113 protein-coding genes (1 of these 113 running past the window's edge) are annotated in these 115,343 nt (G+C 32.7%); 65 read left to right on the top strand and 48 right to left on the bottom strand.

What is annotated here, in order from left to right:
- From pfkA to sucD, 11 genes are all read left to right on the top strand, one after another.
- Window positions 1-892: the 3' portion of a 6-phosphofructokinase gene (gene pfkA / locus ACZ098_RS11595; protein ID WP_487311914.1), read on the top strand. The gene continues 95 nt to the left of window position 1, outside the view; the window shows 892 of its 987 coding nt (coding positions 96-987); its start codon lies beyond the left edge, outside the window; the stop codon is at window positions 890-892.
- A gap of 68 nt (window positions 893-960) precedes the next feature.
- Window positions 961-1,965 (top strand): type I glyceraldehyde-3-phosphate dehydrogenase, encoded by a 1,005-nt coding sequence (gap, locus tag ACZ098_RS11590; RefSeq protein WP_487311913.1) that lies wholly within the window; start codon window positions 961-963, stop codon window positions 1,963-1,965.
- A 175-nt stretch (window positions 1,966-2,140) separates the two neighbouring features.
- On the top strand, window positions 2,141-2,992 hold the full coding sequence (locus tag ACZ098_RS11585; RefSeq protein ID WP_487311912.1) for an N-acetylglucosamine kinase: 852 nt from the start codon (window positions 2,141-2,143) through the stop codon (window positions 2,990-2,992).
- Between the two features lie 103 nt (window positions 2,993-3,095).
- Window positions 3,096-4,331, top strand: coding sequence for an HD domain-containing protein (locus ACZ098_RS11580; protein WP_487311911.1), 1,236 nt, complete (start codon window positions 3,096-3,098; stop codon window positions 4,329-4,331).
- A gap of 31 nt (window positions 4,332-4,362) precedes the next feature.
- Entirely contained in the window at window positions 4,363-5,388 is a 1,026-nt protein-coding gene (lpxD, locus tag ACZ098_RS11575; protein WP_487311910.1) for a UDP-3-O-(3-hydroxymyristoyl)glucosamine N-acyltransferase, read from the top strand.
- Window positions 5,389-5,427: 39 nt separating this feature from the next.
- Window positions 5,428-6,816 carry a bifunctional UDP-3-O-[3-hydroxymyristoyl] N-acetylglucosamine deacetylase/3-hydroxyacyl-ACP dehydratase gene (locus tag ACZ098_RS11570; RefSeq protein WP_487311909.1) on the top strand — a complete coding sequence of 463 codons (1,389 nt, stop codon included), beginning with the start codon at window positions 5,428-5,430 and terminating at the stop codon, window positions 6,814-6,816.
- A 10-nt stretch (window positions 6,817-6,826) separates the two neighbouring features.
- Window positions 6,827-7,612, top strand: a complete 786-nt coding sequence (gene lpxA, locus ACZ098_RS11565) for an acyl-ACP--UDP-N-acetylglucosamine O-acyltransferase (protein WP_487311908.1) — start codon at window positions 6,827-6,829, stop codon at window positions 7,610-7,612.
- Window positions 7,613-7,713: 101 nt separating this feature from the next.
- Window positions 7,714-8,280, top strand: a complete 567-nt coding sequence (gene efp / locus ACZ098_RS11560) for an elongation factor P (protein WP_487311907.1) — start codon at window positions 7,714-7,716, stop codon at window positions 8,278-8,280.
- Between the two features lie 24 nt (window positions 8,281-8,304).
- Entirely contained in the window at window positions 8,305-9,234 is a 930-nt protein-coding gene (locus ACZ098_RS11555; protein ID WP_487311906.1) for a UDP-3-O-(3-hydroxymyristoyl)glucosamine N-acyltransferase, read from the top strand.
- Window positions 9,234-9,596, top strand: coding sequence for a nuclear transport factor 2 family protein (locus ACZ098_RS11550; protein ID WP_487311905.1), 363 nt, complete (start codon window positions 9,234-9,236; stop codon window positions 9,594-9,596). Before ACZ098_RS11555 ends, ACZ098_RS11550 begins: the two co-directional genes overlap by 1 nt.
- Before the next feature lie 116 nt (window positions 9,597-9,712).
- Window positions 9,713-10,585: a succinate--CoA ligase subunit alpha gene (sucD, locus tag ACZ098_RS11545; RefSeq protein WP_487311904.1), complete on the top strand. Its 873-nt coding sequence runs from the start codon at window positions 9,713-9,715 to the stop codon at window positions 10,583-10,585.
- 77 nt (window positions 10,586-10,662) lie between these two features.
- Here sucD and ACZ098_RS11540 read toward each other — a convergent pair whose 3' ends face one another.
- The 7 genes from ACZ098_RS11540 to ACZ098_RS11510 all read right to left on the bottom strand — a co-directional run bounded on the left by ACZ098_RS11540 (window position 10,663) and on the right by ACZ098_RS11510 (window position 16,267).
- Complete coding sequence (locus ACZ098_RS11540) at window positions 10,663-11,859, bottom strand: cytochrome-c peroxidase (protein ID WP_487311903.1); 1,197 nt, start codon at window positions 11,857-11,859, stop codon at window positions 10,663-10,665.
- Between the two features lie 6 nt (window positions 11,860-11,865).
- A complete protein-coding gene (locus ACZ098_RS11535) occupies window positions 11,866-13,200 on the bottom strand; it encodes a YHYH protein (RefSeq protein ID WP_487311902.1) in 1,335 nt (444 codons plus the stop codon).
- Between the two features lie 66 nt (window positions 13,201-13,266).
- Window positions 13,267-14,277, bottom strand: coding sequence for a cytochrome-c peroxidase (locus ACZ098_RS11530; protein ID WP_487311901.1), 1,011 nt, complete (start codon window positions 14,275-14,277; stop codon window positions 13,267-13,269).
- 5 nt (window positions 14,278-14,282) lie between these two features.
- On the bottom strand, window positions 14,283-14,978 hold the full coding sequence (locus ACZ098_RS11525) for an MbnP family protein (RefSeq protein ID WP_487311900.1): 696 nt from the start codon (window positions 14,976-14,978) through the stop codon (window positions 14,283-14,285).
- Window positions 14,971-15,432: a hypothetical protein gene (locus ACZ098_RS11520; RefSeq protein WP_487311899.1), complete on the bottom strand. Its 462-nt coding sequence runs from the start codon at window positions 15,430-15,432 to the stop codon at window positions 14,971-14,973. The genes ACZ098_RS11525 and ACZ098_RS11520 overlap by 8 nt, the downstream gene beginning before the upstream one ends.
- Window positions 15,432-15,698, bottom strand: a complete 267-nt coding sequence (locus ACZ098_RS11515; protein WP_487311898.1) for a hypothetical protein — start codon at window positions 15,696-15,698, stop codon at window positions 15,432-15,434. Before ACZ098_RS11515 ends, ACZ098_RS11520 begins: the two co-directional genes overlap by 1 nt.
- Window positions 15,699-15,721: 23 nt before the next feature.
- Entirely contained in the window at window positions 15,722-16,267 is a 546-nt protein-coding gene (locus ACZ098_RS11510; protein ID WP_487311897.1) for an RNA polymerase sigma factor, read from the bottom strand.
- A 129-nt stretch (window positions 16,268-16,396) separates the two neighbouring features.
- Between ACZ098_RS11510 and fabG the strand changes: the two genes are divergently transcribed.
- Both fabG and ACZ098_RS11500 read left to right on the top strand, forming a co-directional pair.
- A complete protein-coding gene (gene fabG / locus ACZ098_RS11505; RefSeq protein WP_487312099.1) occupies window positions 16,397-17,143 on the top strand; it encodes a 3-oxoacyl-[acyl-carrier-protein] reductase in 747 nt (248 codons plus the stop codon).
- 70 nt (window positions 17,144-17,213) lie between these two features.
- The gene (locus ACZ098_RS11500; RefSeq protein ID WP_487311896.1) at window positions 17,214-19,250 is read left to right on the top strand and encodes a T9SS type A sorting domain-containing protein; all 2,037 of its coding nucleotides are present in this window, start codon (window positions 17,214-17,216) and stop codon (window positions 19,248-19,250) included.
- Here the strand turns inward: ACZ098_RS11500 and ACZ098_RS11495 are convergent.
- Together ACZ098_RS11495 and ACZ098_RS11490 are read right to left on the bottom strand one after the other, a co-directional pair.
- Complete coding sequence (locus tag ACZ098_RS11495; RefSeq protein WP_487311895.1) at window positions 19,245-19,982, bottom strand: YoaK family protein; 738 nt, start codon at window positions 19,980-19,982, stop codon at window positions 19,245-19,247. The two genes, ACZ098_RS11500 and ACZ098_RS11495, sit on opposite strands and share 6 nt — an antisense overlap.
- Before the next feature lie 63 nt (window positions 19,983-20,045).
- Window positions 20,046-22,139, bottom strand: a complete 2,094-nt coding sequence (locus ACZ098_RS11490; protein ID WP_487311894.1) for an LTA synthase family protein — start codon at window positions 22,137-22,139, stop codon at window positions 20,046-20,048.
- 216 nt (window positions 22,140-22,355) lie between these two features.
- Here ACZ098_RS11490 and ACZ098_RS11485 point away from each other — a divergent pair, with 216 nt between their 5' ends.
- The 21 genes from ACZ098_RS11485 (at window position 22,356) to ACZ098_RS11385 (ending at window position 45,566) form a co-directional block, all read left to right on the top strand.
- Entirely contained in the window at window positions 22,356-22,790 is a 435-nt protein-coding gene (locus tag ACZ098_RS11485) for a thioredoxin family protein (protein WP_487311893.1), read from the top strand.
- A 5-nt stretch (window positions 22,791-22,795) separates the two neighbouring features.
- Window positions 22,796-23,785: an FAD:protein FMN transferase gene (locus tag ACZ098_RS11480; protein ID WP_487311892.1), complete on the top strand. Its 990-nt coding sequence runs from the start codon at window positions 22,796-22,798 to the stop codon at window positions 23,783-23,785.
- A complete protein-coding gene (locus tag ACZ098_RS11475; protein ID WP_487311891.1) occupies window positions 23,778-23,987 on the top strand; it encodes a DUF4266 domain-containing protein in 210 nt (69 codons plus the stop codon). The genes ACZ098_RS11480 and ACZ098_RS11475 overlap by 8 nt, the downstream gene beginning before the upstream one ends.
- Before the next feature lie 11 nt (window positions 23,988-23,998).
- Complete coding sequence (locus tag ACZ098_RS11470; protein WP_487311890.1) at window positions 23,999-25,339, top strand: DUF3570 domain-containing protein; 1,341 nt, start codon at window positions 23,999-24,001, stop codon at window positions 25,337-25,339.
- Window positions 25,340-25,344: 5 nt separating this feature from the next.
- Window positions 25,345-26,001 (top strand): response regulator transcription factor, encoded by a 657-nt coding sequence (locus ACZ098_RS11465; RefSeq protein WP_487311889.1) that lies wholly within the window; start codon window positions 25,345-25,347, stop codon window positions 25,999-26,001.
- Between the two features lie 18 nt (window positions 26,002-26,019).
- Window positions 26,020-27,402, top strand: a complete 1,383-nt coding sequence (locus ACZ098_RS11460; RefSeq protein WP_487311888.1) for a sensor histidine kinase — start codon at window positions 26,020-26,022, stop codon at window positions 27,400-27,402.
- 73 nt (window positions 27,403-27,475) lie between these two features.
- Complete coding sequence (locus tag ACZ098_RS11455) at window positions 27,476-31,813, top strand: CusA/CzcA family heavy metal efflux RND transporter (RefSeq protein WP_487311887.1); 4,338 nt, start codon at window positions 27,476-27,478, stop codon at window positions 31,811-31,813.
- A gap of 11 nt (window positions 31,814-31,824) precedes the next feature.
- Window positions 31,825-32,943, top strand: coding sequence for an efflux RND transporter periplasmic adaptor subunit (locus tag ACZ098_RS11450; protein ID WP_487311886.1), 1,119 nt, complete (start codon window positions 31,825-31,827; stop codon window positions 32,941-32,943).
- A gap of 44 nt (window positions 32,944-32,987) precedes the next feature.
- A complete protein-coding gene (locus ACZ098_RS11445) occupies window positions 32,988-33,485 on the top strand; it encodes a DUF2231 domain-containing protein (protein WP_487311885.1) in 498 nt (165 codons plus the stop codon).
- A gap of 264 nt (window positions 33,486-33,749) precedes the next feature.
- Window positions 33,750-34,607 (top strand): ATP phosphoribosyltransferase, encoded by an 858-nt coding sequence (gene hisG / locus ACZ098_RS11440; RefSeq protein WP_487311884.1) that lies wholly within the window; start codon window positions 33,750-33,752, stop codon window positions 34,605-34,607.
- A 173-nt stretch (window positions 34,608-34,780) separates the two neighbouring features.
- Window positions 34,781-36,064 (top strand): histidinol dehydrogenase, encoded by a 1,284-nt coding sequence (hisD, locus tag ACZ098_RS11435; RefSeq protein WP_487311883.1) that lies wholly within the window; start codon window positions 34,781-34,783, stop codon window positions 36,062-36,064.
- Window positions 36,065-36,113: 49 nt separating this feature from the next.
- A complete protein-coding gene (hisC, locus tag ACZ098_RS11430; protein WP_487311882.1) occupies window positions 36,114-37,154 on the top strand; it encodes a histidinol-phosphate transaminase in 1,041 nt (346 codons plus the stop codon).
- A 1-nt stretch (window position 37,155) separates the two neighbouring features.
- Window positions 37,156-38,292 (top strand): bifunctional histidinol-phosphatase/imidazoleglycerol-phosphate dehydratase HisB, encoded by a 1,137-nt coding sequence (gene hisB / locus ACZ098_RS11425; RefSeq protein WP_487311881.1) that lies wholly within the window; start codon window positions 37,156-37,158, stop codon window positions 38,290-38,292.
- Entirely contained in the window at window positions 38,292-38,873 is a 582-nt protein-coding gene (gene hisH, locus ACZ098_RS11420) for an imidazole glycerol phosphate synthase subunit HisH (RefSeq protein WP_487311880.1), read from the top strand. Before hisB ends, hisH begins: the two co-directional genes overlap by 1 nt.
- 48 nt (window positions 38,874-38,921) lie before the next feature.
- Window positions 38,922-39,647, top strand: coding sequence for a 1-(5-phosphoribosyl)-5-[(5-phosphoribosylamino)methylideneamino]imidazole-4-carboxamide isomerase (gene hisA / locus ACZ098_RS11415; protein WP_487311879.1), 726 nt, complete (start codon window positions 38,922-38,924; stop codon window positions 39,645-39,647).
- A 42-nt stretch (window positions 39,648-39,689) separates the two neighbouring features.
- Window positions 39,690-40,445: an imidazole glycerol phosphate synthase subunit HisF gene (gene hisF / locus ACZ098_RS11410; RefSeq protein WP_487311878.1), complete on the top strand. Its 756-nt coding sequence runs from the start codon at window positions 39,690-39,692 to the stop codon at window positions 40,443-40,445.
- A gap of 5 nt (window positions 40,446-40,450) precedes the next feature.
- Window positions 40,451-41,047, top strand: coding sequence for a bifunctional phosphoribosyl-AMP cyclohydrolase/phosphoribosyl-ATP diphosphatase HisIE (gene hisIE / locus ACZ098_RS11405; protein WP_487311877.1), 597 nt, complete (start codon window positions 40,451-40,453; stop codon window positions 41,045-41,047).
- 132 nt (window positions 41,048-41,179) lie between these two features.
- Window positions 41,180-42,319, top strand: coding sequence for an alpha/beta hydrolase (locus ACZ098_RS11400; RefSeq protein ID WP_487311876.1), 1,140 nt, complete (start codon window positions 41,180-41,182; stop codon window positions 42,317-42,319).
- A gap of 3 nt (window positions 42,320-42,322) precedes the next feature.
- Window positions 42,323-43,747, top strand: coding sequence for a leucyl aminopeptidase family protein (locus ACZ098_RS11395; RefSeq protein WP_487311875.1), 1,425 nt, complete (start codon window positions 42,323-42,325; stop codon window positions 43,745-43,747).
- A 3-nt stretch (window positions 43,748-43,750) separates the two neighbouring features.
- A complete protein-coding gene (locus ACZ098_RS11390) occupies window positions 43,751-44,962 on the top strand; it encodes an ATP-grasp domain-containing protein (RefSeq protein ID WP_487311874.1) in 1,212 nt (403 codons plus the stop codon).
- A gap of 145 nt (window positions 44,963-45,107) precedes the next feature.
- Window positions 45,108-45,566 carry a hypothetical protein gene (locus tag ACZ098_RS11385; RefSeq protein WP_487311873.1) on the top strand — a complete coding sequence of 153 codons (459 nt, stop codon included), beginning with the start codon at window positions 45,108-45,110 and terminating at the stop codon, window positions 45,564-45,566.
- 3 nt (window positions 45,567-45,569) lie between these two features.
- Here the strand turns inward: ACZ098_RS11385 and ACZ098_RS11380 are convergent, their stop codons facing one another.
- The 7 genes from ACZ098_RS11380 to ACZ098_RS11350 all read right to left on the bottom strand — a co-directional run bounded on the left by ACZ098_RS11380 (window position 45,570) and on the right by ACZ098_RS11350 (window position 52,712).
- Entirely contained in the window at window positions 45,570-46,760 is a 1,191-nt protein-coding gene (locus ACZ098_RS11380; protein ID WP_487311872.1) for a hypothetical protein, read from the bottom strand.
- A 57-nt stretch (window positions 46,761-46,817) separates the two neighbouring features.
- Complete coding sequence (locus ACZ098_RS11375) at window positions 46,818-47,648, bottom strand: type 1 glutamine amidotransferase (RefSeq protein ID WP_487311871.1); 831 nt, start codon at window positions 47,646-47,648, stop codon at window positions 46,818-46,820.
- A 111-nt stretch (window positions 47,649-47,759) separates the two neighbouring features.
- The gene (locus ACZ098_RS11370; RefSeq protein ID WP_487311870.1) at window positions 47,760-48,869 is read right to left on the bottom strand and encodes a carboxylate-amine ligase; all 1,110 of its coding nucleotides are present in this window, start codon (window positions 48,867-48,869) and stop codon (window positions 47,760-47,762) included.
- Window positions 48,870-49,081: 212 nt separating this feature from the next.
- A complete protein-coding gene (locus ACZ098_RS11365) occupies window positions 49,082-50,023 on the bottom strand; it encodes an ATP-grasp domain-containing protein (protein ID WP_487311869.1) in 942 nt (313 codons plus the stop codon).
- Between the two features lie 30 nt (window positions 50,024-50,053).
- A complete protein-coding gene (locus tag ACZ098_RS11360) occupies window positions 50,054-50,767 on the bottom strand; it encodes an esterase family protein (RefSeq protein ID WP_487311868.1) in 714 nt (237 codons plus the stop codon).
- A 166-nt stretch (window positions 50,768-50,933) separates the two neighbouring features.
- Window positions 50,934-51,329, bottom strand: a complete 396-nt coding sequence (locus tag ACZ098_RS11355) for a glyoxalase (RefSeq protein WP_487311867.1) — start codon at window positions 51,327-51,329, stop codon at window positions 50,934-50,936.
- A 75-nt stretch (window positions 51,330-51,404) separates the two neighbouring features.
- Window positions 51,405-52,712, bottom strand: coding sequence for an OmpA family protein (locus tag ACZ098_RS11350; protein WP_487311866.1), 1,308 nt, complete (start codon window positions 52,710-52,712; stop codon window positions 51,405-51,407).
- 438 nt (window positions 52,713-53,150) lie between these two features.
- Between ACZ098_RS11350 and ACZ098_RS11345 the strand changes: the two genes are divergently transcribed.
- Window positions 53,151-53,540: an acyl-CoA thioesterase gene (locus ACZ098_RS11345; RefSeq protein ID WP_487311865.1), complete on the top strand. Its 390-nt coding sequence runs from the start codon at window positions 53,151-53,153 to the stop codon at window positions 53,538-53,540.
- Here the strand turns inward: ACZ098_RS11345 and ACZ098_RS11340 are convergent.
- Both ACZ098_RS11340 and ACZ098_RS11335 read right to left on the bottom strand, forming a co-directional pair.
- Window positions 53,537-54,799: a mechanosensitive ion channel family protein gene (locus tag ACZ098_RS11340; RefSeq protein ID WP_487311864.1), complete on the bottom strand. Its 1,263-nt coding sequence runs from the start codon at window positions 54,797-54,799 to the stop codon at window positions 53,537-53,539. The two genes, ACZ098_RS11345 and ACZ098_RS11340, sit on opposite strands and share 4 nt — an antisense overlap.
- Complete coding sequence (locus ACZ098_RS11335) at window positions 54,792-55,076, bottom strand: DUF3817 domain-containing protein (RefSeq protein WP_487311863.1); 285 nt, start codon at window positions 55,074-55,076, stop codon at window positions 54,792-54,794. Before ACZ098_RS11335 ends, ACZ098_RS11340 begins: the two co-directional genes overlap by 8 nt.
- A 96-nt stretch (window positions 55,077-55,172) precedes the next feature.
- Between ACZ098_RS11335 and ACZ098_RS11330 the strand changes: the two genes are divergently transcribed.
- A complete protein-coding gene (locus tag ACZ098_RS11330; RefSeq protein ID WP_487311862.1) occupies window positions 55,173-55,688 on the top strand; it encodes a DUF6155 family protein in 516 nt (171 codons plus the stop codon).
- Here ACZ098_RS11330 and ACZ098_RS11325 read toward each other — a convergent pair.
- On the bottom strand, window positions 55,685-55,945 hold the full coding sequence (locus tag ACZ098_RS11325; RefSeq protein ID WP_487311861.1) for a hypothetical protein: 261 nt from the start codon (window positions 55,943-55,945) through the stop codon (window positions 55,685-55,687). The genes ACZ098_RS11330 and ACZ098_RS11325 overlap by 4 nt on opposite strands.
- Window positions 55,946-56,100: 155 nt before the next feature.
- Here ACZ098_RS11325 and ACZ098_RS11320 point away from each other — a divergent pair, with 155 nt between their 5' ends.
- Entirely contained in the window at window positions 56,101-57,636 is a 1,536-nt protein-coding gene (locus tag ACZ098_RS11320) for a DEAD/DEAH box helicase (RefSeq protein ID WP_487311860.1), read from the top strand.
- Between the two features lie 86 nt (window positions 57,637-57,722).
- On the opposite strand, the gene ACZ098_RS11315 is transcribed toward ACZ098_RS11320, so the two are convergent.
- On the bottom strand, window positions 57,723-58,346 hold the full coding sequence (locus ACZ098_RS11315) for a Pr6Pr family membrane protein (RefSeq protein WP_487311859.1): 624 nt from the start codon (window positions 58,344-58,346) through the stop codon (window positions 57,723-57,725).
- A gap of 133 nt (window positions 58,347-58,479) precedes the next feature.
- Between ACZ098_RS11315 and ACZ098_RS11310 the strand changes: the two genes are divergently transcribed.
- Genes ACZ098_RS11310 through ACZ098_RS11300 form a run of 3 tightly spaced genes read left to right on the top strand, consistent with a single transcriptional unit; the run spans window position 58,480 to window position 61,692 of the window.
- Entirely contained in the window at window positions 58,480-60,396 is a 1,917-nt protein-coding gene (locus tag ACZ098_RS11310) for a DUF294 nucleotidyltransferase-like domain-containing protein (RefSeq protein ID WP_487311858.1), read from the top strand.
- 2 nt (window positions 60,397-60,398) lie between these two features.
- Window positions 60,399-60,992, top strand: a complete 594-nt coding sequence (locus ACZ098_RS11305; protein ID WP_487311857.1) for a 3'-5' exonuclease — start codon at window positions 60,399-60,401, stop codon at window positions 60,990-60,992.
- 1 nt (window position 60,993) lies between these two features.
- Entirely contained in the window at window positions 60,994-61,692 is a 699-nt protein-coding gene (locus ACZ098_RS11300; protein ID WP_487311856.1) for a GDSL-type esterase/lipase family protein, read from the top strand.
- Between the two features lies 1 nt (window position 61,693).
- On the opposite strand, the gene ACZ098_RS11295 is transcribed toward ACZ098_RS11300, so the two are convergent.
- The 16 genes from ACZ098_RS11295 to ACZ098_RS11220 all read right to left on the bottom strand — a co-directional run bounded on the left by ACZ098_RS11295 (window position 61,694) and on the right by ACZ098_RS11220 (window position 78,827).
- Window positions 61,694-62,179: a 4'-phosphopantetheinyl transferase family protein gene (locus ACZ098_RS11295; protein WP_487311855.1), complete on the bottom strand. Its 486-nt coding sequence runs from the start codon at window positions 62,177-62,179 to the stop codon at window positions 61,694-61,696.
- Window positions 62,179-62,616 (bottom strand): acyl carrier protein, encoded by a 438-nt coding sequence (locus ACZ098_RS11290; RefSeq protein ID WP_487311854.1) that lies wholly within the window; start codon window positions 62,614-62,616, stop codon window positions 62,179-62,181. The genes ACZ098_RS11295 and ACZ098_RS11290 overlap by 1 nt, the downstream gene beginning before the upstream one ends.
- A 4-nt stretch (window positions 62,617-62,620) precedes the next feature.
- Window positions 62,621-63,892, bottom strand: coding sequence for a beta-ketoacyl-[acyl-carrier-protein] synthase family protein (locus ACZ098_RS11285; protein WP_487311853.1), 1,272 nt, complete (start codon window positions 63,890-63,892; stop codon window positions 62,621-62,623).
- A gap of 33 nt (window positions 63,893-63,925) precedes the next feature.
- Window positions 63,926-64,354 (bottom strand): 3-hydroxyacyl-ACP dehydratase FabZ family protein, encoded by a 429-nt coding sequence (locus ACZ098_RS11280; RefSeq protein ID WP_487311852.1) that lies wholly within the window; start codon window positions 64,352-64,354, stop codon window positions 63,926-63,928.
- Between the two features lie 10 nt (window positions 64,355-64,364).
- Window positions 64,365-65,417, bottom strand: coding sequence for a type III polyketide synthase (locus ACZ098_RS11275; RefSeq protein ID WP_487311851.1), 1,053 nt, complete (start codon window positions 65,415-65,417; stop codon window positions 64,365-64,367).
- A 54-nt stretch (window positions 65,418-65,471) separates the two neighbouring features.
- A complete protein-coding gene (locus ACZ098_RS11270; RefSeq protein ID WP_487311850.1) occupies window positions 65,472-66,182 on the bottom strand; it encodes a methyltransferase domain-containing protein in 711 nt (236 codons plus the stop codon).
- Window positions 66,183-67,298, bottom strand: coding sequence for an NAD(P)/FAD-dependent oxidoreductase (locus ACZ098_RS11265; RefSeq protein ID WP_487311849.1), 1,116 nt, complete (start codon window positions 67,296-67,298; stop codon window positions 66,183-66,185).
- A 127-nt stretch (window positions 67,299-67,425) separates the two neighbouring features.
- Window positions 67,426-69,333: an acetate--CoA ligase gene (gene acs / locus ACZ098_RS11260; protein ID WP_487311848.1), complete on the bottom strand. Its 1,908-nt coding sequence runs from the start codon at window positions 69,331-69,333 to the stop codon at window positions 67,426-67,428.
- A gap of 94 nt (window positions 69,334-69,427) precedes the next feature.
- Window positions 69,428-71,323 carry an acetate--CoA ligase gene (locus tag ACZ098_RS11255; protein ID WP_487311847.1) on the bottom strand — a complete coding sequence of 632 codons (1,896 nt, stop codon included), beginning with the start codon at window positions 71,321-71,323 and terminating at the stop codon, window positions 69,428-69,430.
- A 34-nt stretch (window positions 71,324-71,357) separates the two neighbouring features.
- Complete coding sequence (locus ACZ098_RS11250; RefSeq protein WP_487311846.1) at window positions 71,358-71,723, bottom strand: response regulator transcription factor; 366 nt, start codon at window positions 71,721-71,723, stop codon at window positions 71,358-71,360.
- Window positions 71,724-71,734: 11 nt separating this feature from the next.
- Window positions 71,735-74,419 (bottom strand): ATP-binding protein, encoded by a 2,685-nt coding sequence (locus ACZ098_RS11245; RefSeq protein ID WP_487311845.1) that lies wholly within the window; start codon window positions 74,417-74,419, stop codon window positions 71,735-71,737.
- A 265-nt stretch (window positions 74,420-74,684) separates the two neighbouring features.
- Window positions 74,685-74,900, bottom strand: coding sequence for a DUF6814 family protein (locus ACZ098_RS11240; protein ID WP_487311844.1), 216 nt, complete (start codon window positions 74,898-74,900; stop codon window positions 74,685-74,687).
- 11 nt (window positions 74,901-74,911) lie between these two features.
- Window positions 74,912-76,462 carry an MFS transporter gene (locus tag ACZ098_RS11235; RefSeq protein ID WP_487311843.1) on the bottom strand — a complete coding sequence of 517 codons (1,551 nt, stop codon included), beginning with the start codon at window positions 76,460-76,462 and terminating at the stop codon, window positions 74,912-74,914.
- 29 nt (window positions 76,463-76,491) lie between these two features.
- Window positions 76,492-77,868 (bottom strand): porin, encoded by a 1,377-nt coding sequence (locus ACZ098_RS11230; RefSeq protein WP_487311842.1) that lies wholly within the window; start codon window positions 77,866-77,868, stop codon window positions 76,492-76,494.
- A gap of 98 nt (window positions 77,869-77,966) precedes the next feature.
- Window positions 77,967-78,386 carry an IS1/IS1595 family N-terminal zinc-binding domain-containing protein gene (locus ACZ098_RS11225; protein ID WP_487311841.1) on the bottom strand — a complete coding sequence of 140 codons (420 nt, stop codon included), beginning with the start codon at window positions 78,384-78,386 and terminating at the stop codon, window positions 77,967-77,969.
- Window positions 78,387-78,572: 186 nt separating this feature from the next.
- Entirely contained in the window at window positions 78,573-78,827 is a 255-nt protein-coding gene (locus ACZ098_RS11220) for a hypothetical protein (RefSeq protein WP_487311840.1), read from the bottom strand.
- A 183-nt stretch (window positions 78,828-79,010) separates the two neighbouring features.
- On the opposite strand from ACZ098_RS11220, the gene ACZ098_RS11215 reads away from it, so the two are divergent.
- From ACZ098_RS11215 to ACZ098_RS11150, 14 genes are all read left to right on the top strand, one after another.
- Window positions 79,011-79,613 carry a flavin reductase family protein gene (locus ACZ098_RS11215; protein WP_487311839.1) on the top strand — a complete coding sequence of 201 codons (603 nt, stop codon included), beginning with the start codon at window positions 79,011-79,013 and terminating at the stop codon, window positions 79,611-79,613.
- 99 nt (window positions 79,614-79,712) lie between these two features.
- Window positions 79,713-82,004 (top strand): oxidoreductase, encoded by a 2,292-nt coding sequence (locus ACZ098_RS11210; RefSeq protein WP_487311838.1) that lies wholly within the window; start codon window positions 79,713-79,715, stop codon window positions 82,002-82,004.
- 52 nt (window positions 82,005-82,056) lie between these two features.
- Window positions 82,057-83,646, top strand: a complete 1,590-nt coding sequence (locus ACZ098_RS11205) for an AMP-binding protein (protein ID WP_487311837.1) — start codon at window positions 82,057-82,059, stop codon at window positions 83,644-83,646.
- A gap of 121 nt (window positions 83,647-83,767) precedes the next feature.
- Window positions 83,768-85,348, top strand: a complete 1,581-nt coding sequence (locus ACZ098_RS11200; RefSeq protein WP_487311836.1) for an FMN-binding glutamate synthase family protein — start codon at window positions 83,768-83,770, stop codon at window positions 85,346-85,348.
- A gap of 56 nt (window positions 85,349-85,404) precedes the next feature.
- The gene (locus ACZ098_RS11195; RefSeq protein ID WP_487311835.1) at window positions 85,405-85,827 is read left to right on the top strand and encodes an acyl-CoA thioesterase; all 423 of its coding nucleotides are present in this window, start codon (window positions 85,405-85,407) and stop codon (window positions 85,825-85,827) included.
- 62 nt (window positions 85,828-85,889) lie between these two features.
- Complete coding sequence (locus ACZ098_RS11190; protein WP_487311834.1) at window positions 85,890-86,870, top strand: carbon-nitrogen hydrolase family protein; 981 nt, start codon at window positions 85,890-85,892, stop codon at window positions 86,868-86,870.
- Between the two features lie 59 nt (window positions 86,871-86,929).
- On the top strand, window positions 86,930-87,328 hold the full coding sequence (locus ACZ098_RS11185) for a transposase (protein WP_487311833.1): 399 nt from the start codon (window positions 86,930-86,932) through the stop codon (window positions 87,326-87,328).
- Between the two features lie 279 nt (window positions 87,329-87,607).
- Window positions 87,608-88,714, top strand: a complete 1,107-nt coding sequence (locus ACZ098_RS11180; RefSeq protein WP_487311832.1) for a cupin domain-containing protein — start codon at window positions 87,608-87,610, stop codon at window positions 88,712-88,714.
- Window positions 88,715-88,759: 45 nt separating this feature from the next.
- Complete coding sequence (locus ACZ098_RS11175; protein WP_487311831.1) at window positions 88,760-88,939, top strand: hypothetical protein; 180 nt, start codon at window positions 88,760-88,762, stop codon at window positions 88,937-88,939.
- Window positions 88,939-89,847, top strand: a complete 909-nt coding sequence (locus ACZ098_RS11170; RefSeq protein ID WP_487311830.1) for a fumarylacetoacetate hydrolase family protein — start codon at window positions 88,939-88,941, stop codon at window positions 89,845-89,847. Before ACZ098_RS11175 ends, ACZ098_RS11170 begins: the two co-directional genes overlap by 1 nt.
- Before the next feature lie 103 nt (window positions 89,848-89,950).
- Complete coding sequence (locus tag ACZ098_RS11165) at window positions 89,951-90,697, top strand: maleate cis-trans isomerase family protein (RefSeq protein ID WP_487311829.1); 747 nt, start codon at window positions 89,951-89,953, stop codon at window positions 90,695-90,697.
- A gap of 5 nt (window positions 90,698-90,702) precedes the next feature.
- The gene (locus tag ACZ098_RS11160) at window positions 90,703-90,939 is read left to right on the top strand and encodes a 4a-hydroxytetrahydrobiopterin dehydratase (RefSeq protein ID WP_487311828.1); all 237 of its coding nucleotides are present in this window, start codon (window positions 90,703-90,705) and stop codon (window positions 90,937-90,939) included.
- Between the two features lie 150 nt (window positions 90,940-91,089).
- Window positions 91,090-93,369, top strand: coding sequence for a GH92 family glycosyl hydrolase (locus ACZ098_RS11155; RefSeq protein WP_487311827.1), 2,280 nt, complete (start codon window positions 91,090-91,092; stop codon window positions 93,367-93,369).
- Window positions 93,370-93,534: 165 nt separating this feature from the next.
- Window positions 93,535-93,693 (top strand): hypothetical protein, encoded by a 159-nt coding sequence (locus ACZ098_RS11150; protein ID WP_487311826.1) that lies wholly within the window; start codon window positions 93,535-93,537, stop codon window positions 93,691-93,693.
- Between the two features lie 154 nt (window positions 93,694-93,847).
- Here the strand turns inward: ACZ098_RS11150 and ACZ098_RS11145 are convergent, their stop codons facing one another.
- Both ACZ098_RS11145 and ACZ098_RS11140 read right to left on the bottom strand, forming a co-directional pair.
- Entirely contained in the window at window positions 93,848-94,138 is a 291-nt protein-coding gene (locus ACZ098_RS11145) for a putative quinol monooxygenase (RefSeq protein ID WP_487311825.1), read from the bottom strand.
- 1 nt (window position 94,139) lies between these two features.
- A complete protein-coding gene (locus ACZ098_RS11140) occupies window positions 94,140-94,733 on the bottom strand; it encodes an NAD(P)H-dependent oxidoreductase (protein ID WP_487311824.1) in 594 nt (197 codons plus the stop codon).
- A gap of 100 nt (window positions 94,734-94,833) precedes the next feature.
- Between ACZ098_RS11140 and ACZ098_RS11135 the strand changes: the two genes are divergently transcribed.
- On the top strand, window positions 94,834-95,727 hold the full coding sequence (locus ACZ098_RS11135) for a LysR family transcriptional regulator (protein WP_487311823.1): 894 nt from the start codon (window positions 94,834-94,836) through the stop codon (window positions 95,725-95,727).
- Here the strand turns inward: ACZ098_RS11135 and ACZ098_RS11130 are convergent, their stop codons facing one another.
- Window positions 95,728-96,348, bottom strand: coding sequence for a matrixin family metalloprotease (locus ACZ098_RS11130; protein WP_487311822.1), 621 nt, complete (start codon window positions 96,346-96,348; stop codon window positions 95,728-95,730).
- Between the two features lie 128 nt (window positions 96,349-96,476).
- On the opposite strand from ACZ098_RS11130, the gene ACZ098_RS11125 reads away from it, so the two are divergent.
- Both ACZ098_RS11125 and ACZ098_RS11120 read left to right on the top strand, forming a co-directional pair.
- On the top strand, window positions 96,477-96,896 hold the full coding sequence (locus ACZ098_RS11125; protein ID WP_487311821.1) for an SRPBCC family protein: 420 nt from the start codon (window positions 96,477-96,479) through the stop codon (window positions 96,894-96,896).
- A gap of 2 nt (window positions 96,897-96,898) precedes the next feature.
- Window positions 96,899-97,228, top strand: a complete 330-nt coding sequence (locus tag ACZ098_RS11120) for an MmcQ/YjbR family DNA-binding protein (protein WP_487311820.1) — start codon at window positions 96,899-96,901, stop codon at window positions 97,226-97,228.
- A gap of 49 nt (window positions 97,229-97,277) precedes the next feature.
- Here the strand turns inward: ACZ098_RS11120 and ACZ098_RS11115 are convergent, their stop codons facing one another.
- From ACZ098_RS11115 to ACZ098_RS11080, 8 genes are all read right to left on the bottom strand, one after another.
- Window positions 97,278-99,311: a M13 family metallopeptidase gene (locus ACZ098_RS11115; protein ID WP_487311819.1), complete on the bottom strand. Its 2,034-nt coding sequence runs from the start codon at window positions 99,309-99,311 to the stop codon at window positions 97,278-97,280.
- An 81-nt stretch (window positions 99,312-99,392) separates the two neighbouring features.
- Window positions 99,393-99,824 carry a hypothetical protein gene (locus ACZ098_RS11110; protein WP_487311818.1) on the bottom strand — a complete coding sequence of 144 codons (432 nt, stop codon included), beginning with the start codon at window positions 99,822-99,824 and terminating at the stop codon, window positions 99,393-99,395.
- Window positions 99,825-99,831: 7 nt separating this feature from the next.
- The gene (locus tag ACZ098_RS11105; RefSeq protein WP_487311817.1) at window positions 99,832-101,556 is read right to left on the bottom strand and encodes a DUF885 domain-containing protein; all 1,725 of its coding nucleotides are present in this window, start codon (window positions 101,554-101,556) and stop codon (window positions 99,832-99,834) included.
- 16 nt (window positions 101,557-101,572) lie between these two features.
- The gene (locus ACZ098_RS11100; protein ID WP_487311816.1) at window positions 101,573-101,806 is read right to left on the bottom strand and encodes a hypothetical protein; all 234 of its coding nucleotides are present in this window, start codon (window positions 101,804-101,806) and stop codon (window positions 101,573-101,575) included.
- 63 nt (window positions 101,807-101,869) lie between these two features.
- Complete coding sequence (locus ACZ098_RS11095) at window positions 101,870-102,229, bottom strand: hypothetical protein (protein WP_487311815.1); 360 nt, start codon at window positions 102,227-102,229, stop codon at window positions 101,870-101,872.
- Window positions 102,230-102,352: 123 nt separating this feature from the next.
- On the bottom strand, window positions 102,353-102,577 hold the full coding sequence (locus ACZ098_RS11090) for a hypothetical protein (RefSeq protein ID WP_487311814.1): 225 nt from the start codon (window positions 102,575-102,577) through the stop codon (window positions 102,353-102,355).
- Between the two features lie 55 nt (window positions 102,578-102,632).
- Window positions 102,633-103,055 (bottom strand): hypothetical protein, encoded by a 423-nt coding sequence (locus ACZ098_RS11085; RefSeq protein WP_487311813.1) that lies wholly within the window; start codon window positions 103,053-103,055, stop codon window positions 102,633-102,635.
- Window positions 103,056-103,065: 10 nt separating this feature from the next.
- Entirely contained in the window at window positions 103,066-105,042 is a 1,977-nt protein-coding gene (locus tag ACZ098_RS11080) for an alpha-ketoacid dehydrogenase subunit alpha/beta (protein WP_487311812.1), read from the bottom strand.
- A gap of 891 nt (window positions 105,043-105,933) precedes the next feature.
- Here ACZ098_RS11080 and ACZ098_RS11075 point away from each other — a divergent pair.
- The 3 genes from ACZ098_RS11075 (at window position 105,934) to ACZ098_RS11065 (ending at window position 109,338) form a co-directional block, all read left to right on the top strand.
- A complete protein-coding gene (locus ACZ098_RS11075; protein WP_487311811.1) occupies window positions 105,934-106,515 on the top strand; it encodes a helix-turn-helix domain-containing protein in 582 nt (193 codons plus the stop codon).
- An 83-nt stretch (window positions 106,516-106,598) separates the two neighbouring features.
- Window positions 106,599-107,045: a response regulator gene (locus tag ACZ098_RS11070; protein WP_487311810.1), complete on the top strand. Its 447-nt coding sequence runs from the start codon at window positions 106,599-106,601 to the stop codon at window positions 107,043-107,045.
- 31 nt (window positions 107,046-107,076) lie between these two features.
- Window positions 107,077-109,338, top strand: coding sequence for an ATP-binding protein (locus tag ACZ098_RS11065; RefSeq protein ID WP_487311809.1), 2,262 nt, complete (start codon window positions 107,077-107,079; stop codon window positions 109,336-109,338).
- 10 nt (window positions 109,339-109,348) lie between these two features.
- Here the strand turns inward: ACZ098_RS11065 and ACZ098_RS11060 are convergent, their stop codons facing one another.
- Complete coding sequence (locus tag ACZ098_RS11060; protein WP_487311808.1) at window positions 109,349-109,897, bottom strand: biliverdin-producing heme oxygenase; 549 nt, start codon at window positions 109,895-109,897, stop codon at window positions 109,349-109,351.
- Window positions 109,898-110,000: 103 nt separating this feature from the next.
- Between ACZ098_RS11060 and ACZ098_RS11055 the strand changes: the two genes are divergently transcribed.
- The 5 genes from ACZ098_RS11055 (at window position 110,001) to ACZ098_RS11035 (ending at window position 115,059) form a co-directional block, all read left to right on the top strand.
- Window positions 110,001-110,363 carry a VOC family protein gene (locus ACZ098_RS11055; RefSeq protein WP_487311807.1) on the top strand — a complete coding sequence of 121 codons (363 nt, stop codon included), beginning with the start codon at window positions 110,001-110,003 and terminating at the stop codon, window positions 110,361-110,363.
- 98 nt (window positions 110,364-110,461) lie between these two features.
- Complete coding sequence (locus tag ACZ098_RS11050; protein ID WP_487311806.1) at window positions 110,462-111,553, top strand: PAS domain-containing sensor histidine kinase; 1,092 nt, start codon at window positions 110,462-110,464, stop codon at window positions 111,551-111,553.
- Between the two features lie 3 nt (window positions 111,554-111,556).
- Window positions 111,557-111,985 carry a response regulator gene (locus ACZ098_RS11045; RefSeq protein WP_487311805.1) on the top strand — a complete coding sequence of 143 codons (429 nt, stop codon included), beginning with the start codon at window positions 111,557-111,559 and terminating at the stop codon, window positions 111,983-111,985.
- 90 nt (window positions 111,986-112,075) lie between these two features.
- Window positions 112,076-114,304 carry a tyrosine-type recombinase/integrase gene (locus tag ACZ098_RS11040; RefSeq protein ID WP_487311804.1) on the top strand — a complete coding sequence of 743 codons (2,229 nt, stop codon included), beginning with the start codon at window positions 112,076-112,078 and terminating at the stop codon, window positions 114,302-114,304.
- Window positions 114,305-114,498: 194 nt separating this feature from the next.
- Window positions 114,499-115,059 (top strand): hypothetical protein, encoded by a 561-nt coding sequence (locus ACZ098_RS11035; RefSeq protein WP_487311803.1) that lies wholly within the window; start codon window positions 114,499-114,501, stop codon window positions 115,057-115,059.
- The last annotated feature ends 284 nt before the right edge of the window (window positions 115,060-115,343 follow it).

Raw genomic sequence — 115,343 nt, 5'->3', positions numbered from 1 at the left:
GTATCATAATATTGAATGTGTTGGAATTTACAGAGGTTATCAGGGAATGATTGAAGGTGATTTCAAAGAAATGGGTCCAAGATCTGTAAATAATATTGTAAACAAAGGTGGTACAATTTTAAAATCTGCTCGCTCATTAGAATTTAAAACTAAAGAAGGACGTAAAAAAGCTTTTGATAATTTATCCAAAGCAGGAATAGATTCTTTAGTAGTAATTGGTGGAGATGGAAGCTTTACAGGAGCTGAAATTTTCAATGAAGAATATGGTTTTCCAGTAATGGGAATTCCAGGAACAATTGATAACGATATTTTCGGAACTAGTCATACACTTGGTTACGATACTGCTTTAAATACCGTAGTAGAAGTAATTGATAAAATCAGAGATACTGCAAGTTCACACAACAGACTTTTTCTAGTGGAAGTAATGGGTCGTGATGCGGGTCATATTGCACTAAATGCCGGAATTGGCGCTGGTGCAGAAGAAATATTAATTCCAGAAGAGGATTTGGGTTTAGACCGATTATTAGATTCATTAAAGAAAAGTAAAGCATCTGGTAAGTCTTCAAGCATCGTAGTTATTGCAGAAGGTGACAAAATTGGTAAAAATGTTTTTGAGTTGAAAGACTACATTGAAGAAAATTTACCAGAATACGATGTGCGTGTTTCTGTATTAGGTCACATGCAACGTGGTGGCTCGCCATCTTGCTACGATCGAGTTTTAGCTTCTAGACTTGGTGTTAAAGCAGTAGAATCTATACTAGAAGGAAAATCCAATTATATGGTAGGAATTTTAAACGACAAAGTTGCTTTAACACCATTGGAATTGGCTATAAAAGGAAAATCAGAAATTGACAGAGAATTACTTCGAGTGTCAGATATAATGTCAACATAATTTACAAACAATCAATTAGTATTAATATCGGCTAAAGCATATCGCATTAAGCCTAAAGCATTAAAAAAATGTCAAAAGTAAAATTAGGAATAAACGGATTCGGAAGAATTGGAAGAATTGTTTTCAGAGAAACATTTAACAGAGATAATGTAGAAGTTGTAGCAATCAACGATTTATTAGATGTAGACCATTTAGCGTATTTGTTAAAATATGATTCAGTACACGGTCGTTTTAATGGTACCGTTGAAGTTACAGATGGTAAGCTATTTGTAAACGGAAAAAATATTAGAGTAACTGCAGAAAGAGATCCAAAACTAATCAATTGGAATGAACTAGATGTTGATGTAGTTGCCGAATGTACTGGAATCTTCACTACGCTTGAAACGGCTCAATATCATATTGATGGTGGAGCTAAAAAAGTAATCATTTCTGCACCATCGGCTGATGCTCCAATGTTTGTAATGGGAGTAAACCATACCGAAGCTAAAGCTACAGATACAATTGTTTCTAACGCTTCTTGTACCACAAACTGTTTAGCGCCTTTGGCAAAAGTAATCAACGATAACTTCGGAATTGTAGAAGGTTTAATGACAACTGTTCATGCTACTACATCAACACAAATGACGGCGGATGGTCCATCTAGAAAAGATTGGCGTGGTGGTCGTGCAGCAAGCATCAACATCATTCCTTCTTCAACTGGTGCTGCAAAAGCAGTAGGAAAAGTAATTCCAGCTTTGAATGGAAAACTTACAGGAATGTCATTTAGAGTTCCAACTGTTGACGTTTCGGTAGTAGATTTAACTGTTAAAGTTGCAAAAGAAACTACTTACGAAGAAATAATGAAAGTATTGAAAAATGCTTCTGAAACAGATTATAAAAATATTATCGGATTTACAGAAGATGATGTTGTTTCTCAAGACTTCGTTTCAGATGTACGAACTTCAATTATCGATTCAAAAGCTGGAATCGGATTGAATTCTACTTTCTTTAAAATTGTATCTTGGTACGATAACGAATACGGATATTCGTCAAAACTTATCGATTTATCAGTACATATTGCTGGTTTAAAATAATACTTGTTCTATTTAAATCCTGTTTTCAATTGTGAAAGCAGGATTTTTTTTATCTTAGATTTTTATTTGAAGTAGATTTTTAATAATCAATTTAAATAACCTTAAATTTATCAAACTAACTAAACCAAATATTGATTAAAAGCAATTTTAATCTAAACCTAAATTATTACAGATTATGAAACTACTTGTTGATAGCGGTTCTACTAAAGCCGATTGGATAGCAATTGATGATTCGGGAAAAGTATTATTTACTACCCAAACACTTGGACTAAATCCTGAGGTTCTAAACGAAGAAGAGGTAATTGAACGACTTGAAGACAAGTTTGATATTTCTCATAATAAACTAAAAGCAACCCACTTATATTTTTATGGCGCAGGTTGTGGAACCGACAGAATGAAGAATTTTTTAACCGATGTTTTTAAACGTTATTTCAAAAATGCGGCAGTTTCTGTTCACGAAGACACCTATGCAGCTGTGTATGCAACTACACCAAAAAATGAAAAAGCTATAGTTTCAATTTTAGGTACAGGTTCTAATTGCAGTTATTTTGATGGAACCGTTTTGCATCAAAAAGTGCAATCATTGGGTTACATTGCAATGGATGATTGTTCGGGAAATCGTTTTGGAAGACATTTGCTAAGAGGATATTATTTTAATCAAATGCCCTCAGATATGGCTAAAGAATTTGAAGAAGAATACAATGTTGATCCAGACTATATTAAAAATAATTTGTATAAAGAACCTAATCCTAATGCTTACTTAGCAACTTTTGCAAAATTTTTGATTAAGCATAAAGATACCGATTTCTGCAAAAAATACATTCAATATGAAATGGAAGAATTTGTAGAAAATTATATCAAACAATATGATAACTATAAAGATGTGCCGGTTCATTTCATTGGTTCGATAGCTTTTTATTTAAAAGATGAATTAGAAGTGGTGCTAGGAAATCACGGAATTCAAGTTGGTAACGTATTAAGAAGGCCAATTGACGGATTAATAGCGTATCATATTTTGAATAAATAATTGATTCAAAACTAGTACAATAACCTACAAAACTACAATCTAATAAATTGTAGTTTTTTTATGCCTATTAATTTATTACATTTGTTAAAAATAACATTCTTTTGTGATTGAAATTAATAAGCTCAAAATATTTAATGATCCTATTTATGGATTCATTTCTATACCCAATACTTTAATCTACGACTTAATTCAGCATCCTTATTTTCAAAGATTGCGAAGAATTTCTCAAATGGGATTGTCGTACCTTGTTTATCCTGGCGCACATCATACACGATTTCATCATGCAATTGGTTGTATGCATATAATGCAAAAAGCAGTGCAAACACTTCGTTTTAAAGGAGTTTCAATTTCTGAAGATGAAGAAAATGCACTTTATATCGCCATATTATTGCATGATATTGGTCACGGTCCGTTTTCCCATGCATTAGAAAATAGCATCGTAGAAGAAGTGCATCACGAAGAGATTTCGTTGTTGTTTATGAATAAATTGAATACCGAGTTTGAAGGAAAACTATCACTTGCAATCGAAATTTTTAAAGGGCAATACCATCGTAAATTCATGCTCCAACTTATTTCAAGTCAGTTGGATATGGATCGTATGGATTATTTAAAAAGAGATAGTTTTTATAGCGGTGTTGCAGAAGGAAATATCAACAGTGAGCGATTGATTCAAATGCTAAATGTAGTAGAAGATGTTTTAGTAATGGAGGAAAAAGGAATTTATTCTATCGAAAAATTCTTGATGGCAAGACGCTTAATGTATTGGCAAGCGTATCTGCATAAAACAAGTGTTGTTGCCGAAATGACACTGACTAAAATTTTAAAAAGAGCCAAAGAATTGTCGCAAAAAGGTGATGAAGTTTCTTGTAGCAAACCCTTACTGTTTTTTATAGAAAATAAAATTTCATTAGATAATTTTGATTCAAACACGCTCGAAATATTTGCCCAATTAGATGATTTTGATGTAATGAGCGCCATAAAAAATTGGCAATTTCATGACGATTTTGTTTTAAGTTCTTTATCTAAAATGATAATTAATAGAGATTTGCTTAAAATAATCATGTTGGATGAAAAACCCAATCTTGAAAAATTGACCGAATTAAAAAATAAATTTGCTAATCTTCACAGTATTTCAGCTAAAGAAGCTTCGTATTTTGTTTTTAAAGGAAAATTAAAAAATCAAGCCTATAACAAACAAAGTGAACCAATTAGTATTTATAAAAAAGATAAAACCGTTGAAGATATTGTAGATTCTTCCGATCAATTACAACTAAAAGCATTATCCAAATCGGTAATTAAATACTACATGTGTTTTCCGAAAGTGTTATTAGTTTCATAGCTTTTAAATTAAATTTTATATTTTTGTCCAGATGAAATTTACAGCAGAACAAATTGCAGGTATACTTGAAGGCGAAGTAGTAGGAAATCCTAGTGCCGAAGTCTATAAATTGGCTAAAATTGAAGAAGGAACTTCAGGTTCACTAACTTTTTTATCCAATCCTAAATACCAAAACTACATATATTCGACTGAAGCAAGTATTACAATTGTTAATAAATCATTCGAACCCGAACAATCGATTACCACAACTTTAATAAAAGTTGAGGATGCCTATAAATCATTTTCAAAACTATTAGAATACTATAATCAGGTGAAACTGATGAAATCGGGTGTCGAGCAACCTTCTATAATTTCTGAAAATGTAGTTTATGGCGATAATTTATATCTAGGGAGTTTTTGCTATGTTGGAAAAAATGTAACAATTGGTACTAACGTCAAAATTTATCCTAATTCGTTCATTGGCGATAATGTGGTAATTGGTGATAATTGTGTGTTTTTTGCAGGCGTTCGAATTTATTCAGAAACTATTATTGGAAATAATTGCACCATTCATTCCGGTACCATAATTGGATCGGATGGTTTTGGATTTGCACCACAAGAAGATGGAACGTATTCCAAAATTCCGCAAATTGGAAATGTTATAATTGAAGATAATGTCGAAGTCGGTTCTTGTACAACAATCGATAGAGCTACATTAGGATCAACAATTATAAGAAAAGGAGTAAAGCTTGATAATCAAATTCAAGTGGCACACAATGTAGAAATTGGTGAAAATACTGTAATAGCCTCACAAACAGGCATTGCTGGTTCAACCAAAATCGGGAAAAATTGTATGATTGGTGGTCAAGTAGGAATTGCAGGTCACCTAACAATTGGTAATGGCGTAAGAATACAAGCTCAATCTGGTGTAGGAAGGAACATCAAAGATAATGAAACGCTTCAAGGAAGTCCAACATTTGGTTACTCAGATTTTAGCAAATCCTATGTTCATTTCAAAAATTTGCCTAAAATTGTAGCCGATTTAGAAGCATTAAAAAAGCAAGTAAATAAAGATTAATACAATCTTAAACAAACATTAAACTAAACAATAAATAAAATGTATAAACAGAAAACCATAAAAGAGGAAATTTCTCTTACAGGCGTAGGTTTACACACAGGAAAAGAAGTCAAAATGACTTTCAAACCAGCACCAATTAACAACGGGTTTACTTTTGTAAGAGTGGATCTTGAAGGAAGTCCAATAATTGAAGCAGATGCGAACTATGTAGTTAATACACAAAGAGGTACCAATTTAGAAAAATTAGGTGTTAAGATTCAAACTTCTGAACATGTTTTAGCAGCTTTTGTGGGATGTGATGTTGATAATGTTATCATCGAACTTAACGAATCTGAACCGCCAATTATGGATGGCTCGTCTAAGTTTTTTGTTGAAGCAATTGAAAAAGCAGGTGTTGTTGAACAAGAAGCTGAAAGAAAATATTATGTGGTAAAAGAAGTAATATCTTTTACCGATGAATCTACTGGAAGCGAAATACTTGTTATGCCAGCAGATGATTATCAAGTAACTGCAATGGTCGATTTTGGAACCAAAGTTTTAGGTACCCAAAACGCAACCATGAAAAATATTTCTGAATTCAAAACAGAAATTGCAAATTCAAGAACTTTTAGCTTTTTACACGAGTTAGAAACGTTACTGGATAATGGGCTAATTAAAGGTGGTGATTTAAATAACGCCATCGTATATGTTGATAAAGAAATTTCGGAATCAACTATGGAAAACCTAAAAGTTGCTTTCGGTAAAGACAAGATTTCGGTTAAACCAAATGGGATACTAGACAATCTAACTTTACATTATCCTAACGAAGCAGCACGACATAAACTACTTGATGTAGTTGGAGATTTAGCTCTTATTGGTATTAGAATAAAAGGTAAAGTCATTGCTAATAAACCAGGTCATTTTGTAAACACGCAGTTTGCTAAGAAAATGGCGAAAATTATTAAATTAGAACAGAAAAATCAAATTCCTGTTTATGATTTAAATTTAGAACCCTTAATGGATATTCATAAAATAATGAGTATTCTACCGCATAGACCTCCATTTTTATTTATCGACAGAATTATAGAAATGTCTGAAAGTCATGTTGTTGGTTTGAAAAATGTCACCATGAACGAAAGTTTTTTTGTCGGACATTTTCCAGGTGCGCCAGTAATGCCAGGTGTTATTATTGTAGAAGCAATGGCACAAACCGGAGGCATTTTAATTTTAAGTTCGGTTCCAGATCCTGAAAATTACCTGACTTATTTCATGAAAATTGATAATGTTAAATTCAAACATAAAGTTTTACCTGGCGATACATTGGTTTTTAAATGTGATTTAATTTCACCTATTCGTCGCGGAATTTGCCATATGCAAGCGCACGCATTCGCAAATGGAAAACTAGTAGCAGAAGCCGAATTAATGGCGCAAATAGCAAAAAAGCAATAAATAAGTAAGTATGAATCAACCTTTAGCATACGTTCATCCAGGCGCAAAAATTGCGAAAAACGTTGTAATCGAACCGTTTACAACCATAAATAATAATGTAGTAATTGGTGAAGGAACTTGGATAGGTTCTAACGTAACCATTATGGAAGGTGCAAGAATTGGTAAAAATTGTAATATTTTTCCAGGCTCGGTAATTTCTGCAGTTCCACAAGATTTAAAATTTGGAGGTGAAGATTCACTTGCAATAATTGGAGATAATACGACTGTTAGAGAGTGCGTTACTATCAATAGAGGTACAATTGCATCAGGTCAAACAAAGATTGGTAATAATTGTTTAATTATGGCAACTGCGCATATTGCTCACGATTGTCATATTGGTGACAATGCAATAATTGTAAACGGTGTAGCTCTTGCAGGCCATGTTATTGTTGGTGATTATGCCATAATTGGTGGATTAGCAGCTATTCATCAATTTATTCATATCGGAGAACATGCAATGGTTTCGGGTGGTTCGTTGGTTAGAAAAGACGTTCCTCCATTTACTAAAGCAGCAAAAGAGCCTTTATCGTATGTAGGAATCAATTCAGTTGGACTGAGAAGAAGAGGTTTTACCACTGAAAAAATTAAAGAGATACAAGATATCTATAGAATTTTGTACCAAAAAAATTATAACACCACACAAGCATTAGGAATAATTGAAGCTGAGATGGAAGCAACGCCAGAACGAGACGAAATAATTCAATTCATACGAAATTCTTCTCGAGGTGTTATGAAAGGATATTCAGGAGGATATTAATAGTTAAAAAATATAATTTTTTAGTTAAGAGTAAATTTAAAAAACTGAAAAATTCAAAAGCATTTAAAATTTAAAATTCAACATTTAAAATAAAAAAAATAATGGCATCTACATCAGATATTAGAAACGGATTATGCATTAAATTCAATCACGATATATATAAAATTATCGAATTTCTTCACGTAAAACCAGGAAAAGGTCCAGCTTTCGTAAGAACTAAATTAAAAAGTTTAACTAACGGAAAAGTTTTAGATAACACCTTTTCAGCTGGTCACAAAATTGATGAAGTTCGCGTTGAAACACATACATACCAGTTTCTATATGCAGAAGGTGATCAATATCATTTTATGAATGTTGAAAATTACGAACAAATAACATTAGATAAAAAAATACTTGACGCACCAGATTTATTAAAAGAAGGTACGAATGTTATCGTTCAAGTGAATACCGAAAACGATATGCCACTCTCTGTAGATATGCCAGCATCGGTAGTATTAGAGGTAACTTATTCTGAACCAGGAGTTAAAGGAAATACTTCTACAAATGCTACAAAACCAGCAACTGTAGAAACTGGAGCTACTGTAAATGTTCCGTTATTCATTAATGAAGGGGATAAAATTAAAATTGATACGGCTACAAGTTCTTACATGGAACGTGTAAAAGAATAACTTTGATTTTAATTTAGTAACAAAATGAAATTCTCAAAAACACATTCGCTTAAAGAAATTGCTACAATTATTGATTGTCAATATATTGGTGCTGATGATTTTCCTGTTGAAGGAATGAACGAAATTCACGTAGTAACTTCGGGTGATATTGTTTTTGTTGATCATCCAAAATATTACGACAAAGCATTACAATCGGCAGCAACAATTGTATTGATAAACAAGCAGGTTGATTGTCCCGAAGGTAAAGCACTTTTAATTTCGGATGATCCTTTCCGAGATTTTAATAAATTAACACATCATTTTAGACCATTTCAAGCAACCGATAAAGCAATTGCTGTCTCTGCAATAATTGGTGAAGGCACTTTTATTCAACCCAATTGTTTTATAGGTAATCATGTCAAAATTGGTAGAAATTGTATAATTCATTCCAACGTAACTATTTATGATGGTTGTATTATTGGTGATAATGTAATTATTCAAGCCGGAACAATTTTAGGTGCCGATGCTTTTTACTATAAAAAACGTCCTGATGGATTTGATCAATTACTATCTGGAGGAAGAGTTGTAATTGAAAACAATGTTGGAATTGGTGCACTTTGCACGATTGATAAAGGTGTAACTGGTGATACAACTATTGGTGAGGGAACCAAAATTGACAATCAAGTTCATGTTGGTCACGATACAATTATTGGAAAAAAATGTCTTATTGCAGCCCAAACCGGAATTGCAGGATGCGTTATCATTGAAGATGAAGTTACGATTTGGGGACAAGTTGGAACTACAAGCGGTATTACAATAGGAGCAAAGGCCGTAATTCTTGGTCAAACTGGGGTAACAAAATCTGTTGAAGGTGGAAAATCCTACTTTGGAACTCCTATTGAAGAATCAAGGGAAAAACTAAAGCAATTGGCTAATATTAAAAAGATTCCAGAAATTTTAAATACAATAAAATAATGCAAGCTAAAGAAATTGTACTTGATTTTTATAAATCAGATGTATTATTAGACAAAGAAGCTGTAAATACATTTCTACATCCTGAGGTTACTGTTGATTGGAACAGCAGCAAGGGTTTCATTCAGATGAACCGCCAAGATATTATAAGCTTAACCGAAGAACTTAGCCGAGCATATATTCGCTCTAAAGTAAGAATAAGCCATGTTGTTGAAGAAGGTGATGTTGTTTCAGTTCGGTATTCCCATTTTGTAAAAACAATAGAAAACCCAAGAGAAGAAATGCTGTTGGCGCACTTTTTTGTTATTTGGGAGCTTAAAGAAGGAAAACTTTTTAAAGGATTTCAAATGAGCCAATTTTCATAACCTGTATATATAAATTTAGCAACAATTAAATAAAAAACTAGATGCTATTCTTAGTTACTAATTAGTATTTTACTACTTTTGCATCACAAATTAAAAATCAATATAAAAAATATACCATGAGTGTTTTAGTCAATAAAGATTCAAAAATTATCGTTCAAGGATTTACTGGAAGTGAAGGTACATTTCACGCAGAACAAATGATTGAATATGGAACAAACGTTGTTGGTGGTGTAACTCCTGGAAAAGGTGGTTCTACTCATTTAGATCGTCCTGTTTTTAATACCGTAAAAGATGCCGTTGAACAAGCTGGAGCAGATACTTCAATTATTTTTGTACCGCCTGCTTTTGCTGCTGATGCAATTATGGAAGCTGCTGATGCCGGAATTAAGGTAATTATTGCTATTACTGAAGGAATTCCAGTAGCCGATATGATCAAAGCTAACGAATATATCAAAAATAGATCGTGTACTTTAATTGGTCCAAACTGTCCTGGAATAATTACTCCAGGTGAAGCTAAAGTTGGAATTATGCCTGGTTTCGTTTTCAAAAAAGGAACTGTTGGTATTGTTTCAAAATCTGGAACTTTAACTTACGAAGCGGCTGATCAAGTTGTAAAACAAGGTTTAGGAATTACTACGGCTATCGGAATTGGTGGTGATCCAATTATTGGAACTACAACTAAAGCTGCTGTTGAATTATTAATGAATGACCCAGAAACTAACTGTATCGTAATGATTGGTGAAATTGGTGGTCAATTAGAAGCTGATGCTGCAAAATGGATTAAAGCTGACGGAAATAGAAAACCAGTTGTTGGATTTATCGCTGGAGAAACTGCTCCAAAAGGTAGAACAATGGGTCATGCTGGTGCAATTGTTGGTGGTGCAGATGATACTGCTGAAGCTAAAAAACGCATCATGAGAGAATGTGGAATTCACGTTGTAGATTCTCCTGCAGAAATTGGTAAAAAAGTAAAAGAAGTTTTAGGATAATATTCTTAAAAAATCAATATAAAAAAAGCTCTAAATTTATTTAGAGCTTTTTTGTTTTTAAAAATAGTACAGTTTCTTTAATTCGGAAAAGGACTAGACCATTTAGTATCAACATAAACATTTGAACCAGCTAATGTTCTTAAAAATGCAATAACTGAATTCACTTCATTAGCATTCAAATTAAGCTGTTGTCCAAAGCCATTTGGACGTAATTTCGGATCTAAATTCGTGTTTCCTGGTGCAATATTGATGTTTCCATAATGTCCAATTACTGTTTGTAACGTTGTAAAAACGCCAGTATGCATCATCATTCCATTAACAGTGCCATCTGTTTTGACTAAATCTCGTAAAGAAGGTGCACGTGTGTTTGAAACATCAATCCCAGTTCCGTTTATCGTACCAATAATTCCGTTATTTCCAGAATTGGGATTAATGTCAAATTCTGGCGCTGCATGACAACCAGCGCAACCAACACCACCACCAATTCGTACGCCAGTACCATTAAATTGAGGAGGTGTTAAAAACAAGTTTTTGCCATTATTTTCTTGTGCTGTAAAATTTAAAAAAGGTTGCCCATCGTTATTAACCGTTGCACGTCCAACATCATATTTAGAATCAAATGATTGAATACTTCTTACAAATTGTGCTAAAGCCAACTGAATCTTATTTTCAGTTACTTCTTCCGATCCATAAACAAATTTAAAAAGTTCTTTATAATAGCCTATGTTTCCTAATTTAGTAACTAAATCTGCAATATTCATGTCACCATTGGTACCACTAAAACCCATTTCGCCATGATCTTTAATTGGCATTGTAGTTTGAACTTCTAAACTTGCAGCTCGCTCATCCCAGAAAAATTTGCGTTCTACAGAAAATCTAGAATTTATTAAACGCATTGAATGTCGACCAGTAGTTCCATTTACGCCTGTACTTGCAACAGAAACGTCACCAAATGCATTGGCTTGTTTGTGACAACTAGCGCAAGCTATAGTATTGTTGGAAGATAAATTTTTGTCATAAAACAAGACTCTTCCTAATGTAGCTCCTTTATCAGATATTGGATTTCCTAAAGTATTATCTTTAGTTATATAAGCAGGAATAGTTTGATTGGCATAATTATTTAAATTTTCCAAATCTAAAGAACTTCCAAAAGTAGCTTTAACATTTGGGAACAATTCTGTTGGCTCTTGATATTCAGAATCATCCGATTTATTGCACGAAATTGATAAAATCAATATAAGAAATAGGTAAAGTAAGTTTTTGGTTGAAGTCATAATTGATTAGTTGTTAATAATTATTTTAAAGCTTTTAGAATCCTTTCCATTCGTCAATCTGACAAAATAAATTCCGTTGTAAATTGTATCAGTTTCAATAATACTTAACGTACTTCCTTGTAGAATTTTTGAAGTTTTCACCACTTTACCTAATTCGTCAATCAAATCTACAGTCAAATCTTTCTCCACCATTTCGGTTTGAATTGCTATAAAATCTGCCGCAGGATTTGGATAAACAGTTATTTTAGATTTATTTAAATTAAAAGTGTCATTTGCTAATACATAGGTAGTAGTTCCTGCAGGAATTGTAGTTACGGTCGATGCAACAACATTTCCATAAAAGGTTGGTCCAACAACATAAGGATAAGCCGATTTATGTTCGGCATCAACAGTCGTAAAATAGCAATATATTCCATTTGGATATTCTGGTGTTATACAAAAACGCCCATTATGAACATCTAGATAAGTTGCATCAGTAGGATGTGCAACATACTCATAATCTTCTCTAAAATAGCCATTAAAATAAGTTGTAGTAACAGCTGGTCCATTGGTTCTTGTAGTTTGATTTTTCAATTGATAGCTTGATTTCATTCTGCTAATTGCTCCAGTTCCATTGGTATTGGCATAAGCATAAGCACCATAAATTGGAAAACCATCGTAGGCAAATCCTAATAATGGTGAATGTTGTGAAGAATTAATTACATACAAACCATCCGAAGGATATAAATCACACACATTTGAAGTAACTACTAAGTCTAAATTGAAAGCACTTGGATTTTGATGATGATGATAATTCCCCATAGCTGGATGTGCTTTTGCACAATCAAATCCAGCTCTTTCGGCTGGAATTGCATCTCTATTCCAGGCTTGTGTCGCAGTTGGTCCGCCAGGACAAGTTGGATTTCCTGGTCCGCCACAAAGTGCATTTGTTGTAGCATTCCAAGCAACTCCGTCACGATAATCAAATAACGCAACACCATTTTTAAAAACACCGATGTTGCCTCCTGTTGTAGCGGTTGGTGTTCCAATATTTTGAGTTGGAGATAATGGAAATCTAAAAATTTTATTTTGTGCAGTGGCCAACGATGGATTTCCATCTTGAAAAGGACCAGTTATGTAGGCAGGAATTCCTGTTGCCGAAACATAAGCATACGTTGTATTGTATTGTACTGATTGTACATTGGCTTGAACTGCATCTACAATTGGGGTAGAATTTCCAGCAACGTAATGTCGACCCGTAATTCCAGTAGTATTTTGCAACCAACTCGTAATAGCTGGATTGGTTTGAGCATTCGCTAAAAATGCTATAAAAAAGGTCAAGATGGTTATTGATATTTTCATAAATAGGTTGGTTTATTTCTTTTAGACGTTATTCTAATTTATTTCTTGCGAAACTTTATATTATTTTTACTTTGGATAACCATATCTCGGATTAAACAAAAATTTCGTATCCGTTAATGTTTTTAAAAATGCGATGATTTCCGTTCTTTGATTATCAGTCAAGTTCATTGGTTGATTTAATTGCATTGCCAATGTTTCACTTTTTGAGATTCCAGAATCATAATGCTTCACAACTTCATTTAATGTTTTAAATCGACCATCGTGCATGTAAGGAAATGTAAATTGAATATTTCGCAACGTCGGCACTTTGAATTTTAAGTTGTCTTTCGGATTTTGAGTTATTCTAATCCGTCCAAAATCATTAAGAGTTGGATCAATTGGTAACCCATTATTTTCAAATGTGTCACTAGTAAATAGTGGTTCTTTATGACAGGAAGCACAATTGTTTTTGAATAATTCGTAGCCTTTCTGTTCCATTTCGCTAAATTTCTCTTCGCCTCGAGTTACTTTGTCGTATTTAGAATTCGCACTTACCAATTGTACAACAAACTGTGATAGTGCTTTCAAAGTCAATTGTCCTGTAATTTTTTTAGTTCCAAATGCCTGTTGAAATAAATTGGGGTATTTTTCAGTTTTTTGAAGTTTTGCAACAACATTATCTAAAGTTTCATGCATTTCAATTTCACTTGAAATAGGAGTAAGAGCTTGAACTTCGAGATTATTAACTCCGCCATCGTACATAAAGTTTTTTGACCAAGCCAAATTTTGTAAGGACAACGAATTGCGGGTTCCAATTTTTCCTTCAAATCCGTGACTCAATTCGTGGTCAACATGAGCAAAACCTGTTTGCTGCAAATGACAACTCGCGCAGGAAATTGTGTTATCTTTTGATAAAATAGGATCATAAAATATATTTCTACCCAATTGAAAACCTTGTTCTGTCAATTGATTTTTCGAAAAATCATATACAGGCTTTGGAAATCCTTTTGGAATTTCAAAGTAAATAGGAGTGAAGTAATTTTTAGAAAAGGCAAAAATTCCAAAAATCACTACTCCTAATCCCAATGATAATAGCATTTTTTTCATTCAATAGAAAATAATTTGGTTGATAAATCGGCTATCTTCATGGCATCTTTTCCCGGAATCATTATGGTATTCGTCTGTTTTAGTGAAATTTCTGAAAACAATTTCCCAAAATCCACTTTTAAAAATATTTGATCTTTAATATTGTTACTGACATCGAGATTACTCTTTGTAATGGCATAATTAGGCTGTAAATAACCACCAATATGAAACTGAAAAGCATTTTTTCTTGTCGGACAACTTTTGCTTATTCCTTCAATTTTCATATTAATATAGCCACTTTGCCAAGCCCAATACATTCCGTTTTGTAAATCTAAATCGCCACCATTAGCTCCAGAAACACTTGCTAAACTATCGACACCAATACTAAAATGAATTGATTTAATTAGTTTAAAATCCTGACTTTTTAACTTAAAATGTAAGGATTCTGGGTTTTCAATGTCAATTAAATGATAACTATTAGTTTCTTTGAAAACTGAATTATCTTGATAGTGAATCTCAATATTTGACAAATAGAACTTTACTGAAGTAATTTGTAATGTGTCGTTTTTCGAACTGTAATTTTTGTTTAATTCAAGTGGTTCATCACCAAATTTTAAATTGATTTTTACTGATAAGGAATCACTTTTAGTTTGCGCCGAAACACAAATAATGAAAAGAAAATTAATTAGTAAAATATACTTTCTTTTAGTCATGTTTTGGCTTTCTGTTTGGTGCAAATATGCTTCCCAATTCTTCTGTTAAAGTTTTATAATCAACAAGTTGTTCTTTTTTACAAATCTTTTTGATATCCAAAAAATGATTAAAATGTGTAGTTTCAATTTGCTTTTGATAAATTGCTAATTTCAAAAATAAACTGTCTTTTTGCGTACTATCAATTTTATCAGAATTCAATAATTGATACAATTCGTTTTTGGTTGCTCTAATTGACTTATCCAAATCACGTATTGTTTTTTTATGAATTTCGATAATTTCTTCATAAGCAACAATCTGATTTTTATCGAAATGAAGTCTTTCAATTACAATTTCCCTAGGCATTCTTCTGTCATTTGGTCGATGTCCTTTGGTTATAAATAAAAAACTTAAAATTCCAAAATTTAAAAGTAGTAAAGCGATGACAGCTGTGCTTAATAGTTTCGTCTTGTTCATTATTTATACAATTGATTACTTTTATTTATTGAACTTTCAAAATTTGTCAATTCAGATTCATTCGAATTTGATTTTCCACTTAATAAAGCTAGATTTAATGATAATAAAACTACAACCGACGCTGCAACAAGCCAAAGTGTTTTGGTTGGAACGCTATTAGAATTAATCTCTTTTTCAATTTTTAGAAAAATGCTATCACTTGGAGTTACTTTTGTAATTCCATCTACACTCTTAAGGATTGTATTAATAAACTCTTCTCTTTCCATAATTTTTTAGACGAAAGTTATTTTTATTTCTTGCGGTAATTTTCAAATTTGTCACTTAATTTTTCTTTAAGTGTTGCTTTTGCTCTAAAAACCAAGGATTCTACTGAAGAAATACTCACATTCATAACTTCAGAAATTTCAGGATTGCTTAATCCATCGAGTTTTGAAAGTATAAAAGCTGTTTTTTGATTTTCAGTTAATTCGTTTATAATTTTAAACAAAATTGCAGCATCTTCTTGTTTTTCTAGAGCAATTCCGGGATGTTCAAAAGTGGAAATAGTATTTAATTCAGCTTCGTTTTCCGATTTTTTACCAAAAATAAAAAAACGTTTGGCACTCTTTTTATGTCGAATAAAATCCAAACTTTTATTGATAGTTATGCGGTAAATCCAAGTTTTCAAGGATGATTTTTGATTGAAAGATGCTAACGAGTTATGAACTTGTACAAATACATCTTGTGTTAGTTCTTCTGCATCTTCTGCATTTTGCAAATAATGAAGCGCCAAATTGTAAACCAAAATTTTATATTGATTGTAAATACTTACAAACTGTTGTTTATCAGACGTCATAAAGTTTGGTTGGCACTACTTTGACCAAATATCTTAAAAAAGGTTTAAATGTAATCTTATTTTTTAATGAATATTAAAATAGTACTATATTTGGCTTTTAAAATTTCAAACAAACTAACCTATTACAACATGAAATTACTTGAAGGAAAAGTAGCAATAATTACTGGCGCAAGCCGCGGAATTGGTAGCGGAATTGCAAAAGTATTTGCACAACACGGAGCAAATGTTGCCTTTACATACAGTTCGTCTGCCGAATCTGCTTTAGCATTAGAAAATGAGTTGAATGCTTTAGGAATTAAATCCAAAGGATACCAATCGAATGCAGCAAACTTTAACGAAGCTCAAAAACTTGCCGAAGATGTTATTGCAGAGTTTGGAACTATTGATATCTTGATAAACAATGCAGGAATTACAAAAGATAATTTGTTAATGAGAATGTCTGAAGAAGATTTTGATAAAGTAATCGAAATCAACTTGAAATCAGTGTTCAACATGACCAAAGCAGTTCAAAAAACCATGCTTAAGAATAGAAAAGGTTCTATTGTAAATATGAGTAGTGTAGTAGGTGTGAAAGGTAATGCCGGACAAGCCAACTATGCTGCATCTAAAGCCGGAATGATTGGTTTTACAAAGTCAGTTGCGTTAGAATTAGGTTCAAGAAACATTCGTTGTAACGCAATTGCACCAGGATTTATTGAAACAGAAATGACTGCCAAACTTAACGAAGATGTTGTGCAAGGTTGGAGAGATTCTATTCCGTTGAAACGTGGTGGAACTCCAGAAGATGTTGCTAATGCTTGTTTGTTTTTCGCATCAGATATGAGTGCGTATGTAACTGGACAAGTTATGAACGTAGATGGAGGAATGCTTACTTAAAATAATTATGAATTTTGAATTATAAATTTTAAATTATTAAAGTATTTAAAATTTAAAATAGAAGACAATAATGAATACCACGACAATCTTGTTATTACTTGTATCAATACTAATTGCTGCTGGTTTTTCCTATTTTCAATATTATTATAAAGTCAAGAGTAAGTCGAAACTGATAAAACTCTTGGCTTTTTTACGTTTTCTTTCTATTTTCGGACTTTTACTTTTACTGATTAATCCGATTATGAGTAGAAGTACCTTTGAAACAATCAAAACACCTTTACCAATTGTTATTGACAATTCGAGTTCAATCGAAGATTTAAAAGCTAATTTAGCAAGTAAAGAAGTATTCACAAAATTGATTTCAAATGCTGATTTGAAAGAAAAATTTGATATTCAAACCTACAGTTTCGATGCTGACTTTAAAACAATTGCATCCATTGACGAAGTTAATTTTAAAGGAAATCAAACGAACATTGATGGAGTTGCAAAAAACATCAAAAGCATCAATAAAAACTTAAGTTTCCCAACAGTTTTAATTTCTGATGGAAACCAAACTTCAGGTTCTGATTATGTTTTTAGTTTTGATCCAACTAATAAAGTATATCCTTTAATCGTTGGTGATACAACCACTTTTTTAGATTTAAAAATTAGTCAGATAAATGTAAATAAATACGCATTTCACAAAAATAAATTCCCAGTAGAAGTTTTTTTGCAGTATTCCGGAACTAAAACGGTCAATGCCAATTTTACAATTGCTCAAGGAAACAATGTCCTTTCTAAACAAAGTCTTTCATTTTCGCCTTCTAAAAAATCAGAAGTTATAAATCTTTTACTTCCTGCTGATAAAACAGGTTTGCAAATTTTTAATGCCAAAATCACATCGGCAGAATCTGAGAAAAACACCTACAATAATTCAAAGAAATTTGCAGTTGAAGTTATTGACCAAAAAACTGAAGTAGCTATAATTTCTTCTATAAATCATCCTGATATTGGCGCATTAAAACGCAGCATCGAATCTAATGCACAGCGTAAAGTAACACTGCTTAAGCTAAATCAAATCAGTAATTTAAATAATTACAATGTCTTACTATTATACCAGCCAACATCTGATTTTAAACAAATTTATGATGCCAATAAAAATTTAAAAATTAACACTTGGACCATTACTGGAAACAGTACTAATTTTAATTTTTTGAATCAACAACAAAGCCAGATCGAATTCAAAACGGCTACACAGAAAGAAGATTATTTAGCAAGTTTTAATTCTGATTTTAACTTATTTGCAGCTGAAAATATTGGGTTTGAAACTTTTCCACCATTAGAAAATTTATTTGGGACTTTCACGACTAACGAAGATATATCCGTTTTACTTTCATCACGCATTAGAAATGTTGAAACCAATCAACCACTGATGGCTTTTTCGGATACACAAGGAAAAAGAGCTGCATTCTTATTGGGAGAAAATATATGGAAATGGCGCGCACACAGTTATGTAGACAAAAAATCATTTGAAGAATTTGATGTTTTTATAGATAAAACAATTCAGTTTTTAGCGTCAAATGATTCCAAAAAATCTCTAATTGTAAACCATGAACGTTTTTATAATTCGGGTGATGCATTAGAAATTACTGCGCAATATTTCAATAAAAATTATGAGTTTGACGAAAAGGCGCGATTGACTATTTCCGTAACAAATACTAAAACGAAGCAAGTAAAAAAATACGATTTACTGAAAACTACAAATAGTTTCAAGGTAAACCTTGACGGACTTTCGGCTGGACAATATTCGTTTACCGTAAAAGAATTGAATTCGAACGCTAGCTATTCTAGTACTTTTGAAATTTTGGATTTTGATATTGAAAAACAATTTGTAAACCCAGATGTTTCTCGATTAAAACAACTTGCAACTCAAACTTCGGGAATTGCATATGTACCAAATCAAGTTGATGAATTGATAAAAGTATTAGTATCAAATGAAGACTACAAAGCAATTCAGAAAAACATTGTTACTAAAACACCTTTGATTGATTGGGTTTGGTTGTTAGTTTTTATTGCACTGCTGCTTGCAACCGAGTGGTTTATAAGAAAATATAATGGATTGCTATAGTTTTCTAAGAAACAAAGTTCTTTTAAATTCTATTAATTTCAATCTGGTGTAATCATAAATTAGAGCTACAACTAGCAGTATTACTGCAATTAACAGTGTTTTAATATTAAAATAATTGTAGCTAAAGGCTCCTAAAATACATCCACAAAAGAAGGATAGTATGATTGACAATCGTAAGTAGATTATGGCTTTCAATCGCTTTTTTTCTTCTATTTTTTTATAAAAAAACAGTTGCGAAACCTCTATTCCAAGATCGGTAAAAAGTCCGGTTAGGTGCGTTGTTCTAACGGTTGATTGCGATATTTTTGTTACAAGTGCATTCTGAATACCCATTGCGAAAAGTAACGCAAATGCAGTATATTTCCCATCAAACGTATCGCTATTTATTGGATTTGTAAAAAAAGCTACTGCTGATAAAATACAAATCTCTAAGGCAATTGGAAGAAAATGAGATTTGTGAGGCGATTTTCTAACTACAATTTCGGTAAGGACATTGGACGTAAATGCACCGAAGAAAAAGAAAATTGTAAACACAAAAAATACAATTGAAATTTGATAATTTTCTTTAAAAAATTCCTCGGCAAAAAAAGCAAAATGACCTGTAACATTGGTTGTTAAAGTATGAATAGATAAGACGCCTGTACTATTTACAATTCCTGCAACCATAGACAGCAAGGTTGCTAATCGCAGATTGTGTGCAAATGTTCTGTTTTTTCCTTGGTGCCGAAACATAATCTATAATTTGTACTAAATTACATAAATACAGATGGAAATCGTGTTTTAAAAGAAATACATTTAGAATCTATTGTCTTTTTTCTTTTTTAAAATTTCAGAAGCAGTTTGATAATACGAAATGGTTTCATCAATTAATCTTTGATTTGGTTTTTTTATAGGAATTTCGTCAAAGTTAATTTGAAAATTAGCACCTAATTTAGGATTAATTTTCACTTTTAAATCAAATTGTTTGACTTTACGATTTGGTGATAATATAGTCAACACATCATTCTTTATCAAACCTAAATTTTGATAAGTTGCAATCAACGCACGAGGTTTGTATGCTGTTTGAAATACATCTTCTCCGAAAAATTTACTTTGATAATCAAAATTCAACAAGCCAAAAAGTGTCGGCATAACATCTATTTGCGACATTAATTTAGCATACTGTTGCGGAGGAATAAAACCTTCAGAAAAAATCAGTGCTGGAATACGATATTTATCTAAAGGAAGTTCTGTTTTTCCAGAACTCGAAGAACAATGATCAGCTAAAATGACGAATACCGTATTCTTGTACCACGATTGCTTTTTGGCCATCGCAAAAAACTGTTGCAAAGCATAATCAGTGTATTTAACGCCTCCATTTCTAGATTTCGGTTTTGCAATATTTATCTTTTTATCAGGATAAGTAAACGGTCTGTGATTGCTAACAGTCATAATATGATTAAAAAATGGTTTTCCATTCTCAGCTTCTTGATTCATAACACCTATCGCTTTGTTATACATGTCTTCATCGCAAACACCCCAAACATTTGAAAAAGTAATTTCATTGGCTTTGAATGATATTTTATCTACAATTTCATAACCATTTCCACCAAAAAAACTTTCCATATTATCGAAAAAAGCATCGCCACCATATAAATATTTTACTGAATAGCCTCTTTGTTTAAAAAGATTTCCTGTGGTAAATTTATTTTTATTGTCTTCTCGTTTCACTACACTTTCACCAGCAGTTGGAGGCAAACATAAGGTTACGGCTTCTAAACCTCGAACTGTTCGATTTCCTACTGCATACAAATTGGTAAAAAACAAACTTTTAGTAGCAAGCGAATCTAAAAAAGGAGTAACGTTGTCTTTATTGCCATAAGTTTTCATGAAATTAGCACTTAAACTCTCGATAGTAATTAAAACTACATTCTTTCGTATTTCATTTTTTGGAGCAACAACGATGTGTTGTGCAGACAGACCTTTAATATTTGGAATTTGTTCTTCTAAAATAGTGAAAGCCTTTTTTTCTGGTAAGGTTTTGTAAAATTTATTATAATCTAATTCACTATTCTTAAAAGCCAAAAAGAACTTATAGATTCCGTTAGCCTGCAGCTCATTTTTAAAAACATTTGATGAGTTTTCTTGAGTTGATAAAAATGGAATTATTAGAATTGAAGAAGTTATAAGTAAGCAATAAACGACTAAACTCTTTAACTTATCTGCAATTGAAGGAAGGTCATTTAAGTAACCTTTTGATTTTTTTACAATAAAAAAGGTAAGTATTGAAGTGATTACACCAATTGCTAAAAATAGCGGAACTACCGGGTAAGACTCCATAATATTACCAATTACAGTATTGGTGTACACTAAATAATCTACAGCAATAAAATTGTATCGTACTCCAAATTCATTCCAAAAGAAAAACTCGCTTACAGTATTTTGAATAATAACAAGCACAAAAATAAATACGGTAAACGAAAACAGCACCAGTCGAATTTTAGGTCTGTATTTAGGTAAAAAAAGTAGTAATCCAAAAAGAATAGTTTTTAAACCCAAGAAAATAATGGTAATTTCTAATAATGAACCTCCATACTCGTTCAAAATTGTATTAAAAAAGGTTATGTAAAGCAAGAGAATTAGTAACAAACTAAAAATTAAATATCCCCAAGGTTTACTAAATTTACTATTAGATAAAAACAGCAAATAGAGATATAAAAATGAACTTCCAATTATAAAGATAAAAACATCAGATAAAAAGCCAAAGAAAAAGATTTTTAAAATATCACTAGTTAAAAAAGTGGATTGCGTTAGTGGATGAACTAGTAATACAACACGTAACACTATTGAAATAACTACGTATAATAGCAATAAATAAAAAAAAGGAGATTTGTTTTGAAAGATTTTCATTTATTTAACATTAAATTAATTATCAAACAAAACTATAATTTTACTTTTTTTCGTAAATAAAATTAAATTAAGATTACCTTAATTTACTAATAGTGAACTAAAAAAGCCATAAATCTGCTTGAAAAATTAAGATTAGCTTAAGTCTAAAAATCTTAATAAGTTTGGGTAATTTATTACGTTAATTAGTTATAATTTTGAACTAATAATTTAAATCTCATGAAAAAGATCATCACATTACTTGTTGTACTAATTTCAGTAACAACATTTTCTCAAAATTGGAAATCTAATTTTGAAGAAGCAAAGGCAGAAGCAAAGGCTTCCAACAAAAAACTTATCTTAGTATTTTCGGGTTCAGATTGGTGCGCACCATGCATTAAATTAGATAAAAACATTTGGCAATCAGAAGAATTTAAAACCTATTCTGCAACAAATTATGTTTTGTACAAAGCAGATTTCCCTAAGAAGAAAGCCAACCAATTGCCAGAAGCACTAAAAAAGCAAAATGATGCCTTGGCTGAAAAATACAATCAAAACGGTAATTATCCTTTGGTAGTAGTTTTAGATGGAAATGGAAAGGCGCTAGGTATGACTGGTTATCAAAACATTTCACCAAGCGAATACATTAAAGTTTTAAAAGGATTTGAAAAATAAAACTGATGAAAATAAGATTTTTTTTACTTCTTTATTTCTTTGCATTTTTTGCTCATGCACAAGTAACGCACAAACGAAATTTGTACTTACTAGGAAGTCCTTTTGAAATTATTTTGGTAGGAAAAGATACTATTGAAGTTAATAAAAATATCGATTTAGGTATAGCTGAAGTAAAAAGAATTGAAAATTTAATATCCGATTGGATTCCAACAACACCAATATCTGAGATTAATAGAAATGCTGGTATCAAACCAATAAAAGTTTCATCAGAGTTATTCGAATTAATTGAGCGTTCAATTAAGATTTCAATACTAACTGATGGCGCTTTTGATATTAGCTACGCATCAATGGATAAAATTTGGAAATTTGACGGAACAATGAAAGAAATGCCAACCGCCGAAGCCATAAAGAAATCTGTTGAGAAAGTAGGTTATAAAAATATAGTTTTAGATAAGGTCAATCAAACGGTTTTTTTAAGATTAGAAGGAATGAAACTGGGTTTGGGTGGAATAGGTCAAGGCTACATTGCCGATAAAGTAAAAGAACTATTGAAATCTAAAGGCGTTAGTTCTGGGCTTATAAATGTCTCTGGTGATATTAGCACTTGGGGAAAACAACCTAACGGCCAACAATGGAAAGTTGGAATCAAAAATCCTGTCAATAAAAACAAAATTTTTGCAACCTTTCCAATTGAAGATACAGCAGTAGAAACTTCTGGAAGTTATGAAAAATATGTAACTTTTAATGGAAAGAGATATTCGCACATCATTGATACCCGAACTGGTTATCCAGCAACAGGATTGGTAAGCGTAACAATTTTCGCTAAAACTACCGAACTTGCCGATGCACTTGCCACAGGAGTATTTGTACTAGGAAACGACGTCGGTATGGATTTAGTTAACCAATTGCCAGGAATTGGATGCATTATGGTCGACGAAAACGGAAAAATATACACCTCAAAAAATATAGACTTAAAACAATTTTCAAATGAATAAGATAGCGCTTTTAGTTATAATCGTTTTAACATTAAACTCTTGTGTAGCGGTTAAAGAGTATGAAAAAGAATTAATTAACGATCCTGAAATGAAACTCGCTGCCAAAACTTCAGAACGCTACGAAGTTACTTTTCAAGTATATCGTGAAGCTGCAGCTGGAGCAAACGGAGGAAAAACAGGTGGTGGTTGCGGCTGTAATTAATAATAAAAAAAATGAAAAAATATTTAATAGCCTTAGCATCTGTATGTTCTCTAATAGGATTTGCGCAAGAAAAACCCAAAGATACCACAGTAACTTTCAAAAAAAGAGTTTTAGAATCAACTGAGGTTGATTTTTTACTAAGTTACTATAAGCAAGATGGAATCCACTCTGCAGTTTCTGGTGGAAGTGGAACTGAAAATCTAACTGATGTCGCATCCAATATTGTCGTAGCAATTCCGATGAATGCAGATGATGTATTGACCATTGATACTGGCGTTTCTTCCTATACATCTGCCTCATCTAGTAATATAAATCCATTTGACACGACCAATCCAACACCTTGGTCATCATCGTCTGGAGCTTCAGAATCTGATCAATTAGTTAGTTTAGTTGGAAATTACAGTCACAGTTCTGATAGTAGAAATTTTATTTGGAATGCCGATGTATCATTTTCTAACGAATATGATTATACTTCAATAGGATTTGGCGGTGGAATTGCAAAACTATTCAACAAAAAAAATACCGAATTAAGTCTAAAAGGTAATGTATATTTAGATCAATGGAGACCAATTTATCCCTATGAATTAGGTAATAACCTTGGAAGAACGGTTTATGACGAAAATGGCGTTTCAACTTTAGGATATTCTAATTCCGGATTTAATGAATTTTCTGCTACCAATAGAAATTCCTATTCGTTATCATTTGGATTTTCTCAAATTTTGAGCAAAAAATTGCAGTTTTCTGTATTTCTAGATGTATTAAGTCAAGAAGGATTGTTATCTACACCTTATCACAGAATTTACTTTGCCGACAAGCCAAATTATTATGTAGGTCAACCTCAATTTATCGCTAATTATACCTCAGAGCAAAATTCTGGAGTATTTCAATTGGCAGATGCTATCGAAAAATTACCAAGTACACGGTTCAAAATTCCCTTTGGTGCAAGAGTGAATTATTACATAAATGAAACATTCAAATTAAGAACCTATTATCGTTATTATTCAGATGATTGGGGAATTACTTCTCATACTGCTAGTGTGGAATTACCTATAAAAATCAACGAAAAATTCACGGTTTTCCCAATGTATCGTTATTATACACAAACCGAATCTAAATATTTTGCACCTTATGAACAACATCTGTCAACCGAGCAATATTATACATCCGATTACGATTTGTCTTCATTCAATAGCAACCAATATGGATTTGGAGTTTCCTATACCGATATTTTTACCAAAGCAAGAATTTGGAAGTTTGGACTAAAAAATATCGATTTTAGATACAACAATTACCAGCGTAGTGATACTTTAAATGCAAATATTGTTACGGTAGGATTTAAATTTGTAATGTAAATTGTATGACTATTTTAATTGTTGAAGACGAATTAGGAATTTCTAATTTTTTGCAACAAGGTCTTGAAGAAGAGAATTTTTCAGTACTTGTTGCAAAAGATGGAAAGCAAGGTCTTGAAATGGCATTGACCGAAAAAATAGACTTGATTTTACTAGATTGGATGCTTCCTAAAATGCAAGGAATTGATGTATGTAGAAACATTCGACTAAAAGATAAAACTACACCAATACTATTTTTAACTGCAAAAGATACTATTCAAGAAACAATTGAAGGTCTAAAATCAGGTGCTAATGATTACATCAAAAAGCCTTTCAGCTTTGAAGAACTTTTAGAACGGATAAAAATTCATTTCAGAAGTACTGAATTCTTGACTTTAGGAAAAATCAAAATTGATTTGTTAAAGCACGAAGTTTTTAGTGACAATATACTAGTTGTACTTACACAAAAAGAGTTTCAACTCTTAGAATACTTAATTAAAAACAAGGGTAAAGTATGTACTCGAACTCAAATTATTGAAGACGTTTGGGATATTCATTTCGATTACGATACAGGTGTCATTGATGTTTTTATGAATGCCATTCGAAAAAAGTTAAACATTAGCAAAGAAGACGAAAGCATTAAGACTATTCGCGGAGTTGGCTATATTGCAAATGATATTTAGACCCTAAAAAACAAGGCAATGTTTTCATTTTCATTCAAAAACAGAATCGCTTTTAATTATATCGTTACAACTGCACTATTAGTTTTTGTGGTTTTTTTTGCTATTTATATAATGGTGAAATTTAGCGTTTATGATCATATTAATAAAGATATTAGTGTTGAAGTTGAGCGCCATTTATCTGAAATTAATGTAGAAAATGGTAAAATAGTTTTAATTGACAAAGAAGAATGGAAAGAAAGAGAACATAATTCTTTAGATGTTAATCCAGTTTTTATTCAATTTGTTGATTTAAATAATAAGGTTGTTGAAAAATCTCCAAACTTAAAAAGCAACTATTTAACTTTTAGCAGTAATGCTCATGACAACCAACTCTTTGACACTAAATTGCAAAATAATGCTATACGTCAAATACAAGTTCCTTTGTATCATAACACTAAAGCAGTTGGATATTTAATAATTGCAATGTCGTTGGAAGATTCTACAATGGTCTTGAATAATCTTCAAAAAATAATTGTAGTTTCTTATCCTTTAGTATTGCTAACACTATTTTTAATAGCACGAATCATCGCAGGTAGAAGCATAAAACCAATCAATTCAATTATTGAAACATCTAATAAAATCACTAAAGACAATCTGAGCGACAGGATAACGCTTCCGCAAAATAAAGATGAACTTTATGTAGTTTCACAAACCATCAACAACCTTTTAGACCGATTAGAAAATACAATCGAACGCGAAAAACAGTTTACCTCAGATGCTTCACACGAGTTAAGAACTCCATTGGCAGTTATTAAAGGAACATTAGAAGTACTTATTCGTAAGCCAAGAGATACTCAAGAATACCATGACAAAATTAACTTTTGCATTGCTGAAGTCAATCGGATAAATGATTTAGTCGATCAATTATTATTGCTAACTCGGTTTGAAAATCAAAAAAAATCTCTTAAAATTGAATCATTTAATTTGAATCCAATTTTGGATGATGTTGTAAACAGATTTCAGCAAAAAGCCAATGCAAATTCTGTTACAGTTGAAAAACACTATACAAATGACTTTTTTATAAATTCAGATATTCATTTGTTAACCATTATCATCAATAATTTAATTTCAAATGCCATTAAATATTCTACTAAAAATGGCGAAGTAACTATTTCTATTTTTAAAGAAAATCAAAATACTGTTCTAGAAATTAAAGATAATGGAATAGGAATTGAACAATCGGATATCGAAAAAGTATTTGATTCTTTTTATAGAACTTCGAATTCTATTGAATGTACCGATATTAAAGGTATAGGTTTAGGTTTATCAATAGTGAAGCGTTTAAGCGATATTTTGTCCATAAAAATTGAACTTTCTAGTGAAATAAACGTTGGAACATCCATAAAATTAAGCATACCTTAATGCTATATTAAGAACTTCCTAAGTTTTAGTATTATTTAATATTCTACCTTTGATTTATTAAAAATGTAAATAAATGTTAGAAAAAATAATAGCTTTTAGTCTTAAAAACAAACTCATAGTTTTACTTTTTACCTTAGGGGTATTTTGTTTCGGATTATTTTCTTTAACTCAAATCGCTATTGGAGCGGTTCCTGACGTAACCAATAATCAAGTACAAGTAATTACTACTTCGAGAAATTTATCTACACAAGATATCGAACAATATATTACTTATCCTGTAGAAATTGAAATGGCCAATTTACCTGGTGTAAAAGAAATCCGATCCATCTCAAAATTCGGATTATCTGTGGTAACGATTGTTTTTGAAGATGATTTAGGGACTTATTTACCACGACAATTAATAGCTGAAAAAATTAAAACCGCCTCTGAAAAAATTCCTCAAGGATTTGGTACTCCAGAAATGGGACCAATTACAACCGGACTTGGCGAAATTTACCAGTACATAATAGATGTAAAACCTGCTTATAAAAATCAATATTCTGTAACCGATTTACGAACTTTACAAGATTGGGTGGTTAAACGTCAATTGTCTGGAATTAAAGGCGTTGTAGAGATTAATACTTGGGGTGGTTATCTCAAACAATATGAAATTGCAATAAACAGTGCAAATTTAAAAAGCATGAATATTACGACCACCGATGTTTTTACATCTTTAGAAAAAAACAATAGTATTGCCGGTGGCGCTTATATTGAAAAAGTAAATCAAAGCTATTTTATTCGTGGCGAAGGAAAGGTAAAATCTATTGATGATATTGAGAATATTGTCATAAAAAACAATAACGGACTGCCTATTTTCATAAAAGATGTTGCTCAAGTTCGATTTGGTGCAGCTAATCGATTTGGTGCAATTACGGGAAATGGTGAAGGTGAAAAAGTGCTTGGACAAGTGATGATGTTGAAAGGCGGAAACTCAAAACAAGTTATACACGATGTTAAAGCACGAGTTGCCGAAATTCAAAAGACGCTACCTCAAGGTGTTTATATTAATCCGTTTCTAGAACGAAGTGAATTGGTTGCAAAAACCACTTTTACTGTGGCTGAAAATCTTGTTTTAGGTTGCTTAATTGTAATTTTTGTAGTGGTTTTACTTTTAGGAAATTGGCGTTCAGGATTGGTAGTAGCATCGGTAATTCCGTTATGCTTACTTTTTGCAATTTCATTTATGAATATTTTCAATATTGATGCCAATTTGATGAGTTTAGGTGCCATCGATTTTGGAATAATTATAGATGGTGCGGTAATTATTGTTGAATTTATAGCTTTTCAAATTGCACACAAATCCAAACATTTAGCACATTTATCGAAAGAAGAGCAACAAATTCAAATAGACGAAATCACTTATAAGAGCGCATCTAAAATGATGAACTCGGCAGTTTTTGGACAATTGATTATTTTAATAGTTTTCATTCCAATATTGTCTTTACAAGGAGTTGAAGGAAAAATGTTTAGGCCTATGGCGATGACTTTCAGTTTTGCTTTAGTAGGAGCAATGCTACTATGTTTTACCTATGTTCCTGTAATTTCTTCTTTGTTTTTAAAACCCAAACAAGAAAATCCTAATTCATTTTCCAACCGATTAATAAACAAACTCAATTCATGGTATCGTCCCATAATATCTTGGGCATTAAATAATTCCAAAAAAGTATTGTATGGAGCTTTATCATTACTACTATTTTCTGTAATCTTGTTTACAACCATGGGCGGTGAATTTATCCCAACGTTAGACGAAGGCGATTTTGTTATTCAACCTGTTTTAAAAACTGGAACGTCACTCACTAAAACTATTGAAACTACTACCAAAATCGAAAAAATTATTTTGAAAAAGTTTCCAGAAGTACAACAAGTAGTTAGTAGAATTGGAGCTGCAGAAGTTCCTACCGATCCAATGAGCATGGAAGAATCGGATATCATTGTAAAATTAAAACCAAAATCAGAATGGGTTTCTGCAACATCAAAAGATGAGCTTGCTGATAAAATTAAAGAGGCTGTAGAAAATCAAATTCCAAATATGGAAATCGAGTTTACACAACCTATAGAAATGCGTTTTAATGAATTAATTTCAGGAACTAGATCCGATGTTGCTGTAAAAGTTTTTGGTGAAGATTTGGATGTTCTAGCCCAAAAAGCAACACAAATAAAACACGCAATTAGCAATGTTGAAGGTGCTTCAGATATTATTATAGAAAAAACTGAAGGATTACCACAGATGAGCGTTGTTTATAATCGCGACAAGATTGCTAGATATGGCTTGAATATTTCCGATTTAAACGAATTAATTACACTCGGATTTGCTGGCAAAACTGTTGGAACTGTTTTTGAAGGCGAAAAACGATTTGATATGGTTATTCGATTAGACATAACCAATCGACAAGATATTGAAGACATTAGAAATCTTTATGTTGCTACTCCTAGCGGCGAGCAAATTCCGTTACAAGAGTTAGCAACTATCGAATATACGCAAGGTCCGGCAAAAATTTCTCGTGACAATACTCGTAGAAGAATTGTTGTTGGAATTAATGTTAGGAACAGAGATTTGCAAAGTGTTGTGGATGATGTGCAAAAAATTGTAGCCGCTAAAGTTAATATACCTGCTGGATATTATGTTACTTACGGCGGTCAATTTGAAAATCTACTAAGTGCAAAAGTGCGATTGTTAATTGCAGTACCAATTGCATTATTCCTAATTTTTATACTTTTATACTTTGCTTTTGGATCGGTAAAAGAAGCATTAATGGTTTATTCCGCCATTCCTTTATCGGCCGTTGGAGGAATTTTGTTTCTATGGATTCGCGATTTACCTTTTAGTATTTCGGCAGGAGTAGGATTTATTGCACTTTTCGGAATTGCAGTTTTAAACGGAATTGTATTAATTGAACATTTTAAAGAACTCAAACACGAAGGAATGAAGGATATGAATGCACTTATTTTAAAAGGAACAATCGATAGATTACGACCAGTGCTATTAACTGCCGCAGCCGCAGCCTTAGGATTCTTACCTATGGCAATTTCATCATCTGCCGGAGCCGAAGTACAACGACCATTAGCAACCGTTGTTATAGGTGGATTGTTTACCGCAACTATTTTAACCATGATTGTACTTCCAATTTTGTTTAAAGTTTTTGATCAAAAAGAATTTAAAAAACCAAAATTTAAAAAGCATTCAAACCAATCAACTTATATCATTTTACTTTTTTTCTTCACAACTTTAGGAGTTGCACAAAATAAAAATATCGAATTAGAAACACTAATTTCCAAAAGTTTAGAAAAAAACAAATCACTAAAATCAAGTCAGTTACAAATAGACAAAGCCAAAGCAGCTATTTCTAGCGCTTATAATTTTGAAAAAACAACTATTTATTACAGTTACGATCAGAATAATTTGGCACTAAATAATCAACCTTTGAAAGTTTTTGGTATCCAACAAAAATTTTTATTTCCAACTGTTTATGGTGCGCAGAAAAACCTAAACCAATCGGAATATGAAAAAGAAAAAGCACTTCATGAGATCAACAAAAATAAGATTTCTGGCGAGGTAGCATTAGCTTACAATGAGATAGTGTACTACAACAATCAAGAAAAACTTTTTAAATATTTGGATAGTTTGTATCAAAATTTTTCGAAAGCAAGCGACAGACGATTTGAATTAGGAGAAACCAATTATTTAGAAAAAATTACAGCGCAAAGTAAGTTTAGGCAAATAAGAACGCGACTGACACAAATTGACAAAAATAAAAAAGCCACGCTTCAATTGTTACAATCTTTAGTTCAGTCTGATGAAGATTTAGTGATTAATTTAGATAATTTAGAACCAAACAATGATTTAGAAGTCAATTCAAATAATTCAATATATACTCCTTATTTTGAATCAATTACAAAATATAATTATTTAAATAATAAATTACAAAAACAGCACTATTTACCCGATATTAATCTCGAATATTTTCAAGGAAAAAATAATGGATTATCGCAATCCTTATACGGATTTCAAGTTGGAGTTTCAGTTCCACTATTATTTTCGGGAATCAAATCAAAAATTAGAGTGGCGCAACTAGAAAGTCAATCTTGGGAAGAACAAAAAGCGAATGAATCTATAAAAATTGAAAAATTTTGCAATCAAAAAAAAGAAGAATTAGCTAAGCACAATGAATCCATTCAATATTATAAACAGTATGGAGAAAAATTGGCTAAAGAAATTTTAAAAGTAGCCGATAGGAGTTACAAACAAGGCGAAATTGATTTCTTTCAATACATTACAAGTTTAGAAAATGCAACTTCAATTGAAGTCGACTACCTTGAGAATGTCTTTTTATACAACCAAACTCTTTATCAATTACACTATCTGATATACTAAACAAGATTTTTATGAAACAATTATTATATATTCTGAGTTTGTCATTTTTAGTTTTTTCCTGTAAGGAGGCGAAAACAGAAACTCCTGTAGAAATAGAAGACGGATATATTAATGCAACTGCGGCTCAATTTCAATCACTAGAAATGGAACTAACCGTTCCAACAGAGCAAACATTTGATGTAAGCATCAAAACTTCTGGAAAAATTGATGTGCCACCACAAAACAGGGCCAAAATTACAACATTTATTGGCGGTTATGTAAAGGCTACTAAACTATTGGTTGGCGACAAAGTAACTAAAGGTCAAGCATTATTAACTTTAGAAAGTACTGAATTTATAGACATTCAAAAGGATTATTTGGAAGTTGCCGAACAAATAAATTATTTAAAATCAGAATACGACCGACAAAAAACGTTGTATGACGAGAAAATAACATCCCAAAAAAATTACTTAAAAGCCGAGAGTGAGTATCGAAAAACAAAGGCAATGTATCAAAGTTTAAAATCTAAATTGATGCTACTCAACATCAATCCAGCACAAGTTGAAAAAGGAAAAATAACATCAATAATCACGCTATTTTCTCCAATTTCGGGCGATATTGTTGTGATGAACGCTAATGTTGGAATGTTTGCTTCGCCATCAGATGTAATTTTAGAAATTGTTCAAACCGATCATTTACACTTAGAGCTAAACGTTTTTGAAAAAGACATTTTGCAAGTAAAAGAAGGTCAAAAGATAAATTTTAAAGTCCCTCAAGCGTCTAAAGAAATTTTTAATGCTGAAGTACATTTGGTTGGAAAATCGATTGAAGGAAATGACAGAACCATTAATGTTCATGGTCATTTGGATGAATCTGTAAAACAAAAACTACTTACAGGAATGTTCGTCGAGGCCGAAATAGTTACTAATTCTAAAAAGGCACTTTCAGTTCCAACAGAATCAATAATTGATCAAGAAGGAAAAAGTTTTGTACTTTTATTAATTAATCAAACTCAAAACAGTTACAAATTTCAAAAAATACTTGTCAAAAAAGGAAATAGTAACGAAAAATTTGTCGAAATTACAGCGAATAACCTTATAAATGATAAGACTAAAATTTTAGCAAAAGGTGCTTTTGACCTGATCAATTAAATTAAAACACTAAATAAATTATAAAACAACTTAAAATAAACAAGATGAACGACGCACATTTACACATGGTAGTAAACCATTTTCCAATTATTGGGACAATTTTTGGATTAGGTATTTTATTAGCTGGATTATTTTTTAAAAATAATATTCTCAAAAATACAGCTTACAGTCTTTTTATAGTTGCTGCAATTTTTGGCTTTTTATCAATGAATACCGGTGAAGGTGCTGAAGAAATTGTAGAAGATTTTCCAAATATCGGAAAACATATCATTCATGAACACGAAGAAATTGCAGAAAAATTAGCACTTGTTTTATATGTTTTAGCTGCGGCATCAATTGTTGGTTTGTATTTAAATTTTAAAAAGCATGCTAAAGCAAATTTAGTTTCATACATCGTACTTGTAATTGCTGCTATTGGAGTTTTTCTTGCACAACAAACAGGAACTTCTGGAGGTGAAATTCGTCATACCGAAATTAGAGCAAATGCAGAACTAAACCAAGGTGAGATAGGAAAATCGGCAGAAGCAGAACACGAAGATTAGCGTTAAACAAAACATAATTTCTCATAAATTTTGCAAATAATTTGGTTTGTAATTTTATTTACCTTTAAATTTGCAGAAGAAAATACAACAAAAAATGTTTTTAAATAAAGTACATCATCATCATTTTCATAATTGCTCTCAGGCGATGTGTTAATGGTATGTGTATAAATCACGATATTCTAAAACCCGTTTGAGTACATCAAACGGGTTTTTTATTTCTACTCAAGTTGTACTCAATCAAAATAATTTAATTCAAACAAAAAAATGAGTACACTAAAAATTGCAATTCAAAAATCGGGTCGTTTAAACGAAGATAGCATTCAAATTCTGAAGGATTGCGGAATTTCTATCAACAATGGAAACGATCAATTAAAGGCCGAAGCGACAAATTTTCCGCTAGAAGTTTTATTTCTAAGAAATTCGGATATTCCACAATACCTACTTGATGGAGTCGTAGATGTTGCCATTCTGGGAGATAATCTATTAGTTGAAAAAGGCAAAAATATACAAGTTATAGAGAAACTAGGATTTTCTAAATGTAAAGTATCGGTTGCCGTTCCCAAAACATTTGAGTACAATTCTATTCAAGATTTAGAAGGTTTGCGCATTGCAACTTCCTATCCAAATACAGTTCTTGATTATTTCAAATCTAAAAATGTAACTGTCGATTTACACCAAATTTCGGGATCGGTAGAAATAGCTCCAAACATTGGTTTATCAGATGCCATTGTAGATATTGTTTCTAGCGGAAGTACTTTATTCAAAAATAATTTGAAAGAGGTTGAAGTAATTACCAAAAGTGAAGCTGTTTTAGCCGTTTCGCCGTCAATTTCAGCTGAAACTCAAGTTATATTAAACAAACTTCTATTCCGAATTCAGTCGGTTCTAAAAGCTAGAAAATCCAAGTATATTTTGATGAATATTCCAAATGATAAGATTGATGAAATTAGTAAAATATTGCCAGTTTTAAAAAGTTTAACCGTAATGCCATTGGCTGAAGAAGGTTGGAGTAGCGTTCATTCTGTTATTGAAGAAGATACTTTTTGGGAAGTTATCGATCAGTTAAAAAACGCTGGCGCAGAAGGAATTTTGGTTTGTCCAATTGAAAAAATGGTTCTTTAAAAAGAAAAAGTACCAAATAATTATACAATAACTTAGTTATTTAGAATTGAAAAAACTTTACGACTTTGCGTCTTTGCGAGAATAAAACCTAAATGAACTTAATTTTTACTAATGGTTAATCAAAATAAAAACATGAAGTCGTAGCTTTTTTGAAGCAAAAAATAAAAATAAAAATGAAAAAAATAATAAGCCCAAAACCAGCAACGTGGTCAGAAATTTTAAAAAGACCAACGCAAACATTCGAAGCCATCGAAGCTACGGTCAAACAGATTTTTAAAGAAGTTCAAACTAAAGGCGATGTTGCTGTAGCAAAATATTCCTCACTTTTCGACGGAATTTCAGTTGATAATTTATTAGTTTCTAGTGAAGAAATTGCTGAAGCAAATGAGTTAGTTTCTACCGAATTGAAAGCCGCAATCCAATTGGCAAAATCCAATATTGAAAAATTTCACGTTGCTCAAAAATCATCAAAAATAGAAGTAGAAACTACCGCAGGAGTTTTTTGTTGGCAAGTAAAACGTGCAATCAACAAAGTAGGATTGTACATTCCTGGCGGAACAGCTCCATTATTTTCTACGGTTTTAATGTTGGCAATTCCAGCCAAAATTGCTGGTTGTAACGAAATTATTTTGTGTTCACCAACCAACAAAAGCGGAAAAATAAATCCCGCAATTATTTACGCAGCCAACCTTTGTGGAGTAACTAAAATATACAAAGTTGGCGGAATTCAAGCCGTTGCGGCAATGACTTTTGGTACAGCAACGATTCCTAAAGTATACAAAATTTTCGGTCCAGGAAATCAATTTGTTACGGTTGCCAAACAATATGCAACGCAATTTGGAACTGCAATCGACATGCCTGCTGGACCAAGTGAATTATTGGTTTTTGCTGATGACTCTTCCAAAGCCAACTTTGTAGCTTCCGATTTATTAAGTCAAGCCGAACACGGTGTTGATAGCCAAGTAATCCTAGTTTCGACTTCAAAAACAATTATTGAAGAAGTAGAAAAAGAAATTACAGCTCAAATTGAAGTTTTACCACGAAAAGATATTGCTAAAAAAGCGATTGAAAATTCTAAACTTATTTATGTAGAGAACGACGAAATAGCACTAAATTTGATTAACGAATACGCACCAGAACATTTTATAATCTGTGCCAAAAATGAAGATTACTTTGTTCAAAATATCGAAAACGCAGGTTCTGTTTTTATTGGAAATTATACTCCAGAAAGTGCTGGCGATTATGCTTCTGGAACCAATCATACTCTGCCAACAAACGGTTACGCTAAAAATTATTCGGGTGTAAACTTGGACAGTTTTTTAAAATCAATGACGTTTCAAAAAATTACTAAAGAAGGAATTCAAAATATTGGAAATGCAATCGAAATCATGGCAGATGCCGAAGGTTTAGCAGCACATAAAAATGCAGTCACATTGCGATTAAATGATTTAAAATAATATAAAATGCTTTGCGCCTTTGCGTCTTTGCGAAAAACAAATTATAATTATGAAAGATTTTAATATTCAAAACATAACAAGAGAAAATGTTAAACAAATGAGTCCCTATTCTTCTGCAAGGGACGAATTTAAAGACTTTACACACAACATGATTTATCTTGATGCGAATGAAAATCCGTTTCAAAATGGATTAAATCGCTATCCAGATCCACAGCAAAAAAAATTGAAAGCAATTCTTTTCAAACAAAGAAAAATTTCTGAAAATCAAATTTTAATTGGAAACGGAAGCGACGAAGTTCTAGACTTACTTTTCAGAGCTTTTTGCGAACCCAACAAAGACAATATCATTACACTTCCACCAACTTATGGAATGTATGGAGTTTTGGCAAATATAAACGCGATAGAAAATAAGGAAGTAATTTTAACTTCTGATTTTCAACCCAATGTAGATGAAATTCTAAAAGCAGTAAACGAAAATACTCGCATAATTTTCCTGTGCTCACCAAATAATCCATCAGGAAATTCCTTTGATGATGAAGCAATATTGAAAATTTTAAAAAACTTCAACGGACTTGTAGTTTTAGACGAAGCCTACATCGACTTCTCCGAGAACGACAGTTATCTTTCTGATTTAAAATTGTATCCAAATTTGGTTATTATTCAAACACTATCCAAAGCCTATGCCATGGCAGGATTGCGATTGGGAATTTTATATGCTTCACCCGAAATTATATCAGTTTTAAACAAAATCAAACCACCATATAATGTAAATATTGCTTCACAAGAATATGCAGAGAAAAAATTGGAGCAAAGTACGTTGGAAGCACAAGTAAAAAAGATAAAATCAGAACGATCTAAATTGATTGATTCCCTTTCTAAAATTAGTTATGTCGAGAAAATTTATCCAACCGATGCTAATTTTATTTTGATAAAAGTTGACGATGCAGCCAAAAGATACGACCAATTAATCGAAAAAGGAATCGTAATTCGAAATAGAAGTAATCAAGTTTTATGCGAGAATTGCCTTCGTATTACAATTGGTACAAAAGAAGAAAACGAAAAATTAATCATTAGTTTAAGAACAATTTAAAATGGCTCAAAAAATATTATTCATTGATCGCGATGGTACAATTATTCAAGAAACATCAGACGAAACGATTAACAGTTTTGAAAAAGTTACGTTTTATCCAAAATGTCTCAATTATCTATCTAAAATTGCAACTGAATTAAATTTTAAATTAGTGATGATTACCAACCAAGACGGATTGGGAACCGAAATTTTTCCAGAAAATACGTTTTGGCCAGTACACAATTTTATCATGAAAACGTTTGAAAATGAAGGTGTTATTTTTGATAAAGTATTCATCGACAAGACTTTTCCTGCAGAAAATGCCAATACAAGAAAACCAAAAACAGGTCTGTTGACAGAATATTTTTCAGAAGAATTCGATTTGGAAAATTCCTTTGTAATTGGAGATCGATTAACCGATGTTGAACTAGCCAAAAACTTGGGTTCTAAAGCAATATTCATCAACGATAATACCAACTTAGGTGTTTCCGAAATTAGCTCCAAAAGAGAAGAATTGAACGAGTATATTGCAAAAGAAACCAACGATTGGGAAGAAATTTACACCTTTCTAAAGCTAGAAAATCGTAAAGAAACCATTTACAGAAAAACCAATGAAACGGAAATAGGAATCACGTTAGACCTTGATGGAACTGGAAAAAGCAATATAAAAACGGGCTTGCCCTTTTTTGATCACATGCTCGACCAAATTGCGCGTCACGGACAAATGGATTTGGAAATTTCGGTAATTGGCGATTTAGAAGTCGACGAACACCACACCATCGAAGACACTGCAATCGCGCTTGGAGAAGTATTTGCAAAAGCATTGGGAAACAAATTAGGAATCGAACGATACGGATTCACGCTTCCAATGGACGATTGTTTGGCGCAAGTTGCCATCGATTTTGGAGGTCGAAATTGGTTGGTTTGGGAAGCCGATTTTAAACGAGAAAAAATTGGAGAAATGCCAACAGAAATGTTCTACCATTTTTTCAAATCGTTCACCGATGGAGCCAAAGCCAATTTAAATATAAAAGCCGAAGGAACGAACGAACACCACAAAATTGAAGCCATTTTTAAAGCATTTGCAAAAGCAATAAAAGTGGCTGTAAAACGGGATGCAAGCAAAATGATTTTACCCTCAACCAAAGGAATGTTATAATGAAAATTGCAATAATAAATTACGGTGCTGGAAACATTCAGAGCATTCAATTTGCTTTACAAAGGCTGGGTTACGAAGGGATTTTAACCAACAATCCAACCGAAATTTCCGAAGCTGATAAAGTCATTTTTCCTGGAGTTGGAGAAGCAAGTTCGGCCATGAAAAAACTCATCGAAAGTGGTTTAGACCAACTCATTCCAACATTAAAACAACCAGTTTTGGGTATTTGCCTTGGCATGCAACTCATGTGCAACAACTCCGAAGAAGGAGATACCAAAGGTTTAGGAATATTTGATGTAAATGTTATTAAATTTTCAAATCAAGTCAAAGTACCACAAATGGGTTGGAATACCATAGCAAATTTAAAATCAACTATATTTAACGAAATTCCCGACCAAGAATACATGTATTTAGTTCATAGTTTTTACGCTCCAAAATGTGAAGAAACGATTGCTACGACGCATTATGAAACAGAATATTCTTCAGCATTGCAAAAAGATAACTTTTACGGAGTACAATTTCATCCTGAAAAAAGTGGTAAAATGGGAGAACAAATTTTAAGTAATTTTTTAAAACTATAATTTTTTAGATCAAAAGTCAAAAATAGTTTATCAAAAATCAATAATTTAATGAGAATAATTCCAGCAATAGATATAATAGACGGAAAATGCGTCCGACTTTCCAAAGGCGATTACGCAACCAAAAAAATATACAACGAAAATCCGCTTGAAGTTGCTAAAGAATTCGAGGCACACGGAATTCAATTTTTACATTTAGTAGATTTAGATGGAGCAAAATCAAGTAAAATTGTCAATCACAAGATTCTGGAACAAATTGCTACAAAAACTAATCTCAAAATCGATTTTGGTGGCGGATTAAAATCAGATTCCGATTTGAAAATTGCTTTTGAAAGTGGTGCCAATCAAGTTACTGGAGGAAGTATTGCCGTAAAAAATCCAACTGTATTCCAAGAATGGATTTCAAAATATGGATCAGATAAAATCATTCTTGGAGCCGATGCCAATAACGAAAAAGTTGCTATTTCTGGTTGGTTGGAAGAAAGTAGTGAAGAGTTGATTCCGTTTATTGAAAACTACCAAAAAAGCGGAATTCAATACGTAATTTGTACCGATATTGCCAAAGATGGAATGCTTGAAGGACCAAGTTTTGAATTGTATAAAAAAATACTATTGCAAATTCCAAACCTAAAACTAATCGCTTCCGGCGGAATTTCTACCTTTGACGAACTTCCAAAATTAGCCGAAATAGGTTGCGAAGGAACAATTATTGGAAAAGCAATTTATGAAAATCGTATTTCATTGAAACAATTAGAAAATTACATATTAAATAATTAGTAAAAGTGCTTTGCGCCTTTGCGTCTTTGCGAGAAATAAAAAATGTTAACAAAAAGAATCATTCCGTGTTTAGATATAAAAGAGGGTCGAACCGTAAAAGGCATCAACTTTCTTGAGTTAAAAGACGCAGGAAACCCAATAGAATTAGCCAAAAAATATTCAGATGAAGGCGCCGATGAGCTAGTATTTCTAGACATTTCGGCAACAGAAGAAGGTCGAAAAACGTTAGTAGAATTGGTTAGAAATGTGGCACAAACTATTAATATACCTTTTACAGTTGGTGGTGGAATTTCGTCAATTTCAGATGTTGAAATACTTTTAAAAAATGGTGCTGATAAAGTTTCGATAAATTCAGCAGCCGTAAAAAATCCGCAATTAATAAACGATTTGTCCAAAGAATTTGGAAGCCAATGTGTCGTTGTTGCCATTGATGCCAAGCAAGTTGATGGTTTTTGGAAAGTACATTTGGTAGGAGGAAAGGTAGCAACCGAATTGGATTTATTTGATTGGGCAAAAGAAGTAGCAACTCGTGGCGCAGGCGAAATTCTGTTCACTTCAATGAACAATGACGGAACTAAAAACGGATTTGCTAATGAAGCCTTAGCACGACTTTCAGCTAGTGTAAACATTCCAATTATCGCTTCTGGTGGTGCAGGAACAATGCAGCATTTTGAAGATAGTTTCAATATTGGAAATGCCGATGCAGCTTTGGCAGCAAGTGTTTTCCATTACAATGAAATTCAAATTCCTGAACTAAAACAGTATTTAAAAAGCAAATATATAGCAATTAGAATCTAAAATATATGAAACCAAACTTCAATAAAACTCCTGACAATTTACTTCCCGCAATAATTCAAGATAGCGAAACCAAAAATGTATTAATGTTGGGTTATATGAATGAAGAAGCCTATTTAAAAACTTTGGAAACCAACAAAGTAACTTTTTTTAGTCGCACTAAGAATCGTCTTTGGACTAAAGGTGAAGAAAGTGGTAACTTTTTAGAACTTCAAACAATAAAATTAGATTGCGATTCGGATACTTTTTTAATTCAAGTAAAGCCTTTTGGTCCAACTTGTCACAACGGAACTGGAACTTGTTGGGCAGAAGAGAACTGGGATAATTATGGTTTTCTATCTAAATTAGAAACTACAATTACCGATAGAAAAAACAATCTATCAGACGAAAGTTATGTAGCCTCGCTATTTAAAAAAGGGATTAATAAAATAATTCAAAAGGTAGGCGAAGAAGCTGTGGAAGTAGTTATTGAAGCCAAAGATAATGACGATAATTTATTCTTAAATGAAAGTGCTGATTTGCTTTTTCACTACTTAATTTTACTTCAAGCCAAAGGTTTTCAGCTTCATGATGTTGTGAATGTTTTAAAATCAAGACAAAAATAATAGTTTTATTTATCAAATATCTATTGAACTAGAAATGTAAATAAATTATCAATTAAAATCGTCGGTTCGTTTGAATATAAAAAATCAAAAAACTATATTTACTTTTTACAATAGTGTATAGATTTAATGAAAATGACCGAAGATAATCTCATAAATAATAGTTTAATTTCTAAAAAAATAGTTGAGCCACAACTTAACATTATTCTCACCACCGACGAAGATGATGAGCGTCCGGTATATATTGCTGGAAATTTTAACGATTGGAAAACTCAAGACAAAAATTTTGAAATGGAACGCATAGAAAATGGACTGTATCATTTTAAGTTTCCATCAAATTTTGCTTTTTCAGATCAAATATTATACAAATTTACGCGCGGCGATTGGAGCGAAGTTGAAATTGATAAATACGGAAACCGAACCGAAAACAGAATTTCAAAGCGTAAAAACGGTGTAAAAAAAGAACACGTTGAAAAGTGGCGAAAAAACTGGCTACCTTTTAAAAATAATTTTCTTCCGAAAGTAAAATTGATTTCAGAAGAATTTGAAATTCCTCAGCTCAACAAAACCAGACGAGTTTGGGCATTACTTCCTCATGATTACGACAATTCTAGCGAACATTATCCAGTTCTTTACTTGCAAGATGCGCAAAATTTATTCAATGAAAATGCACAATATGGCAATTGGGAAATTGATAAAAAACTTGCGGTTATGGCAGAATATAATATTGGTAAAATCATAATTATCGCTGTCGAACACGCCGAAAAAGAACGCATTAAGGAATACAATGTAGGAAATACAGTTCTTGGAAACGGACAAGGAAAAAAGTACATTCGTTTTTTAACAGAAACATTAAAACCATTTGTAGATGAAAATTTCCGAACTAAATCCGACAGAGAAAATACCGGAATAGGAGGAAGCTCGATGGGCGGATTGGTTAGTATTTTTTCAGGAATAATGTATCCCGAAGTTTTTGGAAAACTCATGATATTTTCGCCATCACTTTGGGTTGTTCCAAAAATTAAACTTTCTTTTTTAGATATGGATGAGCCACAAGATACTCGAATTTACTTGTATGCTGGCGGAGATGAAAGCGAAACCATGATTGACCACGTAAAAAAATTCAAAAAACGATTACTAAATAAAGAAGGTTTTGGAGAAAAAATGAAAATTCGTTTGAGTATCAATATGGAAGGAAAGCACAATGAACGATTTTGGAGTGATGAATTTCCAAAAGCAATTGAATGGCTATTTTTTAGCTCTAAAGAAAATTAAAAGATGATTAAGACAAGTAAAATAGAAGACCTTCACGGATTTAAAGGAACATTATTAATTCCTGTATACGAAACCACTGCTAAAAATATTGTACCCATCGAATTTCATGGTGTTTCGGTATATTCTCAAGTTTTTTACGGAAAAAAAGATACCCAGTATTTAGTCGAAAAATACGATTGTACGCATATTTTTATTGGCCTCGGAAAAGAAACTGATTACAAATCTTTGAAAACTATTTTTAGAAGAGTTGCTTCCAAAAATAAAGAATCATTTGGTGTACATACTGTTTTAGTTATTCCAAATGAATTCAATAAAAATCAGGTTGAAGCATCTGTATCCGGACTTGTTTTAGGAACATATAATCTGGGACATTTCAAGAAAAAAGAAATTCATCCATTCAATAAACCCGATTTTGAGTTACAAATTTTCTCTAAAATTGACTTTGAGGATTCAATTTCTAAAGGAATAAAAATTGCAAATGCACAATTAGAAGTCTATAATTTGGTCGATTTGCCTTCCAACACTGCAACGCCAAAATTCTTAGCCGATTGGGCAATCGACGCTGGAAAAAAATTCGGATTTTCAACTGAAGTATTTGATAGAAAAAAATGTCAAGAAATTGGTTTGCACTCTTTTCTGGCAGTTGGTCAAGGAAGTGAACGCGAACCACAATTTATAATTATGGATTACAATCCGTCCAACGCTAAAAAACACATCGGATTGGTTGGAAAAGGAATCACATTTGACACTGGTGGTTTGAATATTAAAGTTGCTGGTATGGTTCACATGAAATGCGACATGGCTGGTGGTGGCGCTGTACTTGGTGCAATGCAACTTATTGCCGATTTAAAATTACCGTATCGTGTTACTGCTATTGTTCCTGCCTGTGAAAATTCGGTTGATGCAAAATCATTCGTACCAAGTGACGTTATTCATAGTTACAGCGGAAGCACTATTGAAATTATTGATACGGATGCCGAAGGACGATTAATTTTAGCCGACGGATTATCGTATTTAATAAAAAATTACAAACCACAAACGATCATCGATATTGCAACTTTAACAGGAAGTTCGGTTGCGACATTAGGTTTTGAATGCGGAGCGTTATTTACAAATAATGATGATTTATCTAAAAAATTGCAGCAATCTGGCGATGAAGTTGGAGAGCGATTATGGCAATTACCACTTTGGGATGCTTACAAAGGCGATATTGAAAGTGAGATTGCCGATGTTAAAAATTATTCAGGAAAACCAGTTGCTGGAGCGATTTCGGCAGCTAAATTTTTAGAATATTTTACCGATAAACATTCTTCGTGGGCACATCTTGACGTTGCTGGAGTAGCATTTGGTGATGATGAATTTGCAAAAACTAAACATGCAACTGCATTTGGAGTACATTTAATTACTAACTTTATTGAAAACTTGTAACTTATGGACACTAAAAATTTTATTTGTATTTCAAATTATTTCAAAGGAAATGATTTTTTAATCAATTTAAAAAAACATGGAAATCGTGTTTATTTAATTACGTCCGAAAAGTTACGCGATAAACCTTGGGCATTTGAATATATTGATGAAATATTTTTCATGCCGGGACAAGATGTCGATTGGAATTTGGACGATTTATTGGCTGGAGTTTCTGATTTAATGCGTCATAAAAAAATTGATGCAATTGTTGCACTCGACGATTTTGATGTAGAAAAAGCAACTTTTTTACGTGAAAATTTAAGAATTGATGGAATGGGACAAACTACTGGAAGGTATTTCAGAGATAAATTGGCCATGAGAATGCGTGCGAAAAGCTGTGGCATTTCTAATCCGCAATTTTGTTCACTTTTCAACGATCATGATATCAATACATTTGCAGATACCGTTGCCGCACCATGGGTTTTAAAACCTCGATCGGAAGCTTCAGCATCTGGAATCATTAAGGTTTATGACAAAGAAAGTTTGTGGATTCATATCAATGAAATGGGAAATAACCGGTTCAAATATTTGTTAGAACAATTTCGTCCTGGAGCAGTTTTTCATTGTGACAGTTTGATATTTGAAGGTAAAATATTATTCAGTTTAACCTCTCAATATTTGGCAACACCAATGGAAATTTCTCAAGGTGGTGGTATTTTTCGTAGTGCCAATGTTGCTTATAATTCTGATGATGATAAAGAAATAAAACGTGTCAACGAGCAAGTTATTAAAGGTTTTGGCTTAAAGCACGGAGCATCACATGCCGAATTTATTAAATGTGAAGAAGACGGTAAAATATATTTTCTAGAAACAGCTTCAAGGGTTGGTGGCGCGCATTTGGCTGAAATGGTTCACGCAGCATCTGATATCAACTTATGGAAAGAATGGGCTGCAATAGAAGATGCGTTGGTAAAAAATGCAAAATATAAATTACCTAAAATCAAAAAAGAATTTGCGGGCATTGTACTTACTTTATCCAAATTCCAACATCCCGATTTGTCAAGTTTTAATGATGCCGAAGTTTGTTTTAGAGTTCCATTAGATTATCACGCTGGATTAATTGTACAAAGTGACAAGCATGCTAGAGTTCGAGAATTACTTGATGTTTATGCAGAACGATTGATTGCAGATTTTGCCACCACAGCACAACAAGAAAAACTTAAAAAATTGCATTAAAAAATATAAAAGATTCACTTTTTAAAAATCAAAGAGTGAATCTTTTTATTTTAACTCAAATATGACTGGAAAATATAATAGGCGGAATTTTCATAATCAAACATTCTGCATATGGAATGAAGTTCATCTTAGTGCGATACAAGATTTGAAAATTAATTACAAAAGTAAATCTGGAAGCGCATACATTTTCAATGATGAAGGCGTTTTTAGAATTTCAAACCATTGGGGAAGAGCATCCAATTGCAGATGGAGATTGATTTCAACTGCGAATTATAAAAATCAAAATACAACAGTCGGATTTGCTAAATGGAGTGATTTTTTACCTAATGATGAAATCTCGAAATTATTTTTTGTGAAAGTAGATTTTCAATCCAATGAAGTAGATTTTTATCATAAAGATGCTGATGAATACGATGGAAAAGCGTTTTTGCGCAATGCCAATAACACTGCAAAGACCATTCAGAATCTTAAAATGATTTTAAATGAAACATCTTGGGCAAAGCATCTCAATTATGTAGATTTGGATATTTTACGAAAAGAGATTTGTGCTGAACTACTATATTCTGACAAATCCTTGGTTGAAATTAAGCGAAGATTTATTTGAAATTTATTGCTCAAATAGCCCAACAGTTCCGCCAACCCAATCTCTATCTTTATTGAATTTAACTCCAATCATTTCGCCACGACTCAATCGTACTAAATTGGTGAGTAGAGTAGGAGTTTCTTCATTTTTTTTCCAAACTGCTAAAATTCTTACTTCAGCTTTTACTTTGCCATCTGGCGACTGAATTACAGGAAGATAATTGACTTTTTTCTGTAAAATATATAAATCTTTTTCTTTAACAGCCTCAATATCTTCACGTTTTACATGAAAAATTACGCCAGTTCCTGAAAATGAAAATAAAGGTTTTAAAACGTAATTTTCTAAATCTTCAGGAATTTCTTTAAGTTCTGATAACAATGTAGTTTCAATAAAATACGTTCCTTTTAAGTAAGGCAGAATGAATTTACTAATTCTGAAAAACCAATTTGGATGTCCAGCCCATTCTACATCATAACTTTTGGAGAAATCAAAATTTAAATCTAAATCAGTTCTCAAATCCAATTCGTCGAAAATTACACGATTGTAAATTCTTTTAATAAGAACGTCAACACCATCACTATTTTTATAAAAAAGTTGATTTCCTTTTTCAAAAATTTCGGTAACGCAAACTATTGGAACACCAAAATCACGATTACAATAATAAAAATCGATTTTTGTATTCTGCTTTTCAGGTTCAATTTCTAATAAAACGACATTTTCTTTAGGATGATTATTGCAAATAGCTTCTTCAACAATTTTCAAATACTCCTCATTAGAAAGTCCGTTAAAAAAAGGAGTTAAATGAGATAGAAAAGGGTAGTGGCTTTTGAATTTTTCTGCCAAATTATATTGAAAATTATACAAAGATGGAAATCCTTGTACTTCAATAAGCTTTGGAATTATTTGGCCATCTTCTTCACATATTCCAAAATCGATACACAAAAAAGTAGTCTGATCGTCTTCGTTTGGAACTTTTCTATTTAATTCTAACGCTTTGTTTGTTAAATCCTTAAAGTTGTTTTCTTTTATAAAAGATATAACCTCATTACAACCTTCAACCAATTGTTGTTTTAATTCTTTTGGAATAAAAAATGGCGTTTCACCAATTCTAAAAGTCACTTTATAATCAAAATCTGAAGTAATATCATCTAAAAAAGCATTGTACTTTTCAACTGTGAAATTTTCATTAAATAGGTTTCTGTATTTAGAATTCATTTGGTTGTAGACATTAGTAAGAAGTCATCTATAAAAAATCAGCGTACTATTTATTCGCTAGTTTGATAGGGCTTTCTTGTGTTTAATTACATCATTAATTGCAATTCTAAGAAAATTTGGAATTAAGGTTTCATTGGTTTTGAAAATTTTATCTTCATCCAACAAATCTTCCAACATGTTTCTAAATTTGGTTCTGCCTTTCATGGCAATAATTTTATCGCGTTTTTCTTTATTTTTTAAATTGGCAATAAAACTAACAGCATCGGCTTCGGGATGAAACTGTGTTCCAACAAAATATTCTGAAAAACGAACCGCCATAATAGCGCGTTCATAATCACCACGATGATTTCGAATTTTTTCTAACGAAATAATTTCAGCACCTTTCTTTTTAAAAACACTCAATTTTGGTTGAACTACTTGATAATCGCGACTGTCAATAGCATAAAACGGATTTTGTAATCCTTCAAATATTGGATCAGTAAGACCTTCTTCTGTTTTATGCATGGTCATCACGCCAAACGAAGTACTTTTTCTTTTGGTAATTTGAGCCAAGCCAAAATGAATACAAGCCATTTGAAAAGAATGACAAATAAAAAGGACATGTTTTTTAAGGTCTTTTTCGTTATTCCATTTGGACAAATTGTCAATGAATTCATAGTATTTTTTGTCCCAAATTCCGTTTCCTTCTAATGGATTTCCTGGTCCACCAGTGGAAATATAAATATCAAATTTTTCTATATTTGGAAGTTCATTTTTACCACGAACGTCAAATATTTGAAACGTAACCATTTGGTTAAACCTATTTATTATGTCAATGATACAGCGCATTCCTTGGTTGGGTTCGCCATCATACATATCTAAAACTGCTATTCTTATTTGATTATTCATAGTCTAAAAATTATATCAATTTCGTTTACAAAGATAACTTTTTTATAACAATCAATTAATATTTCAATTTTGGTTGTAAACAAAGTTATCTACCAAATGTTTATCTAAATTTTAGAAACCTCTTGTAAATTCGCTAGTTATAAAATCGACTACTTTGCTCAAATCATTAGTTTCGTTAAAAACGGCAAGTTGCTTATCTGCTCCAGTACCTTCTCGCATGATCGTATGAATGTAGTTTATTTGTTCTCTACTATCCAATTCATCTACAACATCGTCAATAAACTCTAGTAATTCATGTAGTAATAATTTGGTTTCAACCTCTTTTTGAAGACCAAAATCAATCATATTTCCGTCAATACCATATCGTGCAGCTCTGAATTTGTTTTCTTTAATTAAGGCTAATCGATAAATATTAAAACTGGTATTGTGTAAAGTAAGTTTGTATAATTTTGCTACAATTGCCTGAATAACAGCTACAATACACATGGCTTCATCAACTGTTAGACACATGTCGGTAATGCGAAACTCGATGGTATCATAAAACGGATGTAGTCTTAAATCCCACCAAATTTTCTTCGGATTATCAATACAATTTGTCTTAACTAAAGTTTCTAAATAATTGTCATAGGCTTGTACGCTATCAAAATATTCGGGTAAACCAGTTCTTGGAAATTTATCAAAAACTTTAGTTCTAAACGATTTATAACCGGTGTTTCGTCCTTCCCAGAAAGGCGAATTTGTGGAAAGCGCAAAAATGTGAGGTAAAAAATAGGTAGCCTGATTCATCAATTGCAAACCAACTTCACGATTTTCAATACCTACGTGACAATGCATTCCGAAAATTAAATTAGATCGTGCCGCATCTTGCAACTCATTTACAATCATATGATAACGAGGATCATCAGTAATAGGTTGGTCTTGCCAACGTGAAAAAGGATGCGTTCCTGCGCCACCAACAACCAAACCTTGTTTATCGGCAAGTTCCACAATTTTACTTCTTAAAAAAGTAATTTCGCATTTTGCTTCTTTAACGTTTTTACAAATATTGGTACCAACTTCCACCACAGATTGATGCATTTCAGCCTTAACCTGTTCGTTTAAAATTATTTTAGCACCATCAACTATTTTGGACAAATGCGAACGTAAATCGCGCGTTACCGGATCAATAATTTGATATTCTTCTTCGACACCTAGTGTGAATATTGGTAATTTTTTTGACATAATTTTATTTTTCTTTTGAAGCTAAATCCAGCTATCCATTGCAATCTTTTCTTTTTTGAAAATAAAAAAGAAAAGGATTTTCATTACTATCTGGGCTAGGGCAATAGTGTTTAATTTAAAGTTTAGTATTTAAAATTCAACTTTTTAAAAATTAAAAAGATTATCAAATCTTAAAGTTTTAAAACTGAACACTACTTACTGAATACTGACCACTATTTACAAGCATCTTTTATAAAAGTTCCCCAAGTAAGATTCATTTTTCCAGGTTTCTGTTTTTTGGCTGCTGCAATTGCCATTTTGGCTGCATGCTCTACAACCCATTCGAAATTTTCTGCTCCAACAGAAGTTAGTTCAGCATCTGGTGCAGGATTTCCAAAATCTATCGCGTATGGAATTCCATCTCGTACTGCAAATTCTACGGTATTAAAATCATAACCTAGTCCTTTACAAAGTCGTAAAGTATAGTCTTTTATGGTCGCCATTAACTTTTTATCCGTATTTGGATTTTCTACCACATAGCGCAGATGGTGCGGATTTCTCGGTTCATAAGGCATTATTCTTACCTCTTTTCCGCCAAGGCAATATACTCTGTAATAATCTTGAAAAATAATTTCTTCTTGTAACAACATCACCAATTGGCCAGTTTCTTGATGTTTTTCCCAAAATTCTTCTTTATTTTCTAATCGGTATACATTCTTCCAACCGCCACCAGCGTAAGGTTTCATATAGGCTGGAAAACCGATGTAATCGAAAATCCCTTCCCAATCCATAGGAAATTTTAAATTTCGGAATGATTTTGAAGTAGTATCGGTAGGATGTTCGGCTGAAGGCAGAATTACGGTATTTGGCAATGGAACGCCTAAAGTATCTGCTAATGAATTATTAAAAAATTTATCGTCGGCACTCCACCAAAACGGATTGTTTATGACATTAGTTCCTGTTAATGCTGCATTTTTAAGATAAGCACGATAAAATGGAACGTCTTGCGAAATTCTATCAATAATTACAGCATATTCGCCGTCTTTATTTTGCACAACTTTATCTATAGACACGGCTTCGGCAATAATGTCCTTTTCATTTTTAGAATTTACTCTATCAATAAATGCTTGCGGAAAGGTGTCTTCCATTCCAAATAAAATTCCTATTTTTTTCATATTCGATACTATTATTAGTTTGTAATTGTTTTAAAAAAATTTAATTCTAGACAAGTAATGCGGAAACATTTCTTTCCAAACTGGCCAATCGTGTTTTTGATCACTTCTAATATCCAACCAGTGCGGTACATCACGCATAGCAAGAACTTTACTAAGTTTTAAATTAGCATCGAGGCAAATATCCCAGTTGGAAGTGCCAAGGCAAATATCCATTTGCCAAAGATTTGGATCGTTGAGTCCGTGTAGGAAATCTTCTGGTGAATTGAAAAATACGTTATCGTCATGATGACCATCCATGAAACTTTTAATATTGAAAGCGCCACTCATAGAAAACATGTGACTTACATAGCCCGGATGACGAAACGCAAAATTGGCAGCATGATAACCACCAAAACTGCAACCAGCTATGGCAACTTTGCCTGAACTTGTATTGTTTTTTACGCGCTCAACAATTTCATGACAAATAAATTTATCATACCAAACATGGTTTTGAATGCGGTGTACTGGATGTATTTTTTTGTTGTAAAAGCTATCTTTATCGATACTATCTGGACAATAAATTTGAATTAATCCTTGTTCGATGTACCAACGTGCGGATTCAATTAATCCTTGATCTTTATTTTCATGGAAACTTCCCATTGAGGTTGGGAATAGAATTACAGGATAACCTGAATGCCCAAAAACGAGCATTTCAATTTCACGATTTAAATTAGGTGAATACCATTTAAAATATTCTTCTTTCATAAATATAATTACTTTTAACAATTATAATAAAAAAAAGAATGTGAAATATGCAAAAATTTAGTGTAATATAAGTTTTACGATTAAGTATTTAATGATTATGAGATTTTGCCAAATCGTTAATAATACGATACATTTTATTCAGTGTTTTTAAATATCTTCAATGAATTTAAGGTTTAGAAATAATCTGTACCTGACTTTTAAGCCTTTCAATTAGCATGTTCATCATTCGTTTATTCAAATTTGATGAATTTTCAATATAAACAAGGTACTCTTCAATTGTAAAAAGTCCGATTATCATACCTTTTAAAGAATTTCTAAATTTTATATCTCTATGAATTGTATTTTCGATGTAAACCATTTTTTTATCTGGAGTAAAATCAAAGAAAACATTTTTTTGTTTTACGGCATAATTTATAAAAACTTGAATTAGCAAATCGTTTTGCAGCTTTAAAATAGGCCGAAGCGTTTGGTTTTGAAAAGCTTCTTCTTTAGATGATTGCGATGTTACAGTTCCGATAGCATCACCACGAAGTGATTGAATAAAGTTTTCTCTAGCTTCCATTTTTTATTTAAAGTTATAAAAAAAACCTCTGTAAAATACAGAGGTTTAATATATTTATTAAGACTAAATTGTTAATTAATTTACTCTAAAAGTTACTCTTCTTACAAGTTTTCTTGCTCCAGTTGATGTTGGATCTACGCTTGTATCTTCTCCGCTAGAAAGCGTTGAAAGTCTAGATGCATCAATACCAGCTTTAACTAAAATATCTTTAACTGATTCAGCTCTTGCTTTACCTAGTTTATTGTTTACTTCATTGGTTCCAATTTCGTCAGCATGACCAATTATTTGTGCGCTTTCAGTTGGATTATTTCTCAAATAAGTAAGCATAAAATCGATACCTTCTGTTGAAACATTTGTTGGTTTAGATTTACCAAAATCAAAATAGGTAGTTACATACCCTTCGTTGATTAATTTCTTAACTACAGCAGTATTATTAGAATCAGTTGCATTTTTAGCAGCAAATGATTTTTCTAAATATTTTTCCAATTCATCTGGAACACCATTTCTATTGATGTCAACCATTTTACCTTTAGTATCAACAGCAACTCCAGCGATAGAATTATTTTCACTATCTAAATAATCTGGAACACCATCTTTATCAGTATCATTCATCAAAGTTTCGATGTCACCAATTCTTTTTTCTAAAGCTTTGATTTCTTCTAAATTCTTTTCATCTAATTCAGCCCAATCTCCGTGCATTTTTTCTTTACCGAAAGAATATGATAATCCTAATGAAGCTGTAATTAATTCACCATTTAAGTTATTACTAAGATCAGAAACTGATCCATCATAAGCTAAATTTTGTCTTAGATTTTTTTGGAATGAAAGGTCAAACATTAATGATACCTTATCAGCAATTCTAAGCTGAGGAGTTATACCAATTACTAAACCACCCAAATATTCGTGAACACCATAATTTACATTTTCAGTTCTAGAGGTCAACTGATCTATTTTAACACCAGCGTGAACTAATAAACCAAAACGACCCATGTATTCGTTTAAATCTAGTACGCGACCCATGTTAGCAACTCCTTGAACAGAAATTCCTATTTGACGCATTTCAAATGGTAAACTTTCGCTATCACTAGAGTTTTTTATTTTAGAATAAGATAATGCTCCTTTTAATCCAAATTTTGGACTGATCATATATCTTGCTCCAAGATCATAACTGTTAGCGTCAATTGTTCCTAAAAAAGAGTTAGGATTACTAGAATAATAACCTGGTGCGAATGGTTTAATTCCTTTTGCATGTCCTACGAAACCTTCAATAGTCCATCTATTGAAACTCTTCTTTGTAATAGTGTCTGTGTTAATTTTGTTTTCTTGTGCAACTAGGGAAGTTAAAGACGACAAGGTTAAACAGATAAGTACGATTTTTTTCATGTTTGTTTATTTTTTTGCAAAAGTACACTTTTAACAATTACTTTCAAGTAAAACTTTTAAAAAAACTCAAGTATATCTTGCTTTTCAAGACAGTAAGCAAACTTTTCATTTGAAATTTTAACATTTATTTCAACCTATATTTTTTATGTACTTTATAAAATTCACAAGTTCAATAATGCATTAAATATACTTTTCTAAATTTGCAATTTATTACTATAATTCATCCATTAAAATATTAGCAATAAACTAATAATCAATACTATATGTGATTTTTTAAGCGATTTAGTTACAATTAAAATAACCTTAAATTGAAATAGTTATAATTTCAAATCCACATCAGATTAGTATTGATTTAATTTGTCTAAAAGAGTTTGTTAAACTGCATTATATTAACGAGCAAATTCTTAATTTAGCCTTTGTTAAAAAATACTTAAATAGATGAGATTTCATACAAGAAAATGGGTAAAACCTCAAGACTTAAACCCAAACAGCACTTTATTTGGCGGACGTTTACTAGAATGGATTGATGAAGAATTGGCTTTATATTCGATTATTCAGCTAGAAAATCCAAGAATTGTGACTAAGCATATGTCTGAAATAAATTTTAGAAGTTCAGCCAAGCAAGGTGATATTGTAGAGATTGGTATTGATGTTGTAAAATTTGGAAATTCATCAATCACATTAACTTGTCAAGTCAGAAATATGATGACTAAAGAAATTATTATCTCCATTGATACGATTACCATGGTAAGCCTAGGAGAAGACGGCAAACCTAGTGCTCATGGAAAAACAACTATTGAGTATGTTGAAGACCGACTTAAACGTTAATTGGGTATAAAATCACCTTTTTCAGAAGGTAATTCAAATATTTCAAGATCAAAGTACTCAATTGCTGCAATAATATGATCAAAAATATCCGACATGATGTATTCGTATTCTACAAAGCGTTGTTCGTGTGTAAAAGTGTAAATTTCTAACGGAATTCCTTGTGCAGTTGGTTGTAGCTGTCTGCAGAGCAAAATCATATCTTTATTTAAATCGGGATAATTCTCCAGGTAAAACGTTATATATTTTCTAAACAATCCAAAATTGGTCATATTTCTACCATTTATAGAAATAGATTTATCAATATTGTGCTTTTTATTGTATAAATCAATTTCAACTTGTCGCAGTTCAATATAGGCAGAAATCAGTTGAATTTGTTTTAGTTTTTCTAAATCTTGTTGGGTTAAAAAACGAATACTTTTAACTTTGATTAGCAAATGCCTTTTAATTCGTCTTCCTTTAGAATCCAACATACCACGCCAATTTCTAAAAGAATCCGAAATCAAACTGTAAGTAGGAATTGTAGTGGTTGTATTATCAAAATTTCGAACTTTTACAGTTGCTAAGTTTATTTCGATTACATCACCATCGGCACCAAATTTGTCAAAAGTTATCCAATCGCCAATACGTACCATATCGTTTAACGAAACCTGAACACTAGCAACAAATCCTAATATTGTATCTCTAAAAATCAATATTATTACCGCAGAAACTGCTCCAAGCGTTCCATATAAAGTAGTTGCTTTGATATCAAAAATTTCAGAAATAATAATGATTACTCCAAAAATCCAAAGCACAATCATAATTACCTGAATATAACTATCTATAGGTTTATCGCTATACTGCGTCTTTTCTTTTAAATAATCACGAATGGCTTTTAAAATACTTCTTACAATCCAAAGTACAAGGAGTATAATATAAATTCCGACTAATTTTCCGAAAATTGTTTCCCAGTACACAAACTTGTCTAAAATTATAGGAACCGATTTATATATAAATAAAAACGGTATGAGGTGCGCAATATATTTGGCCGTTTGGTTGGATACTAACAAATCATCAAATCGGGTTTTGGTTTTTTTTGCAATAATTGCCATTATGGTAACCAGAACTAATCTGAATACCACATAAATACAATAGGCTAAAAAACACAGAATAACACTATTCAATAACAGACTTATATATGATGCCGTAGCGTCGCCAAACGACATTTTGCGCATCAAAGGATAAATCCATCCAAATATTTTCTCAATCAATTTAAGCATTTTTTAAGTATTTTCTCTCGATGTAAAAAGTACCGAAAGGCACTAGCGAACCTAAAATAATAAGCGCTAAATCTTTAAAATTCCAATTTTGTTTAGAATAATTTACAAATGCTAAATATAAATAGGCAATAAATAAAACGCCATGAGCCATTCCGATTGGAAACAACAAGGTTTTATACAAGTCCAAATTATTAGGCTTTATGAACAACATATTGGCAAGCAAAACTAAAAAAGAGATTCCTTCTAAAACAGCAACAATTTTAAATATCTTAAGCATCGTAGTAAAATTTATTTGCACAAAAATAAGGATTATGAATCATTTATTAATTAATTTCACACAAACTAATTTACATTTGTAAAACAGACTTGATTTATGAGTAAACGAGATTTAAAAAAATATTTGAGCGATTTAACAAAGCCACAATTGGAAGAACAGTTGGTGGAATTGTATGATAAATTTAAAGAAGTAAAAGTGTACTATGATTTTGTTTTCAATCCGAATGAAAAAAATTTGGTGAAAGATGCAAAACTAAAAATTACAAATGAGTATTTTCCAATTCGCGGAAAAAGACCTAAAATGCGTCGTTCTACGGCTCAAAAATTTATTAAACATTTCATTACTTTGGGTGTTGATGCCTTTATAATTGCAGATGTAATGCTATATAACATTGAAATTGCACAAAGTTATTCGTCTGAAAAAAGAATTTATAATGATACTTTTTACAAAAGCATGCTAAATTCTTTCGAACAAAGTATTTCCTACCTTATTGAAGCAGGCATTTTACTAGATTTTAAAAGTAGAGTAGTGGCTATTAAAGAAGAAAGTATCAGTCAAGACTGGCCAAATAAATATGAGTTCAACGCCATTGTTGAACGATTTGATTATTAGTATTTATTTAAGGTATCATTATATACTGTATCAGCAATAATTGTATCATTTACGATTGTATCATTTACGATTGTATCAGTTATGATTGTATCGTTTAACGTAGTATCAATTATTGTTGTGTCAGAAAATGTAGTATCTATCAAAACTGAATCTAATAGAAAACTATTGCTTTGGTCTTCATTCGCTTTAAAATCATCAGTAGAACAACTGATTATGATTAGCGCAACGATTAAAAGCGAAGTGTAAATTTTGTACATCTATTTTTTTAAATCAAATTTATTTATTTCTCGATTACTACATTTAAACTTTTAGTTAAAGTTAATAATGATTTCAATAAATTTTTATCAATTTTAAAAAACATAGTTCGATAACTGTTTTTTAGACGTACTTTTGCAAAATTGTAAATTTTACTATGTCAGACAAAGAGATATCGACCGTTAAAGAAGAAAAAAAAGAACTTTATAGTTACCAAATTGGTGATATTGATAAGATCTTTGAACGCATCGACAATGCAGCAAGCAACTATCATTTGCTGTATCAGTTGCCAACTGGCGGTGGAAAAACTGTGGTTTTTTCTGAAATTACAAGAAGGTATTTAGAACAATACAACAAAAAAGTGGTTGTTTTAACCCATCGTATTGAGCTTTGTAAGCAAACTTCAAAAATGCTAAAAGGATTTGATGTTAAGAATAAAGTAATCAACAGTACGATTAAAGAATTGCCCGATCAAGACGAATATTCTTGTTTCGTAGCAATGGTAGAAACGCTGAAAAACCGCCTAAACGATGAAAAATTAGAAATTGACAATGTAGGTTTAGTCATCATCGATGAAGCGCATTTCAACTCGTTTAGAAAGTTGTTCAGTTCTTTTGGAAATGCCTTTATTCTAGGAGTAACTGCAACACCTTTAAGCTCTAACATTAAGTTACCAATGTATGAAAATTACAACGAACTTATTGTAGGCGATACGATTCAATCTCTAATTAGCAAAGGCTTTTTAGCAGAAGCTACAACTTATAGTTATGATGTCGGACTTACTTCATTGAAAGTAGGAATCAACGGTGATTATACGGTAAAATCGTCTGACGATTTATATAGCAATATGGTTATGCAAGAAAAATTATTGCATGCCTATACTGAAAAATCATTGGGTAAAAAAACGTTAATTTTCAATAACGGAATCAATACTTCGTTGCATGTTTATGAAACTTTTAGACATGCAAAATTCAATATCCGCCATTTAGACAATACGACGAGTAACGAAGATCGGAAAGAAATTTTGCAATGGTTTAAAAAAACTCCAGATGCAATTTTGACATCGGTGGGAATCTTAACTACAGGTTTTGATGAGCCAACGGTTGAAACCATAATTTTAAATCGTGCCACAAAATCGTTAACACTTTATTTTCAAATGATTGGACGAGGTTCTAGACGCTTGCCAAATAAAGATGCTTTTACAGTTATTGATTTAGGAAACAACGCATTACGGTTTGGATTGTGGAATAATCCGGTAGATTGGCAACACATTTTCAAATCGCCAGAATATTACTTAGAAAGTCTGCGTGAAGATGCCGATATTGAAAGTAATTTTAAATATGTAATGCCAGACGAATTACGTAAAAAATTTGCTAAAACTAAAGATATTACATTTGATGTAAATGAAGAATTTAAATTTACAGTCAAAAACAATTTAAAAGCTAAATCGATAATCGAAAAATCATTAGACCAGCATGCAGCCATGTGTGTTGATAATTCTGAAGATTTATCAGAAGCCAAAAAATTAGCTAAAGAATTAAATGATGATATTGAATATAGAATTCGTCAATATTGTGTTTGCTTAGGAAATGTGACCAAAAATTATCGTTCGTGGCTTATTGAAGATTATACTTTGAAATTGATATTACTTATTGGAAAACTCAATCGTATTAAGGTCATGCAAGAACTATAAATAGCCAAATTATACCTTAAAAATAATGTAATAATTTGAACTATAATTTATATTATGTAAAATAGAATAATTTAATAGCAAGGTTATCAATCTTTTCTTTTCCGCAAATTAATGCGTACGAATACTAAAGAAACTATTCCAAAAAAAAGTGTTAAGTAAATTGAATTTAAAATTACCTGAAACAGTCCGAGATTATTGACATTCAAGAACGGATAAGGATAATAATTAGAAAAACTACCTAAAAATAAAACTACAACACAATAAAATGCTGGAAATATAAGCCAAATGAAAATTTGTTTATATCTCAATTCAGGTTTTGTTACATTAGCATACCAAAATATAACATACAGCAACGGAATAACTAAATGCAATAATTCATCAACAAAGCGTTGTAATCCTTGAGGTTGCCAAATAAATCTTAGAATACCATTATATACTATTCCAACAATTGTAATATAAACTGCAACAGCTGATTGTGTTACCGAATTGAGAAAGAAGTTAGTTTTGCTTTTGTCATTAAATAATTCGGAAGTGTAAATAACAGCAACTAGAATATTACTTAAAATAGTAAAAAAACAAAAAAAACGTAAAATTGTTTCCGATATACCAACTACTCTATTACTTATCATCAAAATAAATTGCGTAACAAGTGCAAACCAACTTATGGCAGCCAATAGTAAAAAATATTTTTTTGTAAATTTAAATGTCATATTATAAACAATCCTTGTAAAGTTACTAAAACTGTATTTAAAATAATATAATTAAAAAAATAATTTCAAAATGCTTATCCTTGCTAAGGTTTGCTATCTTTGTAAAACAGTAATTTTTTTATAAAACAAACTTATGAGTAATGCAATTACACAACGCGTAGCCGATTTTTTAAAAGATTTTCAGCCGTTTAATTTTTTGTCTTACGATGACTTAATTAAGATTGCAACTACAATTCGAGTATTAAATTTAGAAAAAAACAAAAATCTTTTTCAAATAAACGATACGTTACACGACACTTTTTATGTTGTTGCTTCTGGAGTTATAAATCTTACCGTAATTGTAGATTCTGAAGAAACGTTGCTTAACAAATGTTATCCTGGTGATATATTTGGTTTACGTCCATTTTTTGCAAAAAACAATTACCAAATGACCGCCAAGGCTCGTGAAGAAAGTATTGTTTACGCTATTCCGATTAGTACATTCAAACCATTTGTTGCACAAAACCAAGAGGTTTTGACCTTCTTATTAGAAAGTTTTGCAACAAATACTAAATCGTCATTAGACAATCAAAATTCTGGAAAATTGCTTTCGGATTCTGTTGGATATTCTGATAATCAATCGGATATGCAATATTTTCAGTCGTTAAATTACAATAAAACGCCTTTAAAAATTGCTCTAGACACTTCAATCAAAGAAGTTGCTCAATTAATGACCGATAATTTGGTTGATAATGCCTTAATTATTGATCAAAATTACCCAGTTGGTATAGTAACAGACAATGATTTTAGATCTAAAGTCGCTACTGGTCGCTACCCTATGTCGCATAGCATCGATAAAATAATGTCGTCGCCAGTAATTGCGGTAACACCCAATATTTCGGTTGCCGAAGCGCAATTGGTGATGCTTAAGCATGATGTTACACACCTTTGTGTTACCCACGATGGCACCGATAAATCTGATATAAGAGGGATAATTTCTGAACACGATTTAGTCGTAGCACAAGCCAATAATCCCGGGATTTTGATTAAAGAAATTAAACGCTCTCAAACTGCAAAAGATTTAAAACAGGTACGAGATAAACTTTCAGAAATCATACAATCTTCTATAAGTAAAAATATTCCTTTAGTACATGTGAGTAATATTGCAGGTGAAATTACCTTGGCAATAGTAAAACGTGCCGTCGAATTAGCCATATTAGATTTAGGATCGCCACCCGCTCGATTTGCATGGTTAAGCATTGGAAGTCAAGGTAGAAAAGAGCAATTGTTATATACCGATCAAGATAGTATTTTGGTGTTTGAAGATGTAGTTGCTGATAAATATCGAGATGTGAAAGATTACTTTATTAAATTAGCTAAAAAAACTACTACTACTTTGGAAAAAGTTGGTTATCCTATATGTCCAAACCATCATGTAGCTAGTAATATGATGTGGTGTAAATCTCTGACTGACTGGACTAAACAGTACAACAGTTGGATGAATACTCCAGGTGAAAATTCAAATGAAATAAGCAGTGTTTTCTTTGATTATGAGATGGCTTTTGGCGAATTAAAACTTGAAGATGCCATAACAGAAGTGATTTTTAAAAATGCCAAAAACAATGTTTTATTCTTTGACTACTTAGGAAATGATGCGTTGAAAAAGCCTACTCCATTAAACTTTTTTAAGAAATTTAATGTCGAAGAAGAGGGCGAAAATAAAGGAAAATTTGATATCAAAACTAAAGCATTAATGCCATTGGTAGATGGTGCTAGATTATTTGTTTTAAGTAACAACATCAAAGGTATCAATACTACTTATTTGCGATATAAACAGTTAGCAATTACCGATCCGAAACATGCAGAGGTTTACCTAAATTGTGCCGAAGCTTATATTGCCTTATTAAAATTTAGAACTTTAGAAGGATTAAAAAACGATAGTTCGGGACAATTTATCAATTTAGACGAACTTTCAAAAATTGAAAAAGAAAAGCTCAAAAATGCCTTACAGCCAATGAAGGATTTGGAAGAGTTAATAAAAGATAGATTTCAACTTACTCAATTTTCATAATTATGTTAGATTGGTTAAAAAACATTAGTAAAGAAAGTCCCGAATTTTGGAAAAATTATCAATCGAAATTTGATAAAAAATCCAATAGATATGTGGTTTTAAGTACGGAAACTTCAGGATTAAATCCTAAAAAAGATGTCATTATTTCGTTTGGAGCTGTTGCAATAATTGATGAAAAAATAATTCTAGCTGACACTTTTGAAGTGGTAATTCCGCAATACAAATATTTACATGATAATGGCATTACAAACGATTTTTTACTCGAAAGCAGTTTACCAAAACTAGCTGAACCTGAAGCAATTGAAAAATTAATAGATTATATAGGAAACGCTACTTTAGTTGGCCACAGAATTCATTTTGATGTGGAAATGATTAACGAATCGTTGGACAAATTGGGTTGTGGTAGATTGAAAAATGAAGCTTTGGATGTTGAAGTGATGTACAAAAAATTACATGACATCAACGACAAAAATTATTCCTTAGACGAACTTTCCAATTTGTTCAAACTTCCAAAAACAGATAGAATTTCAACTACAGATGATGCCTACACAATCGCAATACTATTCTTAAGGCTAAAATCTAGATTGAATATTTAATATGAAAATTAAAATAAATTGCGCCATTTTAGTACTGCTTATCATCATGATAATTCCGTCTTTCGCGTACAGTCAAAATCAAACCATGAAAAACGATTGGGCAAATTTAAAGAAATACGAAGCAGAAAATAATAGTGTATTGACTGCTACTCCAACCGATTCAAAAATAGTTTTCATGGGAGATTCTATTACTGAATTTTGGAAAATTAACGATAGTAATTTCTTTTCAACTTCTAATTATAATCGTGGAATAAGTGGACAAACAACACCACAAATGCTACTTAGATTTCGTCAAGATGTTATCAACTTACAACCTAAAGCTGTTGTGATTTTATCTGGAATTAATGACATTGCCGAGAATACTGGACCCATTTCGAATCAAGGAATTCTTGATAACATTATATCAATGTGTGAATTGGCTAAGGCTAATGGAATTACAGTAGTTTTATGTTCCGTTTTACCAGCAAACAAATTCAACTGGAATCCCAAAATACTTCCTGCAGAACGAGTTATTAATTTAAATAAATTGATAAACGACTATGCTATAAAAAATAAAATAATCTATGTAGATTATTATGCAGAAATGGTTGATTCTGAACAAGGTTTGAATTTAAAATATGGTGATGATGGCGTACACCCAAACGCAGCAGGCTATGACAAAATGAAATCAATTTTGATTGAAAAACTAAAATTATTATAATTTAAAAATTCAAATAAACTATTTTTTCAAATCGTCCGTGGTGTGTTTTTGAAACAGCAACTATTTTGCTTTTATGTTCTGCAAATGGAATTCCATTTATTTTAAATAATTCCATTTCGGATGTAAAACTCTCTATTTTTTTGAAATCTGAAGTTGCTTTTACCGCTTCTGAATACACAAAATCATTTGAAAAATAAGACTTTGTGTAGTATAAATCGTTTTCAAACTTTACAATTCCGTTGCAATAATCCAAATTCAAGCATTCTATTTTTTTAGGATAAAAACCACGTGATTTGCCTTCTTGAATCAGTATTTTGTAAACTGCCTCTTTCCTACTCCATAAATTCCAAATATCAATTTCTTGATGATTCGAATTTTGAAATAAATCCAATTCGGAATCAGTAAGTAGTTTAGCTAAATAACCCTTACGTCTCCAATTACTTTCTTTGGAAGCTAAAGCTAAATCGACTATGTCGTTGCCAATCATTATTGATCCGCAAGTTTCGATTCGATAATGTCAATTGCCGCTTGAACATTAACCATTTTTTCCATAGAAATGGTGTCAATTTCTATAGAATAAAATTCTTCTATATCTAAAATCACATCGACTAGATTAGCTGAATTTATTTGTAAATCAGTAATAAAATCGGTCTCTTCTGTTAGATTTTCAAATGCTAATTCGTTATTTATATAGGGCTTGATGATTGATTTTAACTTCTCTATTATTTCAGATTTGCTCATACTATTATGTTTTTCAAGATGTGTTTTTATGGTATTTTTAATGAACTGTTTTTCGTAATGCCTATCGCGACGCGTTTTCTTTTCGTTGGCACGTTTCGCATTTCGTTTATCATGAACAATGTCATCTAATCGATTTAAATCATCGATTTCATTTATATCGTTGGGTGAATTTCGCTTTGGCATTTGGCTAATTTACAAAACTTTTAAAAATTATACATCCATTTACGTCGCCAAAACCAAAACTAGCTTTGGCTATTATATTGATGTCTTTTTCAATTAATTTTTGAGGAATTTTTGTACTGTCGATAAACTCTAAAATCGTTGGATTAATATCTTCACAATTGATGTTGGGGAAAATAAATTTTTGATGTAATTGCAATACAGAAGCTACACTTTCAATACTTCCCGAAGCCGATAAACAATGCCCGACCATCGATTTTAAAGAGTTTATTTCTGGAAAATTTGCACCAGATAAACCTAATGCTTCACTCCAATTTTGAATTTCGAGCGCATCTTTAGATGTTGCAGTTAAATGACCGTTTATTGTATCGATGTCTTGTGGTTGAATTCCTGCATTTTCTAAAGCATCTTTAATGCATTTTTGCACCGCAATAGGATTTGGAGCGGTCATTGTTCCCAATCCTCTTTGACCTCCAGAATTACTATTTCCTCCTAGAACTTCGCAATAAATCTTGGCGTTTCTTGCTAAAGCAGTTTCTAATTCTTCCAAAACTAGTGCGCCACTTCCGCTTCCAGGTACAAATCCTGAAGCACTTGCACTCATTGGTCTCGAGCCGCTTTCTGGCGTCTCATTATGTTTATAGGTGCAAACTTTCATCGCATCGAAACCACCCCAAATATAAGGACCAGAATCGCTTGTGCTTCCAGCTAAAATACGTTTGGCTTTTCCAGCTTGAATGCGGTCAAAAGCCATCAAAATACTTTCTACACCTGTTGTACAAGCCGATGAATTGGTTGAAACGATATTCCCTAAGCCTAATTTTCCTCCTAAATAAGCGCTGACGCCACTATTCATAGTTTGTGCTACAGCGGTACTGCCTAATTTTCGCGTCTCAAACGCATCAATTTTATAGATACTTTCTCTAAACTTTTCTATTCCCGAAGTTCCAGTTCCGAAAATAGTGCCTGAATCCCAATCGGGAATTTCATTGTTTACTATCGTCAAACCTGCATCATGCCAAGCATCCATTCCAGCCATAACGCCATATAAAATCCCAGTGGAATTGAAATTTCTTAATTCGAGTTCGGTAAAATAGTTTCGTTTTAATTCTTCTGAAATTTCAGGTGTTCCTGCAATTTGGCAAGAAAAATTTAACCGTTCTAATTCTGCATCATGTTGTATTCCAGAAACGCCATTTTTTATGGCAGTTGTAAAAGCCTCAAGTCCTACTCCATTTGGTGCGACAACTCCTAAACCTGTAATTACAACTCTTTTCATTTATGTAAGGTGTTAAAAATTTTAATTTCGATTTTATATAATTATTCCTGCGATTGTACCTCGACAAACTTCTAACCCTTTATCATTTATCATTCTGACTTTGCATTTTAACTTTCCGAATCTAAAATATACTTTTTCGGAAACTACAACTACACGTTCTGATGGAAATACAGGAAGTAAATATTCAATTTCTGATGAAGTTAAAGCGATTTTTGTATTACTGTTGAATGCATTGCCAACCAAATAAATTCCGAGACAAACAACTCCGATTTGCGCCATGGTTTCGGTAAGAATAACACCTGGTGTAACCGGATTGTTAAGAAAATGACCTTTGTAAAAATCTAAATTCGGATTAAAAAAATAGGATCCTTCTACCCCATTTTCAGATATTGACACAATTTCGTCCACAAATAAAAACGGTTTTGTGTAGGGCAATTTAGATACTATTTCTTCGGTATTCATATCTTTTTTTTTAAAATTCAATCAATATTCTTTGAGCTGTAAAACCTGGACCAAAACTTAAAAGCAATCCTTTTTCGCCAGCCTTTGGTTTTTTATCCATAAATCGATCTAAAACGTATAATACAGTCGCGCTCGACATATTTCCGTAAAGTCGCAAAACTTCTTTGGTATCGTCAATATTTTTACCCGATTCTGAAAATAAATCTTCAACGGTTTGTACAATTTTCTTTCCTCCAGGATGAAAAATAAGGTGGTCAATATCGTTTATTGTCAGTCCGTTTCGTTCTAGAAATGGATGAATAAATAAGGGAAAATGTTCGGCTATAGTTTCGGGAACTTCAATATCTAAAACCATTTTCAATCCCGAATTTGTCATTTCAAATCCCATCATGTGTTCGTTATCATAAAAATGATACATGGCTTCGTCAAGAATTTTTGGACCCTTTTCCTCTTCATAAGAGGAGAGCAAAACACACGCTGAACCATCGCCAAAAATGGCAGAACTTACAATATTTGCCATAGAAAAATCGTCGAGCTGAAAAGTAGCCGTTGGACTTTCAACCGCAACAACAGCTGCTCTTTTATTAGGATTGGCTTGCAGAAAATTTTTGGCATAAATCATCCCAGAAATTCCGGCAACGCAACCCATTTCAGTAACAGGTAATCGAATGATATCTTGACGCAATCCTAATTTATTGATAAGGTAAGCATCCAACGACGGAATCATTATGCCTGTGCAACTTACTGTAATGATATAATCTAAATCGCTCGGTTTCCAATTGGCTTTTTGTAATGCATTTTGAAGCACTTTTTCGCCAAGTTGTATTACTTCTCTAACATAAATTTTATTTCGTTCCTCAAAAGAAGTTTTGGTAAAAACCTCAATTGGATCCATGATTGAATGGCGTTTGTCTACGTTTGCTCCTTCAAAAATCTTTTTGACTTTTTTTATAAATCGCTCGTCTTGTCCATGCAACCAAGCATCAAGAAACGGCATGATTTCGGCGGTTTCTCTTGAAAATTCGGGTAATTGTTTGGCTACTGATATGATTTTTACGCTCATTGTAAATTTAATGTTTAGGTCAATAGTACTGAAACTATTTGATAACTGTTCGAATTATTTTACTATAATCCATTGGTATCGAAATGCCCATTTCCAATGAATTGAATATTTTTTTAAACCAAGTTTATGTGAAAATTGCATTAAATCTTCTTTTTTAAATCCTCTCAAAATAGACACTAATCCATCTTCACGTGACATTGTATTGAGTTTGAATAACCAACATAAAGCATGGAACAACTTGTACGCAATCTTACTTCTATGCAAATCATTGATTACAATTCCTGTCGAGCAGTTAGTGTAAAAAGTAGTAACCAAATTTTCAATTTCATTATTTTTAAAATGATGTAAAGTTAAGGTGCACAAAACTATATCGTATTTCAATTCATTAAATGATTCATTAAAAATATCAGTGCATTGATAGGAAATATTAGGGTAATGATTGGATAATTTTTGCGCATGTTGAATGGTAAAGGCATTAGCATCAATTCCAATCAGCTTAAACTTATAACCTGCATTTTCTCCAAATTCTGAAACATATCGTAGCATGTCACCGTTACCACAACCAATATCAACAATTGTAAGCTCTTTAGTTTTATCTAAAGAAACCAAAAGTGTTTTCAATCCTTGTAAAGTTAGACGATTTCCTCCCAATAGTTGGTTGATTTTGGCAATTTTATCCAATGCATCTTGCAACTCAAATCCTTCGAGTTGAAAATCATCCATAATTTCAGTTTGATTGGTTCTATACGTAGTATTTATTGCCATTTATAAAGGTTTACCATGGGTTTTTTTTATTATAATTTGAAGCATAAAAGGAAAAATAATCAAAATTTTCAACAGTATTTGAGCTAATTTTTCATTTTGCAAAAGTGTTCCGAGCAATCTGCCAGTTTTCAATCTGTTTTTAAAGTTGAAATTCCATTGTTTGGTATACCTATTTTCCATTTCTGTTCGGCTAATTTTATTTTTTAAAAAATCGATGCACTGCTCACTTGCCAATTTCGCACTGTGTATTGCCATAGCCATTCCGTTTCCACATAACGGATGTATCAATCCAGCGGTATCACCAATCATAATGATATGATTTTCAACGCATTTTTTTTCTTCAAATGAAACTTGACTAATTGTAATTGGTTTTTCAAATTGTAGTGTCGCATTTTGAAAAATTAATTTCAAATTTGGATTTTGACAAAGTACTTTCTCTTGATAATCTTCAATCGATTTATATTTTTTAAATGTTTCATAGTTGGCCAAATAACAAATATTTACTAAATTATTTTCAACTTTTGAAACGCCACAATAACCTCCTTTAAAGTGATGCAAACCCACTAAATTATCAGGAAATGTAGTTTTATAATGTGCTTTGACACCAAGCCAAGGTGCTTTCTTTTGAATAAAATTACGCTTAAATTTAACATCTAAATTGGAACGTTTTCCAAAAGCACCAAGTACCACGGCTGACGAAAAAACACCTTCTTTGGTTGTAACAGTAAAAGCATCATTATCAAATAAAATTTCCTTTACAGTTTGTTGTAAAACAGTGCAACCTCGTTTTTTAGCTTCTTCAAACAAAAAGTTATCTAACGTATATCTGCTGATTCCAAATCCACCAAGAGGCAAATCGGAATTGATTTTTCTACCAGAATTTAATGAGAACTCTAATTTTTGAATTGCAACAGGCTTTAAACTTTGTATATCTAAATTCAATTGAGATAAATACGAAAGCACTTCATTGGAAATATATTCACCACAAACTTTATGTCGTGGATATTCATTTTTTTCTATCAAAATAACTTTGATATTGTGATTGGAAAGATGTAATGCAGCAATTAATCCTGCTAATCCTCCGCCAACAATAATTACTTCCGAATTTTGATTCATTTAGTAAATTTACTTAAAATAGAATTAGTAGGAGTTACACAAATTATAATTTTATTTACATTATTACATATAAAAAAACTGCTTTGAAATGAATCAAAACAGTTTTAGATTTATATAAATAGGTTTGTTATACTTTGGCGTTCTTTATTTCTTCTACAATTTCTGGATTCAATAAGGTTGATGTATCGCCAAAATTAGAATAGTCACCTTCGGCAATTTTACGCAAAATTCTACGCATAATTTTACCCGAACGTGTTTTAGGCAATCCTGATACAAATTGAATTTTATCTAATTTAGCAATCGGTCCAATTTGGTCTGAAATGAGTTGATTAATTTCTTTAGATAAATTTTCGTGATTTCTAGACTCACCAGTTTCTTTTAATATTACAAATCCGTAGAGCGCATTTCCTTTTACATCATGAGGAAATCCAACAATTGCACTTTCTGCAACCGCAGGATGTTCGTTTATTGAACTTTCAATTGGCGCTGTTCCAAGATTATGACCCGAAACAATAATTACATCATCTACTCTACCTGTAATTTTATAATAACCTACTTCGTCACGTAATGCACCATCGCCAGTAAAATATTTACCCGGAAATGCTGAGAAATAGGTTTCTTTAAATCGGTCGTGATCGTTCCAAATAGTGCGTGCCATTGATGGCCATGGAAATTTAATACACAAACTTCCAACAACTTGATTGCCTTCTATTTCATTACGCAATTCATCCATTAAAACAGGTTGAATTCCAGGTAAAGGTAACGTTGCATACGATGGTTTCGTTGGCGTTACAAATGGTAATGGCGATATCATGATAGAACCCGTTTCGGTTTGCCACCAAGTATCTACCAATGGACAACGTTTTCCTCCAACATGGTCGTTGTACCAATGCCAAGCTTCTTCGTTTATTGGTTCTCCAACCGATCCAATTACTTTTAAAGATTGTAGTGGGAATTTTTGAACATAATCAATACTTTCTTTTGCTAAAGCACGAATTGCAGTTGGCGCCGTGTAAAATTGATTCACTTTATGCTTTTCGATAATTTCCCAAAAGCGTGAAAAATCGGGATACGATGGAACTCCTTCAAAAATAACTGTTGTTGCACCGTTCAATAATGGTCCGTACAAAATATAAGAATGACCTGTTATCCAACCGATATCAGCAGTACACCAATACACATCGTTCTCTTCATAATTGAAAACATTTTTAAAAGAATAGGCAGTTTGTACCATGTATCCTGCTGTAGTATGCAACATTCCTTTCGGTTTTCCAGTTGATCCTGATGTATAAAGTATAAATAAAGGATCTTCAGCATCCATTATTTCGGCAACATTGTTTGGAATAGCTTGATCTAAAAGTGGCTGCAACCATTGGTCACGTCCTTCTTTCATTTTAATTTCAGTATTGGTTCTTTTAGAAACCAATACTTTTTCTACGCAAGGACATTTGTCCAATGCTTCATCGATAATTCCTTTTAAATCGATAGTTTTATTACCACGATAACCACCATCTGAGGTGATTACCATTTTGCAATCAGAATCGTTAATACGAGTTGCAACTGCAGAAGCTGAAAATCCTGCAAAAACTACCGAATGTATAGCTCCAATACGTGCGCAAGCCAATACAGCTACTGCTAATTCTGGTATCATAGGAAGATAGATACAAACTCGATCTCCTTTTTTTATGCCTTGTTCACGCAAAACATTTGCCATTTTAGCCACTCTTGCGTATAATTCATTATAAGAAATATGTTGTGCTTCTTCTTCTGGATTGTTCGGCTCAAAAATAATTGCTGTTTTATCTCCACGACGCGCTAAATGCCTATCGATACAATTTTTAGTAATGTTAAGTTTTGCATTTTGAAACCAAGTAAATTGTGCTTCTTGCATATCAAATTCTACTACTTTATCCCATTTTTGATACCAGGTAAAATTTTCATCAGCTATCTTATCCCAAAATTTTCTCGGTTCGCGAACCGATTTTTTATACATTTTGAAATAATTTTCTAAATTCTCTATTTTGTAATAACTCATTCTAAATCTGTTTTATCTATTTGTACTATTATGTAAATGTAAGTAATCTACGGAATTCAAAAAAATATAATTTGCTAAATTAGTATAGCTATATTTATTTGAATGATCCAATTTTGTAATCGGTTAACGCTAATTTTATTTCGTCAATTATTGCTTCATCATCTATAGTTGAAGGAATTACAAAATTTTCTCCATCAACAATACTTCGCAATAATTTTCTTAAAATTTTTCCGGAACGAGTTTTAGGCAAACGGTCAACTAGTACTACATTTCGTAAAGATGCTACAGCACCTATTTGTTCTCGAACTAATTTCACCACTTCATGCTCTAGTTGAAAGCTTTCGATTTCATTACTGAGTTTTACAACTACTAATGCCAATGGAATTTGACCTTTTAAGTCATCATGAATACCAATAACAGCACATTCTGCCACAGCCGAATGAGAAGCGACAATTTCTTCCATTTCTGCAGTTGAAAGTCGGTGACCAGCGACATTAATAACATCATCTACTCTACCGGTTATGTAAATATAGTTTTCTTCATCTTTATATCCGCCATCGCCAGAAAAATAATAACCTGGAAATTTCTCCAAATAGCCGTTCTTGAAACGCTTATTGTCATTCCATAAATCCATCAATGTTCCAGGAGGAAGTGGTAATTTAATGACAACATAACCTTCTTCTTTCGCTTTAAGTTCTTCGCCATTATCGTTAAAAATTCGGATATCATAACCTGAAACAGCTTTTCCAGTTGAACCTGGTTTTATTGGTAAATATTCGACTCCCATCATATTAGCAATCATTGGCCAGCCCGATTCTGTTTGCCACCAATGATCTATTGCTGGAATTGGAATGTGTTTTCGATACCAATCTAAGGTCGCAACGTCACAACGTTCACCCGCTAAAAACTGGGTTTTTAAAGAGCTTAAATCGTATTTTTTTATAAAATCTCCGTTTGGATCTTCTTTTTTTATAGCTCTAATTGCTGTTGGTGCGGTAAACATTGCTGCTACTTTGTGTTCAGAGATAATGCGCCAAAAGGTACTTGAATCTGGAGTTTTTATTGGTTTTCCTTCAAAAAGAACGGTAGGATTTCGATTAATCATCGGACCATAAACAATAAAACTATGTCCGACAACCCAACCTACATCGGATGCAGCCCAAAAAACTTCATCGGGTTTTACACCATAAATATAATTCATAGAAAATTTAAGGGCTGTTGCATAACCACCAGTATCTCTAACAATTCCTTTCGGTTTCCCAGTTGTTCCAGAAGTATATAAAATGTACAAAGGATGTGTTGCATTCACTGGAATACAAGCAACTTCATCTGAACCATAAATTACGGCATCGTAATCAACATCATATTTCTTAAACGGAATTCTAGCGCCTAATTTTCGGTTGAAAACGATGACTTTTTTAGGTTTGTGATTGGCTAATTCAATTGCCTCGTCAACAAGCGGTTTGTACGCTATCAACCGATCAACTTCGATTCCAGATGACGCTGTTATGATAACTTTTGGTTTGCAGTCATCAATTCTAATTGCTAATTCGTGTGGCGCAAATCCGCCAAAAACAACCGAATGAACTACACCAATTCTTGCGCAAGCTAACATAGCAAAAGCCGCTTGCGGTATCATTGGCATATAAATAATTGCAGTGTTGCCTGTTTTTAATCCCAACGAAATTAAGCCTGATGCAAGTTTTGCTACTTCAGTTTTTACTTCATTGTAGGTATATTTTTTTATGGTTTGCGTTACTGGAGAATCATATATTAAAGCAATACTATCTCCAAAACCATCTTGAATGTGTTTGTCAATTGCTAAATAGCAAATATTAAGTTCACCATCTTTAAACCATAAGGGATAACCGTTTTCATCTTTTGAAAGTATAGTTTCAGGTTTTTGAAACCACTCTAATTCGTTGGATTGTTCTTTCCAAAAAATCTCAGGTTCGGAAATGCTTTTATTGTAAAAATCGTTATAATTCATTGGGTTTTTGGTTGTGTTTTAGTTTGGTAAATAATTAAAGTGCTACAAGTTGATTTACTTGCTCCACAACTTTTTTTATTGAAAATGGTTTGGTTAAATAAGCATTGGCACCAAGAGCTAAACCTTTTTCGATGTCGCTTTCTTTATTTTTAGCTGATAAGAAAATAATCTTGCAGTGATTGAGTTTATCATTTTTTTTAATTTGTTCGATGGTTTCAAATCCGTCAACAAGAGGCATCATGACGTCCAGTATTATTACATCAGGAAACTGAGTTTTCAAAATTTCTAATGCTTCTAATCCGTCGCGCGCTATAAAAACTTCAAAATTATTTTTCTTGAAAGTATATTCCAACGTCATTACAATGTTGGGTTCGTCGTCTACAATTAAAATCTTTTTCATTTAGATAAGTATTATTTTTTTGGTAATGTAAATGTAATGCATGCGCCACCGTTCTTAGCATTTGATGCCCAAATTTTGCCTTTATGAAGTTCTATTATCTGTTTGCAAATAGCTAATCCTAAACCACTTCCGATAGGTTTCTTGAAGTTCTGATTTGTAGATTGGTAAAATTTATCAAAGACTAATTCAAAATCATTGGCAGTAATTCCTTTTCCATTATCGCGCACTTGAACTTCAATATAACTTACTTTATCAACTACTGAAATGGTTATCAATCCATTAATTTCTGGACAAAACTTTATTGAATTTGAAACTAAATTGGTAATAACTTGAAAAATCCGGTCTTCATCGTAGTTCAAATACACTATTTTTTTACCTTCAACATGAACAGTAATATATTTGTTATTAATAAGATGTTGCAACGGATCGATTGCTTTTTCTATAGTTTCTATAATGTTGTAAACGGCAATATTTATCTTTTGTTTTCCAGTTTCAAATTTTTCTAAATCTAAAATTTTATCAATCAATCGGTTTAACCTATCCGATTCAGAAATTATATTTTGCAGAAATTGTTTTTTTAAATCCTCAGGAATATCATCATCGTCATGAAGAATTTCGCTCGCTGCTCGAATGGCTGTGATTGGTGTTCTTAATTCGTGCGTAACCGTATCTAAGAATTCATCCTTTTGCTTGTCTTTTTCAATAAGTGATTCATTAGCATCTTGCAATTTGGCTGAGATTTCTTTCAACTCATTTGACGTTTCGATGAGTTTTTTATTGGTAATGATATTTTCTTTCGATTCTTCTAAAATTTTCAAAACTTCGGGTAATGATATTTTTTCTTCTTTAATAACACTAGAAATCAATATTCTAGCAGAAGCAGTTCCGATATGGCCAGTAAGTAAATTTTCAGAAAACTTGATCAATCTAGCATCGGCCAATTCTTCATTTTTATCAATTCCGTATTTCAAATTAAAAATATTCATGGCGCGTTTGGTTCGTTCCAAGCCTAAAAATCGAATCAGTACTTTCTCAATATCCGAACGATAGGCAGTTCCTTTCCAAACAAATGCATTTTCGTGCATGGTTATGTATTTGTTTATGTCAACAAACATTTCGGCATAGTTTCTTTCGCGATAATTACCTTTAAAACTTACGGAAACTGCAAAATAAGTAATTGAATTGAAAAGCAAACTCCAAAATAGTGCGTGCGGAACGGGATCGAGATAATCCAAACCAAACAGTTGAAATGGTTTTAGTAGCTCGATATTCATAAATCCTTTAGAGATGAACGTGCTGTTGATGTTTCCAATTCCGATTGCATAAGGAATTAACAAGGTGAAAATACAAATTATAAATCCGACTAAAATACTATACACAGCGCCCAATCGCGAACCTCTTCGCCAAAATAATGCTCCGAAAAAAGCCGGTGCTAACTGCGCTATGATTACAAAAGCTACCAAACCTATCGAGACTAGATTGTAATCCAATCCAAAAAAGCGGTACATAAAATAAGACAATATTATCAATGAAAATATGCCTATTTTTCTACTGTTTATAATTGTTTTACTACTAATTGTTTGGTCTTGACTTTTCAATCGTCCGAGTAAGTTGTACGGAATCAAAACATTGTTAGTAATCATCGTTGACAATCCTATTGAGGAAACAATTATCATGGATATTGCTGCTGAAAATCCGCCTAGAAATACCATGACAGTTAGAACTTTGTTGTTAAAAAACTGTGGAATTAAAAGTGAATACACATCCGAGTTTACTTCTTTTCCATCAAACAAAATGTTGCCACCCCAAGCGATTGGATATACAAAAATATTAAACAATAACAAGTATAAGGGAAAAAGCCAAACCGCAGTATTGATGTGATTCTCCCGATTATTTTCTATAACCGAAACCTGAAATTGTCGTGGAAGTAAAAAAATTGCAAACATGGACAATATGCAAAGTAAAAACCAATTGATTGCTTGTGGCAAACCTCCAATGGTGTTTTTTTCTTTGAAGTTTTCTAGTACAATTGCTTTTTGGTAAATATCATCAAATCCGTCAAATACAAAAAAAGTTACATAAACGCCAATTACAACGAAAAACACCAATTTTAATACACTTTCCATAGCAACGGCTGTTACAATTCCTTTTCTTTTTTCGGAAGCATCAACATATCTTGTACCATAATAAGATGCAAAAAGTGCTAAAGCGATGGCAACATACGTTGTGGTATCATCGAAAACGTAATTACTCATTGCAGTTTTGGTAACTACATGAAAAGTTTCAGATATTGCTTTGAGTTGAAGTCCGATGTAGGGTAAAATTCCCGTCAGACAAATTACTGTAACAATGGCACCGAGAAACCTACTGTTTCCATAACGAAGTGAAATAAAATCGGCAATACTCGAAATTTTGTTAACTCTAGAAATTCGAATGATTTTTTTAAGAATTAATATCCATGACGGTGCAATTATTATTGGTCCTAAATAAATGGGTAAATAATCTAATCCGCTATCTGCAGCAACTCCAATACTTCCATAATAAGTCCAAGCTGTACAATAAACAGCCAAAGACAAAGTATAAACGTAGGGATTATTAGTCCATTTACTATTCCCTTTTTTTTCTGCCCAATGTGCAATATAAAAAAGTACAGCCAAATAGATGGATAAGATTATTAATAGTGAAATGCTACTCATTATACCGTTTAACAATTAGTAATGATAGTAAAATTGAAACAAGCCAAACAGAGAAAAAATAAATATAAACCACAGGAAAACCTAAAAAATTGTGTTCAGAATCAAACAATAATACTATTGGAAGATTCAATCCAATAAGCATTACTATTGATAATATTACTAATTTTTGTTGATGTCGTTTTTTCATATTGAATCTAAAGATACTAAAAAACCTAAAAGCCCTTATAAATAAGAGCTTAAAGTTTTAAATAAGTTTGTTTGTTCTTTAATCTTTATATTCATCCTGAATAGCGTAATATCCAAAAGTGAATAATCCTGCAACTACAAGCGGCATCAGTACAAAAAATATAATTATTCCGAATACCAAATCGTCTTGTTTTCCTGAGGTAAGTTTTGGTCCAAAAATATCAATGCAGTAATATCCTGTGGCTAATGCTAAAAGCATCCAAACTATTCCTAAAATCTTTTTTATTGAGTTCATAATTTTATATTTTAGTCGTGAAGAGTATTGTTTTTTCTGTTAATATAAATCATTCCGATTACGAAACACACACCGGCTATGATGATAGGATACCACAAACCTTCCAAATAAAACTCTGGATTGGCTGGCGTTGGTCCGGTTCCTTTGGCAGTTGTAACAAAATAGGTTGAAATTGCTGGTAGTAATCCACCAAATATACCATTTCCAACGTGATAAGGTAACGACATTGACGTATATCTAATTTTTACCGGGAACATTTCTACCAAGAATGCTGCAATTGGTCCATAAACCATAGTTACAAATATTACTTGAATAAAAACTAAGAACACAAGCATCCATTTGTCACTACTGTTAATTGTTTTAGTAACTTTGGTTTCTATTTTATCTTTTCCTTTGTCGTCAAGCATTAACTTTCCGTTTTCAAAATGTTTGGTTTTAATTTCTTCAACCGCAGTTCCATCAGTAAATGATTTTGTAGTAGTGTAAATTGAATCCATTTTGGTAGCATCAACTTCTTTTATACTTGGTACAATTTTAGTTTGATCTACAACTTCAGTTTTCAAAGCTAAATCAGTTGTTTGATACATTGCTCTGTAAATTGGTCGGTAAGCAATAATTGCGATTAACAAACCGGCCATCATGATTGCTTTTCTACCTACTTTATCACTCAACCATCCAAAGAAAACAAAGAATGGCGTTCCTAAAATTAAAGCTATTCCTAAAAGTGTATCGACTTGAGAAGAATCAACAGCCATTACTGTTTTAAGGAAACTCATAGCATAAAACTGTCCTGTGTACCATACAACTCCTTGACCCATTGTTGCTCCAAATAAAGCCAAAAGAACAAATTTCAAATTATAACGGTTACCAAAACTTTCTTTTAATGGATTGGTACTTGTTTTACCTTCAGCTTTAGCTTTTGCAAAAACTGGAGATTCGTCCATATTTTTACGAATTAAATACGATACAAAAACCATGATGATAGAAACCCAAAACGGAACTCTCCAACCCCATTCGTCAAATGCTTCTTTAGATAATAATCCTTTGGTAATAAGAATTACCATTAAAGAAACGAATAAACCAACAGTTGCAGTAGTTTGAATCCATGATGTCCAATATCCTTTTTGACCCGCTGGTGCATGTTCGGCAACATAAGTAGCTGCTCCACCATACTCACCGCCAAGAGCTAATCCTTGAAGCAAACGTAATATCAAAACTAAAAGTGGTGCCATGAATCCGATGGTTTCATAACTCGGAATACAACCAATTAAAAATGTTGCTCCACCCATTAACATCAACGTTACCATGAACGTATATTTTCTACCAATTAAATCTCCTAATCGACCGAAAAACAAGGCTCCAAACGGACGAACCACAAAACCTGCTGCAAATGTTGCTAAGGTTGATAAAAATGCTGCTGTTGGATTATCTGATGGAAAGAATTTAGTAGATAATACTACGGCCAAACTTCCGAAGATGTAAAAATCGTACCATTCGATCATTGTACCCATTGAGGAAGCAGAAATGACTTTCCAAATTCCTTTTGATGATTTATCACTCATATTATTCTAGTTTTAAGTTGGTTTTAGATTTATAAATAAATTTGTAATTGCAATAAAAATTCACCCAAATATTTGTCGATATTGTTGGCGGCTGTGTAAACAGGACGTGTTGAATACTGAGCAGTTAGTTTAGCATGATGTCCGTCTAGAAATAAATTAGTTCCTATATCAAACTGGTTGCTAGCTTTCTCAAATGCATCAAACTTTTTGTAAGTGTAAGCTCCAAAAGGCTGAACTCTAACTTTAGGTTTTTCGTTTTTATTTGGCAATAAGAAACCAGCTTGCGTGTACCAAATAGTTCCAGTACCAATCATAGGTTGTAAATTTCCAGCTCCTGCTAAACCGCGTGTTCCGGTAAAGTTAGGATCGGCAACGCCAACATTCATAATCCCAAGATTTCTAACATAATTTGGACCGAAATCATAGTCATACAATACGCTGTAAGCAGTAACAGCCATTTTCTTAGCTTTATCTCCTACTGGCATGTCTACAAAAACGTCGGTAGAAAATAAATTGATTGGGTGTTTTTCAATTACGCTGTTTACCGATGTTTTAGTTCCGCTTGGTGCAGTATAAAAACCAGCTCCAATGTTAAACATTTTTTTAGTTCCTAAATAAGAACCTACTTTGTAAGGTAGAAAATTAGATTCATTATCAAGAAATTGATATTCTACATAACCCGCTTTTGACCATTTCGTTTTACCGCTGTTATCCACTGCAACCGCATTGTCGCTAGATGTAAAATCATTTGGAACTTGATTGGTTGTAAATGGTTTGTTTAAACTGAATCGGTACTCAAATTTCTTATATTTACCTTTAGCAAATACGCCTATTTGTCTCGCAAATTGATCTGAATTTTCTATCAAAGGCCAATTGAAAATTGGTGCATCAATTGTAAGGTAATTTAATGTTGACGACATGGTCATTCTCGATAATCCCATGTAATAATGCAATCCACCACCAACGGTTAAACTGAAATCTCTACCTTCTTTTGGTAAGGCAATTGCATATTCATTCCAAGCATCATGAAAAAATATACCTGGCTTTTTTCCAGCGCCATATCCACCAGTTCCAGTTGTTCCAGCTGCACCACCATTAGTAAAAGTTTGATTGTTGATACCAATATGTGTTACAATCATGTATCTTGGTGAAATTTGAGAATAAGCTAGAATACGTAATCTTCGTAAGCCAATGTCTTCTTGTTTGGTTGCAACTTCATCTCCTACCAGTGTTCCTGGGTTCAATTCGGTTGAACGCATCCAAATTTGATTCCACGCAATAAACCGCATGTACTTTGTCCCTTCTGGATTTAGATTAAATTTCATTCCTCCACCATAATCAGGAGAACCTTGTCCGAAAGACAAAGCTGCTGTAAGTAAAGCAGCCATAAAAATTATTTTTTTCATAATTAAAATTTTGGTTGGTTAAAATTTTTGGTTCAGCCAAATTCCAATTTTTTATCAATGAAAAAAATAATGATATATAATTTTGTAAAACACTATAGTTAATCCTTAAACCGCTCCCATTTTATTAGCATAAACTTGTCTCCTAACTCGGTAATTATCATTCCGGCGCCAGACAATTTATCCTTGTTTTTAAGAAACTCTACCAGTTCTAAGTGATTATATATCTTATAAGTAGGATGATAATCCGTATGTTCTGGTTTTTTGATTTTATACTCCTTAACCCAATTGCTTATCGTAACATGCGAAACGCCTAAAATACGTTCTATTTCGCGATAACTCAATCCTTCTAAATACAATTGTAATGCTTTGGTAACATAGTAAACATCTATTTTTTTTCCTAATTTATTAACGGTAAAATAGTAATTGCATTTTTTACACAAATACCTTTGTCTATCTTTGATTACACCGCTTTTGACAATAGTATCGCTTCCGCATTTTGGGCATGCTAAAATCTCCATATATACAAATTTTGCATAAATATACTAATTTAGCAATTATACAAAAGTATAAAATGTAATTTTTTTAACTTTTTTTTACACAGTATGTAAAAATAGATTGATTTTATTGTGGTTTAATTAATTTATTAGATGTTTTGACAAAGTCAGAAATAAAAAAAGAGCAAATCTAGAATTTGCTCTCTTTAATTAATTTGGTGTACTTCGTCTTTCAACTTTTTTCTTTCGTACCACGCTATCTTTTTTTACTTCGGCATTTGTGGTGCGTTCTTTTTCTAATTGTTTGGCTTTTTTAGCTTCACGCTTTGCAGCTCGTTCTGTGCGAACTTGAGTTTCTCTCGGCGCTTGTTGTTGAAGTTGATCGTCATTAGGTTGTTGCTCTTCTTGTCCCATTGCAATGCCACTCATTGCTAATAATGAAACCATAAATACTATCTTTTTCATATTAAATTTTTATTTGCAAGTTATGTTTTCAAACACATTAATACGTTACAACTTCTGTTTAAAATGTTTCAAAATTTCATGAATATCTTAATTATTTAAACTAATCAATATTTAAAAGCACATATTTTTACGAATATTCATCTTTTTTTATTTAATTTGTGTACAAACCAAACAACTAAAATAATGCAATTCAATCCTAACGAATTAGAGCATTCTGCCGTTTACAAACTACTCACAGGTTCGGTAATTCCAAGACCAATTGGCTGGATTTCTACTGTTGATGCAAATGGAATTAACAACCTTGCTCCTTTCTCGTACTTCAACGCCGTAGGTGAAGATCCGCCACACGTTATGTTTTCTACAACTCGCGGTAACAATACTAACAAAGATACCTTAAACAATGTTTTAGCAAATGGACAATTTGTAGTCAACATGGTTACCGAAGAATTAGCAGAAAAAATGAACACCACAGCGCAAACTGTTCCTTCAGATGTTGACGAATTCCAATTGGCAACGGTCACTCCTATTCCATCAACACTAATAAAACCAATGCGTGTCAAAGAAAGTTTAGTCACTTTTGAATGCGAAATGGTGCATCATTATTTTCTAGAAAATCACAAAAATGGTGGCGCATGCATTGTCATTGGCCGAATAGTTATGATGCATTTCGATGATAGTATACTGTTGGATAATTACAAAATCAATTTAGAAACTTATAAACCAATAGCTCGTTTAGCAGGATCAAATTATGCTAAACTGGGCGAATTATTCTCTATAAAACGATAAAACTCATGGATTAGAAAATTTCTCCAATTTTTCCAATCTGTGTTCCAAAAAATAAATTTAACCGTGTCTCAATAAGATACTGAAACAAGTTCAGCATAAATGAAAATAGCAGTAATTGGTGGTGGTCCAGGCGGACTTTACTTCGCAATATTAACAAAAAAAGCAATGCCCGATTGCCAAATCGATATTTACGAACGCAATAAATCGGACGACAGTTTCGGCTTTGGTGTAGTTTTTTCTGATGAAACCTTAGGCGAATTCCTAAAACGCGACATGCAATCGTATGAATTAATCCGAAGCAAATTTGCCTATTGGGATGACATTATTATTGCTCGTGATGATGAAACCGTAAACATTGCCGGTAACGGTTTTTGTGGATGTTCTCGAAAAACATTATTACAATTATTACAACAACGATGCGAGGAAGAAGGTGTAAATCTGCATTTCGAACACAATGTGGACGATTTAAGTCAATTTGACGATGCCGACATTATCATTGCTTCGGACGGAATTGGAAGTCAAATACGAACGCAATTTGCATCAGACTTTGGAACTAAAATCGAATTAAAGAAAAATCGATTCGTTTGGCTTGGTTCGACAAAACCATTAGATGCTTTCACCTATTTTTTTAGAAATACCGAACACGGATTAATAGTCGCTCATTCCTATCAATACGAAGCCGGAATGAGTACTTGGATTTTTGAATGCTCCGATGAAACTTGGCAGAAATTCAATTTTGAAGTCACCAACGAAGCCGATACCATTTCTAAAATTTCAGAAATATTTAAGGAGGAATTAGATGGTCATCCTTTAATTTCCAATAAATCACACTGGCGTCAATTTCCTCATGTAACGAATCAGAATTGGTATCATAAAAACATCGTTTTACTTGGTGATGCCAAAGCTACAGCGCATTATTCTATCGGTTCTGGAACAAAATTAGCAATGGATTCTGCCATTGGTTTGTTTGATGCCGTGATGGCAAATCCAACAGATGTACAAGCTGCCTTTCAACAATATGATCAATCCAGAAGAAATACGGTTGAAATGATTCAGTACGCCGCTTTAGTGTCATTAGATTGGTTTGAGAACATGAACCGACATAATCAGCATCCGTTCTATCAATTTGCGTTCGGCTGTATGACACGCGCCAAAAAAGTAACTTATGAGAATTTACGATTGCGCGATAAATCATTTACAGATAAAGTTTTAAATGAATATAATACCAATTGTCACACTGAGCTTGTCGAAGTGCCAGCTGCATTTTCAAAATTCAAACTTCGCAATTTAGAACTTCAAAATCGAATTGCAATGTCGTCGATGGGACAATATTCGGCTGAAAACGGATTGGTGAACGACTGGCATTTTCAACACTATACTTCAAGAGCAATTGGCGGATTGGGATTGATTTTAACCGAAATGACAGCGGTTTCAGAAACCGGACGTATCACTTTAGGTTGTGCGGGGATTTATAATGAAAATCAACTAATTGAATGGAAAAACATTAATGATTTTATTCATAAATATACTCAAACTAAAATCGGAATCCAATTGGGTCATTCTGGTAGAAAAGGCGCCACTAAGAAACCTTGGGAAGAGGATGATTTGGATCAAAAGTGGGAATTAATTTCGGCATCAGCAATACCGTTTAATGAAAAGTTTGCCACACCAAAAGAAATGACTTTAGCCGATATGGATGCAATCACTTCTCAATTTGTTAAAGCAACAATAAACTCAGATAATGCGGGATTTGACATGATCGAATTACAAGCGCACCATGGATTTTTATTAGCTTCTTTTTTATCGCCATTAACCAATATCCGAACAGACGAGTTTGGCGGAAGTATCGAAAACCGATTGAAATTTCCATTACGAGTTTTCACTGAAATGCGGAACGTTTTTCCAAAAGAAAAGCCAATGTCTGTCAGAATTTCAGCAACCGATTGGGCAGAAAACGGAATTTCAGAAGGAGATGTACTCACAATTGCAACCGCTTTTAAAAATGCTGGAGCCGACATTATCAACGTTTCGACAGGAAATACGGTTGCCAACCAGAAACCACAAACAGGAAGAATGTGGCAAACACCATTTTCAGATTTGGTTAGAAATACTGTACAAGTTCCAACAATTACAGCAGGATATATTCAGGATATCGATCAAATAAATACCATAATTTTAAACGGTCGCGCCGATATTGTGGCACTTGGAAGACCATTATTATTAGATCCTTATTTTGTTAGAAACGCTCAGGCTTACGAAAATTTTGAAGCAAAGGATATTCCAAATCAGTACACGATGGGAATTTCACATTTATATCCGTTAAAAACTTCCGAAAGAAAACAAACTGACGGAATGAAAAAAGCGTTGAAACCGAAGAGCAATAAGAAATGATTTAACTCCGACAAAGTTCTAAACTCTGTCGGAGTTGTAATTAAAAATTAAAATGAAACACTACGAAGACAATTTTGCACACCATAGTTTACCCGAATTAGAATTTCTTCCGGAATATTCTTTTTTGGATTTACCCCAATTTCAACATCCAGAAATGCTGAATTGCGTTGACAAACTATTGGATAATCATATTAAGGAAGGTCGTGGAAATACCATTTGCATTCGAACTTTTGAAGAAACTTGGACATATAAAGATTTATATGAAAAAGCCAATCAGATTGCACATGTTCTTATTGATGATTTAGGATTAAAATCGGGCAATCGTGTGTTGATTCGTTCTGCCAATAATCCCATGATGGTCGCTTGTTGGTTTGCTATTTTAAAAGCTGGTGGAATTGTTGTTGCCACAATGCCATTGCTTCGCGCCAAAGAATTAGTAACAATTATTGATTGTGCCGAAATCTCTCACGCCTTTTGCGACAGCGAATTGTCGGACGAAATGAATCTGGTAAAATCCAATTTTCTGAAAAGAGTCAGCTTCTACAGAAATTCAGATTTGGAAAATTTGATGGAATTCAAATCAAAAACTTTTCAAAATTACCATTCCAAAGCCGATTCAATTTGTCTTATCGGATTCACTTCTGGAACAACTGGTTTACCCAAAATGACATCGCATTATCACAAAGATATTTTAAATATTTGCGAAGCATTTCCACAATACTCACTACAACCTAATCGAGATGATGTTTTTACCGGAAGTCCGCCACTAGGATTTACTTTTGGTCTTGGCGGATTGGTTTTGTTTCCACTATACTTTGGAGCTTCCACTTTTTTAATTGAAAAACCTTCACCAGATTTATTATTAAAAGCCATTCAAGAATACAAAATCACCATTTGTTTTACAGCGCCAACAGCTTGGAGAATCATAACAACTAAAGTCAACGAGTATACTATTTCTAGCTTACGCAAATGTATTTCTGCCGGCGAAACCTTACCATTAAAGGTTTGGCAAGATTGGTACGATGCAACAGGTTTGAAAATCATAGACGGAATTGGAGCTACCGAAATGCTACACATTTTCATTTCGTCCAACGAAGCAAACATGAAACCTGGCGCAACTGGAAAAGCAATTACAGGTTATGAAGCCAAAATAATTGATGCCGACGGAAATGAAGTTCCAACCAACGAACCAGGAAGATTGGCCGTTCGTGGAATTACGGGCTGTAAATACCTAAATCGAATTGAAAAACAAAAGGAATACGTAGACAATGGTTGGAATATCACCGGTGATATTTTCCGACAAGATGAAGAAGGCTATTTCTGGTTTGTGGCTCGTGGTGATGATATGATCATATCTTCTGGTTATAATATTGGCGCAATTGAGGTAGAATCCGTACTTTTAACCCACGAAGATATTTTGGAATGCGCGGTGGTTGGTTTGCCTGATGAAGAACGCGGAATGTTAGTTTGCGCTCACATTGTACTAAAAGATAATGCTAAAGCAACCGACGAGTTCAAAAAAGATATTCAACTGTGGTTCAAGGAGTCAGCTGCACCATATAAATATCCAAGAACAATATTTTTTGTAACTGAACTACCAAAAACCGAAACAGGAAAAATACAACGATTTAAATTGAAATAAGAATAAAAATTAAACACAAATTTCACCAATTTGCACGAATTAATAAGTTTCACAAACCCATAATTCGTGAAATAATAAGCAGAAAAGAATTCGTGAAAATTCGTGTAAATAAAACTGAAAAATGAGAAAAGTATTTATAACATTCGCCATAACATCCTTGGCAATCATTGGAATTCTAACCTATATCAACTGGAAATTCAGTTTTCTATTGTTGATATTCATTCCGCTGATAATCATGGGGTTTTACGATATGTTTCAATCCAAAAAAACGATTCGTAGAAATTTTCCACTATTAGGTAGAATGCGTTATTTACTGGAAGCGCTTGGACCAGGCGTTCGGCAATATTTCATAGAAAGTGATACCGACGGAAAACCATTCACACGATTGCAACGAAGTTTAGTCTATCAGCGAAGCAAAAAAGAAACCGATTCCATGCCTTTTGGAACGCAACTTGACGTTTATCAAGATGGTTACGAATGGATTAATCATAGTATTAAAGCTATTTCTTTTTCAAATGTCAATGAAAATCCGAGAGTTCATATCGGTTCATCTCAATGTGAAAAACCTTATGATGCAAGTTTATTCAACATCAGTGCCATGAGTTTTGGTTCCTTGAGCAAAAATGCAATTTTAGCTTTGAATAACGGAGCAAAACAAGGCGGATTTTACCACAATACAGGTGAAGGCGGACTTTCGCCCTATCATTTACAAGGAGGTGATGTCGTTTGGAATATTGGTACAGGATATTTCAGTTGCCGCAATTCCGAAGGAAAATTTGACTACGACGAATTTACAAAACGTGCCACTTTGGATAACGTGAAAATGATTGAAATCAAGTTCTCACAAGGTGCAAAACCAGGGCATGGCGGAATCTTACCAAAAGAAAAAGTCACCGATGAAATAGCTGATATTCGTTTAGTTTCCAAAGGGCATGACATCATTTCACCTCCAACCCATTCGGCATTTACTAATCCATTAGAATTAATGGAATTTGTAAAATTATTAAGAAAAGGTTCCGGAGGAAAACCTATTGGTATGAAAATATGTATCGGAAACAAATCCGAATTTCTATCCATTTGTAAAGCGATGGTTGCTACAAAAACCTATCTCGATTTCATAACCGTAGACGGTGGCGAAGGCGGAACTGGTGCGGCGCCACAAGAATATTCAGACCATGTTGGCATGCCATTGCGCGATGCCGTTGCCTTTGTTTACGACGCCTTAAACGGTTTTGATATCAAAGATCAAATCAAAATAATCTGTAGCGGAAAAGTAATTACTGGATTCGACATCATCCGAAATTTATCACTTGGTGCCGATTTGTGTAATTCAGCACGCGGAATGATGTTTGCCTTAGGTTGCATTCAAGCATTAGAATGTCACGCAAATACTTGTCCAACCGGAGTTGCAACGCAAGATCCAAGACTTACAAAAGGTTTGGTTCCCGAAGAAAAAAGCATTCGTGTGGCTCGTTTTCAGCATGAAACTGTAAAATCGGCAATGGATTTAATGGCATCTGCTGGAATTGATCATCCGGACAAAGTTGACCGTTCCGTGGTAAGTACGCGCATCAATTTAGGAAAATCGCAAACATTTGAAGAAACGTATCCAGAGATAAAAACCGGCTCATTACTTGACGGAAGTACGGTTCCAAATACGCTTTTTAAGGATTGGAAAAGAGCCAGTATAGATCAATTTTAATACATTAACAAACCCTTTCAGAATTTTGAACTTTGACAAGGTTAAGACAAATATATATGAACCAACCTTTTATAAAACAAGAAAAAATCCGTTTCCATCATGTAGATTACGCCGGAATTGTATTCTATCCAAGATTTCTAGAAATGCTCAATTGTCTAGTCGAAGATTGGTTTGAAGAAGCACTCGACCGACCGTTCTCTAAAATGCACGAAACCAACGGAATTCCAACTGTGGATTTAAAAGTGCAATTTAAGAAAGCGGCACGATTAGGAGAAATCTTAACCAAAAAACTATGGGTAAAAAATCTCGGCTCTGCTTCCATCCTATGCGGATTTAAATTTGAAGACGAAGAAGGAAAAACCTGTCTTGAAGGCGAAGTAACATTAGTAAACGTAGCCTTTCAAGAAAATAAAAACGATATAAAAGCCGAACCTTTTAATGAGGAAATGAAGAAGAAAATTATGAATTACGAATTATAAATTTTAAATTAACCCTAGCTGTAATTTAAAATTTAAAATTCATCATTTAAAATAATACAAACATGGAATTCAAAAAATTCAAAGCCGCTGCAGTCCAAACATCACCTGTTTTTCTTAACGTAGAAAAAACTATTGATAAAGCTATATCCTTTATAAAAGAAGCTACATCCAACGGCGCAAATCTTATTGCTTTTCCTGAAGTTTTTGTGGCAGGTTATCCGTATTGGAATTGGATCATGACGCCAGTTCAAGGAAGTAAATGGTATGAAGAATTGTACAAATGTTCTGTAAAAGTTACTGATGAATCCATGAAACCGTTATTTCAAGCGGCAAAAGATTTTAATTGTCATATCGTCATCGGAATCAACGAACGTGGAGACAGTTACGGCGAGATTTACAACACCAATTTAATCATAGACAACAACGGAAACCTAATTGGAAAGCACCGAAAACTAGTACCAACTTGGGCAGAAAAACTAACTTGGACATCTGGCGATGGTTCATCCTTGAAAGTTTATGATACAGAAATCGGTCCAATTGGAACACTGGCTTGTGGTGAAAACACCAATACATTAGCACGATTCACTTTGCTTTCTCAAGGTGAATTAATTCATATTGCCAACTACATTTCCCTTCCAGTTGCGCCACCCGATTACGATATGGCCGAAGCAATTAAAATTCGAGCCGCCGCACATTCATTCGAAGGGAAATTATTTACAATAGTTTCCTGTTCTACAATTTCGCAAGAAATAAAAGACGCATTGCGAAATGATGTTCCCAATGTGGATGAATTACTAACTCGTAAAAACTCTGCATTTTCGGGGATTATTGGTCCGAATGGCGCTGTTGTTGGCGAACCTTTAATCGATGATGAAGGAATTGTTTACGCTGATATCGATTTGCAGAAATGCATCCAACCCAAACAAATGCACGACATTCTTGGACATTACAATAGATTTGATATTTTTGACTTAAGAGTAAACATTGCTCCTACCCGAAAAATCACCTTTATTGATAATCATGAGGAGTTTAATAAGAGATAACTAATTTCTAAACAACTCCGACAGAGTTTTGAACTCTGTCGGAGTTATAAAAAAAGCATATGAAAAATTACAAACCAATACCTCTAGAAAAAGGAAACTACTACCACATTTACAATCGTGGTAATAATGGTATTGATGTATTTTTTGGTAACGAGAGTTATTATCATTTTTTAAGACTTTTTGACAAATATATTTCACCAATCGCGGATACTTATGCTTGGTGTTTATTGAAAAAACATTTTCACATTTTAGTTTATACATGGCTGGACAATGAAATTGACTTTGAGAAATTAGAATATTCAACGATTGAAAAACCGAAATCAATAGAACCTTCAAAACAGTTTGGATACTTGTTTAATGCTTATACGCAAGCTATAAATAAGAAATTTAAAAGGACAGGTGGATTATTTGAAAAACCCTTTGAAAGAAAATTAATAACATCAGATAAATATTTATAAAATGTAATTTATTACATTCACAATAATCCAGTTCAACATGGATTTGTTCAGCAAATGAGTTTATATCCTTGGTCATCATATGATAGTATTTTGTCGGACAAACCAACAAAGTTAAAAAGAAAAGAAATAATCGATATTTATGGAAACAAAGATGAGTTTATTACTTATCATTCTCAAAAACAAAATTTTAATGAAATTATTAATTTTATAATCGAATAAAACCCAGCTAAAACAACTCCGACAGAGTTTTGAACTCTGTCGGAGTTTAATAATAAAAATATGGAAGATAAATTTTCAGACGATCAATTAGGAAGAGCAAGGGTTCACGACACACCAGAACTCGAAGCCTACTACAAAGAACTAGAAACTCTTGGCGCTGGCGCATTATGGACCGTTGCCAACGACATTGAACCTTGGGAACCAAGAAGTTCTTCGGTTCCAATGCTATGGAAGTACGACGATTTACGGGAATTAGTGCTAAAATCATCCGAATTGGTAACTCCAGAACAAGCTGGAAGACGCGTTGTTTATTTGGTAAACGACAAACGAAAAGATGTTTCTGCTGCCGTTGGTTGGTTGTACACTGGAATTCAAGTTACTCGTCCAGGCGAAAGTACATCGGCACACAAACACAAAGCATCGGCATTGCGATTCATCATGGAAGGCGAAGGCGGCTATACCGTTGTTGACGGAAACAAAATCACATTTGAAGTTAACGATTTTGTAATTACACCCAATTCGACTTGGCACGAACACGGCGTTGATGCAAACGGAAAAACCTGTATCTGGCAAGATGGTTTGGATATTCCATTAGTAAATGCGCTCGAAGCAAATGATTATGCCGTTTATGATGGAAAACAACCATTAGATTTTCCAGTAAATTTTTCACCAATTACCTACGGAACTTCAGGATTTATTCCAGCCGATAAAGTTTGGGACAAACCCTATTCGCCATTATTCAAATATTCCTGGAAAACGGTTTATCCAGCATTATTAGAAACTGTAAAAGTGAATGAAATCAATCCGTTTGACGGAATTTTGATGCACTATTCCAACCCATTAACTGGCGGACACGTAATGCAAACAATGGGCGCATCAATGCAATTGTTACCAGCTAATTTCAAAGGAAAAGCCCATAAGCACACAGGTTCATTCGTATATCAATGTGCAAAAGGAAAAGGATATTCCATCATCAACGGAAAACGATTTGACTGGAAAGAACGTGATATTTTCTGCGTTCCATCTTGGGCTTGGCACGAACATCACAATTTATCAGAAACTGAAGATGCTTGCTTATTTTCATTCAACGATTTACCAGTAATTGAAAAATTAGGATTATACCAATCACGAGAATTGGAAGAGAATAACGGATTTCAATTGCAATAACAATTTCAAAAATCAATTTCAAAAATCAATTTCAAAAAAAACAAAATGAAAAAAATACCATTATTTGGAATCTGCATTGCATTGGTCTTTATTATTTTAGGAATAAATCTTATTTCAAAAGAGGATGAATTTACTGTGATTGTTGGATATACAACTATCATTTTCTTTTCTGGATTAATCATTTTTGCAATTATCAAACTACTATCAAATAGACATAAAACATAATGAAACTACTTACCTACAAAACACAAGACACCGAACCAAGACTAGGCTTCCTCCACAACAATCAAGTAATTGACATGGAAGATTTTGGAGAAATATCCAATTTTCCATTACCTAACGATATGTTGGAACTCATCGATATGGGATTTGAAATCATAGCAGAAATTACCGAAATGGTTTCTGAAACTCCAGAAAATTTCTTCGAAGAAATCTGTTATGAAATGGACGAAGTCATCTTCCTCGCTCCTATCGAAAAACCTCGAAAAAACATCATCGGAATTGGTTTAAATTATACAGAACACGTTGCCGAAAGTGCACGAACTTTGGACACAACGGGGAAATTACCACAAAAACCAATTATATTTTCAAAACCGCCTACAACTGTAACAGCGACAAATACAGAAATTATAAAAAACACCAAACTAACCGAACAATTGGATTGGGAAGTGGAATTGGCAGTAATTATTGGCAAAAAAGGAAAATACGTTTCTAAAAGCGATGCCTTGGATTACGTTTTTGGTTATACGGTTATCAATGATATTTCGGCACGTGATTGCCGTCGTGAAGGGCAATGGATTGTTTCTAAAGGACAAGATACGTTTGCACCAATGGGACCAATTTTAGTTACTAAAGACGAAATCGAAAATCCGCACAATCTTAATTTATCCTTGAAAGTAAACGGCGTAGAAAAGCAAAATTCGAACACCAAATTCCTACTTTTCAACATAAATGATTTAATTGAAGATTTAAGTATTGTTTTCACTTTGGAACCTGGTGATATTATTGCAACCGGAACTCCATCAGGCGTTGGTGCAGGAAGAAATCCACAAGAATGGATGTACGATGGTGACGTTGTCGAAGCTACTGTGGAAGGAATTGGAACGATCGTGAATACTATTAAAGAGATATAGAAATTATTACACAAAGTTTCACAAAGTAAACGCAAAGTCGCACAAAATTTTGTGAATCTCCGTGAAACCTTTGTGCATCTTAGTGAAACTAAATATACTTAAAATGAAATACAGAATAGGACAAATAGTTCCATCCAGTAATGTAACGATGGAAACCGAAATACCAGCAATCTTTCGTTCACGCGAAACCATTTTGCCAGAACGATTTACTTTCCATTCGAGCAGAATGCGAATGAAAAAAGTAACTAAAGAAGAACTCGAAGCCATGGATGCCATGAGTTTGAAATGTGCTCAAGAACTTTCTGACGCGCATGTTGACGTTATGGGTTACGCTTGTTTGGTAGCAATTATGAGCATGGGAAGAGGTTATCACTGCGTTTCTGAAGTGAATTTGCATCAGGAAACTATAGCCAACGACTTTCCTACTCCAATTGTAACTTCTGCTGGAGCTTTAATTAACGGTTTGAAAGTTTTGGGCGCGAAACAAATTTCAATAATTACACCTTACATGCGACCATTAACCGATATGGTTGTAGATTATATCGAACATCAAGGTATAAAAGTAAAAGAAAGTATTGCTTTAGAAATTCCTGATAATTTGGAAGTCGCTGCACAAAATCCGTTGAATTTATTGGAAATTTACAAACAATTGGATTTGACTGATGTTGATGTTTTAGTAGTTTCAGCATGCGTGCAAATGCCATCATTAGAAGCAATTGATTTAATTCAAGCTGAATGCGGAATTCCTGTTACATCTGCCGCAGTTTGTACTACCTTTGAAATGATGAAGAAACTTGGCATCGAAACCAAATCGGCAATCGGTGGAGAACTTCTAAACGGTAAATACTAAATAGCATGGAATGGAACGTAATTGACGGAAAACTAGTAAACAATTTCAAGTTTAAATCACAAACTGAATTAGCACAATTTCTTTTAAAAGTAGCTAATTACGCTGATGAAATCAACCATCATCCCGATTGCAAAATTCATAAAGCATTTCAATTGGAAATCACTTTATACAGTCACGACAAAAATCAAATAACCGATCAAGATTACCAACTTGCTCAAAAAATTGATGAGTTACTTGAATAAGGAAAGTTTAAAACAAACTAATTCCACTTTTTAAGAAAACCAAAGTTAGTTAATGTTATAAAAATGATACTAAAGCAATTGTTGTTTTTGAATTCATCCAAAAAGTTTTGCAGCACTAAATACAATAACTATTTTATTTTAAAATTTCTGATGATGAAAAAACTAGTCTACCTTTTATTGCTACTTTATTTTCTGGGATATTCTCAACACGCAGTAAATTCTAAAGATTTAGTGGAATACATAAATCCTTTAATGGGAACCGCTAGTAGTTATGATTTAAGCAACGGAAATACGTATCCAGCAATTGGTTTGCCTTGGGGAATGAATGCTTGGACACCACAAACTGGAAACAATGGAAATGGGTGGCAATATACCTATGATGCTAAAAAAATAAGAGGATTCAAACAAACGCATCAACCATCACCGTGGATGAATGACTACGGACAATTTTCATTGATGCCACTAGTTGGGAAAGGAACTGTTGATGAGGAAGAACGCGCGAGTTGGTTTAGCCATAAATCAGAAATTGCGAAGCCTTACTACTACTCCGTTTATTTGGCCGATCACGATGTAACCACTGAAATAACTCCCACAGATCGAGCGGCTTTTTTTCAATTTACTTTTCCGAAAACAGATAGTGCTTTTGTAGTTGTTGATGCTTTTGACAGAGGTTCCTATATCAAAATTATCCCTGAAGAAAACAAAATTATTGGTTATAGTACGCGGTATGCTCGAGGTAAATTAAGTAATTTCAAAAATTATTTTGTTATTGTATTTGACAAACCTTTTAAAGTTTCTACTCTTTACAATGATAAAACCAAACTAAAAGAACTCGCATTATCTGGATCGCACATGTCTGCCTTACTTAATTTTGATATTGCTAATGCAAAAGAGCGAGTTGGAGCAAGAGTAGCTTCGTCATTTATAAGTTTTGAACAAGCCGAAGTCAATTTGAAGGAAATTGGAAATGATTCTTTCGAAACTGTAAAACAAAAAGCCAAAACCACCTGGAACAAAACACTCGAAAGAATTCAAGTAGAAGGCGGAACAGAAGAACAAGTCAGAACTTTTTACTCTACTTTTTATCGCACTTTATTTTTCCCGATGAAAATGTATGAAATTGATGCTTCAAATAAAATTATTCATTACAGTCCCTATTCTGGAAATGTAATGCCTGGTTATCGATTTGCAGGAACTGGTTTTTGGGATACCTTTAGAGCATTATATCCATTTCTAAATTTAATGTATCCTTCCATAAATAAAGAAATGCAGCAAGGCTTACTGAACGATTATCTAGAAGGCGGTTGGTTACCCGAATGGAGCAGTCCATCGTATAGCGATATTATGATTGGAAATAATTCTGCTTCAGTAGTCGCAGATGCCTACATTAAAGGAATTCGAGGTTACGATATTGATAAACTATATGAAGCCTTATTGCATGGCGCTAATAATGAAGGTCCACAAGCTACTGGAAGAAAAGGTGTAGAATTCTATAACAAACTTGGTTATGTTCCGTATGATGTTGGCATTAATGAAAATGCTGCAAGAACTTTAGAGTATGCGTACGACGACTTCACCATTAGCCGATTAGCAAGAGCTTTGAATAGACCACAAGAAGAAATCGATTTGTATGAAAAAAGAAGTAGGAATTACACGCATCTTTTTGATTCTGAAACCAATTTAATGCGAGGTAAAAATAAAGATGGTAGTTTCCACAAACCGTTTAATCCCTTCAAATGGGGAGATGAATTTACCGAAGGAAACAGTTGGCATTACACTTGGAGTGTTTTTCACGACATTGCTGGATTATCAAAATTAATGGGAGGAAATAAAAAATTCGTTTCCATGTTGGATTCCGTTTTTACCATTCCGCCAGTTTTTGACAACAGTTATTATGGCGAAACCATTCACGAAATTAGAGAAATGCAAATTGCCAATATGGGTCAGTATGCTCACGGAAATCAACCTATTCAACACATGATTTATTTGTACAATTATGCTGGTGAACCTTGGAAAACGCAGTATTGGGTACGGGAAGTAATGAATAGATTATACAAACCAACACCAGACGGTTATTGTGGAGATGAAGATAATGGTCAAACTTCTGCTTGGTATGTGTTTTCTGCTTTAGGATTTTATCCAGTTTGTCCTGCTACTAATGAATATGTTTTGGGAACGCCACTGTTTAAAAAAGTAACCCTAAATTTAGAAAACGGAAAACAATTTGTAATTACAGCTCCAAACAATAGTGAAAAAAAACTATATATTCAGAAAGTAGATTTGAACGGAAAAGAATACTTAAAAAACTGGATAAACCATGAATCCATACTACAAGGAGGAACTTTTAATTTCAAAATGTCCGAAGTTCCCAATACTAAAAGAGGTACAACCGAGAGTTCCTTTCCATTTTCATTATCAACTTCTAATTAAAAAGTTCAAATAAAAAAACTAAACTGCATTCATTAGTCAGTAACCTTACTAACTGATTTTGTATTGTATACGAGTGATTTACCGAAATTATATAATTTTTTGCAATTAAAATATAACTTTTTATACGATTTATATAGCAATTTTGTAAAACTAAATTATATAAAAATGGGACTATTATTTACCACACCAAGTATCGAAGTTTTAGAAACAAACTTGAATAATATTCTGATGATCAACAATGAAACTGAAATCATTGAGGATACAGTTTATGATGTTGAAAGTTTTTATATAATTGAATCTAACCTTAAAAACATAACATCATGAACGGATTTTTTAAAACTTTAATTGCCGGATATTCCGCCAAAAAATTAGGTGGTGGTTGCATCAGTACCATCATTATATTTTTAATAATATTTTGGTTACTAGGAAAAATATAAATTAAAAAAGAGCAACTATCAAATAGGTAGTTGCTCTTTTTTTAAGCCATCTTATTTGTAAAAATTACTTGAGGCGCTTTACTTAAAATAGTTGAAGCTAATCCAAAAAAATCGGTGATATACTCGCGTGAATTATGAAAATCAAAAGCGGCTTGGTTTTCCCAAATTTCATGAAATATAAATTCATTAGTATTATCTTTATTTTGATACAGGTCGTATTGCAAACAGCCAATTTCCTTTTTGGTCTGCTCCACCAAATTTTGCAATAATTCTTTTACTTGATTACTATTCTCTGGCTTAGCTTCAAGAATTACGGTTAAATTTACTGTCATATTAATTTAAAAAAAGTTGAGTCAAATGTACTTTATATAATTCTAAATCTCTTGGAACATCAGCATTTTTTTCAATATCATGAAAGTGCATACTTTCTAATGCAGTCATTCCTGTGAACGCATTCATTCGGTGAAAACCAAATAATGGTCCATCATCAACACTACGTTCGTTGAAAAATTCTCCAGGCAAAGTAAACGCTTCTTTTGGCGCATTCCATGAAGTTGTCAACAAATATTTTTTTCCGTGAAGCATTCCTCCTGTTCCATAATTTATGGCAGGATTTTTAGACGATCTTCCATCACTATGATAAATGCCTTTTGCGTGTCCTTCGGTAAATACTACATCTATATATTTCTTAAATCCGTGTGGCAATTGAAACCACCAAATTGGTGTGTGATACACAATTACATCTGCCCAAACAAATTTATCAACTTCTTCTGCAGGATTGTACTCTTCGTTTATATCGGTCGTTTTAACTTCAAAATTGGACTTGTTTTTAAAAAAATCTTGCGTTTCTTGAAAAATAGTTTCGTTGAATTTCCCACCTGAATGACCAAACTTTTGTCCGCCATTAATTATAAATATCTTTGTCATATTCTATTTCTTTAATTTGATGGTACAAATTTACGACCGTCTTTTCTATTATTAAAATAACTTAATTCATACCTTTGCATCAGAATTATAATAGTTGATTATGGTAAATCTAGAATGGTATCGCACTTTTAAAGCGGTTTATAAAACAGGAACCTTGACTGGCGCTGCCGAAGTATTGTTTATTTCGCAACCTGGTGTAAGTTTGCATCTAAGTTCCTTAGAAAATTATGTAGGCTACAAATTATTTGACCGTACTGGACGAAAAATGGTTCCAACTGAAAAAGGAAAAGTTTTGTACAATTTTACAATTGAAGCTTTAAGTAAATTGGAAGAAGCCGAACAAAATTTCCAAAGAAGTACTGAAAAACATACGCCAACTATCAGTATCGGAATGTGTTTTGAAACTTTCCAAATCACTTTAGAACAGTACATTTCGACTTTACCATTTAATGTAATCATTCAGTTTGGTGACTATCCGTTGATGGTTGAAAATCTTGAAAAAGGAATTTTAGATTTGATCATTACACCGCAAATGGTTGCGAAAAACACAATAGAATACCAACCGTTTTCATCTGAAACAATTGTACTTGTCGGAGGAAATGATATTGATAAATCGGAATTTGAAGCGATAGAAAAAGAGAATAATCTCGAAGCAACCGAAAATTGGTTAAAACTACAAAAATGGTACGGTACGACTGGCGACATGGAACATTTACGTCGGTTTTGGCAATTGAATTTCAACAAATACGCCGATTTTCGTCCGAATTATATAGTTCCAAACCTAAACTCTATTGTACGTTGTTTAAGCAGCGGAAAAGGTCTAGCAGTAATTCCTGATTTTCTGTGTAATAAAGAAATCAATAACAACCAAATACAATTGATTTGGAAAGGTAAAGTTCCGTTAGAAAATACGTTGTATTTTGCCACACGCAAAAAAACTATGTATGAAGATGAAATCAATTTGATAAAAAAAATATTTATCGAAATGATGTAATCAACGTTTCAACTGCTTTTTACATTGACTACACAATGCTGCTTTTTCTTGGTCTATTGTTGCAATTTTTTCGGCAGCACTTGTCATCACACAGTTTTTGTTTGGGCAATGCGGCAAACCTAAATTGTGTCCAAATTCATGAATGACCACTTTTTTCAATCGTTCAAATTCAATTTCTTTATTTTTACTTTTAAGTCTAAAACTAGAAATAATTGCGCTATTTCCTGGACGGTATGCCAAACCCATAATTCCGAAATCATTATATTTCCATACTGGATTTTTAATTTTGCCACGACTATCATGTTTTGTAACCGAGATATCCTTGCTGGTTAAACCCAAAATAAAATCAAGCGAATCGTTTTTTATACTTTTTTGAAATTTAATGATACTATCAGCCCGATATCTCGGTGATTTTAGGTTTACAAAGGCGGATTTCGGCAAATCAATTTTTGACAATATAACAGTTTTTACACCATAGAAATCCGTTATGATTTTTGCAATTTTCTCAGATTTACTTTTCGAAAAGTTTTCATAAGGTTGAATCCCCAAAATTTTAAGGTTGTCAGATTTTTTGGAACAAGAAAGTAAGAAAAACAGAAATAAAGCAACTATTCTTTTCATAGGGTTACTAAAATTTAAAGATTGAATCACAATTTTTGTACCATAACAATTTAATTCATAATTTTATATTTCATAAAGGTACTTTTAGGCTAATGTCGAACCTATTATAATTCAAAACATATAAAAATATGGGAGATAGAACAAAAATCACGGTGGAATGCATTATAAACAGTACAATCGAAAAAGTTTGGAATTACTGGACAACTCCAAAACACATTGAGCAATGGAACCACGCATCAGACGATTGGCATACGCCTAAAGCGATAAATAATTTGCATGTTGGTGGAAATTATATCTTTACAATGGCAGCAAAAGACGGAAGTATGAGCTTTGATTTAGAAGGAACTTACTCCGAAATAGGACTAGAAAAATCAATCAAATCTACTTTGGCAGATGGACGAACAGTCGCTGTTGATTTTATTGCAATTGGAGACCATGTTGAGGTTGTAGAAACTTTTGAAGCAGAAAATCAAAATCCAATTGAATTGCAACAACAAGGTTGGCAAAGCATATTAAATAATTTTAAAAAGTATGTCGAAAACAACTAAAGATGGTACGTATAGAGGAATTTACAGCAATCGCAATGAACTTGCCTCACGTTTCGGAAGCTCCTCATTTTGAAAAAACAAGTTTTCGAGTGAATAAAAAAATATTTGCAACGCTAAACAGTAAAGAAAATAGAGCGACTATCAAACTTTCAGAAATTGATCAAGATTTATTTTGCTTAAATAAAAATTTTATGTTTCCAGTTCCAAATAAATGGGGAAAACAAGGTTGGACGCACATGAATCTCAATGAAATACCACTTGAAATGTGCAAAGACGCCTTGAAAACTTCTTATTTGTTAGTTGTTCCAAAGAAATTTAAAACAGACATATAAAAAAAGGTGCTAAAAAAATTAGCACCTTTTCAATAGAATTTTTTAACTATTACCAAATTACCACTTTCAATGAATCGGCTTGATACATTGAGTTTCCTGGTTTAATATTGAATGCTTTGTGAAATTCTGGAACATTTGCCAAAGGTCCATTAATTCTAAATCGTGCCGGCGAATGCACATCGGTCATTACTTGCTGGGCTAAATATTCTTTTGTTCCATTTACCATCCATGCATAACCATAAGCCAAAAAGTAACGTTGATCTGGCGATAATCCGCTAATTTTTTTATTCGTTTTAAATTGGTTTGTTTTTTTGAATGCTTCGTAACCCATTACTACTCCACCTAAATCGGCTATGTTTTCTCCTTGTGTGGCATCGCCATTCACATTTTTATCGCCAACTTTAAACTTACTGTATTGTGCAACAATCAATTGTGTTTTTTGTTTGAATTTCTTCAAATCTTCTGCTGTCCACCAATTGTTTAAATTTCCTTTATCATCATATTGACTTCCTTGATCGTCAAATCCGTGGGTAATTTCATGACCAAAAGTAGAACCACCAATTATACCATACAATACAGCATCGTCTGGCATTCTACCTTCAAAACCTGGCACAATGATGTTGCATGCTGGCACACAAATCTCGTTATTACTTGGATTGTAATACGCGTTATACGTTTGTGGAAACATACCCCATTCGGTTCTATCAACTGGTTTGCCAAACTTGTTTATCATGTCGTTATACGACCAATTATTGACTGCCATCACATTTTTTAGGTAGGAGTTTCTATCGATAGCAATCGAACTTAAATCTTTCCATTTATCGGGATAACCTACTTTCATTACAATTTTCTTCAACTTATCAAGCGCTTTTACTTTGGTTGCTTCACTCATCCAATCCAGATTTTTAATTCTCGTTGCATAAACGTCTCGAATATTGTTTCCAATTTCTAATAGTTTTTCTTTCGTTCCTTTTGGCAAATATTCCTCAACGTAAACCTGACCAATTAACTCTCCTAACGAACCATCTGTTTGTTCTACAATGCGTTTCCATCTTGGTCTTTGGACTTTTACGCCACTCATTACTGTGGAATAAAATTTAAAATTTTGGTCTTCAATTTCTTTATTAAGATACGATGCGTAAGAATTTAGTACATTCCATTTCAAATACGTTTTCCAATTTGCAACAGAATAGGATTTTAACATTCCGTTGAATGCTTTATAGAATTCCGGTTGACCTACAATTACGGTATCTGCTTTAGCAATTCCTAAATCTTTTAAAGCACCATTCCAATCAATATTAGAAGTCATTCGATTCAGTTGGCTAACACTCATTTTATTGTAATTCTGAAGTGGATTACGTAAATCTTCTAATTTTCGAGAAGCTTTAGCCAAATCGGTTTCCAATTTCATAATTGACGCGGCATTTTGTGATGCAATCTCTTTATTGACACCAATCAATTCCATCATTTTTTGAATGTGCTTTACATATTCTGTTCTAATGGTAACGGTTTCAGCATCTGTATTGAAGTAGTAATCGCGTTGTCCTAATCCCAATCCTCCTTGGTGTAAGAAAATAGCATTTTTTGCACTGTTTTTGTCATCTTGACCTACATAGAAACCAAATCCAGCACCAACGCCAATACTTTGTAAATGCGCTATTGATTTCAATACACTTGGAACATCTTTAATCGATTCAATAGCAGCGAATTCAGTTTTTAACGGAGTTATACCCGCTTTATTTATAGCTACAGAATCCATTCCGGAAGCATAAAAATCACCTATCTTTTGCTTGTTACTACCGTTGGCTGCATTGGCTTCCGCTGATTTTTCGCAAATCGATTTTATTTGATTGTTGATGGTATCTTGAATCATTCTGAAAATACCATTACTGCGTTCGGACGACGGAATGGGATGTTTTTTAAACCAACCACCATTGGCATAGGCAAAAAAATCATCAGATGGATTTACGGTTGTGTCACGGTTTGTTACCAACGGATCGATAAAAGTTGACTCTTTCTTAGTACAACTAATGATTGCAAGTGATGCGATTGCTAAAATGGTTACTCGTTGAATTATTTTCATTGTATAGGATTTTTTTGAATGTTTTAGAATAGTCGTACGATTAAATATTTGCAAAACAAGTAAATGTTTATGATCTTATTATTATTTAATTCTTCTAAAAATTATAGTATTCGCTTGTGTAAATTTAGTTGGTCGAACTGATTCGTTATCTCCAGCTGCAATACTTATGGTATTTGCATCTATAATTTTTACTAACATCAATAGTTTTTTTGTTTCAATTCGTGGCTTACTTAATGAAATGACAATATCCAATTTTATTAGGCTTGACTTACTATCGACACTATATTTCATCGAACCTTTTGAACCATTAATTTCGAAATTTTTTCCACCAATTTTCTGAGCATCTTTAAACATAAAAGCGGAACCATCGGCTTCAAAAATAAATCCCGAATTCTCTTCGGTTTTATCGTCACTTTTCCATTTTCCAACAAAGTTGAAATCAGCAGTACTATCATTTAATGTAAATGAGCTAAATGTTAGCGCAACTAGAACTAAAACTATATATTTTTTCATATTTTTTTTACTTTTTATCCAACATCAATTCTTTAATATATTTTACTGGCGCGCTACCGTAACTTAAGAATTTTTCATGAAATTTCTTTAAGTCAAATTGGTTGCCCTCTTTCTTTTTTAGCGTTTCTCTAAAATCATAAATCTCGGTATAACCTGTAAAATAAGAACACAATTGTACTTGAGATAAGGTAGCGCGTTTCCATTTACCATCGGCTTCTGCTTGTTGCTGAAAGGCTTCGTTGGTTAGCAAACTTATGGCTTCTTCTTTCGACATATTCTTAGTATGAACACTGTAATCTAAAATAGTATTACAAGTAGTTCTTAAATTCCACTTGTAGTACATCAACCACATTTCGTCGGAGTTTTTGTAACCACTCTCTAGCATCATGCGTTCGGTGTACACTGCCCAACCTTCTACCATTGCGCCGTTTCCTAAAATCGATTTGATGATACTTGGCGATTGATTGCTGTAAACCAATTGTGTGTAATGTCCGGGAACGGCTTCGTGAATGTTCAAAATTTGTAAAATATAATCATTGTATTCTCTCAAATAACTTTCAGAACGGTCAGCTTCCCAACCCGACATACTTCCGACATTATAATACGTATTGGCATTTTTATCATAAGGTCCGGGTGACGAAATAGAAGCGCCAGCAACTCCAGCCATATAATCGGGTTCTTTGCGCACTACTAATGGTTTTGATGGATCGATATACAACAAGTTCTTCGCTTTTACATATGCTGTAAGCTCAGGAATTTGCTTTTCTATTTCAGACTGAAATTTTTCTGGCGTAGTATGTTGTACTGATATTTTATCGATTACTTGTCGGATTACCTGCAGTTTATCGGATGGTTTAGGAGTTGAGCCTAAGTACTTTGACCACAATTTATCGGCCAAAACAAACATTTTTTCATGCAACTCTTTCTTATGATTAATTGCTTTCTGATAAATTTCGTCGGCTGAATAACTTGACTGTATGTCTAAATCAAATTTCTTAGCGTACAATTCTTTTCCTAATCGGAATGACCTTGGCGTTTTGTTCTCCAATTTTTGTAACCAAGCTGCATATTCTTTAATTGCTTCAACCGATTTTTGTGCTTTGTTTAAAATGGTACTTTTCTCAGATTCTGATAATTTACTTTTCTCTAAAGCGGTTTTCAAATCGGATTCAAATACTGAAATGCCTCCCAAATTCTGGTCGATGGCTAATTGCGTATGTTCAATTGTTGGATTTTTAATGTTCTTTTTCGCCGCTTCGTAATAAGCTGAAATAAAATTCATTTTAATTCCGAAATTCTTCAATCGGGTTTCTAATGTGTCGTAATTGCCGTTCAATATTTCAGCAAATGCGCCACAAACATTATAATCTGAAGGATTCCACGTATCTGATTTTAATTCGTTAATCGAAAAAATAGTACTTTCAGCATAATTTTGAATCATGTAGAAATCGGTTTTATTATTATCCGATAAACTTTCTATTTGATAGGATTTGAGCGAATCTAAATTAGCTTTAGCAAATTCAATTATCTTCTTTGAATAGGCGGCATTTGGAACAACTAGAATGCTGTCGTATTTGTGAAAACCCACATTAGAAGCCCAACCTGGATTGAGTTTCCACAAGTTATCTACAAAGTTTTTTTTGTAACGTTCAAATTCGGTATCGGTTTTTGGATTTTGTTTTTGACAACTTACAAAAAGTGACAGTACAAGCAGAAGCGTAATTTTTTTCATTTTTAAATGTATAAATTTAGTTTAACGAAGTTTTTAAAACATCTATTTTCAATTGCAAGTGATTGGACAAAATTTGAAACGAACTCAACTCTTTCAAGTCATTATCTGAAGTAGCAAAATCGATTAAATCATTTACTTTTTCAGTAAGTTCCGAAAGTTTTAATTCGGCTTCAATTGCCTTTTTTTGAGCTATTAAATCAATTACTTCTTGGTATTTTATCTTCAACGCTCCAACTGCATTTGCATCCATATTATTTTTGGTTTACTTGGCTTCGCCTCTATCCTACTACTTTGAATTTCTTGAAATGTACTTTTATGATTCTTTTGTTTTTCTTGTAGGTTTACAATGCAGAACTGTTGCAATTAAAAATCCAACTCCAGCAATACCCGTTATGTAAGGTAAAAATCTTTTTTCCTCAACAAAGTAAATATATGAAGTTAAAAATAGTGCCACACTTTCGAATAAATGAATTCCAATAACTAGTAAATGACTGCTTGTTTTTGCAATTTTTTGGTAAACAAAATACAACAAAACCACAACTCCCATAAGTAGGATAATCCAACCAATTAAGTCGTAGTGGTGCTCAATTTTGTCGTAACCTTTTGGAATTAAAATTAGCGCTACAAACAAATGTTGAAGTGCTACTAATTTACTTTTTAATTTGCTATCCATATACAAAATTTCTAAAGTTGCATTACAATCAAATCAGCTGCTGTACTCCGGAATTTTATCAGAAATCAGTCAACTTAAAAGAAATCCAATATGTACAACTCATTTATTATTTAAACGTTATACTTACTTCACCTCTTTCCTACCTCTTTGAATTTCTTCAAATGTACTGCATTTTACGATTTCTTCTTCATCAAAAATCAGCATAGGTAAATGTATGAAATCTACCTCAGATAAATCTTCTTTCAAATAAAATGCAATATCGTCTAGATTATAAAACCACTCTTTATCATATTTTACTTTATGAATCGTAGCGTCTTCCAATAATAACTTTTCTAATAAAGGTTTCATTGTACAGATTATTTAAGTGTAAAAAAAATGATTTAAAAACCATTTAGTACTTCGGTTATTGCCTTTTAAAAGTGACTGAATTGTCATTAGTAAAGGATTTTGGTCTTGTGTTGTTGAAATCAGACGCCAAAATAAAGGTATTGTTATCAACAATTTTCATTAAAAATAGCATCGACATTTTTTCAGAAGTTTTTAAATTGGTAACAATAACATCAAATTTTATAGGTGATGTACTTTCATCAAGTTGGTAAGTCATGCTACCCTTTTCACCATTTAAATCAAATTCTTTTCCTCCAATACGCTCTCCATCTTTAATCATGACTGCATATCCAAACTCATCAAAAATAAAACTTCCTTCTTGATTTTTTTCATCAATTCCTTTCCATTTCCCAACAATATTAAATCCTTTAGTAGTTTCTGATGTAATAAACGAGCTTGTCAAAACAAGTAAAAACAGTAATCCAATACTTTTTTTCATATCTTTAAATTTAATAGTGTAACAAATTTAATAGAGCTTCTTCAAATCTAACTTTAGGTAAATATTGATCTTCCAACGATTTCACAAATGGAATAGCACTTTCCAAACTTCCAACTCGTTTTACAGGAGCATCAAGGTATTCAAAAGCATTCTCCATGATGAACGACGAAATATCACTCGAAACACCACCAAACAAGGTGTCTTCTTGCAAAATAATACATCTTCCCGTTTTCTTAACCGAAGCCAAAATAGCATCCGTATCCATTGGAACCAACGTTCTTAAATCGATTAAATCGGCTTTGATTTCTGGATTTTTCGATAAGGTTTCTAAAGCCCAATGAACTCCCGCTCCAAACGAAATTACAGTAACATCAGTTCCTTCTTTAATAAACGACGCTTTTCCAAACGGAATAGTATAATAATCCTTAGGTACATCTTGATAAACCGAACGGTACAATTGTTTGTGTTCAAAAAACATCACCGGATTTGGATCATTAATTGCAGTATTCAACAATCCTTTTACATCGTAAGGAAACGCTGGATAAACTACTTTCAAACCTGGCGTTTTAGTAAACCAAGCTTCGTTAGTTTGCGAGTGAAATGGTCCAGCTTGTGTACCGCCACCGCAAGGCATTCTTACAACTACGTCGGCTTTTTCGTTCCAACGGTAATGTTGTTTTGCTAATAAATTCACGATTGGGTTGAATCCTGTAGAAACGAAATCGGCAAACTGCATTTCTACAATCGCTTTATGTCCGTTAATAGACAATCCCATTCCGGCAGAAACTACGGCGCTTTCGCAAATAGGTGTATTTCTAACGCGTTCTTTTCCGAACTGCTCAACAAATCCTTCCGTAATTTTGAACGCACCACCATATTCGGCAATGTCTTGTCCCATAATTACCAAATTATCGTGTCGCTCCATCGACTGACGCAACGCATGTGAAATAGCATCCACCACACGGATATTTTCTACTTCATCAGAAGGATTAACTTCTTCAAATTGATACGGTTTGTATACGTCATTTAATTCTTCGCTTAAATCAGCGATAATATCTGGTTCGGCTTGTGTAATTGCCCAATGTTCGTCTATTTCTGCTTTTATTTTGGCTTTAAATTCGGTGTCTAATTCTTCCGAAAGAACGCCTACATTTACCAAATACTCTTTATAATTGGCAATTGGATCTTTAATTGCCCATAGGTCCATCAACTCTTGCGGAACGTATTTTGTGCCACTCGCCTCTTCGTGACCACGCATTCTAAAGGTTTTGAATTCCAATAAAACTGGTCTCGGATTTACGGCTAACGAAGCTTTCAATTCGGCTATTTTGGTATAAACTTCTAAGATGTTATTTCCGTCGATGATGTGGCTTTCCATTCCGTAGCCTGCGCCTTTATCGGCAAGGTTTTCGCAACGGTATTGTTCGTTAGTTGGCGTTGACAATCCGTAACCGTTGTTTTCGATAACGAATAAAACTGGTAAATCCCAAACGGCAGCAATGTTCAACGCTTCGTGAAAATCACCTTCAGACGTTGCGCCTTCTCCGGTAAAAACTGCGGTTACTTTGCCGTTTTGTTTCAATTTGTTTGCCAATGCAATTCCGTCTGCAACTCCTAATTGCGGACCAAGATGCGAAATCATTCCGATGATGTGGAACTCCTGCGTACCAAAGTGAAAACTTCTGTCACGTCCTTTTGTGAATCCGGTTTTCTTGCCTTGCCATTGTGAAAACAAGCGGTGTAGCGGAATGTCACGACCGGTGAAAACACCTAGATTTCGGTGCATTGGTAAGATGTATTCGTCTTGGTCTAAAGCAGCAGTGATTCCTACTGAGATGGCTTCTTGACCAATTCCAGAAAACCATTTGGATACTTTTCCTTGACGCAGAAGAATTAGCATTTTTTCTTCTATAAGTCTTGGTTTTAGTAATCTTTTATATAAATCTAATAATTGAAGATTGGATAATTCTTTTCTATCGAAGTTCATTGCGTTTGATTTTGTGCCTTGCAAAAATATAAAAAAGTGGTTCGTTTTTCCTATTATTTTTGCGGAATTCAATGTAAAATTATTTGTTTGTAATGAATTTATCATTGCTTTGAATAGAATCTCTTTTTTCGTATCCGATTCACGGATTAAAAAGATTTAGCTTTGAGTGTCTATGTGCAAAACTCTGTCTGTCTTTGTGCTATTTTTTTTGCGACAGATTAAAAGATTGAAAAGATTTAACTTTGTGTTTCTTTGTGTAAAACTTTGCGCTTCTTCGTGCTATTTTTTTTGCCACAGATTAAAAAGATTAAAAAGACTTAGCTTTGAGTATCTTTGTGTAAAACTTTGCGCTCCTTTGTGCTATTTTTTTTTGCCACAAATTAAAAAATTGAAAAGATTTAACTTTGTGTTTCTTTGTGTAAAACTTTGTGTGTCTTTGTGCTACTTTTTTTGCCACAAATTAAAAACTCATTGGGGAACTTTGTGTAAAACTTTGCGCTTCTTTGTGCTATTTTTATTTCGCCCAAAATTCAAAGATTCATACAATTCGTGCTTTGCATAATTAAATTGTGCGAAAATAATGACTGATACTGACAGGTTTTGAATGGTTTTGAATGGTTTTGAAGTCCAATCAAGCCTCTTGACGGGTTGACTGCGATTTTATGGGGGTTTTGTTCGTATTTGGTTCGTATTTGGTTCGAAACCATTTGCAAAAAATCATACTTTTATCGAACAAAGTACGAACGAAACCAAAGCAAAACTAGGAAATAGTAATTTCAGTTTCAATTGTTTATAAGAATGGGCTCCAAATTGTTTCAAAATACTATGCTTTTTTTTCCTTTTTTATTTTTAAATTTGATAATAAATGTACTTTTGACTAAAATTTAACCTATGAAAATCTACATCAGAAATATGGCTTGCGAGAGTTGCAAAGTGTTTGTAAAAGATGCTATTGAAAAACTTGATTTACATCCCGTTAAAGTAGTTTTAGGTGAAGCCGAAATTAAAGAAAGTATTGACGAAAAGAAAAAAGAAAAACTCAACTCCATTATAAAAAAAGTAGGTTTGGAGATTGTAGAAAACAAAGGTGGAATTTTGATAGAGCAAGTAAAACAAGCTTGTCACGAATACATTAACAACGAACAAAACATAAAAGTTAATATTTCAGAATATTTGACCAAAAAAATAGACAAAGACTACAATTATATATCTACTATTTTTTCCGATTTAGAAGCTTGTACTATTGTGCATTACATCAATCTGATTAAAGTAGAACGCGCCAAAGAACTCATATTATTTGAAGATTTTAACTTTACCGAAATTGCTGAAAAATTGAATTACAACAACCTATCTGCGTTTTCAACTCAATTCAAAAAAATTACGGGATACAATCCATCGCATTTTAAAAAGTTGAAAGAAAAACGCCGTCTTGCCATTCAAGAATTGACCAAACAAGAGGAATCAAAAAAGTAAAATTAAAAAATTTCAGCAATAAAATTAGAAGTTTTAAATAAACAAATAGTCTAATTTTGTTACTTAATTCTAAACCAATTTGAATGAGTGAAATTGCAATTTTTTATGCCGATGATGATGAAGATGATTTACTGTTCTTTGAAGATGCAGTAGTCAAAATAGCATCTGCTCAGCAACAACCCATAAATTTGCATATTCACCGCAATGGTGATCGCCTATTGGATAACATCAAAAAAAATAAAGTAGAAAAAGGTGTCGTTTTCTTAGACATCAATATGCCAAGAAAATCGGGATTTCAGTTGTTGGAAGAAATTCGAAACACTTCAGAAACAATGAAATATCCAGTTATTATGTACTCTACTAGTTATGATGAAAAGAGTATTCAAATAAGCCATGATTTGGGTGCTAATTACTATGTAGTCAAACCCTATAATTTTCATGATTTAATGCAGATGATTGCCTGTGTTATCAAAACTAACTGGGAAAAACACAAAGTTGATTTAGAAAATTTTATTTACAATAAAGAGTAAATTAATATCTTTACTTACTTAAAGTTGTTGTATGAGTTTTAAAGATATAGTAAACCGTAATCTTGTTAATTTACAAAATTGTGAAGACGAGCCAATTCACATCCCAGGATTGATTCAGCCGCACGGTTTTTTGCTTTCTGTTGATGTTACTAGTTACATGATAATGGTTTGTAGTGAAAATGTGTATCAATATCTTAACTACACACACGAGCAACTGTTAACGCAACCTATTGCCTCTATTTTCGGGTCTTCTTTTTCAGACGAATTGACTCTGTTTACTACTTCAGACAAGGAATCAGTAAAGGTTTTTAACCATTTAATTTTTGATAAATTATATGCTGTAAGCTTACATTTAGAAGATGATCAAATTATAATTGAAGGTGAGCTTTTAGAATCGATGTTTACTAATAGTAATGAATTATACAATTCCTCGAAACAACTGCTAAGCTATATTGAAGGAAGTTTTACTTTAAAAGAACTTGCCCACTCGGTTACCGTTGCCATCAAAAATATTACAAATTATGATCGGGTTATGGTGTACCGATTTGACGAAAAATATAATGGCGAAGTTATTGCCGAAAGTAAAGAAGCGCATTTAGAATCGTATTTGGGATTGCATTATCCACATACCGATATTCCTGCGCAAGCAAGAGAATTATATATAAAAAATCACTTACGCATTATTGGTGATATCAACTATACACCTGTACCGCTTTTTAAAGCTAATGACACTTCATTTGAGACTTTAGATTTAAGCAGGTCTGTATTGCGAAGTGTATCGCCGATTCATATTCAATATCTGCGAAATATGGGCGTTAGGGCAACACTTACAATTTCGTTATTGCACAAAGGAAAACTTTGGGGATTGATAACCTGTCATCATTACAAACCAAAGTATCTAAGTCATGAAATTAGAAATACGGTAAAACTTCACGGACATTTTATTACATCTCAAATTGAGGTTCGATTGCTCAACGAAGAGTACAAAATTGCTCGTAAAGCCAATCAATCGGTTGAAAAATTAACGTCGGAAAAATTAGATTTCGACCGATTCTCTATCGAAAAATTATACCAAAAGAAAGCGACAATTAAACTTTGCAACAGTGCTGGAGCTGCGGCATTGATAGATAATACCGTATATTCTTATGGCAAAACGCCCAACGAAGAAGAAATAAAAAAACTAAGCTTCTTCTTGCATCAATATTGCTCAGATGGACATGTGCACATGCGCTCATTAGCTCGAGTAACTTCTGATTTAGGAAGCATAAGTTCACGATTTCCTGGAATTAACTACTATTCATTGGGTAATGAAACCGATTGTTTATTGTGGTTTAAAGAACCTACCACTACCGACATTCATTGGGCTGGCAATCCACACAAGTCGATCGATATCAATGAAAACGGCTTGTCGCCAAGGTTATCGTTTGCCACCTTTATTGAAAGTGTTAAAGATTCAAGTAGTGCTTGGTTGAAATCAGAAATCAATGCAACTACTAGCTTTTACAACTTTTTCATGCTGCATTTACGATCTATACTACTTACTGAAGAAAAAGAAATACAGCGCAAACTTACCGATATTTTAAGAGATGCAAACGCTGAACTCGAAAACATCAATTGGATTAGTACACACGACTTACAAGAACCGCTTCGAAAAATTAGAATGATGGCTTCCATACTTGTTGGCGATGAAATGAAGACCTTACCCGATGATGTTCAAAACAAGATTTTGAAAATGCAAACTTCGGCTGAACGAATGCAAACTTTAATTACCGATATCTTAAAATACACCAAGACATCGGTCATGAATTCGGATTTTGAACTAACTAATTTAAATACTGTTTTTGACGAAATTAAAACTGAAATAAACGATTCGCTAGAGGAACACAAAGCAACATTACAAATTGGTGACTTGCCAACAATCAACGGCATAGCGTTTTTATTAAAACAATTGTTTTCTAACCTACTATACAATGCGCTAAAATTTAAAAATACACCTATTCCTCTTGTCATTGAAGTAACGGCTTCAATTGTACATCTAGATCAAAATAGCGTCACGAATCCGGGCAAATTTCATCAAATTACAATAAAAGACAACGGAATTGGATTTGACAATCAGTATAATGAAAAAATTTTTAAGATATTTTCAAGATTGAATAATCTTAGTGATTATAGTGGTTCAGGAATTGGATTAGCACTTTGTAAAAAAATAATGACTAAGCACAACGGCATCATCACAGCCGATGGAGCGCCAAACGAAGGAGCTCAATTCTACATGTACTTTCCTGTTTCTTAACGTTTCAGTATTATTTTTCCAACCAAAGTCGAAGCGCTTCAAATGTTTCATGCGCACCTAAAAAAAGTTCAGATTGGTTAATTATTGACTCCAATTGACTCATTTCCTCTTTAAAAGTAATCCACTTTTCAGTCGTCAAATTGCCATACGAATTGTAATACGAAAGTTGATTATCTTGCAAAGTAGGTACTTGTACTTTTAGCATTTTACTAATTATTTGACCACCAAGTGTTGAACCTTCAATAACGTATAACACACCAAGTGCATAAGAAAATGAATTGATTTTATCTGCAAACAAATTGTTATTTGAAAAAGGAGTAAAATGTAAATTGGCTAAATCAGATTCTAGATTAGGACAATGCTTTCTAGTATTCAAATCTGAAATTGAAATGTTTACCAATTCATGAACTCTGTTTTCAATTGGGTAAAAAAAGCCATGTAATTTAGAAAGTAAAACAGCATATTCGTTTACTGTATTGAGATTTTTGAGTTGTGTAATCAGAACTTTTTCGACTGCAGCGTGAACTGCTTTAGTTTCCTCTTTTAATTGTAATAGCAATTTTTTGTTGGTTTAATTTTAATAGCAGCAAATTTACGTTTAAAAATCAAAATCTAAATTGCTGTAAGTACTAAATTTTATATATTCGGTAAAATTTTAACTGATGAATTCAAAAATTAAATCGATACGACCGTTTGTAGGTGCTAAAAACTATACAACTTCAAGAAATTTTTATGCTGATTTAGGTTTTACCGAACATAGTATCAGTGCTACATTATCGTATTTTGAGTATCAAGGTTTTGGTTTTTACCTTCAAGATTATTACCTACAAGATTGGATAGACAATACTATGGTTTTTATGGAAGTTGATTCGGTAGAAAGCTTTTACAGTTACTTACTAGAACTTGATTTAACCGCTAAATATCCAGAATCTAGAATTGTACCGATTCGAACTGAATATTGGGGAAAAGAATGCTTTGTTCACGATCCGTCGGGAATTCTTTGGCACTTTGGAGCGTTTATTTAAAACTGGTACAAATAATTTTATAATTGTATTTTATTGCATTTTTTTGTTAAGTTTGATATGATTAATTATCTTTTGTTGAAAAATAAAGCAATTCTAGCATGGAATTAACCAATAAACAAAACTATCTCTTTAAACTTGTTAATGAAATTCAAGATTATGCAATTATTCTTCTAGATACGTATGGAAACATTCAGAATTGGAATGCTGGTGCGCAACGGATAAAAGGCTATACCGAAGATGAAATTTTAGGCAAAAACTTCCGTCTTTTTTACACCAAAACCGACCAAGAAAATGATCTTCCTACCAAGCTTATCGAAACTGCTAAGCAGCATAAAGTTGCTAATGACGAAGGTTGGCGCGTAAAAAAGAATGGTGAAACGTTTTGGGGAAGTATCTCAATCAATGCCATTCATGATGATACTGGCGAGGTAATTGCATTTGGTAAGATTACCCGAGATTTAAGTTTGCGAAAGCAAGCAGAAGATGCCAACTTGCAACATTTGCAGGAGATGAAACATAAAAACGAAGAGTTGGAGCAATTTACTTACATTGCATCCCACGATTTGCAAGAACCACTTCGATCAATTATCAGTTTTACAAGTTTGATTGAAGACGAATTTACAGGCAATGAAGACACCGAATTGCTTACCTACAATAATTATATAAAAATGGCTGCCAAACGAATGGAAACCTTGGTTCGCGGACTTTTGGATTATTCTCGACTTGGCAAAGAACGAACGCTTGTAGATGTAAACTGCAATTCCCTTTTAGAAGATGTTTTAATCGATATGAACTTGTATATAAAAGAACATAATGCCCAAATCACATTTGATGACTTGCCTACTGTAAAAGCTTACAGTTTAGAATTGAGGCTGTTGTTTCAAAATTTGATTGGAAATGCCATTAAGTTTTCTAAAAAAGAGGAAACTCCAGTATTGCATATTGCAGCGCAAAATGAAGGTGATTCTTGGGTTTTTTCGGTTAAAGACAACGGCATTGGTATTGAGGAAAATCATCTTGAGCAAATATTTGTAATTTTTAAAAGACTGCACAACCGATTGGATTATGAAGGTACCGGAATTGGGCTTTCGCATTGCAAAAAAATTATTCACTTACACGGTGGTAAAATTTGGGTAGAATCGGTTTTTGGACAAGGAAGCACTTTTAAATTTACTTTACCTACACGTTAAAATATGAAGAATAAATTAAACTGCATTTTACTAATTGATGATGATGAAGCGACCAATTACATTAATAAGAAATTAATAGCAAAGGCTGCTATTAGCGAAAAAATTGACGTTGTATTGAACGGAAAAGAAGCCCTAGCCTATTTAACTAATACGGGTAAATATGCTTCGCAAGGTGAAGATTATCCAAAACCAATGCTGATTTTCTTAGACATTAACATGCCTGTTATGGATGGTTGGGAATTTCTGACCGAATACGAACAACTTCCCGAACACCTAAAAGCTAAAATCATTATCATAATGCTTACATCATCACATAATCCGGATGATTTGAAGCGCGCTCAAAATTTAAGTCCTCGTTTAGGATTTAAAAACAAACCACTCAGTATTGCGCTATTAAATGAAATAGTAGCTACTTATTTTCAAGATAATTGATTCTTTCTTTTCAATTATTTTAAAAAATAAATTACAATTTGAAGCTTATATTTGCTTACTATTTTGTATATTAGTACTTTATATACGCCTATGTCAATTACAATTAAAAAAATATGGCATCGCAATGCCTTTAGAATTGGAATTTATTTTACCTACAATAAAGACATCATTGCCAAACTAAAAACACTAAACGCCACATTCAGCTATACGAATACCTGTTGGTATCTTGATTATTCGCCACAATCGTATTCTAAATTGAAAGAAAATTTTGATTCGATTACGATAGAAGCACCTACAGAACAGAATACAAATGCACATTTGGTGACCGGCCTTGGAAGCCGTGACCTTTCACCCATAGCTACTCGTAGCGCACATCAGTTAGATCTTGATTCAAAAGATAAACCTGAACATAAAACCGAAGTAATTCCGTTTGCACAAAAAATGCGTTTGCAATTGTTAGAAAATATTGGAAAATATTGGGTTTTTAAAATGCACTATAATCAGGAAATAAGCAAAAAATTATTACGAATTAAAGGCGTATATTGGAATAGCAACTACAAAGCCTACATGGTTATTCGGAATCCTAAGACAAAGCAAGAGGTTGAAGCCGTTTTGATGACGCAACCTTTTTTTGGAGAGGACTTTGAAACCGACATTAAAAGTTACAAAGGAACTACCGTAAAAATTACTTCGCACCCAGAAGATACTTCTTGGATTGAAGTATATGTTCCAAGAATTGCGGCTGTTCATGAAAAACTAAAGCGATTTTCGTTGGCTAAATACAGTACAGTCAAAGATTGCTATCTGCTTCCTGCCGCGCCAATTGTTTATGACAGTATCGAAACACAATTGTTACCGATGGAAATAAAAGTTGTGAGTACACTTTCTAAAAACTACTTGAACTCTAAAAACCTTCCTAATCGAAAAAACATTGAACTGAGTAAGACTAAAGACACCATTTTGAATAAAATTCCTGCTCGGGGTTTACCTTATTTATCAAGTATGGTTGACCAATTGTTAGCTTTAAATTATAGTAGTTCAACGTTACGCACTTATACAGGAAGTTTCATTCAATTTTTAAAGCATTTTGATTATCAAGATCCAGTGCATCTTTCCCAGAAAGAGATTGTGCACTATTTAGGAAGCTTGATGCAGCGAGGCTTGTCAGCAACAACAGGACATAGCATGGTTAATGCAATTCAGTTTTACTACCAACAAGTTGCCAACAATAAAAATTTTGAACTTAAAATACCAAGACCAAAGAAAGAAAAAAAATTACCATCGGTTTTAACCATGGAAGAATGTTTAAAAATATTTCAAGTTGTAGACAATCCGAAACATAAATTATTGTTGTTGATTGGTTATGGTGCTGGGTTGCGCGTGAGCGAAATAGTCCAATTGAAATGGGTAGATATACTGTTTTTAGAACATAAAATCCACATTCGAAATGCTAAAGGCAAGAAAGACCGCATGGTAATGTTGCCTTTATCAATTGTAAAATCGTTAGAATTGTATAAGCAAATTTACAATGGAAAGCATTATGTTTTTGAAGGACAATTTGCAAGCGAACCTTACAGTACGCGAAGTGTACAACAAGTAATGCGCGAAGCCATTAAGAAAAGTGGATTGGAAAAAAAAGCAACAGTACATACGTTACGACACAGCTTTGCCACTCATTTATTAGAAGGCGGCACAGATATTCGATACATTCAACAATTTTTAGGACATTCGGACATTAAAACTACAACATTGTACACGCATCTTACAACAACAGCAGTTAACAAGATCCAAAGTCCGTTAGATCGATTGGTAGACGAGACAAAAAAATTGAAGAACCCTAAAATTTTAAAAAATGTTACATATATTTGGTGCTATTTACTAGTTGTAAGCAAGTTTACCGCCAAAACTGCAAAAAATCAACCGCAAATGGAAAAATATTTAATTCTAATTATAATCAGTTTAAGTTTCTCTTCTTTCGGACAGAATTGCTCTATGCTGAAAAATGGTAAATACGAAATCCAATATGACGCAAAAGAGAGAAATTCGAGTTTAATTGAAATAAACGGAAATCACTATTATACCGACCAAGACGATGGAATGAAAGACTACGAAATTATAACACTAAGCAATTGTAGTTTCCTATTAAAAAATAATGAAAAGATTGATGAAACTAAACTCACTGAATTTCAAAAGATAATCGCTAAACAAAAACCTTATTTTGAAATTATTAAAGTGGAAGGAAATGTCTATTACTTTGTTTGCAGAATAGATTTACATATTCAATGCGGAACTGGAAAGTTTATTAAAAAAGAAGAATAAAACCAGCTTACAATAGGCGTTTGGCAAGATTGCGAATTTTGTAGTAAATACACGTTAATTTCTCGCAAGAAATTTTATCTTTAGCAAGAAAATAATCAGTTCCGAAGTTCGCAACCTCGCCAAGCGCCGGAACGTTGTGCGTCAGTTTCGCGCGACAGAAAACCGACGGAAAATTGAATAAAAAACAACAATAAATGGAACTTAAATTAAAACATATTCTATCGATTTCTGTAATTCTTGTAATATTGAGTTTTAAAAACTTTTCAAATCCGATTTATATAAATGGACATTTAAAACCCAAAAATGCGGAACTAATAAATGATATTATTGCTTTAAAAATATTTGTAAAAGCAGACGGAAAAATATTGGCGGAAAGTTATACTGACCGAAATGGAAACTTCAAATTGACATTTACTCCTGAAAACGAAAAATCATTTGACTTTTATTGTAGCGGAATCGGAATTGGAACAATTTTATTAAAATCTGTAACGAATTTTGAAGGTGAAAACATCGAAATGAATTTAGATTTCACTGCAAAGTATCAGAAAACATTCTTTGCAAAAGTAAAATGTTTGAAATGCAAAAAAGCCGATAAGGTTTACGAAATAATTTATTCAGATCCACCAATCGTCACAAGAAAAACAAATAAAAATGGTGATACAATTTACAGCAAAATATATAAAAATAAATATAGAGAAGGCGGTATAGTTGAACCTGCAAAATATTATTGTGAAAGAGATGATGTCAAATTTTAATAGATAAAAAACCGAACGCACAACAGCGGTTTGCTAAAATGGCGACTTTTTCTTTAAAAACACGTTCACTTTTCGCAAGAAACATTATATTTGAAAGAAAATAAGCGGTTACGAAGTCGCCACTTCAGCAAGCCGCGGCCCGTTAACTGCCATTTTACCTGACCTCTCGTCCTAAAATAGGTTGACTAAAAATTAAACACTTTTAGTATCCTATGGAAACACCAAAAAAACAACCCTGTCGAAAAAATGAGTATCAAAAAGTAAGCTTTGATCTCAAACTTTCC

The organism is Flavobacterium sp. SP2 (genome assembly GCF_057626655.1).
The sequence above is the reverse complement of the archived record's forward strand: the minus strand, read 5'-3'. Positions and strand labels throughout refer to the sequence as shown.

Bases quoted from the DNA above. Each gene is read 5' to 3' on its own strand.
- ACZ098_RS11485 (WP_487311893.1), top strand. From the start codon at position 22,356: ATGAAAAAGATCATCACATTACTTGTTGTACTAATTTCAGTAACAACA.
- ACZ098_RS11205 (WP_487311837.1), top strand. From the start codon at position 82,057: ATGAAACACTACGAAGACAATTTTGCACACCATAGTTTACCCGAATTA.
- ACZ098_RS11340 (WP_487311864.1), bottom strand. From the start codon at position 54,799: ATGCTTAAATTGATTGAGAAAATATTTGGATGGATTTATCCTTTGATG.
- gap (WP_487311913.1), top strand. From the start codon at position 961: ATGTCAAAAGTAAAATTAGGAATAAACGGATTCGGAAGAATTGGAAGA.
- hisF (WP_487311878.1), top strand. From the start codon at position 39,690: ATGTTAACAAAAAGAATCATTCCGTGTTTAGATATAAAAGAGGGTCGA.
- ACZ098_RS11325 (WP_487311861.1), bottom strand. From the start codon at position 55,945: ATGTACAAAATTTACACTTCGCTTTTAATCGTTGCGCTAATCATAATC.
- hisC (WP_487311882.1), top strand. From the start codon at position 36,114: ATGAAAGATTTTAATATTCAAAACATAACAAGAGAAAATGTTAAACAA.
- ACZ098_RS11145 (WP_487311825.1), bottom strand. From the start codon at position 94,138: ATGACAGTAAATTTAACCGTAATTCTTGAAGCTAAGCCAGAGAATAGT.
- ACZ098_RS11550 (WP_487311905.1), top strand. From the start codon at position 9,234: ATGCAAGCTAAAGAAATTGTACTTGATTTTTATAAATCAGATGTATTA.
- ACZ098_RS11470 (WP_487311890.1), top strand. From the start codon at position 23,999: ATGAAAAAATATTTAATAGCCTTAGCATCTGTATGTTCTCTAATAGGA.
- ACZ098_RS11230 (WP_487311842.1), bottom strand. From the start codon at position 77,868: ATGAAAAAAATAATTTTTATGGCTGCTTTACTTACAGCAGCTTTGTCT.
- lpxA (WP_487311908.1), top strand. From the start codon at position 6,827: ATGAATCAACCTTTAGCATACGTTCATCCAGGCGCAAAAATTGCGAAA.
- ACZ098_RS11390 (WP_487311874.1), top strand. From the start codon at position 43,751: ATGGACACTAAAAATTTTATTTGTATTTCAAATTATTTCAAAGGAAAT.
- ACZ098_RS11225 (WP_487311841.1), bottom strand. From the start codon at position 78,386: ATGGAGATTTTAGCATGCCCAAAATGCGGAAGCGATACTATTGTCAAA.
- ACZ098_RS11480 (WP_487311892.1), top strand. From the start codon at position 22,796: ATGAAAATAAGATTTTTTTTACTTCTTTATTTCTTTGCATTTTTTGCT.
- ACZ098_RS11250 (WP_487311846.1), bottom strand. From the start codon at position 71,723: ATGAAAAAGATTTTAATTGTAGACGACGAACCCAACATTGTAATGACG.
- ACZ098_RS11275 (WP_487311851.1), bottom strand. From the start codon at position 65,417: ATGAGCGTAAAAATCATATCAGTAGCCAAACAATTACCCGAATTTTCA.
- ACZ098_RS11570 (WP_487311909.1), top strand. From the start codon at position 5,428: ATGTATAAACAGAAAACCATAAAAGAGGAAATTTCTCTTACAGGCGTA.
- efp (WP_487311907.1), top strand. From the start codon at position 7,714: ATGGCATCTACATCAGATATTAGAAACGGATTATGCATTAAATTCAAT.
- acs (WP_487311848.1), bottom strand. From the start codon at position 69,333: ATGAGTTATTACAAAATAGAGAATTTAGAAAATTATTTCAAAATGTAT.
- ACZ098_RS11355 (WP_487311867.1), bottom strand. From the start codon at position 51,329: ATGGAAGCTAGAGAAAACTTTATTCAATCACTTCGTGGTGATGCTATC.
- ACZ098_RS11465 (WP_487311889.1), top strand. From the start codon at position 25,345: ATGACTATTTTAATTGTTGAAGACGAATTAGGAATTTCTAATTTTTTG.
- ACZ098_RS11310 (WP_487311858.1), top strand. From the start codon at position 58,480: ATGAGTAATGCAATTACACAACGCGTAGCCGATTTTTTAAAAGATTTT.
- ACZ098_RS11520 (WP_487311899.1), bottom strand. From the start codon at position 15,432: ATGAACAAGACGAAACTATTAAGCACAGCTGTCATCGCTTTACTACTT.
- hisD (WP_487311883.1), top strand. From the start codon at position 34,781: ATGAAAAAAATAATAAGCCCAAAACCAGCAACGTGGTCAGAAATTTTA.
- ACZ098_RS11245 (WP_487311845.1), bottom strand. From the start codon at position 74,419: ATGAGTAGCATTTCACTATTAATAATCTTATCCATCTATTTGGCTGTA.
- ACZ098_RS11165 (WP_487311829.1), top strand. From the start codon at position 89,951: ATGAAATACAGAATAGGACAAATAGTTCCATCCAGTAATGTAACGATG.
- ACZ098_RS11115 (WP_487311819.1), bottom strand. From the start codon at position 99,311: ATGAAAATAATTCAACGAGTAACCATTTTAGCAATCGCATCACTTGCA.
- ACZ098_RS11035 (WP_487311803.1), top strand. From the start codon at position 114,499: ATGGAACTTAAATTAAAACATATTCTATCGATTTCTGTAATTCTTGTA.
- ACZ098_RS11240 (WP_487311844.1), bottom strand. From the start codon at position 74,900: ATGAACTCAATAAAAAAGATTTTAGGAATAGTTTGGATGCTTTTAGCA.
- ACZ098_RS11295 (WP_487311855.1), bottom strand. From the start codon at position 62,179: ATGATTGGCAACGACATAGTCGATTTAGCTTTAGCTTCCAAAGAAAGT.
- ACZ098_RS11360 (WP_487311868.1), bottom strand. From the start codon at position 50,767: ATGAAAGAAGAATATTTTAAATGGTATTCACCTAATTTAAATCGTGAA.
- ACZ098_RS11500 (WP_487311896.1), top strand. From the start codon at position 17,214: ATGAATACCACGACAATCTTGTTATTACTTGTATCAATACTAATTGCT.
- ACZ098_RS11175 (WP_487311831.1), top strand. From the start codon at position 88,760: ATGAAAAAAATACCATTATTTGGAATCTGCATTGCATTGGTCTTTATT.
- ACZ098_RS11285 (WP_487311853.1), bottom strand. From the start codon at position 63,892: ATGAAAAGAGTTGTAATTACAGGTTTAGGAGTTGTCGCACCAAATGGA.
- ACZ098_RS11100 (WP_487311816.1), bottom strand. From the start codon at position 101,806: ATGGATGCAAATGCAGTTGGAGCGTTGAAGATAAAATACCAAGAAGTA.
- ACZ098_RS11160 (WP_487311828.1), top strand. From the start codon at position 90,703: ATGGAATGGAACGTAATTGACGGAAAACTAGTAAACAATTTCAAGTTT.
- ACZ098_RS11120 (WP_487311820.1), top strand. From the start codon at position 96,899: ATGGTACGTATAGAGGAATTTACAGCAATCGCAATGAACTTGCCTCAC.
- ACZ098_RS11070 (WP_487311810.1), top strand. From the start codon at position 106,599: ATGAGTGAAATTGCAATTTTTTATGCCGATGATGATGAAGATGATTTA.
- ACZ098_RS11045 (WP_487311805.1), top strand. From the start codon at position 111,557: ATGAAGAATAAATTAAACTGCATTTTACTAATTGATGATGATGAAGCG.
- ACZ098_RS11270 (WP_487311850.1), bottom strand. From the start codon at position 66,182: ATGGCAATAAATACTACGTATAGAACCAATCAAACTGAAATTATGGAT.
- ACZ098_RS11280 (WP_487311852.1), bottom strand. From the start codon at position 64,354: ATGAATACCGAAGAAATAGTATCTAAATTGCCCTACACAAAACCGTTT.
- ACZ098_RS11135 (WP_487311823.1), top strand. From the start codon at position 94,834: ATGGTAAATCTAGAATGGTATCGCACTTTTAAAGCGGTTTATAAAACA.
- ACZ098_RS11375 (WP_487311871.1), bottom strand. From the start codon at position 47,648: ATGAATAATCAAATAAGAATAGCAGTTTTAGATATGTATGATGGCGAA.
- ACZ098_RS11315 (WP_487311859.1), bottom strand. From the start codon at position 58,346: ATGACATTTAAATTTACAAAAAAATATTTTTTACTATTGGCTGCCATA.
- hisB (WP_487311881.1), top strand. From the start codon at position 37,156: ATGGCTCAAAAAATATTATTCATTGATCGCGATGGTACAATTATTCAA.
- ACZ098_RS11155 (WP_487311827.1), top strand. From the start codon at position 91,090: ATGATGAAAAAACTAGTCTACCTTTTATTGCTACTTTATTTTCTGGGA.
- ACZ098_RS11510 (WP_487311897.1), bottom strand. From the start codon at position 16,267: ATGACGTCTGATAAACAACAGTTTGTAAGTATTTACAATCAATATAAA.
- ACZ098_RS11080 (WP_487311812.1), bottom strand. From the start codon at position 105,042: ATGAACTTCGATAGAAAAGAATTATCCAATCTTCAATTATTAGATTTA.
- ACZ098_RS11065 (WP_487311809.1), top strand. From the start codon at position 107,077: ATGAGTTTTAAAGATATAGTAAACCGTAATCTTGTTAATTTACAAAAT.
- ACZ098_RS11395 (WP_487311875.1), top strand. From the start codon at position 42,323: ATGATTAAGACAAGTAAAATAGAAGACCTTCACGGATTTAAAGGAACA.
- ACZ098_RS11460 (WP_487311888.1), top strand. From the start codon at position 26,020: ATGTTTTCATTTTCATTCAAAAACAGAATCGCTTTTAATTATATCGTT.
- ACZ098_RS11290 (WP_487311854.1), bottom strand. From the start codon at position 62,616: ATGCCAAAGCGAAATTCACCCAACGATATAAATGAAATCGATGATTTA.
- ACZ098_RS11255 (WP_487311847.1), bottom strand. From the start codon at position 71,323: ATGAATTATAACGATTTTTACAATAAAAGCATTTCCGAACCTGAGATT.
- ACZ098_RS11585 (WP_487311912.1), top strand. From the start codon at position 2,141: ATGAAACTACTTGTTGATAGCGGTTCTACTAAAGCCGATTGGATAGCA.
- ACZ098_RS11365 (WP_487311869.1), bottom strand. From the start codon at position 50,023: ATGAAAAAAATAGGAATTTTATTTGGAATGGAAGACACCTTTCCGCAA.
- hisG (WP_487311884.1), top strand. From the start codon at position 33,750: ATGAGTACACTAAAAATTGCAATTCAAAAATCGGGTCGTTTAAACGAA.
- ACZ098_RS11095 (WP_487311815.1), bottom strand. From the start codon at position 102,229: ATGGATAGCAAATTAAAAAGTAAATTAGTAGCACTTCAACATTTGTTT.
- ACZ098_RS11300 (WP_487311856.1), top strand. From the start codon at position 60,994: ATGAAAATTAAAATAAATTGCGCCATTTTAGTACTGCTTATCATCATG.
- ACZ098_RS11150 (WP_487311826.1), top strand. From the start codon at position 93,535: ATGGGACTATTATTTACCACACCAAGTATCGAAGTTTTAGAAACAAAC.
- ACZ098_RS11515 (WP_487311898.1), bottom strand. From the start codon at position 15,698: ATGGAAAGAGAAGAGTTTATTAATACAATCCTTAAGAGTGTAGATGGA.
- ACZ098_RS11345 (WP_487311865.1), top strand. From the start codon at position 53,151: ATGAGATTTCATACAAGAAAATGGGTAAAACCTCAAGACTTAAACCCA.
- ACZ098_RS11495 (WP_487311895.1), bottom strand. From the start codon at position 19,982: ATGTTTCGGCACCAAGGAAAAAACAGAACATTTGCACACAATCTGCGA.
- ACZ098_RS11335 (WP_487311863.1), bottom strand. From the start codon at position 55,076: ATGCTTAAGATATTTAAAATTGTTGCTGTTTTAGAAGGAATCTCTTTT.
- hisH (WP_487311880.1), top strand. From the start codon at position 38,292: ATGAAAATTGCAATAATAAATTACGGTGCTGGAAACATTCAGAGCATT.
- ACZ098_RS11040 (WP_487311804.1), top strand. From the start codon at position 112,076: ATGTCAATTACAATTAAAAAAATATGGCATCGCAATGCCTTTAGAATT.
- ACZ098_RS11330 (WP_487311862.1), top strand. From the start codon at position 55,173: ATGAGTAAACGAGATTTAAAAAAATATTTGAGCGATTTAACAAAGCCA.
- ACZ098_RS11090 (WP_487311814.1), bottom strand. From the start codon at position 102,577: ATGAAACCTTTATTAGAAAAGTTATTATTGGAAGACGCTACGATTCAT.
- ACZ098_RS11195 (WP_487311835.1), top strand. From the start codon at position 85,405: ATGAACCAACCTTTTATAAAACAAGAAAAAATCCGTTTCCATCATGTA.
- ACZ098_RS11190 (WP_487311834.1), top strand. From the start codon at position 85,890: ATGGAATTCAAAAAATTCAAAGCCGCTGCAGTCCAAACATCACCTGTT.
- ACZ098_RS11210 (WP_487311838.1), top strand. From the start codon at position 79,713: ATGAAAATAGCAGTAATTGGTGGTGGTCCAGGCGGACTTTACTTCGCA.
- ACZ098_RS11170 (WP_487311830.1), top strand. From the start codon at position 88,939: ATGAAACTACTTACCTACAAAACACAAGACACCGAACCAAGACTAGGC.
- ACZ098_RS11140 (WP_487311824.1), bottom strand. From the start codon at position 94,733: ATGACAAAGATATTTATAATTAATGGCGGACAAAAGTTTGGTCATTCA.
- hisA (WP_487311879.1), top strand. From the start codon at position 38,922: ATGAGAATAATTCCAGCAATAGATATAATAGACGGAAAATGCGTCCGA.
- ACZ098_RS11535 (WP_487311902.1), bottom strand. From the start codon at position 13,200: ATGAAAATATCAATAACCATCTTGACCTTTTTTATAGCATTTTTAGCG.
- ACZ098_RS11055 (WP_487311807.1), top strand. From the start codon at position 110,001: ATGAATTCAAAAATTAAATCGATACGACCGTTTGTAGGTGCTAAAAAC.
- ACZ098_RS11450 (WP_487311886.1), top strand. From the start codon at position 31,825: ATGAAACAATTATTATATATTCTGAGTTTGTCATTTTTAGTTTTTTCC.
- ACZ098_RS11220 (WP_487311840.1), bottom strand. From the start codon at position 78,827: ATGAAAAAGATAGTATTTATGGTTTCATTATTAGCAATGAGTGGCATT.
- ACZ098_RS11075 (WP_487311811.1), top strand. From the start codon at position 105,934: ATGAAAATCTACATCAGAAATATGGCTTGCGAGAGTTGCAAAGTGTTT.
- ACZ098_RS11455 (WP_487311887.1), top strand. From the start codon at position 27,476: ATGTTAGAAAAAATAATAGCTTTTAGTCTTAAAAACAAACTCATAGTT.
- ACZ098_RS11180 (WP_487311832.1), top strand. From the start codon at position 87,608: ATGGAAGATAAATTTTCAGACGATCAATTAGGAAGAGCAAGGGTTCAC.
- hisIE (WP_487311877.1), top strand. From the start codon at position 40,451: ATGAAACCAAACTTCAATAAAACTCCTGACAATTTACTTCCCGCAATA.
- ACZ098_RS11370 (WP_487311870.1), bottom strand. From the start codon at position 48,869: ATGTCAAAAAAATTACCAATATTCACACTAGGTGTCGAAGAAGAATAT.
- ACZ098_RS11215 (WP_487311839.1), top strand. From the start codon at position 79,011: ATGCAATTCAATCCTAACGAATTAGAGCATTCTGCCGTTTACAAACTA.
- ACZ098_RS11400 (WP_487311876.1), top strand. From the start codon at position 41,180: ATGACCGAAGATAATCTCATAAATAATAGTTTAATTTCTAAAAAAATA.
- sucD (WP_487311904.1), top strand. From the start codon at position 9,713: ATGAGTGTTTTAGTCAATAAAGATTCAAAAATTATCGTTCAAGGATTT.
- ACZ098_RS11235 (WP_487311843.1), bottom strand. From the start codon at position 76,462: ATGAGTGATAAATCATCAAAAGGAATTTGGAAAGTCATTTCTGCTTCC.
- ACZ098_RS11110 (WP_487311818.1), bottom strand. From the start codon at position 99,824: ATGAAAAAATATATAGTTTTAGTTCTAGTTGCGCTAACATTTAGCTCA.
- ACZ098_RS11555 (WP_487311906.1), top strand. From the start codon at position 8,305: ATGAAATTCTCAAAAACACATTCGCTTAAAGAAATTGCTACAATTATT.
- ACZ098_RS11265 (WP_487311849.1), bottom strand. From the start codon at position 67,298: ATGAATCAAAATTCGGAAGTAATTATTGTTGGCGGAGGATTAGCAGGA.
- ACZ098_RS11350 (WP_487311866.1), bottom strand. From the start codon at position 52,712: ATGAAAAAAATCGTACTTATCTGTTTAACCTTGTCGTCTTTAACTTCC.
- ACZ098_RS11050 (WP_487311806.1), top strand. From the start codon at position 110,462: ATGGAATTAACCAATAAACAAAACTATCTCTTTAAACTTGTTAATGAA.
- ACZ098_RS11445 (WP_487311885.1), top strand. From the start codon at position 32,988: ATGAACGACGCACATTTACACATGGTAGTAAACCATTTTCCAATTATT.
- ACZ098_RS11320 (WP_487311860.1), top strand. From the start codon at position 56,101: ATGTCAGACAAAGAGATATCGACCGTTAAAGAAGAAAAAAAAGAACTT.
- ACZ098_RS11475 (WP_487311891.1), top strand. From the start codon at position 23,778: ATGAATAAGATAGCGCTTTTAGTTATAATCGTTTTAACATTAAACTCT.
- ACZ098_RS11305 (WP_487311857.1), top strand. From the start codon at position 60,399: ATGTTAGATTGGTTAAAAAACATTAGTAAAGAAAGTCCCGAATTTTGG.
- ACZ098_RS11200 (WP_487311836.1), top strand. From the start codon at position 83,768: ATGAGAAAAGTATTTATAACATTCGCCATAACATCCTTGGCAATCATT.
- ACZ098_RS11530 (WP_487311901.1), bottom strand. From the start codon at position 14,277: ATGCTATTATCATTGGGATTAGGAGTAGTGATTTTTGGAATTTTTGCC.
- ACZ098_RS11125 (WP_487311821.1), top strand. From the start codon at position 96,477: ATGGGAGATAGAACAAAAATCACGGTGGAATGCATTATAAACAGTACA.
- lpxD (WP_487311910.1), top strand. From the start codon at position 4,363: ATGAAATTTACAGCAGAACAAATTGCAGGTATACTTGAAGGCGAAGTA.
- fabG (WP_487312099.1), top strand. From the start codon at position 16,397: ATGAAATTACTTGAAGGAAAAGTAGCAATAATTACTGGCGCAAGCCGC.
- ACZ098_RS11105 (WP_487311817.1), bottom strand. From the start codon at position 101,556: ATGAAAAAAATTACGCTTCTGCTTGTACTGTCACTTTTTGTAAGTTGT.
- ACZ098_RS11540 (WP_487311903.1), bottom strand. From the start codon at position 11,859: ATGACTTCAACCAAAAACTTACTTTACCTATTTCTTATATTGATTTTA.
- ACZ098_RS11490 (WP_487311894.1), bottom strand. From the start codon at position 22,139: ATGAAAATCTTTCAAAACAAATCTCCTTTTTTTTATTTATTGCTATTA.
- ACZ098_RS11130 (WP_487311822.1), bottom strand. From the start codon at position 96,348: ATGAAAAGAATAGTTGCTTTATTTCTGTTTTTCTTACTTTCTTGTTCC.
- ACZ098_RS11085 (WP_487311813.1), bottom strand. From the start codon at position 103,055: ATGAAAAAAAGTATTGGATTACTGTTTTTACTTGTTTTGACAAGCTCG.
- ACZ098_RS11380 (WP_487311872.1), bottom strand. From the start codon at position 46,760: ATGAATTCTAAATACAGAAACCTATTTAATGAAAATTTCACAGTTGAA.
- ACZ098_RS11525 (WP_487311900.1), bottom strand. From the start codon at position 14,978: ATGACTAAAAGAAAGTATATTTTACTAATTAATTTTCTTTTCATTATT.
- ACZ098_RS11185 (WP_487311833.1), top strand. From the start codon at position 86,930: ATGAAAAATTACAAACCAATACCTCTAGAAAAAGGAAACTACTACCAC.